The organism is Qipengyuania sp. B-5 (assembly GCF_056857815.1).
Window position 1 is genome coordinate 114,180 of the sequence record NZ_JBSXNU010000054.1, and the last position, 111,152, is coordinate 225,331.

The following is a 111,152-nucleotide window of genomic DNA, read 5'->3' on the forward strand; positions in this document are numbered from 1 at the left end:
CAGCCTTCGGGCAGGATTTCTGCGACGACGCCCTTCACATAGGCCTTGAGCTCGGCTTCCTTCTCGCCCTCGTGATAGCCCTTGGCATGCTGGGTCGACACGACGATGGCCGTGCAGGCGACCGGCTTGCCGTTTTCATACCGCAGCGACAATTGGCTCTTGGCATCGGGCTCGAGGAAGGGCGCCTTGCCATTCTTGCGGTCGGCGGCGAGCCGCTCGAGGATCTTGTGCGAATAATCTAGCGTCGCCGGCATGAGATCGGGCGTTTCGTCGCAGGCGAAGCCGAACATGATGCCCTGATCGCCAGCGCCTTCGTCCTTATTGCCATTAGCGTCCACGCCTTGGGCGATTTCGCTCGACTGGCCATGGAGGTGGTTTTCGAAGGCCAGCGTCTTCCAGTGGAAGCCGCTCTGCTCGTAGCCGATTTCGCGAACGGTGCGGCGTACGGCCTGTTCGATCTCTTCCTTCGCGCCCGGTGCCCAGCCGCCGTTCTCGGCCCATGCGGCATTGTTTGCGTCATACATCGGCGCGCAGCGAATCTCGCCGGAGAGTATCACGCGCTGAGTTGTCGTCATCGTTTCGCAGGCGACGCGCGATTCCGCGTCCTTCGACAGCATCAGGTCGACGATTGCATCGCTGATCTGGTCGGACACCTTGTCGGGATGGCCTTCCGAAACGCTTTCGGAAGTGAACAGGTAACTGGTGCGCATCAAAACCCCGGCAGAAAGATATAAAGAAAGCTTTATGTTGTGCGAGACTGGTAACGATGGCGCGCGCCCATGGCAACCAGCGATCCGGCAAGAAGCACTACGCCCCATAAAAGCGTGAGCCAGTGACCCAGCCTTGCGAACCACGTAGGAACTGCGGGGGGAGGCACGAGCGTATCGATCCGGTCGGCCTTGTCGCGGCCGATATGGCTTCTTACCACACCGCGCGCATCGATGACTGCGCTGATCCCCGTAGTGGTGGAGCGCAGTACGGGCAGGCCTTCCTCGATCGCCCGCATGCGCGCTTGGGCCAGGTGCTGGGGTGGCCCCCATGCACCGAACCAGCCATCGTTGGAGGGGTTGAAGATGTAATCGGGCCGGTTGCCGCGTTCGGCTACCTCGCCCGAGAAAACGATCTCGTAACAGATCTGCATTCCGGCCTGCCCGTAAGCGCCAAGGTCGATGGTCTGGGGCCCGGGACCGGGGATGAAATCGATCGAACCGGCCACCAGCCGCGACATTCCGAGCGGCTCAAGCAGTGCACGCATCGGAAGATATTCGCCATAGGGCACCAGATGCGCCTTGGCGTAGCGCTGGCCCAGATTGCCGTCGGCATCGATCGGCGTGATCGCGTTATAGGCTCCCACCGCCCGCTCCCGTCCCTCGACTTCGGCTATTTCCAGGTCGACTGCGCCTGTCAGCAGCAGGCTGCCTTCGCCGATCGTCCGGCCGATGCGGAAGCGCGCAAAGGCAGGATCGCCGCCAGCGGTCATCTGGGTATAATAGCGCTGCGGATAGCCGTCTCGCAGATAATCGGGCACACCGCTTTCGGGCCAAAGCACCAGCCTGCGGCTGTAGGCACGCTGCGGTTCGCTGAGGGTGGCGATGCGCTGGAATTGCTCTTCGTATTTGCTCGGATCGTCGAGTTCTTCCTGCCTCAGGTTCGGCTGGACCAGCGTCAGGGGAAGGAAGCCGTCTTCGCCTTCGGGTGCTGGCCAGAACATGCCCGCGGTCACGATCACTATCGTTGCCGCCAGACCTTTCCAGCGACGCGTGGATGCGAGCAGGGCGAAAATGCCGGCAAGGGTCACGACGAGGCCCGAAAGCGCGTAAGAACCCATGAAGGGCAGCAGGCCCGCGACGCCTGGCCGCTCCCAATCGCCCAGCATCATTTGCGAGAACGGGCCCCAGGCATAGCCGGTGAAGACCCAGCTCCGCAGCCATTCCGCCGCAATCCAGAAAGCGCCCAGCAGGAGCGCGAAGACACCCACCCCCCGGCCTCGCCCGAGTAGCCATGCAGCAAGCACTGCCAGGGCAGGCCAGACCGCGAGGTAAAGCGAGAGCAGCGGAACAGCAGCCCAGCCGAGCGCAGCAGGCATTTCTGCCTGATAGGTGAAGGCCGTGGCGATCCAGTTATTGGTCAGCGTGAAATGGGCAACGCCGAACAGCCAGCCGAGCAGGAATGCGCGCTTGCCGCTGTCTTGCTGGTAAGCCAGCCAGACGAACGCCGCCATCGCAGCAAGCCCTGCGGGCCACAAGTGGAGCGGCTGGAATCCGGTCGCCGAAATCAGGCCGAGAAGTAGCGCGCTCCAGCAAGGATGGCGCTGCAGGAATTCAGGGATACGATCCATCGACTGCGCCTGTTAAACCGGGGCGCGGCGATGGCAAGGAAAAGCAGACGGGATGAGCGCGATCAGCCGACCGCGCTCACATCCTCGTTCTCTTCGACCTTGCGGCGGCGGCGCGGCGCGGGCTTGTCGTCCCCGCCGATTGCGGGCGGCAAGGCAGCCGCATCGATCTCGCCTTCGTTGCCGGGCGCGCCTTCCTCGCCCTTCTTCGTCTTGCGCGGGGCACGGCGCTTCTTGGGCGCTTCGACCTCGTCATCCTTGCGGATGAAAGGGTTGTCGGCGGGCTCGTAATCGTTGCCTTCGCTATCGCCTTCATCGTCCCTTGACGCGCGGCGCGGCTTGCGGCCACGATTGTCCTGCTGGCCCTGATCGTCATCCCGACGGACCCGTGGACGACGGTTCTGGCGGTTGTCGTCACCGTCGTCGTTCGATTCGTCGTCCGACTGGTTCTGGCCGCGATCGTCTGGCCGCTTGGCCTTGGCCTCGTCCTGACGGGCCTTGTTGTCGGCGATCACGCGGAAATAATGGTCGGCAAACTGAAGGTAATACTCGGCCTGAACGCGGTCGCCATTGTGCTGGGCGTCCTGAGCAAGCTTCTTGTATTTGTCCAGCAGCTGGGGCGCATTGCCGCGCGCCCGGCTGTCGATCCTGTTGGCCGAATTGCCGCCGCCCTGGGTACGATTGTTCTGACGACCGCGGCGACGGTTGTTGCGATTGTTGTTCAAGGAATACTCGTCCTTTTCATGGCGCGGCGCGAACCCTCGGTCCGCCTCTGGCCGCGTTGCCCATCGGTCATACTGCGCCCTCACGCAGTATGCGTGCTCCTGTCTGTGCATGGTATGCGGGGCCTGCGCCTCGCACCGGAACTGCCATGTCGGAGCTGTGAGCCGGCGGGTCGGACATATCCGCGCACCACTGGCCTATGGCCAGAGGTAGAGCTTCGATTCCGCTTTGCCAACCCCTTTATGTCAAAATGAGGGCGCGGGGGCGATTCGCAAGGTCGCGGCGGAGGTTTACGGCGAATTTCTGCGCCCGCGCAAGAACGCTTACGGGCTCCGCCTGCTCGTGCCCGATTTCGAGAATCGCCACCCCGCCATCTTCCATCAGGCTGCGCAATTGCGGGATGAGGATGCGGTAATCGTCGAGCCCGTCGGCGCCTGCGAACAACGCGCCATGCGGTTCGTGGTCGCGCACATCGGGATCGAGCGCGGCATTCTCCTCCACATAGGGGGGATTGCAAAGGATCAGGTCGAAGCACCCGAGTTCGTCCGCCCAGCCTTCCTGCCGCCAGTCGAGCAGGTGGAAGCGGACGCGCTCTTCCAGGCCAAGGAGGTCGGCATTGTCATGCGCCACGCCAAGCGCCGCAGGCGAGCGATCCGTGCCCACGCCCCGCGCGCCGGTTTCGGCAATGACGCTGAGAAGCAACGCGCCCGTCCCCGTGCCGGGATCGAGCACGCGGGCCGCATCGGGTTTCAGCTCCAGCGCCGCCTCGACCAGCACTTCGCTGTCGCCCCGCGGAATCAGCGTGTCCGGCGTTACCTTGAAGCGGCGTCCAAAGAATTCCTGGTGGCCAAGGATATGGGCCACGGGCTCGTGCCGGGCGCGGCGCTCGACCATCCCTGCAAAGGACGACGGCACGGCATCGCGCATCGCGCGCAGCAGCATGTCTGACCTTTCTATGCCCAGCGCCTCGGCCATCAGCAGCTCGGCATCGAGCCGCGCGGTTTCGCTGGTTGCGGCCAGACGTTCGGCGGCAGCGCGAATAGCATCTGCTACCCGAAGCCCCGCTCGCCCTGAGCTTGTCGAAGGGCCGTCCTTCATTTTGGTGCTGCGCTCAAAGAAAAATACAGTGCTTCGACAAGCTCAGCACGAACGGATTTAGAGCGTACCGGCACTCTCACTCGCTCAGCGCCGAGAGCCGCTTGGCTTCGTCCTCGGCGATCAGCGCGTCGACCAGCTCGCCCAATCCCGGTCCGGCCATGATTTCAGGGAGTTTGTGCAAGGTCAGACCGATGCGGTGATCGGTCACGCGTCCCTGCGGGAAATTATAGGTGCGAATGCGCTCGGAGCGGTCGCCGCTGCCGACCATGGCCTTGCGCGCTTCGGCTTCGGCGCCCTGCGTGGCTTCGCGCTGTGCCTCGTAGAGCCGCGCGCGGAGCACCTGCATCGCCTTTTCCTTGTTCTTGTGCTGGCTGCGGGCGTCCTGGCAGGTGACAACCGTGCCCGTAGGCAAGTGCGTAATGCGGATCGCGCTGTCGGTGGTGTTGACGTGCTGTCCGCCCGCCCCACTGGCGCGATAGGTGTCGATCTTGAGGTCGTTCTGGTCGATCTGCACATCGACCTCGTCGGGTTCAGGCAGCACCGCCACGGTTGCCGCAGACGTATGGATGCGTCCGCCGCTTTCGGTTTCGGGAACGCGCTGGACGCGGTGCACGCCGCTTTCGAATTTCAGCCTTGCAAACACGCCCGTCCCGGCGACATTAGCGACGATTTCCTTGAAGCCGCCGACTTCGCTGGCGTTCATGCTGACCAGTTCGACCTTCCACCCCTGCTCGGCGGCGAAGCGTTCGTACATTCGGTAAAGATCGCCCGCGAACAGCGCCGCTTCGTCGCCGCCCGTTCCCGCCCGGATTTCAAGCATGGCGGGCTTGCTGTCTGCGGAATCGCGCGGCAGCATGGCGATGGCCAGTTCGCGCTCGGCATCGGGCAAGCGCTTGCGCAGATCGGCCAGCTCTTCCTCGGCCATCGCCCGCATTTCCGGATCGGCAAGCATTTCCTCGAGACCGGCGATCTCCTCGCGTGCCGCCTTCACCTCTGCGGCGACTCGGGCCACCGGCTCAAGCTCGGCATAGTCGCGGCTGGCCCGGACGAATTCGTCGCCCTCGAGCATGCCCGAGGCCATGCGCGCCTCGAGCTCGGCGAAGCGGTGGGCGATCTGGTCGAGACGTTCGGCGGGGACTCTCATTCGTAATGATCGTCTTCAGGCAATTCCCACCGGGCCGAAAATGCCTTCACCGCTTTGCGATCCGGATCGACATCCGGATAGGTGCCAAGCCAATTCTGAAAAGGCTTACCATCTCGGACGTCCATCGAAATCAAAATGCCAGGCTCAGCCTTTCGAGCCTTGTCGTAACGCTTTCGCGGGCTGCCGGTCGCAAAGAGCTCCGTTCGGAACCCTAGCCGTCGAAAAAGGACCACAGCCTCTGCGGCATCTGCCTCACGTTCTCGACTTTCCGCGGCTATCGCTATTTCAAGTCTATCTTCTTTGCCGTCTCCCACCAGCATCGCCAGCCGTTCGATCCCCGCTGCCCAGCCCACGGCGGGGGTTGGCGCTCCGCCGAGGCTTTCCATCAGCCCGTCATAGCGTCCGCCACCGAGAATGGTGCTCTGGCTGCCAAGCTTGCCCGCCGCTTCGCTGCCCTCGACGGGAATGAATTCGAAGGCGGTATGGCGGTAGTAGTCGAGCCCGCGCACGAGACTTTCGGCGCGCTGCCATTTGACGCCTGCGGTATCGAGGCCGCTGGTCACCGCCTCGAAAAACGCCCGCGCATCGTCGGACAGGAACTGGTCGATCTTCGGCGCATCGGCAACGAACTTCCGGTCACGCCGATCCTTTGAATCGAGGATGCGCAGCGGGTTCTTTTCCAGCCGTTCCTGCGAATCTTCCGAGAGTTCATCCTTCACCGCGCGGAAGTGTTCGACCAGCGCGGCGCGCCATGCTTCGCGGCTGTCGCCATCACCCAGCGTGTTAAGGTGCAGCGTCACGCCCTCGATGCCCAGTTCCTTCAGCAACTGGTCGGCCATCGCCAGCAGCTCGACATCGGCCTGTGGTTCGGCAGCGCCGATGATCTCCGCATCGATCTGGTGGAACTGGCGATAGCGCCCCTTCTGCGGGCGCTCGTAACGAAACAGCGGCCCGTGCGTCGCAAGCTTGACCGGCGCATATTGCTGCCAGCCGTTGGAAAGATAGGCGCGCGCAATCCCGGCAGTGAATTCGGGCCGGAGAGTCAGCGACTCTCCCCCCCGGTCCTCGAAGGAATACATTTCCTTGGAGACGATGTCGGTCGTCTCACCAATGGAGCGAGCGAAAATCTCGGTCTTCTCGAAAACAGGCATTTCAACCCGGCGGAAGCGATAGAGCCTGCGTACGCGCTCGAAGGTTTCGACCACGAAGGCGAAGGCTTCGGCATCTGCTCCGAAGATATCCTGTGTGCCGCGAACGGCCTGCGGTGTTTTCGACATGGCGCGCGCTTAGGCGAGAGAACAGGTTGCCGCAATATCGCAGGGACGCTATCGGCCCCGCGAAGTCTTTCTGGGGAGAGGGGCCGACAACATATTAACTAGAGAGCCGCAATGCGTATCGACATGATCCCCGCGGGCGACAATGTGCCCGAAAGCCTCAACGTCATCATCGAGGTGCCGACCGGCGGCGAACCGGTGAAGTACGAATTCGACAAGGAAAGCGGCGCGTTATTCGTCGACCGCATCCTGCACACACCGATGCGCTATCCGGCGAATTACGGCTTCGTCCCGCACACGCTGAGCCCCGATGGCGATCCGCTCGACGCGCTGGTGATTGCCCGCTCGCCTTTCATCCCGGGCTGCGTGGTGCGTGCCCGACCGATCGGCGTCCTCAACCTCGAAGACGAGCATGGCGGCGACGAGAAGCTGATCTGCGTCCCTGTCGACACGACCTTTCCCTATTACTCCGATGTCGGGGAAACAAAGGATTTGCCTTCGATCATCTTCCAGCAGATCGAGCATTTCTTCACCCACTACAAGGACTTGGAAAAGGAAAAGTGGGTCCGTGTGGGCGCATGGGGCAATGCGACGGAAGCGCGAAAGATCGTGCTCGAAAGCATCGACCGCTACAAAGCGAACAAGAAGTAGGAGAGAGGGGCGCCGCGAAGCGCCCCTTTTTCATTCGACCGGGCGTGAATGATCGAGCAGGTCCCGGTCCTGCTCGCTGCCGCTCTCGCGGCGTTCCTTCTCGACCATTTCGGCGATTTCATGCGTGGGCCGCACATCCTCGCTCGCCGCAATGGTCGCAGGTTGCCGGACATCTCTTGCAGGAGGGGCAGAAGCCTCATCGCGCTTCTCCTCTGCGGCATTCCCGAACGGCACCGAAGCCGAGCGCGGATCGAAGCGCAGGCGGTAGATCGGTTCGGGCAGGCCGAAGCCAGCTTCCTCCAGCGCGTGCTTGACCGCCGGAATCGCGCGACTCTGGGCCTTCCACCAATCGGTTTCGTTCTGGTCGATCCAGCCGAGGAAGCGGATTACAACGTTAGAATCGCCGACCTCCACGATCCGCCCCTCGGGCGGCGGATCGGCGAGGATGAAATCGAGCCCTTCCAGCACTTCGCGCCCGAGCTGGCGCGCAGCCAGTGCATCATCATCCGCATCGACGCCCAGATCGAACTGGAAGCGGCGCTGCGGATTGCGGGTGAAATTGGTGATGACCGCCTTGAAGACCTGGGCGTTCGGGATGCGCAGGTGATTGCCGTCCAGCGTCATCATCACCGTGGCACGGCTGGTCAGGCGGATGACGCGGCCCTCAAGGTCGCCGATCATGACCCAGTCGTTGGCCCGGAACGGCTGGCGCAGCGACAGCATGAGCGAGGCGACGTAATTTTCGATCGTTTCGCGTAGCGCAAAGCCGAGTGCGAGGCCGATGAGCCCCGCCCCGCCCAGCACCGCGCCGAGCAATGCGCTCGCCCCCAGAATCTCGAGCGCGATTACCAGCCCGCCGATGACGAAAACGAACCTGATGGAGCTGGCGATCAACTCGGCAAGAAAGCCGTTGGGTGCGAGCCTATGCCACAGCGCTCCGAACCCTGCGATCAGATAGCCGAGAAAGGCGATGACCGCCCAGACAAGCAGCGCCAGCCCGATCAGCGGCACCATGGCGACGAAGCCGTCCCACCTTTCCGCAAGGCTGGCGATTCCGCTTCCCTGCGAAGAAATCGACAGGTCGCGCTTCAGACCGTTCTCGACCGTTACCACGCCGCTGACACGGCCAGCGATGGCTTCGGCGCGGGTGATGTCCTCCTGTCTCGGGACGGTGCCCGAAAGGGTCACTACGCCCTGGCTCACGTCGACCTCGACCGCCCCGAATGCCGGAAGTTCGGAGAAGATCCCCTCGATGCGCTGCGCCATGCGCTCGTCCGCTCCGGCGTCTTGCGTATCCTCGATAGTCTGAACCGGCGCCTCGGCCTCGGTCGTCTCACCTGTCTCAGGTATCGCCGGCAGGAGCGCCGATGCAGGTGTTCCGGCAATCAGAACAAGGATCGGAACAAAAAAGGCGGCAATGAAGCGCTTCATTCTCCAGCCACCATCATACGGTCGATGCGCAATGTGGGCACGTTGATGGAACGGATCATCTCCAGATCGTCCGCCGGGGTCAGCGCGCGGAACATGTCGATGAGATTGCCCGCGATCGTGATTTCGGCCACCGGCTCGGCAATCTCGCCCTTCCTTATGCGGAACCCCGTCGCTCCGCGGCTGTAATCCCCGGTGACGGGGTTCACACCTTGTCCGAAGAGCGAGGTGACGTAGAGCCCGTCCTCGATATCTTCCATCAACCGGGTGGGCGAGACACTGCCCGGCTCCATGTGCACATTGCTTGCGCTGACGCCTGGCGATCCGCCGCCACCGCGCGAGGCATGGCCAGTGAGGGCGAGGCCCAGCTGGTCGGCCGAAGACACGTTGGTCAGCCAGCCGGTGACACGCCCGCCCTCGACCAGCGTGCGATCTGTACAGGGAACGCCCTCTCCATCGAACGGCCGCGAACGCTGGCCGCGCTTGCGCAAGGGTTGTTCGACAATGCGAATGGCGGAATCGAACAGGTCCTCGTCCTCGCGTCCCAGCAGGAAGCTCGCCTTGCGGGCGATGGCAGGCCCAGACATCGCGCCAAGCAGATGCCCCAGAAGACCGCCGCCAACGCGTGGTTCGAACACGACCGGAAGCTCGCGGCTCGGCATCGATTTGGGATTCAGCCTCGCAACGGCGCGCTGTCCGGCCTCGCTCCCCACCGATTCGGGAGTGGGCAAATCGGCGCGGAAGCGGGCACTGCGCGAGGCATGATCGGTCTGCATCGAGCCACCCTCACCCGCTATGACACTGGCCGAAAGCGAAAAGCCGCTGCCGGCATAGCCACGCGCAAAGCCTCCTGAAGTCGCCAGGGCTACGACCGCCCGGTTGGCTTCCGCACCGCCGCCATTGCTGTTGGTCACGCCATCAACCGCCTGCGCCGCATCCTCGGTGGCCAGAGCCGCTTCGCGCAGGGCTTCCGGGTGAAGCTGGTCCGGATCGTCCAGCTCGAGATCGGGCATCTCGCCGGTAAACAGCTTTTCCTGCGGGGCTAGGCCGGAGTGCCGATCCTCTGGTGCATGGCGCGCCATCTGGACCGCCCGCTCGGCGAGCGCCAGAAGGCCGTCGGGCGCAAAATCGCTGGTGTGGATCGAGGCGGAGCGTTTGCCGACGAAGACCCGCAAGCCGATCTCCTCGCTCTCCGAACGCTCGACCTCCTCCAGCTTGCCCAGCCTCACGCTCACTGCTTCGGAAGCATTGGCCCGGGCGATAGCATCGGCCGCATCGGCACCCATTCTCTGCGCAAGCGCGACGAGGTCCTGGCAACGCGCCAGCGCGGTTTCTTTATCGATCATGCCGTTTCTATAACTCCGCAAACCTTCAAGAGGTCCGGCTAGGGAGCCGCAGCGGGTGGCGCAAGACTTCAGGCGGTTGCGGAAAAGATCGCCTTGAACAGCGCCGTGAGAATGAGCGGGAGTCCGATTGCGGCAGCCCAGAGAATGATCTGGTCGCGGCGGAATTCTCCTTTCAGCGATTCGTCGCTGGCGGCTTCGGGGGAGAGGTCCTTCCAGCGTTTTTCCGCCCAGCGGCAGGCCGGGATAATCGCGGCGACGAGGATGACGAGGGCGAAATAGGGCAACGTTGAGGACACGCCTTCCTTCAGCGCATTGACCGTCACGAAAATCTGCAGGCCGGTATACACGATCAGGGCGAGCGCGACGTTGTCGCTCATGGCCTTGCGCCAATCGCGCGGGCGGCCGTGATCCACAGCCCCCATATCGTGGTTATTTTCGATCGCCTTGCCCATCGCATGTCTCCCCGGACATTCTCTCCGAAAAGGCATAGTTTCAAAATTGTTGCAATCTGGCAAGCGACGCGTGCCCTGATGCACCGCTATCTGCGGTTCATGCACGAATCTTGCCAACTTCGTCGAACAGCGCCCGCTCGGGGGTTTTCCTCTTCGCCCCGCATGCTATGGCGCCGCGCATGGCCGAAGACCTGATGAGCCCTGACAATCAAGCGGTGCACGATGCCGCCCCGCCTATCCCGCAGGGCGGGCTCGAAGTGATCTCGATCGCCAAGAGCTACGACAAGCGGCAGGTGCTGACCGATATTTCGCTCAGCGTCGGCAAGGGCGAAGTGCTCGGCCTGCTAGGTCCGAACGGTGCCGGCAAGACGACCTGTTTCTACTCGATCATGGGCCTCGTGCGCCCCGATGCGGGCCGCATCCTGATGGATGGCGAGGATGTCACCAACCTGCCGATGTATCGCCGCGCGATCCTCGGCCTCGGCTATCTGCCGCAGGAAACCAGCATCTTCCGCGGGATGACGGTGGAACAGAATATCAATTGCGTGCTCGAAATGGTCGAGCCGGACAAGGAGGCGCGCACCGCCGAACTCGATCGCCTGCTCGACGATTTCGGCCTTACCCGCTTGCGCGGTAGCCCCGCTATGGCGCTCTCGGGTGGCGAACGACGGCGGGCGGAAATCGCTCGCGCCCTGGCGGCCAAGCCCTCGATAATGCTGCTGGACGAGCCCTTCGCCGGAATCGATCCCCTCTCGATCAGCGATATCCGCGACCTCGTGAAAGATCTCAAGACTCGCGGCATCGGCGTGCTGATCACCGATCACAACGTACGCGAAACCCTGGAAATCGTCGACCGCGCCTGCATCATCTATGGCGGACAGGTGCTGTTTGCCGGGACGCCCGAGGCGCTGGTGGCGGACGAGAACGTCAAGCGCCTCTATCTCGGCGAGAACTTCACGCTGTGATTGCGGCGCGCGTCCGGAGCTAAATCATGGCGCTCGGTCCGAGGCTCGACCTACGGCAAACGCAATCGCTGGTGATGACGCCGCAGTTGCAGCAGGCGATCAAGCTGCTGGCGCTGTCGAACCTCGAAATCGAAAGCTTCGTTTCCGAGGCGCTGGAGAGCAATCCGTTGCTCGAAGTGGGCGAGGTCAGTCGCGAGAAATCCGAAGATGCAGGCGAAACTGCGGGTGAGCATGAAGCGACGCCCGACTTCGACGGGGATTCCGCGCTCGACATAGCCGATTATGCGCGCGATCCCGAATCCGCGCCGGGCGACCGGGGTGACTGGTCGGAAGCTGGCGCTACGGGACTTGGCGGAGAGGATTTACCCGCTCTCGAGAACCGCTCTTCCGACGGGCCGAGCCTTGCCGAACATCTGTTCGGCCAGATCGGTGCCCTCGCCCATGACGCGCGCGAAGCATTGATCGCGGGGCGGATCGTCCACGAACTAGACGAGGCCGGCTACCTCCATATCGAGCTTCGCGAAATCGCCGACGATATGGGCGCCCCCCTGGCCGAAGTCGAACGCGCGCTGGCACTCGTACAGTCACTCGATCCGACGGGAGTGGGTGCGCGCAACCTGTCGGAATGCCTCGCCCTGCAGGCGAAGGAGGCGGACCGCTACGATCCGTGCATGGCGCGGCTGATCGATCATTTGGATTTACTTGCCAGCGGTGATATCCTGCGGCTCAGGCGTCTGTGCGATGTCGACGAGGAAGACTTCGCCGACATGCTCGCCGAACTGCGCAGCTACGACCCCAAGCCGGGCTGCCGCCATGGCGGGGAAAGCGAAACACCCATCGTACCGGATGTCATCGTCACCCCTGCCAAGGATGGCGGGTGGCAAATCCGCATCAACGAGGCGAGCCTGCCGCGCCTGGTGGTGAACCGCGAATATTATGTCGAGCTGGAGGCAGGGGCGCGGGACAAGGCATCGCGGGCGTGGCTGAATGAGCAGCTGGGCGAAGCGGACTGGCTGATCCGTGCGCTGGACCAGCGGCAGAAAACCATTCTCAAAACCGCGAGCGAGATCGTGAAGCGTCAGGAAGGCTTCTTCCGGGAGGGCGTATCCGCCATGCGGCCACTGACCCTGCGCGAAGTGGCTGAGAAGATCGAAATGCATGAATCGACGGTGAGCCGCGTTACCAGCAACAAATACCTGTCCTGTCCGCGTGGCACCTTCGAGATGAAGTATTTCTTCTCCAGCGGCGTCGGCGCAGCCGATGGCGAGGGTGCCAGCAGCGAAGCGATCAAGGCGCGAATCAGGACGCTGTGCGAGGCGGAAGACCCGAAAAAAGTTCTCTCCGACCAGAAGCTTGCCGACCTTCTGAACGAAGAAGGCTACGATCTCGCCCGCCGCACCGTTGCCAAATATCGCGAGGCCATAGGAATCGGATCATCGGCGCAGCGCCGCCGCCAGAATAAACTGCGCGGTCTCTGAGTCCTTCTTGCAACAGGGAAAAAGTTAACGGCTTTTACCTCGCGTTAACCTTTTTCATTCACACCCCAAATAGTTAACAAGGGACGACACCCCTCCTTAGGGGGAAGGGGCACCGCAATTCAGGGCTAGGGGGACTACCCATGCGTGTACTGCTGATCGAAGACGAGCCGACAACGGCGAAAGCCATCGAGCTCATGCTCACCACCGAAGGCTTCAACGTCTACTCGACCGATCTGGGCGAGGAGGGCCTCGATCTTGGCAAGCTGTATGACTACGACATCATCCTGCTCGATCTGAACCTGCCGGACATGCATGGCTACGACGTGCTCAAGAAGCTGCGCGTGGCCAAGGTACAGACCCCGGTCCTGATCCTTTCCGGCGTTGCCGAGATGGACAGCAAGATCCGCAGCTTCGGGTTCGGCGCCGACGATTACGTCACCAAGCCGTTCCACCGCGAAGAACTGATCGCCCGCATCCACGCCGTGGTGCGCCGCTCGAAGGGCCACAGCCAGTCGATCATCCGCACCGGCAAGCTGGCCGTGAACCTCGATGCGAAGACGGTCGAAGTCGACGGCGCCCGCGTCCACCTCACGGGCAAGGAGTATGCGATGCTGGAGCTGCTCAGCCTGCGCAAGGGCACCACGCTGACCAAGGAAATGTTCCTCAACCACCTTTACGGCGGCATGGACGAGCCCGAACTCAAGATTATCGACGTCTTCATCTGCAAGCTGCGCAAGAAGCTGAGCCACGCATGCGGCGGCGAGAACTACATCGAAACCGTCTGGGGCCGCGGCTATGTGCTGCGCGACCAGGACGACGAGGCGGAAGCCGCCTGATACCCATTTCTCCTTGTACGGACGGCAAGACGCCCGGCAGCTTCGGCTTCCGGGCGTTTTGTTTGACCTCAGCCCTCGCCCAGCCGCGCAAAATCGAGTCCGCTCGGTTGCTGGAAGATGCGCAATCCGAACTCGGGCAGGATGGCGATCAGGTGGTCGAACACATCGGCCTGGATCCCTTCGTATTCGGACCAGGCGACCGTATCGGTGAAACAGTAAATCTCGATCGGCAGGCCTTGCGGCCCGGGCGGCAGCTGGCGCACCATCAGGGTGAACCCTTCATCCGCGATTCGCGGATGGCTCTTCAGATAGGCGATGATGTAGGCCCGCAAGGTCCCGATATTGGTGATCCGGCGGGCATTGATTTCGTCGCAATCGCTCGACAGCTTATGGCGGTTCCACTCGGCGATTTCCTCCTGCTTGCGCGCGAGGTAATCGCCCAGCAGGCGGAAGCGGCGCAGCCCGGCAGCCTCGTTGTCACCGAGGAAGCGGACCGAATTCTGGTCGATCACGAGGCTGCGCTTGATTCGCCGCCCGCCGCTTTCGCTCATGCCGCGCCAGTTGCGATAGCTGTCGGCAATCAGCCGGTGGGTCGGAATGGTGGTAATGGTCTTGTCGAAATTCTGGACCTTCACCGTATGTAGCGCGATATCGATCACATCGCCATCGGCCTCCATGCTCGGCATCTCGATCCAGTCACCCACGCGCAGCATGTCATTGCTGGTCAGCTGGACACTGGCGACGAGGCTGAGGATGGTGTCCTTGAACACCAGCAGCAGGACCGCCGCCATCGCGCCGAGACCGGACAGCAGCAGCAGGGGAGACTGTTCGATAAGCACCGCGATCATAAGAATGGCCGCACCGCAGAAGATCACGATCTTCAGCACCTGCACATAGCTCTTGATCGGGCGGCTGCGCGCCTCTGGCCGCCGCGCATAAAGCTCGTTGGCGTAATTCAGGGCCCAGTTCATCGCCATGGCGACCGAGAAGATGATCGAGGCCCGCACCACATTGACGGTGATCGTCACCACCTCTTCGGGAATATGCGGCACGAGCTGTATGCCGCGCGAGACGATCAGCAGGGGGATCAGCGTGGCGAGCCAGGCTGCCGCGCGGTCGGCCGTGTCGCTGCGCGCATCGAGATAGGGCCTGGCCAGCCGCAGCAGCACGCGCTTGATGAGCCAGTTGGAGAGCAGCGCAAGCAGGACGAGACCGGCCAGCGCGATCAGCGACTGGAGCCAGAGGGCGAGCTGCGAATAATCATCGAGGAGCGTCTGCATGTCGCCGGTGCGCCTAGCGACAACTCCCCGCTCCACTCAACCCCGCGCCTCTGGACAACACGGCAATTGTCGGCATAGGCGCGGCGGCATGTCAGCATTCAAGGAAGGCGATCCGACCACGCTCAACCGGCTATACGGTCGCAGCCAGGGCAAACCCCTTCGCAGCGGCCAGCAGGAACTGGTCGACAAGCTTCTGCCCCAGATCGCCGTGCCGCAAGAAGGCCCGGTCACGTCCGAAACGCTGTTCGGCTTCGACCGCCCGCTTCATTTCGAGATTGGCTTCGGCGGTGGCGAGCATCTGGCCCATCGCGCCGACCTGCTGCCCGATCACGGTTTCATCGGGGCCGAACCCTTCCTCAACGGCGTGGCGCAGGCGCTGGGCCATGTGCGCGACGGCGGGCTGGCGAATGTGCGCATCCATCATGGCGACGCGCTCGAGGCGCTGGCCCTCGTGCCCGATGGAGGCCTCACCATGGTCTACCTGCTCCATCCCGATCCCTGGCCGAAGAACAAGCATGCCAAGCGCCGGATGATGAACGACGGGCCGGTCCGCATGATCGCCGACAAGCTGAAATCCGGCGGCGAATTCCGCTTCGGGACCGACCATCCCGTTTATTTGCGCCATGCGCTGATGGTGATGCGCCGGTTCACTGCAGAATTCGAATGGGTGGTGGAGGACCGACACAGTTGGGAGAACCGACCTTCAGGCTGGTGCGAAACGCGTTACGAACACAAGGCGCGCAACACCTATGGCCACGAGGTCTGGTACTTTCGATTCAGACGTCGCTAATCTACACCATAGTAATAAAAACAACGCTTTAAGCAAATTTTGCTACGCCAGAATTGCCTCCAATTCGCCCCTTTTTCTACTTGCGTGATTACCCGGTGATTGCCAGAAAAAGGCCACGAGGTATTGCATGGCAACCGGAAAAATCAGCAAGCGGACCGTCGATTCATTACCGATCGGACCTAAAGAAAACTATCTGTGGGACACCGATCTCAAAGGCTTCGGCGTCAAGGTTACCGCTGCTGGATCAATAAGTTACATTGTCCAATTTCGAATGGGCGGACGCGAAGCGAAGACGCGTCGTTTCACGATCGGGTCACACGGATCCCCCTGGACACCGACTACTGCACGCTTGGAAGCTGAGCGATTGCTGGTGATTGTTGCGCAGGGCATCGATCCAGTCGACGCCGAAAAACAGCGGAGGCGGGAAGCTGTCGATCTCGCGTTCTCGAATTACGCGGACCTGTTCACGCGCTCTTGCAAGCGCGAAGGTTGGCGCCGCCTCGTTGAGCGGTCCATTCGACTTTACCTCAAGCCCGCCTTTGGGGTGAAGCCGATTACAGCGATCACCAAAGTCGACGTGGTATCAGTCCTCGACCAGATGCCCGTCGAACAAGTTGCAAATCGGCGCAATGTCTTTGCGGTCATGCGGCGCTTGTTCCGTTGGGCCGTTAGCCGGGGCGATCTCGACCGGAGCCCAACAGAGGGGATCGAAACCCCACCACCTGTTAAGCCTCGTGAACGGTGGCTTCGCGACCAAGAGATCCAGTCGATCTGGAATCACGCTCCTCGGTGTCATCCGTGCTTTGGGCCAATTGTGCGGCTCCTTATCACAACGGGCCAGCGCCGCGAGGAAGTCTCAGGGATGCACTGGGAGGAACTCGATCGTGAAGAGAGGATTTGGACGCTGCCTGGTTCTCGAACCAAGAACGGCGAACCGAATTCCATACCACTGAACAGCCTCGCGATCGCTGAACTCGATTGTCGTGCCGGGAGCGACAATTGGCCGACAAGAGGTCGGGTGTTTTCGACATCAACGGGACGAGGGTTTACCGGATATGCCAAAGGCAAGATCGAACTCGATAGCTTGATTGAGCACGAACTCGGAGAGCCTTTACAGCCATGGCGACTGCACGATCTTCGCCGCACGCTTGCGACGAATTTCCAGCGGCTTGGGGTGCGCTTCGAAGTTACGGAGGCGGTCCTTAATCATGTGGGAACGTCTCGCGCCGGTGTAGCCGGCATTTATCAGAGGCACGATTGGAAAGACGAGAAACGCGCGGCGCTTGATGCGTGGAACGCTCATCTGAGCCAGATCCTGTAGCCGGTCTTCCTGCTCGGCCCCGCTCTTTAGGGAGCGAAGAACTGTGGCTAGCCGGAAAGCGCAGCTATCAGTTCCGGGACCCAAACACGGCATTGCCGGTGATACTGGTGCAAGGCGTCGGCGCGGGATCTATTGCCACCTTCGAGGCTGCACTCCAGATCTTCCAACAAGTCCAGGGCATTTGGCAAGATCGTCGTCTCAAGATTCCGCACGACGAAGAGGCGCTCATTTATTCGCTCGACGGAGTTGACAAGGAATCGGTTACCGCCCCCCGCCGCGATTGCCCCCAAAACTCCGCTCATCCGGCCTGCGTAGTCGACAGAATGTGGGGCATCGTCTTCCGCTACTGAACCTTTCCATCCTGTATCTAGCGCATGCTCCAGAAGAGCAAGATTAACGTCGAGAATTTCGCGCAGCTGTTGCTCGCCTAGCGCCGGCACCCGGAAACCTTCACCGGGCGTGAGGTCGACCAGACCCTCACCGACGAGCTGGTTGAGGCTGTCCCTGACCGGGGTCGCGCTCACGCCGAAATCGTCGGCAAGGCGCTTCGTCTCCAGCCTGGTTCCCGTCAACCATCTGCCCTCGACAATGGAGAGTTTCAGTCGGCGATAGGTCGGTTCGAGGACATGCGCAGGGCTCATCGCTCAGCGCGTCGAGCATCGGCAAATTCTCGAATAGCTTCTTGCTGATCGTCCCGCAGCGCATCGGTTGCCTGCGGCAGATCTGGAATGTCATCGCGCAGCAAGATCGACGGGCACTGTCCTTCGTAATTGCCGAGATTTGGTCGGTGCTGGCAGTAGCCAGCCAGTTCAGCAAGTTCGGGTGAAAAGGACCGCGCCACTGCCGGCGGATAAGCGAGCCACAAGTTCTCATATGGCTTCAACCACCCGAGACTGTAACCAATCACCACAGCACGCCGAACCTCGGACGTGGTATTCGGTCCGGCTCCATGAACGGTCGAGCCAAGAAAACAGATCGCATCGCCGGGCCTGCAGTTTGCTATGATTGGTTCGTCGAGATCGCCGAGGTCCGAGATAGTCCTCTTGTGAGTCCCGGGATAAATCCTCGTTGCGCCATTCGCTGCGGTGAATGGAGTAAGCGGCCACATGACATTGAGCAGGTATTCACGGCCTCCCTTGTCTCCGGCCCACATGTCGTGATCGCAATGCGGGAATTGCTCGATTTCGCCGGGATGAATGGCGATTGCCTGCGCGACATTGAGCTGGATGCGTTCGCAAGCAGGCTCGAGAATGCGACGGGCGAGAGCCAGAATGAGCGGCTGCAGGACCAGTTCGGCCGCCTTGGGAGAACGGCGAAGGAGGCTTCCGAACCGCTGTGTCTGATAACCATAGAAGTCCCCTTTCCCCATCGGTGCACGCGCGAACTCTTCGGCAAGGTCAAGGTCGAGTGAGTCAACGGTCTCCAACGCCATCGCGCCGGGTATGATGCAATATCCATCGCGCTCGATAAGCTGGAGCCAACCGTTTTCTTCCGAGTGGCTCACGACGCAAACTCCTGCTCGACTCTGATTGCGCTGAACGCGCCCGCACGATAGATGCCGCCCCGTTTCAGATCTGCAGGAGTGTTGGCATCGATATCGATGCGAAGGGCGACAAGGTCTTCGCCATTGACCCGGCAGACGTCTCCGAGGCTGGAACATCTCCACCCGAAACTGGCGATCTGATTGAACCACGCCTGGTTCGCCACGGCAGTGTATCCGGCCAGTTCACGGGCAATCGCATAGTCGGCGAGCGCTGTGACCAGTTCGTTCCGGACGCTTCTCCGTTCTTCCCGACCAAGGGTGGGTTCGATGCAGAAGCGGGTTATCTCGCGATAGGCATAGCTAGCCGGTAGTGGACCATCACAGAGGAACGGAAAGAGATCGCGCAGGATGTGCGGTCGGTCGGTTCGCAAGATGCGAGCCGAGGCGCGATGGTTCGCGTTGTCATCGGAAAGAATGAGGTAGGTCGCATCACTGGTATCGAACTGGTCGATTTCATAGGCCCCCTCGAGGACGGGCACATCCCACTTGAGAAGGTCGACGAAAACACGCCTTCGCGCTTCGAACATTGATCGAAGTGCGAGATCATTTGGACATGCTCGCAAAGGAGGCGCGGAGGCTCGCATATGATTTCACCTGACAACCGAAGGACAGGCGGCATCTCAACAAGAATCACGCTTTCCGGTATCCCAAGAACTGGGGACGTCACCAAGCCGAAAGGCGGCATGGGGGGCATTCGTGCAACCAGTCAGGTCAGTTTAGCATCGCCGAAGCATGCAGCAGCTTAAGTCGCGATATTCCGAGAAGCTGCTGACAGAAATTGCATCAAAATTTGCCTGAAACACCAATCTGGTAGCCAGGACAGTCTGTTAAGCTACTACGACCGCTTTGCGCCCTCATTCAAGACATTTAGCTTTTTGATTGGAAACCCTGAAAGCGGACATTCAGCTTCAAGATTGACTGAACCTCATATTGAAATCGCGCGCGGAGCCTTTTGACGTTTTGAGGGATTTGCAAGAGGCAGAGACTCCAAACATCCTAGCCGCATGGGACGTCGACGCGGGACTGGCTTGCGAGTTTCGCCTCCAGCGGGTGGTGGTCCTATTTCAGTATCTAGCCTTCCCCATCCGCGCCATCGGTTTCAGATCGAGCACTTCTTGGCTTCGGCCTTTTCGCTTCGAGACGGCCTTGTGCACGGTTTCCGGCTACCGCGACCGCGATGAACAACCCCGTCAGCACAATGGAAACGACAATTATCATGACCAGCATCGTTGGCTTCCCAGACTTGAAGGTTCCGTTTCACCAGCAACCCGATTGACCAAATGCCCGGGCTGAAGCTGCATGTTTTCTACCAAAGCCGCCATCGGCAATGGGTGGCGGCTCTCAAGCAGGTTGGCCATATCGCGCAGCTGCCTGCGACCAAATTGCTGGCAACCTCCAGGGAAGGCGAAGACTACCAGATTCATGCCTGCCTCGACAGGTAAAGTGATGATTTGATCAAAGCTTTCACGCAAATTGCGCAATGCCGACTGGTTCTGGCCGCGCGGGTCGCATAGATTTGCCACGAGAATACCGCCGGGATTGAGGCGCGCGCGGCACGCCGAGAAGAATTCTGCCGAGTTCAGCTGGTGAACCTCTTCCTCATTATTGAAATCGTCGATCAGAAGGATGTCCGTGGTTCTTTTATCCCGAGCCACGAATTCGTGGCCGTCGGCCAAGACCAGTTCGAGCCTGCTACTGTCGGCCGGGATGCAGAACTGGTCTGCCATGGCCAGCACGTCTTCATCGATTTCGACCGCGCGGATGTGGGTCGAAGGCAGGTAAGCGTGGCAGTATTTCGCTAGCGAACCGCCGCCCAGACCGATGATCTCGATCGTGCATGGAGACCCGTTGAAAAGCAGGAAGCCCATCATCGCCTGCGTATACTCGAGCAACAAGCGGTTCGGCTCTGTGATGCTCATAGCGCTCTGGACGTAGCCCCAGTTTGCAAGAAGGCTGCGGATGTCACCGAAGTCGAAGATGAAAGCGCCATGCTGTTGACCGCCATCATGACAAGGCTCCGCCGCGCCGGGGCCAAACCGCTCATTCCAGCGCACCTCGCGATCAATAGCATAAATGTGATCGAGGAATTCTTCGATAGCGAGCGTGTGCGGCGCATCGTCAGCCAGTGTCGCCGATGAGTAAATTTCCCGGATCGGCGTGAGCGCTACGTGCTCGCTCATCTCCCGGACCTGGTCTCGAAAGTGCGAGCGCGTTCATACATGTCCCGCCATGCTGCTGCCGCCCGCAACGAGCGTTCTTTTACGCGCGGCAGCGAGGCCTGGGTAGCTTCATCAAGACACGTTCGCATGCGTCCGAAGTAGAAATCGCTCTTTCGTGCAGGCAGCTTGGGATGCTGTTCATGGTTCATAATATCGTCGGCCCGGTTCGGAGGGTTCATGGCTGGAGGAGATGAGGCGCCATCAATGATGGCCAGGCCGGAACAGTGTCCGGTATTCGAAGGTGTGCCAGATCACGACGCGATCAGGGATCGCCCTCGCCTGATGTCGGATCCGGCCGTTCCTGCGTAAAGCCGTGCATCCCGAACCACCATTGCAGCGCGATGATGGCCCCTTTTGCGGGTTGGATAAGGCCTACGGTCAGGATGAGGGTCAGGGGCACGATAATCGAAACCAGACCCAGTGTTGACAGGCCCTCGACGTTGGTCAGACCAATAATGACCGGGGCCATTAAATGTCCGGTTACGAATATCGAAACATAGGCCGGGAAGTCATCGGCCTGCTGATGTGTCCAATCCTGATCGCATCGCGCACACCTTGCCACTGGCTTGAGGAACCGGGCAAAAAGCCGCGCTTCACCGCAGCGAGGACAGCGGCCAAGCAACCCTCTCAAAAGGGCAGCCCAACCCGTAGGCGGCAATTCGATCGCGCCGGAATGCTTCTCCAACACCTTCGGTTTTGTAACTTTTCGGCCGCTGTGGGCACGATCAACCATCGTCTCGAGGAAATTAGGCATCGTGCCGCAGCTCGCCCGAGGCCTGCAGCAATTTGTATGCCACGACATATTGGCTTTCGCTCGTCATGAGATAGAGTCCCGTGTCGGCTGCGCCATTGCCGAGCACCTTCCGTTTCCCTGGTTAATTACCCCGAGAATTTCCGACATGAGGCGCGCGGCTTCGGCCGGAGCCAATTCAGCCTCGCAAAGCGAACCATCTTCGTGGTGAAATGTCACAACAACCCGAAAATCGCGGGGCTCGCGCGGAATTATACGCAAGTGCGCATTCACGCCGCTTACGCTTGGGCGCTTTGTCGTCGCGCAGACAATGGGCTTCGATCCCGGACTCATTGCATCTTTGGACTGCATAATATCTATATACAGCCTATATTTAGATTGTTAAGACTGCATTTTGATGTATTAAACATCACGGAGCTTGTATGATCACGTCGCAGCAGATGAGAGCGGCGCGCGCCCTGCTCGGACTTGACCAACGCCAGCTGGCGCAGATGGCTGGGCTCTCCTTGCCCACGATCCAGCGCATGGAATCGTCCGATGGCCAGGTTCGCGGCGTCGTCGACACACTGGTCAAGGTCATCACGGCCCTCGAAGGAGCCGGCATCGAGCTGATTGGCGAAAACGCGCCGAGCACGGGCAGCGGCAGAGGGGTTCGACTGGCCGAAAAAACCTCCAGCAAGTCGAGCGGCAAGGGTCATTCGATCCTGTATGACAAAGCGGACAGCTAAGGATCAGCGCGGCGGGTATGAATAGCTACACTCCAAAACTCATTACCGTTTTTCGCGAAGGATACTCGCTCGGCACCTTGAGGGCCGACTCCATCGCTGGACTCACTGTGGCCATCGTCGCGCTGCCACTCGCCATGGCGCTTGGCATCGCTAGCGGCGCTTCGCCAGACAAGGGCCTCGTCACTGCCGTGGTCGCCGGTTTCCTGATTTCTGCGCTGGGGGGTTCAAGGGTCCAGGTGGGCGGGCCTACAGGCGCTTTCGTGGTCGTCATCTTCAATGTCATTGCCCAGCATGGGTTTGACGGACTGCTGATTGCGACCTTCCTTGCCGGTTTCATTCTCATCGCGGCAGGCGTGCTTCGCTTCGGACAGATGATCAAGTTCATTCCCCACCCGGTCGTTACCGGGTTCACCGCTGGCATTGCAGTCATCATAGCGTCCAGCCAGGTGAAGGATTTCCTGGGGCTGGCGATCGCCGAAGTACCGGCCGAATTCGTCCCCAAGTGGCAAGCCTATTGGGACGCGATGGCGAGCACGAGCTGGGCCACGCTGGGCGTCGGGGCAGGCTCGCTGGCTATCATCATCCTGCTGCGCAAATTTGCACCGAAGCTACCGGCGTTCCTGATCGCGGTGCTTGTCAGTTCGATAGCGGTGCTTGTTCTCAAGCTGCCGGTCGATACCGTCGGTTCGCGTTTTCCCGACATTCCGGCGGGCCTGCCGATGCCATCACTCCCGGAAATCTCCCTCGCCAAAATCAATGCGGTCCTGCCATCGGCATTCACCATCGCCTTTCTGGCTGGAATAGAGGCCTTGCTCTCTGCGGTCGTGGCCGATGGCATGATCGGCACGCGGCATCGCTCCAATCAGGAATTGATCGGCCAAGGTGTGGCAAATCTCGGCTCCGCCATATTCGGCGGCCTGCCTGCCACGGGCGCCATTGCCCGCACGGCAACCAATATCCGGTCGGGTGCGCAGACACCGGTCGCGGGCATCCTGCACGCGGTATTCCTCTTGCTGTTCGTTCTTTTCGCAACCGATCTCATGGCCTTTGTGCCGATGGCAGCGCTTGCCGCCATCCTGTTCATGGTTGCCTGGGGGATGAGCGAATACGAGCGTTTCCTGGCGCTGCTGCGCATGCCCAACAGCGACCGCGCTGTATTGCTGCTGACGTTCGGGCTGACGGTGCTGGTAGACCTGACGGTGGCAATCGGCGTGGGCGTTACCGTTGCCTCACTGCTGTTCATGGCGCGCATGGCGGAGTCGGTCGAAATCGATGCGAGCAGAAGGCAGGACATCGACCGCGATTCCGAAGATCTCGATCAACGCGATGCGCTGCCCGATGGCGTCGAGGTATTCCGCATTACCGGGCCGTTCTTCTTTGGAGTGGCCGGCGAGCTGCTCAATACGCTGCGCCGTGTCGGACAATCCCCCAACGTCATCATTCTGCGCATGCGGCTGGTGCCGTTGCTCGACGCCAGCGGTTTGCAGGCCCTGGAGGAATTCATCAAGCAGGCGGAAATCTCCGGAGCGAAAGTGATCCTGTCCGGGGTCCAGTCGCAGCCGCGATCCATGCTCGAACGAGCCGAGCTCGGCGCGGATTCGAGCAGAATCCGATATGCTCCCGACTTTGCGCAGGCGCAGGATATGGCGCTAAGTCTGGTTTAATGGTCGGGGTCTAGTCGGCTCAAGGCTTCAGGCGGATTACCTTGTTGCGTCCGGTCGCGCCGCGCAGCAGTTCGAGCGACGACCGGGGCGGACCAAGTGCCTTGGCGAGCATTCGCATGACCGCGTCATTCGCCTTGCCGTCTTCAGGCGGCGCGGTGATCCTGATGGCAAGCGGGCCGCTATCAGAAGGAAGCACGATCGCGTCGGCAGAGGCTCCCGGCGTAACACGCACCTCCAGCCTTCCTGCCTGATCGGCCAGCTTCAATATCGAAGCTGCAGAAGGCTGCGCCGGGCGAGGCCTTGCCATCAGCGCTTGCGGACGAATTCGGCGCGCAGGACGAGCCCCTTGATGCCTTCATAGCGGCAGTCGATTTCCTGCGGGTCGTCGGTCAGCTGGATCGACTTGATCAGCGCTCCGCGTTTCAGCGTTTGCCCGGCACCCTTCACGGTCAGGTCCTTGATCAGCGTTACCTGATCGCCATCCGCGAGAAGATTGCCCACGGCATCGCGAACCTCGATCTGGTCAGCCTGCTGCCTCTTGCGCTCCAGCTCACTTGCTGGAAGCCATTCGCCACTATCCTCGTCGTAGACATATTCATCGTCAGTCATGCGTAATCCCATTATCTGTGTCTGAATGCATCCATACGTAATGGACTGAGGTAAAGCCAATCAACACAGATATGCTAACGTTGCCCTTGCATCGTCCAAACGGCCGCTTCCCACCGAGCAGAGGCTAGGAGCAGACTGACTGCAAACGGCCCCAATTTCGTCATTCGAGAAAGAGTTCGCATTCAAGGTATCAAGCGACAGACAGAGTCCGCATGATCTCTTCTTTACGTGACGGATGATACCCGCCGCCTCGGTCATATCTGCTGGCACTCAGCCATCCCTCCAGAGAAAGATATCCGAAAATCCGATTAGGCCGTCGAACAGCGCCGACACGATCAGGGACTGCTTGCAATGCACCTGATAGCGTTCGCGCGCCATTTTCAGGTGCTGGATCACTGTCTCGGTTCCGATGCCCAGTATAATTGCTGTCTCCGCGGCAGTCTTGCCGCGGGCGACCCAGAGTACACATTCGCGCTGGCGGTCGGTCAACATCGGAGGCGTCCGTTCGGAACCTTCTCCGCCAAGGCCTAATGCACAACTGAGCGCAAGCGCGCCGATTGCTTCAGCGAGCGACAGCAGTTCGACCGGTAGCGAACGGTCAGGACCCACGGCGAAGGTGCAGTCTCCCTGCGCCAGGCCGGGAAGATGACGCGGCACGGTGAACCCGTCGCCGATCCCACATTCCCGCCCGACCCGAAGCATTTGTCGGTCGCCTCTGGTGAGCGGGATCAGGTCATCGAGCGATTCCCAAGCGAAACCGATGAAGGTCTTGTCGCACGCTCGGCGCACGGGATCTTGGCCCGCGAGTTCGAAGCCGACATAGACCTTTGCCCATTCTTCCGGATAGTCATGCAACAGGATACCTGGTGGGGCCCCGGCTTGCGTCCGGAATTCCAGGTTCAGCGCGAAATGATCGAAGCCAAGTATGCGGGAATACTTCCTGAGTGCCTCGTTGAGTCCTGTGGTGGATTCAACATCGATGAGTTCAGTGGCGAATTCCTCAGCAAGATACGCATACATGGCCGTGACCGTTCGATTGGTCCGGCGCCAGCCAACACGCCGCAACCAAATCGCCTGCTGGTGGCCGGTTTGGGCGGCTTCAATCCGCCTGACCGGCATTTTCATTAGCGACCCCAGGGGTTCGATTTATCGAAACGTGACAACTCAAGTCATTCACACTTCAGTATAAAGACCATAGCGCCGAGAATAATTTTGAAAAGTCTGGGCAATCACTTGTGTGCCCCGGCATTGGAGGGAGCGCCGGAAAGTCTTTTCTCATTTCTCGCGGAACCGCCCCATCAAAAGTTGCCGGTAACCGCCGTCAGCAAAGTAGCGCGCGTCGGAGAGGAGCCGCTGAATTCGGCGGCGGAGAGACGAGGACTTCCATTCGACGGCCCGGTACTGACCGCTGTCGCCAAAGCCGAGTGCTGCTGCAAGATCGCGCATTGTGGGCACCGGATCGGATGTGCTTCCTGCAAGGTCCAGGACCTGCAGCATGAGGTCGAGCCGATGCCGTTGGTAGATAGTTGGAAGGAGGCCTGTTGCAGGCGGCAATTGTCCGGCCTTCGCCTGCCAGCCATGAAACGACGAAATGGCCTCCAGCCGAATCTGCAGGCACCGATCGCCAGGAACAAGATAGCCCGGCTGGCCCGTAGTTTTCGCCTCTAATAAGATCATCCGGTGACGGGAGGCCGTTCCGTCCAGCACCACATGGCGACCCTCTCTACCGTGGTGATCGGCAACCACTTTGCAGGCGGCAAATGCTTCCGCGATCCGGGGGCAGATCTCAATCGCTCCCTGCAAGATAATGATGCTGGCGGTGACTTGCGCACTCCAGAAGGCTGGCGCAACGCTGCAGTTCGATGCTGGATCGCACGGGAAATTCGAGGCCCCATGACCGCGCCATCCGTCGCGAAGCCGAGGCCGGCACCGGATTTCCATTCCGACAGCACAATTGGTCGTATTGCTCTTTATACATCGCATTTCGGCGCAGGAATTCCTGCGCGAAATCCGGAAAGTCGCGCGCGCCAGACTGGCCGTCGTCTTTGCTGGTTCGATCCATGAGACTCCTCCTTTCCGACTGCGCTTTCTAGCTTCGGCCAGCAGGCAACGGCATCCTGAGGCCAGAGGAGTAAGCTCCCCAGTTCAGGGCATAATCCTGGCGCCGGAATGGATGTAGTTGGCGCTTGCATCCCTAGGTTGGCTGCGCCACTCTTCTTCGGCGCGGCCTTGAATGCTGGCACCGTCCGCGTGGAATTCTCCGCCAGACATCAAGCACGCCGGTCCGACCAGGCCCGGCGGCCCAACCGGTCAAAGAGCGATAGCTCTGGACGGCGGCACGACACTGGAACCTGCAATCCCTCGGCCAGAAGGGCCGGCAGGAGTGCGGCTGCCACCTTTCACAAAGCATGTCCCTGAATGCCGTCGTCGGGCGGCCCGAGGACACACCACCGCGCGATGTCCGTAATCGCGACGAAACTCGCTGTTCGAAGGCCGTCCCATCGAAGATTCTCGAAACTCTGTACCGCACAGAACACGGGCGCCTGCTGGCCTATTTGTCCTGCAAGGTCGGAAACGAGCAAGCGAAAGACCTTGCGCAGGAAGTCTTCCTGCGCGCTGCCGCAAGCGATCAGATCGATCGGTTGCGAAACCCCTGCGCTTTCCTGTTCCGGATCGCGCGCAACATCCTCATCGACCGGGCTAGGAGGCAATCGTGTCGGCTAAATCCCTTGCCGTTGTTCGAAGGTTGCGATGTCGCGCAAACCGGCGGGCAAGAAGAACACTTGCATGCACAGGACCTAGAAACGTTCTTCGAGCAATCCCTTGCACGGCTTCCTGAAAAGACCGCCCGCATTTTCGCGATGAACAGGATCGAGCGGAAGTCGTACCGCGAGATCCACGAGGAGTTGGGGATCGCTCTGGCGACGGTCGATTATCACATGATGAAAGCCCTCTGCCATCTGCGCGCGCAGATGGATGCCTGTCTCTGACCAAAATTAATTTCAATTGAAACTAAGGTGATCGCGCTACTTTGCGTCTTCATCCCTGCACCGGCGCGACCGGCTGATCAGGGAGATGACAATGAAAATCGAAATCCGCGCGATAACATGCCTCTTGGCCGGAACCGCTCTCGCAACCTTGCCCGCCCCCCTGCTGGCACAGGATGAAGCGCAATCGAGCAAAAACGCAGACAGTCCCGATCCGGAAACACAAACTTCGGATAACGACCCGATTGTCGTGACCGGAACGCGCATCAGAGGCGCCCGCGCGATCAGCGAGACAATTTCTCTCGATCGCGAGACGATCGTCGATGCCGGACAGATCGATCTTGGTGAGGCGATCCGCTCGTTGCCACAGAATTTTTCGGGAGGTCAAAACCCCGGTGCGGGATCGGGTGCCGGTCTCGTCAACCAGAACATCAACTCGGCCTCGTCCGCCAACCTTCGCGGTCTCGGACCGGATGCTACGCTGACGCTGCTGAACGGGCACCGATTGCCTTACAATTCGGCTTTTCAGGGAGTCGATATCTCCGCGATCCCGCTGGCTGCGGTCGACCGGGTGGACGTCGTACCTGATGGGGCGTCAGCTCTCTACGGTTCTGACGCAGTGGGGGGTGTCATCAATGTGGTCCTCCGCCGCGACTTCGACGGCATCGCAACGTCGGCGCAGCTTGGTGTCTCGACCGATGGCGGCAATTTCCGCCAGCAGGCCGACATTGTCGCCGGCACCACTTGGAGCGGAGGAGGCTTCATGGTCGCCTACGATTTCGCGAACAACTCGGAGATCGAAGCGCGTCAGCGCAGCTATGCATCGGGCCTGCTGCCTGCGACCTCCCTCTACCCAGCCATAGCGAGGCATGCTGTCACTCTCGCCGCGCATCATGATATCGCTCCGGGCGTCGAACTTGCCCTCGATGCCCTCTACTCCAGGCGCACTTCGAGCTTTCTTGCCGGCACACCGGCGCTTGAAATCGCCCGCGATCCTTCGCTCGAAGGCTATACCCTCGCGCCATCGGCGCTGATCGACATCGGGTCGGGATGGGAGGGCCGGGTGCTCGGCGTTTTCGGACGCGATCGCACACGGTATCGGACGACCTTTTCGCCAGCGGACGGCCCGTCGCGAGGGGCTAGCGGTCGTTACTTCAACGAAGTCGCCTCGCTCGAAGCCGGTGCGGAAGGTCCGCTCTTTGCGTTTCCTGGCGGCGATGCACGCCTCGCGGTCGGTCTCGGCCTGCGCAACACCAGCCTCGACTACGAAGCGGTCGAGACAACCCGCAGCTTCGCCTTCGACGTCACGCAGCGCGCCCGTTTCGCTTATGCCGAACTCTACCTGCCGCTGGTATCCGCATCGAACGACATCGGAGGCATCGACCAACTCACCCTTTCGGGCGCTGTTCGGTACGAAGACTATCCCGGCCTCGACAGCCTGGCCGTTCCGCGTATTGCCGCCACCTATTCCCCGGTAGAAGGCCTGAGCCTGCGAGGAAGCTGGGCTCGCTCTTTCAAGGCACCGACACTCTACCAGCAATATGTCGCCTACGAGACAATTCTGTTGCCGGCATTCTTCTTCGGTGCCGGTACTGGTTCGGAAACGGTCCTTTATGCATCGGGCGGAAATCCCGAGGTCCAACCGGAGCGGTCGCGTAGCTGGACCGCCGGTATCGAGTGGAGCCCCAAGGGTGCTGAAAATCTCCTTCTGTCGGCGACCTGGTACGACATTGATTATGATGAACGGGTAACAGTTCCGATTGCCGGATCGATCGGCGCTGCCTTCAGCAATCCGGGCTACGCGGATATTATTGATCGGTCGCCCGATGCCGAGTCGCTTGTCGATCTGATAGCGGGCGCACCCTTCGGCCTTGAAAACTTTACCGGAGCGCCTTTCGACCCGGCAGATGTCGTCGCCTTCGTCGACAATCGGAACATCAATGTTGCCGCCTGGGCCGTTCGGGGAATCGATGCCAGGATCGCATGGAGCAGAGCCTTCGGCGATGACCAGAGCATCGGCTTCGACGTGGCCGGGACCTGGATCGACAGCAGCCAGCAATTGAGTGAACATTTGCCAGAGGTCCAATTGGCAGGAGTGGTCTTCAATCCGCCGCGCTATCGCGCGCGCGGCGCGGCACGATATCGCGCCGGACCTTTGCGAGCCAATCTCGCGGTGAACTATATCGGGGTCTTGGAAGACCGGCGGTTCGCCGAGGTTCAGCGGCTGTCCCCTTCGGCGACGGTCGACCTCGGCCTGAGCTATGCGATCATCGCCGGAGAAGATCGTGATCCCGGTCTCGAGATATCGCTGACAGTCCAGAACCTGTTTGACGATGAGCCCCAAATCATCGGACAATCCGGACCGACCGATACGCCCTATGATGCGACAAACTACTCTCCGATCGGGCGGTTCGTGGCTGTAGGTCTCCGGAGGAAGTGGTGATGAGTTTGCTCCTCGCCGCAGCCTTTGCCCAGACGATCGTGCCGACCGCCGATATCCCGGCCCGAACAGGCGATCCTTGCGCGAGCATAGCCGACAACAGCGCAGGCAGTCCGTACCAGCCACGTACGATCACCCTCGAAGACCAGCTGACGATCACCGATATCGGGCGCTACATGCCCGACCCGACGCCGAGCCCGTTCGGCTTCTCGCCGGACGGTGAGAAGGTCGCGGTCCTCGTGCTCACTGCCGACCCCGATGCGAATGCCTACTGCCTCCGGCTTCTGGTCATGCCGACCGAAGGCGAAGGCGACATCATCGAGATCGATCGCGGAGGCGAATTCATATTCGACGACTTCCCGCTCCGCGACTTCATGACGGTGCGGGCGGGCTGGACCAAACCGTATTCTCCGCGCTGGTCGCCGGATGGCAGCAAGATCGCGTTCCTGAGGCGCGAGGAGCAATCGACGCAGGTCTGGCTTGGGAATCCCGATGGCAGGGACGACGCAAGGCAATTGTCCTCGCTGCAGGATAACGTCGATGCTTTCGCCTGGACGCCTGATGGCAGCGGCATAGTCGTGGCAAGCCGCCCGGACATCAGGCGCGAAGCCGAGGCGATCGCCCGGGAGGGGCGGCGTGGCTTCCTGTTCGACCACCGTTTCGCGCCGCAGTTCGCCGACTATCCGGTTCCCACCGGACATGCCGAATACACCTATACGCTCGTGTCGCTCGACGACGGATCCGAACGCGAAGCGACCCTTGAAGAACGAAGCTTACTTGCGCCTCCAAGACCGGCAGACATTCCCGAGAGCGCGCGCGCATACAGGCCGGGCCCGGATGGCCATGCGGCGTGGCTCGAACCCAAATTTCCAGAGCGGATCGTCAGTCCGACACGGCTTGTCATCGCCTTGCCGCACGGTACGCGGCGTCAATGCGACAGCCTGGAGTGCGAAGGAATTCGCGACCTGTGGTGGTCCACCGAAGGAGGGGGTCTGTTCGCCCAACAGGTGACCGGTTGGGCCACCAGCAGGAGCGCGTTGCTGCGATGGGACGTCGACGCCCCTTCGCCGCGCAGAGTCCTCGAGACCGACGATGCCGTGGTCGGCTGCAGCCCGCTAGGTGCAGAGCTCGTGTGCCTGCGCGAGGGTAGTGTGCAGCCGCGCAGGATGGTCGCGATCGATATGACATCAGGAGCAGAGCGGATCGTGTTCGATCCCAATCCGCAGCTTCGCGCGATCCGCTATGGTGAGGTGCGCCGCTTTCGCTTCCGCAATGCCTTTGGAGTCGAGACCTTTGCAGATCTCGTCCTCCCACCCGATCACCGGCCAGGCGAGCGGCATCCGCTCGTGGTCGTCCAGTATTCGAGCCATGGCTATCTGCGCGGCGGAACCGGCGACGAGGTTCCGGTCCATCCGCTCGCGGCGCGCGGCTTTGCCGTCCTCAGTTTCGACAGGCCTTCCTTTCTGCCGGAAGGAATGGCGGCCACGCGCGAGGCAGACATGCGCAACGGCGGCCGAGGCGACTGGGCGGACCGGCGCCAGGTTCTCTCGTCGCTCGAAATGGCTGTGGAACATGCCCTTGCGACAGGCGCGGTCGATCCAGAACGAATGGGCATCAGTGGATTCAGCGACGGGGGCGGGACGGCGCAATTCGCGATGGTGAACTCGGATCTTTTCAAGGCGGCATCGATGGGTTCGTGCTGCGAAGACATGTACTCCTTCGCGCTCGCTCCGGGCCCGGTCTTCGCGGATCAGCTACGTGAACGCGGCTACCGCTATTTCGAACCCGGCATGGAAGAATTCTGGCGACCGATGTCGCTTATCCTGAATGCGGACAACATCGACATTCCCTTGCTCCTGCAGATCGGGGATAGCGAATATGAAGGTGCGCTCGACGTGGTCGAGGCCTGGAAGGACCGCGGTAATCCCATCGAGCTCTATGTCTTTCCTGACGGACCACATTTGAAATGGCAGCCCGCTCACCGCGAGGCGCTCTACCAAAGAAACGTGGAGTGGTTTGAATTCTGGCTGGCCGACAAGCGCAATTGCGATTCGACGCGCGACGCGCAGTACGAGCGGTGGCTGGCTATGCGAGGCGCACCAGACCGCGAGGATCTCACATGCGCGGCGCCCTACTAACCGGTCCATGAGCGTGCCCAGTTCTCCGCTTCCAGCAAGTCGAGCAATCGGCTTATAGTGGCTCCGCTCACCTTGTGATCGGCGTGAAGTGCCTCTTCGACCGCGATACGATCGATGACGCCCTCCGCCGCAAGAAGACCGTCGAGCAGTCTCTCCGCGATCACTGCGCGATTACGCTGGAATGCAGCGCGAATGAAGCTGTCGGGACCGGCCTTGGACGTCCGCACAAGAACGGTTTGGGGCAAGGTTTCGCTGAACGCGCGCCGCGCCAGGGCGCGATTGCGTCCGCCATGCGCCCATTGCCAGGTCGGCACCGCAAGGCAGAATTCGACCAGCGGTTGGCTCGCCAGTGGAGAAAAACGCGGCAGAGAAGTCGCCGTGCCATGGATATGGTTCTGGCCATGCATGATCAGCAGGAGGTGATCCTGCCATCCTGTCCGCTTTCCCTGCCCCGCTATTGGCCAGGGCGTCAGTGCCGGGCTTTCAGGCGCCGCCGCATCCCCATTCAAAAAGCTGTCATCCGGTGGCCAGAGGGCCGACGATCGTCGAGCGAGCAACCGCCGGAACGTCGCACGCAGCATCGTTGGCACGGAGCAGCCGGTGACGCGGCACATGTCCAGCAAGGTCGCAAAAGACCCTTTTCCGGGACCCTCGTCACGCATCCGGTCGACCAGTGGTGCCGCGGAATGAAGGAAGCAGAACAGATTGTCGCCGCCGTTCCCGTCGAAGACCACTTCCGCGCCGAGTTCGGCCATTGCGTCGCAAAGCACTCTATCGAGAACCGTGAGGAAGGCGCGCCGGCCGGGTCGGGGAAGGCCTGCAGAAGCAGATTGCGCGGGATCGAACAGCAGCGGGTCATAAAGCCGCTGCGTGAAGCGTGCAGCGCATGCTTCGGCCACCGCCCGGGCATAGGGGATTTCATCGCCGCTCGGATCGGCGGTCGCGACGCTGACGCAGCCGAACTGCTTGCCCGCTCGACAGGCAGCTGCACAGATGAGCGAGGAATCGACACCGCCCGAGGCAGCCACGGCGTTATGTCCGAAAAGCTGCATCCAGCTACCAATGACACTGACGCTGAGGTGATGCAGTTCTTCGGCATGCTCTTCGAATGTCAGCGACGAATTTCGCTTCGCGAAATCCTCTGCCCTCCACAGCTGTGTATCTGACTGAGACGGGCCGGCCCGGACAAGGGCGCCCGGCACCAACTCGTCGATGCAAGCAAGACAAGTCTTTCGCTGGCGGAGCTCCGGTCTGCGAAGGTGTGCTGCTAACATCTTGTACGAAACTTCCGGGCGCTTGCTGGTGCATTGGCCGAAGAGACCGGGGTCACTGGCCAACAGCAATGTGTCTCCAAGTACCTGCCGATATACCGGCAATAGCCCAGAGGTATCGGCCATGATCGACCAGCGTCCATCGGACTGATCGCGGACCGCAAGCAGATAAGCCCCCCAGAAATTTTCAAGGAGGAAGCTTGCCAGTTCGGCAGGGTTCGCATGGCGGGCTGCGAAGACCTCTCCATGGCGGGCTGGCGCCGACGGGGTGCGAGAGAACACATGCCCGAGAACGATTCCGGCAGCGCCGCCATCAAGGAGTGGCACATCCTTTCCGACCCACAGCGAGGCACGCGACGTGGACAGTCCGGCTGGATCTGGCGCACGCAGCACCTCGCCGCCGGCAGTTCCATGCAAAGGAAGCGCGAGGATGAACGCGATTTGCCTCACAGGACAAGGATAGGGCGATAGCGCCGCACTTCTTCGACACTGTCCGAGAGCACGTCCGCGCCATGCTGGACCCAGCAATGCGCGGCGAAAGGCGCTGTCTTGACGCCGATCACCAGCTGGGACCTGCAATCCCTGATAGCCAGGTTCAGGGCCAGAGCGATCGAGCGCGGAAGGCATCGATCGGCTGCCGTGCGAATAAGCCGTGCCTGTTCGAAAGCGCGCACGCAGGCCCGCGCGGCGACGTCCATCCTTATCGAACTGCCCGCCCGAGTCTCAAGGACCGCATGCGTTTCATGGAGAACGGCACATAGCGATGTAGCGGCGAGCCGTTGTTCAACACGGCGCTGCATCCATAGAGCCCTTGCGACTTCGCCAAGCCGGAATCGCCCATCTTCCATATCGGGCGAAGACCTCAGCGGTTCGGACCATTGGTCAGGACGCGGCAGGGCAGCTGGCTGAAACCAGTATGGAGAATTCTCTTCCTCCATACTTCTGATCAGCTCGTCATTGCGCGCTTCTGGCAGGCAGAAATACCGGTCGTGCGTGATATCGAGAAAAACCAGCTGGCGATCGATCCGGCACCACGCCACCTCCCCCTGCTCGATTTCGGAAATATCCATCTTCGACGCAAACTGCGGGGCGCCGCAATCGACAGGGCGCCCCGCATTTGGTCAGTCGTCGGCCATGCCGGTGAGATAGTTGAGGCGTCCACCGCTTCCATCCTGGTCGAAAATGGCGACGCCCTTGGTTTGGAGCGAAGCCTTTCCAAGATCGATGACCTTCGGCTCCTTGCGTTCAGGGGTGCTCATGGCATTTCTCCTTGTTTGCTGGCGCGACTCCAATCGGTCGCTGCATCAAGGTGATTGGCCCTTTTGCAAGATGCTATTTTATAATCGGAATATATCGCTCGCCCGCATCGAACGGCCGTCGAACCGACTTTGCACACATCCTCAGACGGACACGCCGATACCATTAGCGAGCATGGACATACGTGCTGCGGCCCGCTCGCCCATCGGCCAGGATCAACCCATTGCCTCGGTAATCAAGCGAGGCCGGGTTTTCAGACGCTCTTCGCCCTATTCGGCTCTTGCCGATCTACTTCGAACGTTCCTTCTGGCTTTCGCGAAGGCGCGATCGCTGGCGACAAACCGCTCGAGCATCGGCGCGATGAGATCGACCGGCGCGGGGGCATCCTGAGTGCTTCCGCCGTTCATGACCGCGGCATATTCGGTCAGGGCGCGATGCAGCCGTGCAGGTATTTCGATCGTCAGCTTGACCGGTTTCTCATCGGTGATGTCGGTGAGCTTGAGCCGGGTCATCATCTGGCCTCAAGCACGATATCGCGCGTCACCAGCACGCGCACGGGATAGCCGGGACGGATGGTCAGCGTCGGGCGGATATTGAGCTCACGCGAGACCACCTGCTCGCCAGCACGACCGACACTGTCCTGACTACCTCGGCGAAAGGCGCGCGCCAGATCGCTGTCGCTGCCCGAGCCCAGTTCACTGCCGACGCCGAGCAGGCTCGAAACCAGTGCGGCCTTGAGCACCCCGCCCCAGTGATAATCGACGCCGTCTTCGAGCCCGGCATAGCCAGAGGGGTCCGCGGCAGGCTGGCGCTCGAGGACGAGCGATCGCCCGTCGGGCAGGATCAGCCGGTTCCACGCCAGCAGCACCCGCCGCTGACCAAAGCCGACGTTCGATTCATAATCGCCAATGAGGCGCGACCCTTGCGGGACGAGCAAGCGCCGGCCTGTTGCGCTGTCATAGACATTCTCGGTGACCTGGGCGGTGACGAGGCCGGGCCGGTCTGAGCGGATCCCGGTGATGAGGGCGGCGGGAATGACCGAACCGGCCTGCAGGAACGGGCCGGACGGCGCCGCGCTCAGGCGTTCGGGAGCGACGGTCCGGCGCTCCGCCGGTCGATCGAGAAAGCCCGGTGCATCCAGAGCTGGCACCTTGGGTCCGGCCGGTCCTGCAAGCTGCGCCGTATCCGGCACTGCTGGCTCAAGACCAGCCGCAGGCGCACCGCCGCCGAAGAACAGGCGACTGCCCCGCGCCGCCTCGCGTTCCTGTTCGATGCGCTGACGCGCGGCCTCTTCCGGGCTAATCCCCTGCGACGGCGGCGGTGACTGCCCCCCGACAGGTGGCAATTCCGCGACAGCGCCGCGATCCTGCGCATCGAGGATGGGCTTGCCGAGATCGCCGGGGAGCGGAGGTCCAAGCCTCGGCACCTGCGAATAGTCCCTCGGCGCAGAAGCCAAACCGTCTGCCACCGCCACGCTTTCGGTATTGAACAGCTCATCCGCGGCATCCTGCGATGCCGGCTCCAGCGCATAGAGCAGCGCTGTGCCGACCACAGCAAGACCGGCGGCACCCGCGATAGCGACAGCCTTGCGCGACAGCCGCACGACGCGCGGCCCTTCGCCGCGCAAACTGGTGATGGATTCGGCATCGGGCGGAGCGGCGAGCGTCTCTTCCTCGCTCATGAGCCGGGCCGCCCGCGATTGGTGATTGTCACCCGCTTCTGCCGGCGCCCTGCCCCGAGACGCAATTCGGCTTTGCGGAACAACCTGTCGACGATCAGGTAGCGGCCCGAAACGCGGTAATTGACCAGTTCGGCTGCGCCTTCTTCGCCAATCACGAAAAAGGGCGGCATCTCGCCCTGCGCGATGTCCGGCGGGAATTCGACCAGCGTACGCCGGCCGTCATCGAAAACGCGCAGCGGACGCCAGGCGGGTCTGTCGCCCGACAGCCGGTAGTCGAAATTGAGATTCTCGAGCGTGAAGCCATCGGCAACCGGCGCGGCCAGTGCCGCCTCGGTCCGGGACCTGCGGAGCGCGATCAGCTCGTCCTGCGGATACGACCAGCTGACCGAAGCCATATAGACACGCGAACTGGCGCGCAGTTCGATATGATAGGTGCGCCGGTCCGTATTGATCACGAGATTTGTCGTAATGTCGGGCCGGGTCGGCTTGACGAGGATATGCACCCGCTGCGTCGCGGCAGTCCCGCTCAACGTGTCGCCGATCATCCAGCGGACCGTATCGCCCGCTGCAACCGGTCCGGGGCCGACCAGCGTCTCGCCTTCCTGCAAAGCGATATCGGTTACCTGACCGGGCTTGGCATAGACCTGGAAGAGCGCGCCTTCACTATAGGCATAGCGCTGGATCGCGTTCTCGAAGCCGGCATTGCCGGGCTCGACCCGCGCCGAAGCGTTCGCCGCTCCCACCTGCTCCTCGGGGCCAGGAGCGGGGGAGCGGCGCGCGGCAGTGGGGGATGCCTGCCGCGAGATTATTTCGTGGAGGAACGTCGGAGCACCGGGCGAACGGACCATGGCAGAAAATGCCAGGTGCATGGCCGATGCGCCCGGTGCCGGGGTCGCGGACGCCGGAGGAGAGAGCGCCAGCGAGGCGGCACCGATCAGGCCGGGCAGGCCTGCGCGAAAGATACGATATGAGCGGGACATCAGCCGAGCTCCTTTGACCAGTTGATGGAGGTGACGAAGATTCCCAATGGATTCCTGGTGAGCGCATCGGGATTGGTGGGCGGTTGCACTGTGACACCGAGGATCGCGGTCCAGCGGGTCGTTTCGGCGAGGCTGCCATCACGGTAGCGGCGTTCGACCCAGGCCACCCGGAAGCTTCGCGGCGACGCGCGGATTACGCTGGCGACATCGACCGCGACCTGTTCGCGACCGATCATGGCGAAGGGATCGTTGGCGCGCGCGTAGTCGTTGAGCGCCAGCGCACCCTTGTCGCTCGCGAAGTCGTAGGCCCTAAGCCAGTTGTCGCGCACTACGATCGGATCGTCGGGAATGGCCCGGACATGCTCGATAAACCGTGCGAGGTGGAAAGCGATCTGCGGGTCGGTCGGCGCGAAGTCGGCATTGGCAGGCGCAACGCTGCGCGCTTCGCCAAGCTTGTCGACTTCGACCACCCACGGGACGATGGTGCCGCGCGCATTCTGCCAGATGAGACCGCCGGTCAGCGCCGCCGACAGGCCGAGCGCGCCGAAAAAGGCGTAGCGCCAACTGCGTGCCTGTACGCGGGCAGAACCGATGCGCTCGTCCCAGACCTGCGCCGCGCGCTGGTAGGGCGTCTCGGGTTGCGGCGTCCTGCCGTACCGGATCGAGGGGCGTTTGAACATGAGGGGTCAGTCCTTCTCTTGCGTGTCGATGGAAGCCCCGGCGCCGTGGCCGTCGCCGGCACGCACGGTATGCGCGGCCAGCGACGCTGAATGACCAAGGCTCTGGCGCTGCTTCATGGAACGGGCCCAGGCAGGCGGACCGCTGTCGGGGGACAGATCCGGCGACGTGGTGCCGGGTGCAGGCACGATGCGACCGCCCATATTGGCGACCGAAGTGCGCGCGCCTTGGCGGAAATTGCTTCTGACGCCCTCCGCGGCCTTGCGCAGCGGCGACATCGCAGCGCCTGCCGTCGCGCGCCCGACCCCGGCTATACCGCCCGCAACAGCCGCGCCGCCGCTCTTGCCGGCAGACCCGGTCGCATAGGCCATGGTCGCCCCACCCGCGGCGCGCGGCGCGCCACGGGCAACCGACGATGCTGCACTGGCAACCGCTCCCCCGGCAAGCTTGGCTCCGGCGACACCTCCCACGGCAGCACCGCCAGCAAGCAAAGCCGTGCCTGCTGCTGCGCCCGCTCCCAATTGCGGGCCGCCCGCCACGATGCCGTTGGCAATCCCGGGGCCGAATATACCCAGACCGAGCAGGGTAAGGCTCGCGAGAACGATGGCGAGCGCATCCTCGATGGTCGGCTCGCCGGGAATGGCGCTGGTGAACTCGGCGAACAGGGTCGAGCCGATGCCGATGATGACCGCGAGAACCAGCACCTTGATGCCCGAGGAAACGACATTGCCGAGCACGCGTTCGGCGAGGAAGGCGGTCTTGCCGAACAGCCCGAAGGGGATGAGAACGAAGCCAGCAAGCGTGGTGAGCTTGAACTCGATGAGAGTGACGAAGAGCTGGATTGAAAGGATGAAGAAGGCGATGATCACCACTGCCCAGGCGACGAGCAGGATCACGATCTGGAGGAAGTTTTCGAAGAAGCCGACATAGCCCATGAGGTCGGCGATCGACTCGATCAGCGGCCACGCCGCATCGATCCCGACCCGGGCGACGCGCCCCGGCTGCAGCAGGTCGGCAGCGCCAAGCCCCGACCCGCTGGCCTTAAGGCCTAATCCGGCAAAGCTCGCGAATACGATGTTGGCGAGCGCGCTCCAGTTGCCGATGATGTAGGCGAAGATGCCGACGAAAAGTGTTTTCCTGACGAGCCGAGCGATGATGTCTTCGTTCTCGCCCCAGCTCCAGAACAGCGCAGCGAGCGTCACATCGATGACGATCAGCGTGGTCGCGATGAAGGCGACTTCGCCCGACAGTAGTCCGAAGCCGCTGTCGATATAGCGCGAGAAGATCGCGAGGAAGCGATCGACGACGCCGGTGCCGCCCATGTCAGTCCTCCCCTCGCTGTTCGCCATCGGGAAATGACATCGCGAGGGCCGCCACGGGCGGCGTCGTCGAGACATCGAGCCTGGAATAGGCCTCGGGGTGATCGACGCCGAAGAAGCGTCGGCGCTTTTCGGCCCAGGCCGCGCGGCAATCGGGCGAAGACAGCGCCAGTTCACCCATATCTGCACAGGCACGCAATTGTGCTGGCAGCGGATCGCCATCGGGCACCCAGACCTCTCTGACCGGCTCCGGATGTGCAGCAAGCTCCTCGCGCATCTGCACGAGCGTCATGGCGACAGCGAGGCCGACGAAGACGGCCGCACCAACCCGCGCGAGGAGCTTGCTATCCACGAGCGCTTACTCGCCGCCCGGAGCGGTGCCGGGGCGCTCACCAAGGAAGCGCCTCAGCTGTTCACGCGCCTGTGCCTTGGCCGCCGCGCGCTCGGCGGCATCGAGCGCCTGTGCCCGGCCCAGCGCCGCCAGCGTCGCGGTGAGGTCGGCCAATTGCCGTGCCTGGAGGGCGAGCAGCTGGTTGCCTGCCTGAGCCGCCTGCAGTGCGCCGGTGGCGGACTGGCTGGCGCTCACGAGCTCGTTCACCGCCGTGCGAGAACCCTCGATATTGGCGACCGCGCCGGCCTGCACCTTGAGTGCATCTTCGAAGGCCGCAACGCTGTTCTGCCAGCGTGCTTCGGCACCATCGACCATTGCCTGCTGCGAGGCACCGAGCGGAACATTCTTGTACTGCTGGTCAAACGCCGTCTCGATCTCGCGGACATCAAAGGCAATGCGCTGCGCCTGCTGCAGCAATTGCTGTGTCTGCCTGATCTGGTCCTGCAAGGGCTGGAGCACCGTCAACGGCAGCCTCTGCAGATTTTTCGCCTCGTTGATGAGTGAGTTCGCCTGGTTCTGCAGCATGCGGATCTGGTTGTTGATCTGCTCCAGCGTGCGCGCGGCGGTCAGCACGTTCTGGGCATAGTTCGAAGGGTCGTAGACTATGCCTCCGAACTGCGCCTGTGCCGGAACCGATACGACAGCGCTCGCGCTGGCGGCGGCGAGCGCCGTTCCGGCGGCGAAGTCATGGAGAAGTTTACGCAAGGTCATGGGAGGTCTCCTTCCTGGGGGCTGGGGGAATCGGAACGACGGGCATCGGGGCCAAGCAGTTCGGCAGCCCAGTCGAGGCCGCGATGACGCAGCCAGGCAGCGGCAAAGCCGCTGCGCCCGTCGCTTTCGACGATGCGCGAGATGGCAAGCTGGTCGCCCTTCGAAGAGGCAGCGGTAAAAGCCAGCGCGACCTCGCCGAGGCCCAGTTCGAACAGGCGATTGCCGCGCGCGGACTGGCAGTAATAGTCGCGCCTGGGCGTCGCGCGACTGAGGATGTCGATCTGGCGGTCGTTGAGGCCGAAGCGGCGATAGATCGCGAGGATCTGCGGCTCCATCGCGCGCTCATTGGGCAGGAAGATGCGGGTCGGACAGCTCTCGATGATTGCGGGCGCGATTGCCGAACTCTCGATATCGGCCAGGCTCTGCGTCGCGAAGACGACGCTCGCATTCTTCTTGCGCAGCGTCTTGAGCCATTCGCGCAATTGCGCGGCAAAAGCCGGACTGTCGAGCACGAGCCAGCCTTCGTCGATGATGATCAGCGTCGGCGAGCCATCAAGCCGCCCCTCGATCCGATGGAAAAGATAGGACAGGACCGCCGGGGCAGCAGCCGAACCGGTCAGGCCTTCGGTCTCGAAGGCCTGGAAGCTGGCGTGGCCGAGGTGCTCGGTTTCAGCGTCGAGCAGCCGCCCGAAGGGGCCGCCGATGCAATAGGGGGCGAGCGCCTGCTTCAGCGCCTGCGATTGCAGCAGGACGGCCAATCCTGTCAGCGTACGCTCTGCCACCGGAGCCGTGCTGAGCGAAGAGAGCGCCGACCAGAGATGGTCCTTGGTCACCGGATCGACCGTTACGCCCTCTGCGGCGAGGATTGACTGCAACCATTGGGTTGCCCAATTGCGCTCCCCCGGTTCGTCGATCCTTGCCAGCGGCTGCAAGAGAACAGCTTCTTCGCTGTCGTCAGCAAGGCTCGAACCCAGGTCCTGCCAGTCGCCGCCGCACGCAAGCGCGGCGGCGCGGATCGAGCCGCCGAAGTCGAACGCGAAGACCTGGGCCCCGCCATAGCGCCGGAACTGCATCGCCATCATAGCGAGCAGCACTGACTTGCCCGCCCCGGTCGGGCCGACGACGAGGCTGTGCCCGACATCGCCGACATGGAGTGCGAAACGAAACGGGGTCGATCCTTCCGTCCTGGCGTAGAACAGCGGCGGCGCATCGAAATGAATGTCGCGCTCCGGTCCCGCCCAGACTGCCGACAGCGGCAGCATATGCGCAAGGTTCAGCGTCGAGATCGGAGGCTGGCGCACGTTGGCATAGACATGGCCGGGCAGCGATCCGAGCCAAGCCTCGATCGCATTCATGCCCTCGGTAACACAGGTGAAATCCCGTCCCTGGACGATCTTTTCGACCAGCCGCAGCTTCTCTGCAGCGAGCGCGGGGTCTTCGTCCCACACGGTCACGGTCGCCGTGACGAGCGCCATACCGACATGGTCCGCGCCCAGTTCCTGCAATGCCGTATCGGCGTCGTCGGCCTTGTTCGCCGCATCGGTGTCGACGAGCACCGAGGCCTCGTTCGTCATCACTTCCTTGAGGATGGCAGCGACCGACTTGCGCTTGGCGAACCACTGCCGGCGGATCTTTGAGAGCAGCCTCGCCGCGTCGCTCTTGTCGAGCATAATCGCCCGGGTCGCCCAGCGATAGGCGAAGCCCTGTGCGTTCAATTCGTCGAGCAGGCCGGGAAAGGTCGCGCTCGGAAAGCCGACCACGGTTAGAGTGCGCAGATGCACTGCCCCAAGCCGCGGTTCGAGTCCGCCAGTCAGCGGCTCGTCGGCAAGCAGCGCATCGAGATGCAGGGGTGTTTCGGGAACGCGGACGGACTGCTCGCGCGTCGAGACGCAGCTGTGCAGATAGGTCAGCGTCTCGCCATCATCGAGCCAGGCAACTTCGGGGAAGAAGCCGTCGCAGAGACGCAGCAGCCGGTCGGTCCTGTCGGCGAAGCCCTCGAGCAGTTCACGCGGATCGATGCCGCGCGCATCCTTGCCTTCGTAGAGCCAGCTTTCGACGCGCGCGGCGTCTTCGGCAGGCGGCATCCAGAGGAATGTAATGAAGTATCGGCTCTCGAAATGCGCGCCTTCCTCGGCGAATTGGGCGGCGCGTTCGCGCTCGACAAGCGCCGAGGCGGGATCAGGTAGGTCGCAAACGGGGTATTCCTGCGCTGACCGGCGCACCGCTTCGACGAAAATCGCCCAACCCGATCCGAGGCGCCGCAACGCGCTGTTGAGCCGCGCGGTGGTGGCGATCAGTTCGGCAGGCGTCGCGCTGTCGAGGTCCGGCCCGCGAAAGCGCGCCGAGCGCTGGAAGCTGCCGTCCTTGTTAAGCACCACCCCCGGGGCGGCCAAGGCTGCCCAGGGCAGGAAGTCCGCGAGCCGGTCGGCCTTGTCCCGATATTCGCGCAGGCTCAGCATGGCTCAGACCTGCAGGTGCGCGGGGAAGCGCAGGTGGCGCCGCGCCACATCCACGAACTGCGGATCGCGCTTTGCGGCCCACACCGCGACCACATGACCAAGCGCGAAGAACACAAGCCCTGCGATCCACAATTGCAGCCCGAGCCCGATCGCGCCGGCGAGCGTTGCATTGGCAATTGCCAGCCCGCGCGGAGCGCCGCCGAGCAGAATATGTTCGGTGAGCGCCCGGTGAACCGGTACTGCAAAGCCGTTCGGCAGGTCTGATCCCGGCTCCATCAGACCAGCGCTCCGCCGCCGAAAGAGAAGAAGGAGAGGAAGAAGGAGGAAGCCGCAAAGGCGATCGACAGGCCGAATACGATCTGGATCAGCCGCCGGAACCCGCCCGAGGTGTCCCCGAATGCGAGCGCCAGTCCCGTGGCGATAATGATGATCACCGCGACGATCTTGGCGACCGGACCCTGGATCGATTCAAGGATCGCCTGCAGCGGCGCTTCCCACGGCATCGACGAACCGGCAGCATAGGCTGGTGTCGCCACAACCAGAACAGCAAGGCCGGACAGGACAAGAGCGGACAGGCGCGAGCGCGCCCGACACAGGACGTGGGTCACGATGGTTCTCCTTGATTGAGACAGAAGGGTGCGAGGACATATTCACCGGAAGCATCGAGCCCACGGACCTCAGCCAATTCGGAAAGCCGCCGCCCGGTGCCATCGCGGACGAGCACAGCAATCACGTCGATGGTCTCGGCAATCAGTGCGCTCGGCACGGTGACCACGCTTTCCTGGATCAGCTGTTCGAGCCGCCGCAGCGTGCCCAGCGCAGTCCCGGCGTGGATCGTGCCGATCCCGCCCGGATGGCCGGTGCCCCATGCCTTGAGGAGATCGAGCGCCTCGGTGCCCCGCACTTCGCCGATCGGAATGCGATCGGGCCGCAGGCGCAGGGCCGACCGGACAAGGTCGGAGAGCGTCGCCACACCGTCCTTGGTCCGCAGCGACACGAGATTGGGCGCGGCGCATTGCAGTTCGCGCGTGTCCTCGATCAGGACGACGCGATCGGATCCGGAAGCGACTTCGGCGAGCAGCGCATTGGTGAGCGTCGTCTTGCCCGTCGAGGTCCCGCCAGCGACGAGGATGTTCTTTCGGCCACTGACTGCGCAAGCAAGCGCCTCGGCCTGCCGGTCAGTCATGATGCTCGCCGAGACATAATCGCCAAGCGTGAACACCGCGACCGCCGGCTTGCGGATGGCAAAGCTTGGCGCAGCGACCACCGGCGGCAGCAGCCCTTCGAAGCGCTCTCCGCCATCGGGCAATTCTGCCGAGACGCGCGGGGACCCGGCATGCACCTCGGCACCGACATGATGCGCCACCAGCCTGATGATACGTTCGCCATCAGCAGCGCTCATCAGGCAATCGGTGGCCGCCAGGCCCTCACCCAAGCGGTCAACCCAAAGGCGTCCGTCGGGATTGAGCATGACCTCGATGACCGCGGGTTCCTCCAGCCACCTGGCGATCTCTGGGCCGAGCGCCGTGCGCAACATTCGCGCGCCGCGCGATGAAGCTTGTGATCGGATCGGAATTACGCTCATGGGCTGCCCCGGAATGTGGCAACCGACATCGGCTGCGCTTGCGAGGCAAATCAAAGAGACATCAGATTAGATCGTTGCAACACTGAATTGCGGACGGCGTAGACCCGCGCGCAAAAGCAAAGGTTCGGTGCGAAGACCTGCGGAAGAAGCCAATCCGGAACTGACGCGAGTGACCCAAACCCCGGCGGGATCAGGAATAGCTGGCAGTCATTTAGCCCGTAATTCGGGGATGATGGCTTCGCATGAATTGACGGGTGGACCACCTTTCGGTGCATACGGGTGGCTGGATTAAGCTTGGGGCGCAAATGGCTCGAAAATTTCATATTGCCGAATGGTACGGCGACCCGTTCCACAAGATCGAGGATGCGCACCGGGTCGCTCACGCAGCGCATGAGGTCGGCAGCGCGGTCATGAGCAAGAGTGAGTTGAATCGGCTCGCAGACCTCGAGAAAAAGCGCGCGGACAGCCAGTTGACACAGCGCGAAAGCACTCGACTTGAAGAGCTGCTGGAGAAGCTTGAGCGACAGCGCGAAGCTGAACGTCCCTGCCCGTTCAAGGCGGGGAAGGAACATCCGGTCTGTACCAAAAAAGGCGGAGTTTGTTCGATCCGACTTTATGAGGAGACCGCGTCGGGAATCGAGCCCGTTGAAGGCGATCAGGGCAAGGTCCGCTCGCTATGCCCCTGGCGCTTACACGAAGGACACATCGCCTTTACCGAAATTGGCAGAAGTCTTCTCGGAACGACCGACCCGCTAAAGGTGGGAGAAGTCGGTTTTCTCGAATCGACCGGTAGTCTGGACAGTGAGGAAGGCAAGGACGTCGGACGCATCGATATGGTCCTTCTCAAGACCGGCAGCGATGGCAGAAGCCTTGAGGACTGGGTCGCGGTCGAGGTTCAGGCCGTCTATTTTTCCGGCAAGAAGATGGGCATCGAATTCGAAGATATCGCCGGTCGCGAAGGCAGGCTGGCGATGCCGGTGATTGGCCGAAGACCCGACTACCGGAGTAGCGGGGTCAAGCGCCTCATGCCGCAGCTTCTGACCAAAATTCCTACGCTCCGACGCTGGGGCAAGAAGATGGCAATCCTCGTAGATTGGGCCTTCTTCCATTCAATGGGTCAGATGGAGCGCGCTCCGCACCTTTCGAACGCAGACATCGCGTGGTTTCTGGCCGACTTCGTCGAGGATCCGGTGACCGGGCGCTACAAACTCACGATCGTCGACGAGATCTACACGACACTGGAGAGCGCGACACTCGGCCTGACCGGTGGTACGCCGGTAGCACAGGGTGATTTCGAAGCACGGATCAAAGCCAAGTCCGGACTGGATCGCTTGCTATAGGTGCCGCCATTATGTATTGGTACATAAAGAGAACAAATCAGGGAATGGTATGATGACGAAGACCGCTATCGATCTGTTCTGTGGCGCTGGCGGGCTGTCGGCAGGCCTCGAGATGGCAGGTTTTCGTGTACTCGCAGGCAATGACTGCTTTGAGGCTGCGGGCCGGACGTTCGCAGCAACGCATCCCAGCGCCACATTCCTCCCAGGCCCCATCGAGAATCTCAGTGTGGAAGATCTCATGGAGGCAACCGGACTCAAAACTGGCGAACTGACGCTTCTGGTCGGTGGCCCCCCCTGCCAAGCCTATTCGGTATATAATCACAAGCGCGGCATGCACGATACGCGCGCGACCCTGTTCCGCGAATATCTGCGTATTGTCGAGGGCCTGCAGCCCGAATGGATCGTGATGGAGAACGTCAAAGGCATTTACTCCATCGGTGGCGGCGAAGCCGTACGTGCCATTCAGTCGGCGCTGGGTGCGCTTGGCTATGACGTAAAGGAAGCGGTACTCAACGCAGAGGAATACGGTGTGCCTCAGGAACGCCGCCGCGTGGTGTTTATCGGCAACCGACTGGGCTTGCCCATCTCTCACCCCCAGCCCACTCACGGTCCGGGAACCTCGCAGCCTTTTACAACTATCCGCGATGCAATCGGTGATCTCCCGAGGCTAGCGAATGGAGAAGACCGCGGCGCGCTTGCTTATGCGACACCTCCCGCCTCGGAGTTCCAGCGCCAACTGCGCGGCAATGCCACGAAGACAACACAGCACGTCGCTCCGCGCCTCGGCAAGGTCAATCTGGAACGGCTTGTCCATATTCCCCAGGGAGGGAGCTGGCGTGACATCCCGCATGAGCTGCTTCCTGCAGGGATGCAGCGGGCCAAGCGATCCGACCATACCAAGCGCTATGGTCGGATGCGCTGGGATGGCCTAGCCTGCACCATTCTGACGAAATGCGACATACACTGGGGCGCATACATACACCCGGATCAGGATCGCGCGATTTCGGTGCGCGAGGCTGCAAGGTTGCAATCGTTCCCCGATCACTTCGAATTCCACGGCTCTAAGACCGAGCAATATGTTCAGGTCGGCAATGCAGTCCCCCCGTTGCTCGGAAAGGCGATCGGCGAACATCTGCTCCTTCTGATGGCGCAGCGGGCCCGACAAGCGGCTTGAGGTCTGGCTAAGGTCAGCCATCTTGTCATCTGGTGACGATCATGTCCGATTTGGGGCCGGTTGCTGACCGTCCGGTTTAGGAAAGTACAAACGGCAAAACTGCCCTCACCTCTACATCATCAGTTCCCGACGAACCCACAAGAATATCGGTCACATAGCGATCCAGGAACTCCTGCGCTTTTTAAACCCTGGGAGGCTATTACACGTGAGGGCGCGTTCAAATCCGATCAACTTGGCAACCGCCTCGCACTGCTCCTCATCAATTCGCATCCTGCCTTCCCGAAGAGCGAGATAGACCGCCTCAATATATCCGCCACCGACAAGCCCGGACTGCACCGCGGGATGCACCAGAAGGTCCAGCGACCAAGCGGGGGCTTGCCCGTTCATCAGGCTTTGGGCTCTTGCCCGACCCTTCCGCTCATCGATAACGGGCAGAAAGCCCTGCGCCACAGCCATTGCAATCGTGGCTGCTTCGCCATCGTCGAGCGAGCCCGGAGAACGGATCATCTTCTCGAAAAGACGAGTCGCTGTATCATCCATCTGCACGACCTTAACGACATTCTCCGAGATCAGGCGCTGGATGAACCCGTTCTCGCCATTGGCGTGACTGGTTTCATGGTTGAGTTCCGCGACCACCGTTTCAGATAGAACAATTTCGTTCGGAATGGCCCGAAGCACCTCTTCACCAAACGTACAAGCGTGCAGATTAATTAGCACGCTCGTATCGGGGACTAGTGGCGTAAGCGTATCAGAGAGGGAGCTTAAACAGGTCATCCGTTTCGCTCTCCTCCAGTTCCATTTGATCGAGCAGAGCGCGCAGCTCCAGCCGCTTGATTTTGAGAAGCTCGGCCAGTTGTCCCTCTGACATCAAATCGCGTTTCCAAGCGGTGTAAGCCATGAAGCTCATGCGATGAGACACTGGCCGGTCTGCATCATCTTTTACTGGGTCGGACTTACTTGCAGCATCGCCCAGCACTTCGCGCACCTGCGCCGAAGTAATCCCACCATGGGCTTTCAGCTTGTCCCATGCGCCCCGCTTAACAAGTCCGAGCTCTTCCAGCCTCCTCACACAGGCTTCGCGTGAAATGCTGAAGTGGTGCGCCTGTACGATGATTGGCCTGCGGGTAATCTCGGAGCCAGCGATGAGCTGGCGCCACGCCGCTTCAAAGCTCTTGCGCGGGGTGAGAAATGCGCGCCCAAAAGCGTGAGCATATCGCTCTTCGCGTGACTGAAACTTCTCATTTTCCTCCAGTACCTCTGGAGCCTGACGAGTGCCTACGAAATGCCCCAGCTCATGAGCTGCAGATTGAATACGCCGCTGCAGAGGGAAGTTTGCATTCAACAGAATGCACGCTCCCAAAGTTTGATCGTAGGTGAAAAGCGCATCCACCTTCGAACCCTTTGACAGGCGTCGCTGGTAGAGTCGGATACCGAGATCCAATTCCATCAGGGTGAAGATATCGGCGATTGGGCCAGAGCCCAGTCCGAGCCAATCGCGCAGCTCCTGCGCGTGCTGTTCTGCCAATTCAACGACATCGCCAGTGTTGATGCCCCTTTCAGGCGGGTAATTTTTAGGCCGCTCTATGCCGAGAATGTTCTCCAATTCGACCTCAGCTCGCACGAGATCATTCAGCAGTTGCACTGCCTCGCCGGTATGCTCATCCTCGGTTTCGCGAAGTCGGCGGAAGCGTGGCACAAGGTCAGTATGGACTGCCTCACGGCGCAGCAGGGCATTCACCGACACCCCATAATGGTTCGCAAGGGCCTGAAGCTCCTGAATGCGTACCCGTCTATCCCCCTTTTCAATCGATACGAGGGTAGGGCGAGACATGCCAATGACCTTGGCTGCTTCGTCCTGACGGATTTTTGCGCTTTCGCGGGCAAGGCGAAGGCGGCGACCAATCTCCTGTGGGGTCAGCTCGTTTAGATCAGCCACGGCGACCTCCCTTCGTCCATAGTTGCAGAAAACTCTCTTCGCCCTGGTGCTGCTCGAATGCTGCCCACTCTTTCGAATGTTGCACGAGCATGTCCCGAAGCTGGCTCGTCACGTCATCTACTGGCGACCCAAGGGCTTCAGCGATTTGGAATGCATGAGGCTTCAGGGCGGTATCTGGCGCACTGGCCAAATCGGCGAGTTGTTGCAGGTGCCGCGCGCCCATATAGCCGTAGTCGTAAAGGGTGTTGGTGGCCCTGAAACTGTTTTCCTTCGGCAGTGCATCGATAAATCGTGCGGCCTGTAAATCGGCAATGGCATACTTCTCGGACAGCTCTACAACGCCGGCGGCGTGCAAGCTCATCCGGCGCAATAGGCAAGCCGCACATACGCCGCACTGGCGTACTTCGCCCGCGACGCGAACATTGAACCGTTGCTGCCAGCAGGAACGGGTATCAATCACCTGTTGGGGCGTTACGCCAGGCTTTGCCAGAAACGCCGCGATGGTCTGGCCTTTGGTATGCCAGAGGCGCGGTTGTTCATAGGTCAGGTCGATACCAAGCAACGCCCTGATAAAGCGCTCCATTTTTCTGAAAAAAGTCGGGTGGTTCCGGTAATCTGGGTAGATTTTGAGCAGGGGGAGCAACACTGGCCCCAAAGCGCCCTGACCACTTTCAGGCACAATGATCCGGCTGACATTTGACAGCTGCGACGCGATTGCCGTCGCCGCCGCAAATTTGAAACCGCGCGAACGGGCGCTGTTCTCGGCATTTGGCTTCACCTTCACATCGAAGGGAAGGCGGTCGAATGGCCGCTCATCCTTGCGCACGCGTTGTTTGAACTTCGACAAACGCACGCTCACGGCAGTGTCATTCTTGTTGTAGAGGCCCGAGACACTTAGCGAGTCCAAGCCTTCGCTGTATGCAATGGCGAATGCCTTTTGCTGATTCGGGAATAGCGGGCCTTGTCGCGGCTTGCTTGTTGCCGCACCCTCATGGCGCACGAAGCTGAAACGCCACTCATCTCCAGTCAGATGGCGCAGGGTATCGCAAAGACTTTGTTGAACAGTCGCCTCCTGCCAGGTCGCAAGCTCAATCACGGGCACAGTCACATGAAAGTGCCGTGCCCAATGTGCATTGCCGCGTCCCCAGCGACGGTCGGCAAATTCGACGGCCGCGCAGACAATCAGCAGGTCGTGGTGGATGCTGCTCCAGCCCTCATGGCAGTAGCTGTCAAAGATGTCCTTATCGCACTTAATCTCTGAGCCGATGGTTGCATAAACGCGACCCTTCGAGCCTCGACGCGGAGCCGCTTGCCCCGCCTCAAGAATGATTAGGCCGCGCTCAGAAATCTTAGAAAAATCACTCATTACAATGACAGTATTGGGTCATCGAGACCGGTTCTTCTTTTGGCGTCTGGCGTGAACGCGTCCTTGTCGCAGCTCTTCACAGCATCCTGAATGCGCGCACGGTCGAGGCTCTTCGACACTTCGCCCAATCCTTCACTGAGTCGGTCGAGCTGGTCTCTGTGCATTTGGCTATCCCGATGCGCCTCTAGCCCAGCTTCCTGAATACGAGTGAGCGTCTTGCCGATATTGGTTTCGACACATGCGTCCAAGGCCTTGTCGATAGCATCGCGAGAGCTGTCGCCATCGTGGAGCCTCATGGCAACTTCACGTTGGAGGTCATCCGAAAATTCCGACTTGTCGTACTTTTCGAAGATGCCCTTGATTGATCCCTTCGGATCGAGATCCAGCTGCCCATCCTCGCCATAGCTTACCAGGTCGCGGATCAGTCCGTCGTTTGCTGATAGGATGCCGTTTACGATGGCATGGCTGCCAAGAGCGCAACGAGTGTCATGATCTTCAGCCTCGTTCTGGACAGCTTCCGCAAACCGCCTTGAGCGGCTGTCGAGCTTCAGGTTTTTGAACGGGCCATCGGTCATATTTGCTCCTACGGCGGCCTAATAGGTCGATAATCTGACAATGTCAATTTCTATATACTAATTCCTGACATCTGTAGGTCCGGTATGCGTAATACGAAAGCTCCGCTTGCTGAAACGATGCTTTCGCCTCGATGGGCTATCCGGGGACCAGATGATCAAACGGCAGCTTTCGGCATTGGCGCGTGATCAGCCGAACGGCCGATATGAGGGCGCCAAGCTGCCATCCAACATGAGCTCATCAACGTGATCCAATCGGTCAGTTCTGGCCTTCTTTAAGTTGTGCAACCCGCTCCGCACACACCTCGTGCACCACGCGACCGAGCTCCTCGACCTGCTCGCCGAGCCATACGAGCTCTTCCTTCGTGATGCGGTAGTGCTTCGAATAGCGCGCCTTCACGTAGGCTTCCTTGAGCTTTTCGAAGCGGGCGCGATCCTTGCGTGTGTCGCGAGGCCAGACATAGGTCAGGCGCGGGTCGATGCGCTCGGCCTGAGTCCTAAGGAAGCCGAGGTTGTGCACGTGCGGAGTGTAGAACGCACAGACCAAGAGAACAGTGTGGTAAAGGAATTCAGTGGCTTGGTGCAAATCGAATGCGGCAGGCTTTAAGAATCCTCGCTCAAGGCCGATTTTCGAGATCTCGAAGCGCTGCATTGCCGCAGGAAACCACTCGTCGAAATACTCCTGCGCCATCGCGAGCGCCTGCTCGGGCGTCTTGGGCTTGGGCGTAAGGAGTTCAGTGTCGTCGGACTCGTAAAGCGCGATCCCATCCTGCTTCACGTCCATGAAGAAATAGCGCCCGTGGGCCAATCCATCATTCACTTCTTGCAACGTATGAACGATGAAATTGACCGGCGTCTTCAGCGTATTCGTCACCCCGTATTCCCGCATCAGCCGGTCATCGAGCTTCGACCAGTATTTCACTCGGTCGACCAGCCGCTTGTCGTTGACGATGATCAGCAGGTCGTAATCCGACTGGTAACCCTTGGCCGTATGCGGCTCGTCGACCCATGTCCCGCGTGCATAGCTACCGTAGAGTATCACCTTGAGGATGCGCCCGGCCTTCTTCCACTCGTGCCTGGCCAGCGCAAAGGCGTCGTCGAACTCCTCGAAGATCAGTTGCACCACTCGTTCCAGTTCGCGCTGCTTTTGCGGGGGCAAGTGATCGAGATCGGTCTGCATCACAGGAACCTAGCAAGCGTTCCAGTGACTTGCACCTGTTCTCTCTGCCTGTTTGCACCACTCTGGCGCTACTCCGGGCGGACCTCGTCATCACGCTGCAAATCCTCGGACAGTCGGCGCCCTGTTTCCATGCGCCAGGCAAGGGCTTCGACGAAGTAATCGAACCTTGTGTCGGCTTCGGTGCGCGCAGCTGGGTTGGTGTCGCTGGCCGAGACAGGTGTGATCGCCAGCCAGCGTCGAAGGAAAAGCGAAAAAGCCTCGTTTCCGACCTCGACATGGTAGTCGAGCTTGTCGAGTTGCCGCGAGATCCGGTCCAGGCGCCGGCTGAATGCAGCCTCGAGCCGCTCAGAGCCATCGGGCGAAAGGAAAGAGGCAAGCGCGGCCTCGACAATCGACGCCTGCGACACGCGCTTGCGCCCGGCATAGTCGGCCAGTTGTCGCGACAGCGCTGGCGGCAAGCGAAAGGTGTGCTTGATACGGTTGCCCTTGCTCACAGTGGGATCCCGTCATCGGGATCGAGTGCGGCTTGCCGGGCATTGGCGCGCATTCGGTCGGCAATCTGGCGGTTGGGATCGGCCTGCTCGTCATCGCCGCGATCCTCGAAATCGAACTCGTTGCGCATGGGTTCGACGCGAGGTGCGATGGCCTCATGCTCGGCAAGCTCCGGCTCCTGCCGAATGCCGCCTGTAGTGTCGCTATCGTGATCGCCGCCTTCGCGCGAGCACGAGCGCGGTGCCTTGGACTGATTGATCATGACATCCCAGTCGCCCGTAGCCGGATCATCCGGGGACGGTATCGGCCTCGGCGGCTGACCGACGCGACCCGCCAGTTGGCGATCGGCATAGTAACGCGCCTTCTTCGCCAGGATCGGATGCGCGCCGGCGAGCATGACGATCTCGTCGGTGTCGGGAAGCTGCATGATCTCGCCCTGGGTCAGCAGTGCCCGGGCGGTTTCCGAGCGCGAGACCATCAGGTGTCCGAGCCATGGCGAGAGGCGGTGCCCTGCATAATTACGCATTGCCCGGGTCTCGGTCGCAGTTCCCAAAGATTCCGAAACACGCTTCGCGGTCCGCTCGTCGTTGGTCGCGAAGCAGACTCTTACATGGCAATTATCGAGGATCGCATTGTTCTGGCCGTAAGCCTTCTCGATCTGGTTGAGCGACTGCGCGATCAGAAAGGCCTTGATGCCGTAGCCCGCCATGAAAGCCAGCGCGCTCTCGAAGAAGTCGAGGCGGCCGAGCGCGGGGAACTCGTCGAGCATCAGCAGCAACCGCTGCCTGCCGGTGCCCTCGGCGAGATCTTCGGTCAGGCGCCGCCCCAACTGGTTGAGGATCAACCGGATGAGCGGCTTGGTCCGGCTTATGTCGGACGGCGGCACGACCAAATAGAGCGTTACCGGCCGGTCGGCATCGACGAGATCGGCGATCCGCCAGTCACATTGCCTCGTTACCCTCGCGATAACCGGATCACGGTAAAGCCCGAGGAACGACATCGCGGTCGAAAGGACGCCGGACCGCTCATTCTCGGACTTGTTGAGCAGTTCGCGCGCGGCGCTGGCGACCACCGGGTGGACGCCGTCTTCTCCCAGATGCGGGGTCGACATCATCGCCGCCAGCGTCGCCTCGATCGAGCGTCGCGGATCGGAGAGAAAGGCGGCCACACCCGCCAATGTCTTGTTCGCTTCGGCGTAGAGCACGTGGAGGATCGTCCCGACGAGAAGTGCGTGGCTGGTCTTCTCCCAGTGATTGCGCCGCTCGAGCGAGCCTTCGGGATCGACCAGCACATCGGCGATATTCTGGACATCGCGCACCTCGTTGACGCCGCGGCGTACTTCCATGAGCGGATTGTAGGCGGCGGATTTGTCGCTCGTCGGATCGAACAGGAGCGTACGGCTGAAACGTGATCGAAAGCCGGCGGTAAGGTCCCAGTTCTCTCCCTTGATGTCATGGACAATCGCCGAATGCGGCCAGGTCAGCAGCGTCGGAACGACCAGCCCCACGCCCTTTCCGCTGCGGGTCGGCGCAAAGCACAGGACGTGCTCGGGACCGTCATGCCTGAGGTATCGCCTGCCATGCTTGCCGATCACGACGCCTTTCCCCGCCAGCAGTCCGGCGCGGGCAATTTCGGAAGCGGTCGCCCAGCGCGCCGACCCGTAGGTGGCGCTGTTTCTCCGTTCTGGAGCCCGCCAAACCGACATGGCGATCGCGACCACAACCGAGACGAGCCCACCAGATGCAGCGATCATGCCGCCTGTCTCGAAAATGCGCGGCGCATAGGCGTCGTAGCTGAACCACCACCAGAAAATGGAATAGAATGGATAGACTTGCGTCTTACCCAACACGAACCAGGGTGAGCCAAGCTCCGCTTGATAGCCGAGCGCATGCGCGGTCCACTGCGTGCCTGCCCAGACACCGGCAAGTGTCAGGGCGAAAACCGCAATAATCTGGCCCCAGAGGATCGTGGTCGCCGACATGACTTTCTTCCTTCGTGAAGCCATGAGGTCGAAGACCATTGTGCAAGGCAAGCGGCGCGATCCGGGATCGCAGCCTGGCGCAGGAATGGTTTGTTGCGGCTAGAGGGTGTCGACCACGAACTCTGGCGAGCCCGACCAGGTCATACGGTACATCGCCCCCTGCACCACCGATTGCACGACATTTGGCCAGAGCGCCGCGATGCAGGTCCCACCCTCGTGGCGCACGGATGGGTAAATGATGCCGTTGTGCCCCTCGGCCCGGGACCGCTCGGCCAGAGCATTGCCGAGCGGGTAGCCCTTGTCCTTGTCGGGATGCAGTGCCGCATGATCGGGCAACCCGCGCAGGTCGATGAACACGCCGGACATGCTGGCGATCATCTCGCTGTATTCGACGACCGCATCGTAGTCGCCCGCGTCGGCAAGGGCCTGCGTCAAATGATGGCCGACTTCGGCGATACAGGTCGCGACGTCGAGCGCTGCGTACCATGCGCCGCGGTTGGCCGGGTTGAAGCGATTGGGCTGCATGGGCTTGGCGTAAGCGAAGCTGGCGTTGATGAACCTGGCGTGCGGGACGCCGTGAACGAGTTCGTCGGCCGAGATGCCGCCGATGCCGCGCTCCTCGGCAATCAGGCGCGAACTCGTCGCACCCTCGATCTCGGCGAGGAGAGCCAGATCCTCATCGGTTTCGCCGAGCGGCGCGAGGGCGGCCTCGCGCAGCCGCGCGCTGGTCACGAGCCTGACGGTCCGCTCGAACGCCTCGCGAACCTGCGGCAGCTCGTCGCTGCCTTCAGAGCCCGCCACGAAGTGCGTCGATATACTGCCGGGTTTCGAGCATGCGCGGAATGCCGCCTTCGATCATCGCCTCCACCGGCGAATGCCGGTCGAAAACCGGTGCCCGGTTTTCCAGCTTGGGCCAGCGATCGGCCAGATCGTTCGCAAACAGGAGGTGCAGCCCCTTGAACAGGCCGATCAGCGCCGAGGCGCGCGTCATCTGGTCCTGGCTCAGCGTGCCTTCCCAGGTTCCGGCCTTCATCCGGTCCCAGGTGCTTTCCGAGACTCCCAGAAGGGCAGCGCCTTCGGCATTGCTTGCACCCCAGGCCTCGGCAAGGCGGAGGACGGCCCTGACCGCTGCGCCTGTCAGGCGCCCGCGATCGCCCTCTGCGGCAAAAGTCTGAAGACCCCGGGGGGCTTCCGCTGCCTTGACTGCTGCAATAGCCATAACGCTTCTCCTGATGCTTTTATAAGCATCACATGGTGCGATGTCAAGATTGGGCGCAGCAGGTCGCACGATCAGAGTGCCGGCCCGCGCGTGCGAGCAAAGCTCCAGTCGACACCGCCACGGGCATTGATCTTGCCCGCGACATGCTCGCCCAGATGCCGTTCAAGATCCTGACGCCAGGGAACAAGCTGAAATCCCATCCCGCTGTCGATCATGGCGAAGCGCCCCGAAGCAAGCGCCACGCGTTCACGATAGACGCCCGCAACAAGCTCACCATGACGCGTCGACATAGCAGTGACGCCATGGCGCGCAGACAAGGCTTCGCCTGCTTCCGCCAGCTCCCGCTCGCGCAGGGTATCGAGCAGGCCCTCGGCGAAAGCGATCCGCTGGCCCAGCCGGGTCGCGAGACCTCGTCCGATCAGAACATCGGCTCGTTCGGAGAGCGCAGTCTCGACCACCTCCCCGAAACCGCCCGCGAGCGCCTCGGGCCTTGGCGTCACCAGCTGGCGGTCGAGCCAGGTCGCGCCGCTCGCATGGACCTGAGCCTCGATGGCAAGATCGGACCGGACCAGCAGGCTCGACTGCGTGCGCCCCTTGCGATCGGTCCAGGAACTGGCCTCGACGATCGCTCCCGATACCGCATCGCTGCTGCGGTCGAGATCGGGAAAGCGCAAATGGTGCGTTCGTCCATCAAGGCCGTCGACGATTGCATAGGCTTCGCCGGTAAGTTCATCGTGAAGTCCGCGATCGATCAGCCGGCCGACAATCCGCTCGTCGGTCGACCTGCCATGCATGGCAAGGCGCGAGGGATCGAGGACGAGACCGTGGCCGTTCATCGCCCGGTGCATCGTCTTGATAATGTCGCCGCGCTCGCCGAGCGCGCGGAGTGTCGGCTCGATGTCAACCGCGAGTTTCCAGCTTGCCGGTCCCACACGCTCGGCCAGACCCATGCGCTCCAGCATCCGCGCACGCCCGATGAGGAGCGTGCGATCCTTGCGCCGGTCCGCCACGCTGTCGGGGCGCAGGTCAATGAGCCCCTCATTGTCTCGCCGTTGTTGCAGGCGGCGATCGAGCGAGGTCCAACGCTCGGCATCGACCTCGCGGCGCAAAGCCCGCCGGATATCGCGTTCGCTGCGCGGGCCAAGCTCGACGGTGACGCGCTCCTCGGCGCGGGCGCGCAGTCCCTCGCTTATATAGGCGCGGTCGATGACGAGGTCCGCGCCGTCGGAAACGACACCTCGGACAAGCACATGAATATGCGGGTGATCCGTGTTCCAGTGATCGACCGCAACCCAGTCGAGCCCAATTTCAGGGTCAACGTCGAGATCGCTTGCCATGTCGCGCATCATTTCGCGGGTGAAGGTGCGCAGGTCAGCCATCTCGCCCGCATCTTCGGGCGATACGATGAACCGAAAGTGGTGACGATCCTCCTCGCAGCGTGCGGCAAAGGCTTTCGCATCCGCCCGGTCAGATCCAGCATCGAACATGCGGCCCTTCGATCCATCGCGGGTGACACCATCGCGTTCGAGATAGGTGATATGACGCGCGAGCGGGGCCGAGCGAAATCTCGCACCCCGATGCCGGACGATACGCGCCTTGATGACAACGCGCCGATGGAAGGCGTTGCGGCGCCGCAGGAACGCAGCCCGTCTTCCCCGCCCGTGGTGGCCTGTACCGTGTCCTGTCCGGCTCCGGCCAAGCGGCGTGTAGCCCGCGCGGCGGGAGACCTGGACCACGCGCCCGACCAATGTCCTCCCCTTGCGGTAGGACGCCGCGCCAGCGTCGCGCGAACGGCCCGGGCGGATGTCGAACTCATCCTCAGCCATGGCCTGCAATTTGGAGCGACGGCGCGTTTCCCTTTGAGATCACGGCAGAATTCGCCTCTTGCGGCGGCAGGCACTGCGCATAGGCGGCGCATATTACCCAGCAAAACCAACCACATGCAGCCCGGGCGACGGCGCTGCTTTTATCTCGCCATCCCTCCTTTCCCTTTCTGATCCTTCCGTCATTCCCTTGCTGAACAACGCCAACCAACGAAGCAGGGCGCCAGCCTTCGATCCCGGCGATCATCGATCACCGACCGTCGAAACGGGTGCGAAGAGGTCGTGCGCAGGCATCAAGGAACGGGAGAAGGGGTTCGCTCGACGGTCTGGTTCGAGAGGCGGGGCTGGTTGCTGTGCCGCTTCGCCCGGTGACGGTAGAATCGCACGCGCTGTGCGATCTGGCTGCTGAGCAGATGCAATCAGAAAGCGCTCGCCTTGCAGAAGCGGCGCAATCCTTGCGACATAGCGGCGCGTCTCGAGCGGGAGTGCGCGCCGCCCGGCGAGCCAGTCCTCGTAGCGTCCCGGCCCGGCATTGTAGGCGGCGAGAAATCCGACCCCGCCGTAGCGATCGTACATTTCGCGCAAATAGGACGTGCCCGCGAGAATATTGTCGCGCGGGTCGAACGGATCGCTGCCGAGCGCGAACCGGGCGCGCTGGCGCGCCCAGGTTCCGGGCATCAATTGCATGAGGCCCATGGCCCCTGCAGACGATACGGCACGCGTGCGTCCCGCACTTTCGATACGGATCACAGCGTATATCCAGTGCTCGGGAATGCCGAAGCGCAACGAGGCCTCGCGCACATTCGGGGCGATGTCGACACGCGCCGCCTGCTGCGCGGGCGTCACCCCCTGGCCAGCGATCGACACCGGATTGCCCGCGGCCACGACCATCAAGGCTGCCAGCCAGGGACGAAACCGACTCACCGGCCTCAATCCCGATTGTCGCGGCGGGAAGGCCGCGACCACATCAGCACATGGGTGCCCTTTTCGGCCTGGAAGAGATTGGCCCGCAGCGGCTGCCCGAGCGCCGGATCGTCGATTTGCAGCGCGAGGTAGTCCCCCGCCTTGTCACCGACGCGCTTCCAGCCAGCTCCCACTTCGAAGGCCTCCTCCTCTCGTCCCGCCATGATCCGGTAGTCGGGCGCGTTTTCGGTATCGCTGGGCTCCGCCGGGATGATGGATAGCCTCGCATCGAGCGTGAGCGTCTGCAGGCGCCCCTCGAACCCGCCGCTGGCTGTATTGAATGTACCGATGCAGGTCATGGCTGGTCTCCTTGGTTCACGGTTGGGGATGGGAAAATGGCAGGCCGCGCGAACCAGACATGCACGCCTTCGCCCGCTTCATCGGTCCAGACCGGGCTTGCCCGACCGATCAGGTGATCGCGCGCGACCGGCCCGAAATAGCGCCCGTCGAAACTGTCCGGCGCGCGCCGATTCATCACGAATAGCTCGTCGGCAGCGATCATGCGGCAGCCCTGCCAGACCGGCAGGGCGCGCCCGCGGCTGTCGCGTTCGCGCGCCTTGCCGAGGTGGACGCCATTGATCGAAACGCTCGCGCCGAGACGGCAGACGCGGTCGCCGCGCAGACCCGCTACTTCTTTCAGAAGCGGGACGCCGGTCGGAAGATAATCGCGCTCGGCGAGATAGCGGCGCAGTGTCGCAGGCGGTTCGAGCGCAACCCGCTCGCCGACGTGGAGGCTGGCGGTCCCGCTAATGTGATAGAGGCCGATCGGCACGCTTGGCGTCGCATTCCACACGAGAATGCGGGAGAGCGGAAACACCGTGCTGAGCAGCACCGCTGTCGAAACAGAAGCGGCAAGACCGATTGTTCGCCGCTTCATGGCAAAAGCCTGCGGCGCCCGAGCCAGGCTGCGTGACGGTTCGCCGCATAGGCGCGCGGCGCCATGCCGGCAGCCAGCCTGTTGTGCATATGCCGCCAGTGATCGGGCGCGACCTCGCACGGATCGATGCCTGTGGCTGCGATCGCGTCGATCAGCCCGAACGCCTGACGGACTTTCGGCCAGCCTGTCACCGACAGCAGGATTGCGCCGCCGGGTTCGACTTGCGGCAAGGTGGACAAGGCCTCGCCATTTCCGACCGCCTGCACGATGTCGAGCGTCGAGCGGACCGTGCCGTAGTCGTTCGAGGCCCAGCGAACGAGCGCGAAGACCTGCCCTGGCGCATAATATTCGAAGCGGGTGCGGCGATCGGTGATCCGCTCTGCGACCGGTTTGCCGAAGCGCAGCCAGTCCTCCGCCTTGCCTTGGCGCCAGCAGAGCGTGACCCGGGTCAGCGGAGCATCTTTGCCGGGCGCGCATTGCGGCGGCGCTGGCGGTCTGTCACCCGCGGCCTTCCACAGGCTCGCCGCCGTTAGCAGGAATCCATCGGATTCCGTGTTAGGATTGTTAAGGGGCCTACGATCCCAGCATTCCTGCCGCTTTGCGCAAGCTTCCGGTTCCCGATAGTCCGAATATCCGGTTCCCGATCGTCCGAATGCGGCGGTTCCTGATAGTCCGAGCGTCATGCCCACTTCTCCACAGGAGGCAGGCCGAGCCGCTTGCGGGCCCTTTCGAAGGGATCGACCGGAAGGGCGACGAAGCTCAAGCGTTCGCGGCCCAGCTGATGGTCGAGCGCGAGGCTGTAGCCGGGCAGGGATTGCCGCCGGACGATACCGCGCAGCTCGAATGCGAAGCGCTTGAGCGGCGAGAGCGCACCGGACTTGAGATGGAGATGCTCCATATCGAAGCTCCACCCGTTCTTCTGCCGCCCGCCATGCTTGCGCACGATGCGGTAGAGCCAGCGCTCGAGCCCGCCGGTGAGCGCGAAATAGGCCGGATCGATCGTCAGCACGAGCGCGCGGTCGAGCACGCCTCCGTAGAGCCAGTCGGGCACGACCATTTCGATCCCGAGCGCGCGGCCTGTGTCGTCGAGCCGCTCGCGCCATTCGTTGATCCACGAAAATCGATGCCGCCGCCGAGCCCCGGCCTGCCGGATCGAGGTGGCGATGCTGGTCGACTGCAGCCGGTCGAGTGCGGCCTTGAGCCTGTCATAGCTCGCCTTGCCCGAGCCGCGGCGCGTGAAGGCGAGGATCTCATGCGGCGTGGCGGCAATCAGCCGCGAAGTGGGCCGCCCGGCGTCGCGCGCCTCGACGATCTGGCTGGCGATCCAGATCAGCACGTCGGCGTCCCAGATCGTCGCCATACCGTGTTCGGCACTCGCCTCGACGAGGATCGAGACCTCGCCCATCCGAAAATCGATCGGGGTAACGCGCTTGCGCTTGGCGAGGCTGAAGAAGGGCCAGGCCATCAGGTCCTGCGCGTCGCGGGCAGAAATATTCCCTCCCGCTCCGACGAAGAGGTCGAGTTGACGGGCAGCATGATCGAAGGTCGCCGGTCGCGCCACGGGAAGGCCTTCAGCGCCGGACCGGGCCGGTGTAGCCATCGATCCGCTTGGCCGGATGCACCACACCCTTGCCCGGATCGCTGGTGGAGCGGCGTACGCCCTGTTCGGCCCAGGCGTCGAGATCCTCGGGCCGGTAGACGATGCGTCCGCCAAGCTTGCGATAGACCGGGCCGGTTCCGTAGCAGCGGTGCTTTTCAAGCGTGCGCGGGGAGAGCCCGAGATGCACCGCGGCATCGGGCGTGCGCAGATAGCGCGGTCGGATCGGTTCGGGAACGGTGGTCATGAAAGGTCTCCGCGAGGGTTTGGGCGGCGCGTCGTGGCCTGTTGCGGAGCGGGATGGCGGAGGATCGGTGGCCGGGGGGAGCGACAATCTTGCGCCGCTATTCTTGTCGCCCCTGCTCCTTTTGGCACGAAAAGAGCCCCGCCCGGCGCTGCCGGGCGGGGCGGAAGTAGCGCCGATTACTCGCTGCCGGCCTTGCGGGCGCGGGTCCAGACGAGGCTGTAAGTCTCGCCATCGTCTTCGGCGAAGAGGTTCGCGTAGATCGGAGCGACGAAGCTCGGATCGTCGAGCTTGACCGAGAGGTAGTCGCGGCCTTCCTGGCTCTGCTTGCTCCAGGCGGCACCGATTTCGGCGCGGCCGACGAAGACCCGGTGCGAGGGAGCGTTCTCGCTTGCCTGCTCGGTTTCGGCGACGATACGCACATTCTTCTGCTGCACGCTCATGGTGACGATCTCGCCCTTGAAGCCGTTGGTCGTCCGGGTGAAGTTGCCGATATTGGCCATGGTAAAGTTCCTTTCGCTGTGTTTCGTGCCTGCGCCCATCGCAGCCTCGATGGCCATGCAAGGGCGGGGGTGCGGGGACGGTGCATCCCGAAAAGGGACCGCAGCGAAGCGGAGGACGGCGCGGGGCGGGCTATTTTGCTTCGCGATGCAAAGGGCGCTGCAGGCGCCCGGCGGAAAATAGCCCGCCCCGCGCCGTTGCACCCAAGGCCCCGCAAGGGCGTAGCCCGTCCGCCGCCAGACAGGCCATTGACGAGGCAGCAGGTGGGGCAGGTGATACAGCGAGAGGGCGACATGGTGCTGGTCTGAAGCACTTTCGCGCGAACCGGTGGACCAGAGTGCCAGTCCAAGACCGGGTGCAGGTCATTCAGTGCGCGAGAAACGCAGCCGAACAGACGCAGGCGCGGAGCTCTCCTCACGCAGTCCGTCAACCGGCCCGCTCGTCCGGTCGCACCGGCACAGAGCCGGATTGACGCGCGACCCACGTCCGCCCGCACTCCCCGCGCGCATCCGATCCCGGGATCACACCTTGCCAAGCGGCTGGCGTTCGATCCAAAGCGGGGAATGGAATGCTACCGGATCGACGAGAGCGGCTATACCGGCTCCGACCTGCTCAATCGCGAGCAGCCGTTCCAGGGCGCGACCGCAATCGCGATCGAGGACGACGAGGCGGCTCGGCTCATAAAGGAACACTTCCACCGCCTGCAGGCAAACGAGCTCAAATACCGCGCGCTATCGCGGCGTCCGGTCAACCGCCCACGGATCATTGCCCTGCTGCGCGATCTGCTGGCGGGCTACAGCAGTGTCACCTATGTCTGCGACAAGCGCTTTCTCCTGACGCTCATGTTCTGCGACTATGCGATCGAGCCTTGGTACTATGAGCGCGGATTCGACTTCTACGAAGACGGACAGAACTATGCCATGGCCTCGCTGCTCGCGATTACCGGCAGCACACTGCTTGGCACCCCCGCGTTCGACGACATGCTCGCCGCTTTCCAGCAGGCGGTGAAAGACAAGGGGCCCGAGGCTTTGGACGCCCTCGTGCGTGCGGCGCGGTCGACCAACTGGCAGGAATTCCCCGAGGCGCTCGGCCCGCTTGCCGAGTTCGCCGCGCCCGAGTGTCTCGGCGCGATCGCCACCCCCGGGCTCGATACCGATGCCGCGCTTGTCGTGCTGCAGTCGCTGATCAGCCGGATGGAAGCGATGAGCGATGGTCCCTACCGCGTTGAGCACGACCGCTCGACAAATCTCGATCGTTACAATGCCTTGCTGCGCGCGTTCATCGAGCATGACGAGGAGGTGGAATTCAGGCAGACGCAGATCGCCAGCCTGAAGTTCCCGCTCAAGCTGACCGAGGTCGGCCAGGTCGACTCAAGGGACAGCGCGGCCGTGCAACTGGCCGATGTCATGATCGGGGCGGCGCTCGAAGCCGCGCATGTCATGACCGGACACCGATCAGAGGGTATCGATCCCGACGCGCTCATGTCTCTCTACTCCGATGAGCAGTTCATCCACCTCATTCCCAGCGTCGATTTTGCGGAGCAACGCGAGTTTCGCCGCGGAACGCAGGCCTCCGAGGTGATCGACTATTTCGCGCGGAACTTCACCGCTTCCGGCAACAGCGGCGGCAAGGGATCATGAGCGTCCAGGACGATCTGCTCGCCAGCAAGGACAGCATCATCAAGGAGATGTTTCTCCATACCGCCGACGAGAACTACATCACCGCGCGCTGGTGCTGGCGGAACCGGCTGATGACCGATTTCTTCTGGAATTCGGTTCACGCACTCGAGAAATACATGAAGGCGTCGCTACTCCTTAACGGGCAGTCGGTGCAGGGGTTCGGCCACGAGCTTGCCGAACTCTACGATGCAGTCGAAGCGCTTGCCGGGCCGCTGCTGCCCGCACAGCTGGCAAAGCCTGCCGCCTACCAAGGCCACTGGATCGACATGACCCCACGCGCCTTCCTCGAAAAGCTCGACCAGAACGGCAATGCCGACAATCGCTACCTCACCTACGGCTTTGCCCAGCATGCCTTCTACCTGCCGATGGTCGACGCGATGATGTGGCTGATCCGCCGATTGATTGTCCCGCTCGACGCGCCCGTGGGCCATTCGCGCGACGGCAGCCCGCGCCCCTCCATTCGCGCCATTCTCGAACGGCAGCCCGACCATGCCTTCAACCTGATGGAGGCACTCGAGAACACCATCGCGGCGGACGGCAGCGAGGCGCAGCACGCGCTGCTCAATGGCAATCTCGCCTTCGCCCCGCCCGGCTATCCGCACGACGCGTTCCATGAAGGGGCATCGGCGCGCAATCCGGTGCTGCTGCGCCGGGTGCTCGATCCGCTGCGCAGCACGCGCGCGGGCAATGCCCGTTACGGCTACCGCATGGCCGAGTGGCTGCTCGCCAACACCCGCCAGTCGAGGCCCGTGCGCCGCGAGATCGAGGAGGCAATGCGCAAGGCGCTGCGCGCCCATCCCGGCATCGATCAAGCCGCGCCCTGATTGGTATCTGACGAGCGCAAAAACCCGGCTCGCGTTACACTATGCCGCGAGTGCCTCGCTTTCTCCGTCCTCCGGCGTCGGTGCCGCCTCGGCAGCCACTTCGCCGCTATCCGAGGTCAGCGCCTCGCCCTCAACCATCCAGCGTGCCCGGCGCGAGGCGGCGAGCGTCGGCACCCCGCCCCGCTCGGTATAGGCGGCGGGCGGGAATGCCATCCAGCGCGGCACCCAGCGCTCCACCTTTGCGCGCCCGTTCGCACCATTGAGGTGATCGGAAATCAGGCCTTTAAGTGTCGCGCCCTTCTCGCCTGCATTGGCGCTGGCCACGGCGTCTCCGGCGGTTTCGGCAAGCAGAGCACCCATGACCTCCTTGTCGCGTAGCAGGCCGAAGAAGGCCTCGTCGGCCTGCCAGTGATCGGCCATGTCCACGGCAAGGTGCTCGCCAAGATATTCGACCGCCTCGCTGGCGGGATTGAGCGTCTCTGCCATGACCAGCGCCAACACCTCCATCACTTCTTCGTCGGTGAGCGCCATGAGGGCGTGCAGCACCGGCACGAGGTCCGCGCCGTAGCGGTCCCGGCACAGCGCTTCGCGGGTTTCGGCGATGCCGAGCAGCGCCAGCACCCTGCCGCGCGTCTCGGCCAGCGCGCTCGTGGCAGGCGCGGCGGCAAGGCTCGCGGCTATTCCTTCGTTGCGGCTCGCCGTCTCGGCGGGCCGCACGCTCCACAGCGGCGAACCTGCAATGGCATGCGCGACCATGACCCTGAGCGCGAGCGCGGGCGTGCCCGCGAGCCGCGCCGCAATCGCCGCATGGCGATGGAGGTCGACATAGCTCGCCAGCGTCGCGGTAAGTTCGGGGCGGGCAGGCTTCGCCTCCTCGCCGCGCGCGCGTCGCGCCGCCGCCTCGGCCTCGCGGCGGGAGATGAAGCCTTCATGGAACACCACTTCGCCATCGCGGCGCAGCTGGATATAGACCCGCCCGCCCTTGCGCTTGCCTGCGCGCTCATATTCCCATGTCGCGAAGTGCCCGGTCACCGGCACGATCACGACATCGGCCCAGCCCGCTTCGAGATAATCGGCCTTGCGCGCCTCGACCGCCGCCATCTGCACTTCCCAGAAGACATCGGCATCGGCGAAATAGCCTTCCTCTCCGAACAGGTCGGTGACGATCTGGCCCTTGTAGGTTTCGAGGTCGAACAGGGCGACCGAAGTCGCGATCGACGCGCCGCCGAACAGCCATGCCTTCAACTGGCTGCCGCGCGGCGCATAGGCCTCGCTGTCCTCATAGAGGGCAAGCCAGGCCTTTTGCTGCGCCTTGCTGGCGAGGGTCAGGTGGCGCACGGTCGCGGCGTCGATCTCTTCGGCCCGGTAGGCCTCGCGAATGCGCGGCAAGAGGTCGCCGAGCGCAAGGATGCGCTTCACCTTCATTTCGGTGAGCGCGAAAACCGCCGCGATCTCCTCGACGCTGCGGCCTTCCTTCACGAGCCGGGTGAAGCTCTCCCACTGGGTGACCTCGTCGGGGTCCTCGCGCAGCAGGTTCTCGATCATCGAGATTTCCAGCGCCTCGGCATCATCGCCGGCTCCGAGCACGATGCAGGGCAGCGCGCGATCCTCGCCTGCCTCCCTCGACGCTGCAAGGCTGGCGAAATAGCGGCGCTTGCCCGCGAGGATCTCGAAATGGTCCGGCTTTCCGTTTGCCCTGACGAAGAGCGGCGAGAGCACCCCTCGCGCCTTTACCGAGGGCAGGATGTCGCTGATGTCGGGGGCCTTGCGTCCGCGCCGCATATTGAGGCGCGCAACGGACAAGCGGTCGAGCGGAATATGGTCGATCTGCATGGATAAATTCCTTCTGAACTCTGGAAGATAGGGGGTGGCCCCGCCCTCCGGTCGGGGGACATGGGAGCGAAGGACGGGGCCGGGGTTCCCGCGCTGACAGGGGCTTGCAGCGCGGGGGCGTTCGCCGCCGGGGGCTAAGGCGGCGAACGGGCTTTGCGCGCCGCCAGCGCGGCGGCGGCACGGGTGAGATGAGAGGCCTGTTCGGTGAGGTGCCCGCACAGGCGCGCCGCCTCGGTATAGACCGAGAGCGGATGGGTAGCCTCGAACAGGATATCGCGTTCGATACGAAGGCCAAGCGGAAGCCGAACGGCGGCGATTTCCGAGAGGCTCGCAACTCCAGGTTCGGGATAGCCAAAGCCCAGATCGGCGAGGCCGAACAGCGTGTCGCCATCGGGCGCAAGTTCGGTGAACAGCCAGCAGGCCGCGCCGGTCGGGGCGAACAGCTTCACGACGGGCCAGTGATCGCCTTCCTTCGCGGCATTGGCGCACAGGTTCCTGCAGATAGGGGATGTGAGCAGTTTCATCGCGGCGCCCCTCCCTCAGAACATTTCGATCTGGAGCTGCGCATTGGTGTCGAACAAGCCGTGATCGGCTGCGCGCTGGCGCTTCCTCGGCACGAGCGGCGCATTGGCAAGAACGCCGAGCCGGTCGCCCAGCGTGACCGGCGCGACACCGGGAACCAGCGTCTGCGAACCCGCTTCGGTGGCCTCCGTCTCGAAAGCGAGGCCTTGCGCGGTTTTGTCTCCTTCCCTGCTCATGCCGCCCGCTCCTCGGCCCCCGCCTCGCAGGCCAGCAGGAACTCCGCGGCCTTGCTGGCCTGACTGGCCGCGCGGAAGATCGCGCGGTTGTCGGCGCGCAGCACTGCGAGCCAGCTGCCGAGATAGTCGGCATGGCGCACGCTGGGCTGGATGCCGAGCGCTGCGCACAGGAAGGCCGAGGCGAGTTCGGCGACGAGTTCCTCGCGCGCATAGGACGCGGACCCGAACCGGCCCGTCTGGTCGCGGCCCAGCCGCGAGCCATGTCCGGTCCAGTGACCGAGTTCATGCAAGGCGGTGCGGTAATAGTCGATCTGGTGGTGGAAGGCGGGCTGCGGCGGGACCATGACGAAGTCGCCTGCGGGCGAATAAAAAGCCTCCGCTCCGCCGATCCGAAAATCCGCGCCCGTGCCTGCGATCAGCGCTTCGGCGGCTTGGTGCAATTCACGCTCCGGCAGCGGCGCGGGGTGTCCGACCAGTCCCTCGGGCAAGCCGTCGCATTGCGCGGCGTTGAACACGGTAAAGCGCTTGAGGAAGGGTATGGCGCGCGTCTCCTCGCCGCTGTTACCCTTCCCGCTTTCCAGCCCATCGCGCGCATCCTTCGGCACGAAGCGGTCGGCATAGAACACCGTGCGCCCGCGCTCGCCCTTGCGCACGCAGCCGCCAGCGGCCTGTGCCTGCCGGAAGGTAAGCCAGTCCTGCGAGGGATAGCCGCCCTCGATCACCGCGCCCCACAGGATCAGCACGTTGATCCCGGAATAGGCGCGCCCGCTCACCGCATTGCGCGGCAAGCCGGGCTCGGCCTTGGCCTTGCTCCACGGCCTCACCCAAGGGAAAATGCCTTCTTCCAGCTGGCCGATGATGGTCGCGGTTACCTCGTCATAGAGAGACGTGCGTGAACCGTCCGCGCGCGCGCCGCTGCGCGCCGTCCTTCCCCGCCTGCCACCAGACCGAACCTTTGAATTCCCAAGCGCCATTGCCCGTCTCCCGAACTGCCCAACTCCCGCACCGGCCCCCGGAAGGGGGGCAGGTGGGCGGTGACAGCGACCAGAGAGGCGCGTGGGGTGAGGCCGCACCCGCACGACGCGAGTGCAGAGTCTCGCTTGGAGTTCGGCGCAGGGCTGCAATGGCAATGGAAGACCCGGTCCCCGCAAGGGGCCGGGTTGCGGCCTTGCCCCACGCGCCTAGACGGGAGCGCCGCCCACCTGACCCCCTTCCCGTAAGGGCCGACACCAGCAACGCCGGCGTGCCCCGAAATCATGAAGCTCATGCCAGCACGATGCGGCGCGCCGTCCGCTCCAAGGGACCGTTCCACCATGGCAGGCGAGCGACCAGCGAGCTGCGTCAGACAGGGATGCGCACCCCGTCCGCAGGCACGCAGGATGCATATGACGGGATCGGACGCTCCGGCGGGGTCTGTCGCCGGGCGAGCCGATCCTTGACCCATGCGGACCGGAGGCGAAGTGCGCGCGGGACCCCGAACAGACACGGCCGCGCCCTCAGGAGCGCATCGCCAGATGCGCGGGACAGAGCGCGCCAGCAGTCCCGCTCCATTAGCCGGGGCGTTGCGGGGTGTCCCCGCAGAAGGGGTAGCCGGAGACGGGAGGCAGGCTCCGGCTCAGGGGAAGGCCTTCCCCCTATCGGGTCGTTCTTCGCAAACTGCGCTGGCTGTCCATTCCCGACATGTCACCGGGAAGAGCTAGCTAGTCGCCTTGACCAGATCCTCATGGACGAAGGCACTTTCCATCCGCTCTATCTGCGCACCGCTCAAGCCGGCCTGTGCTGCAGCGTCGCGCCACGCAAGGACGGCAGCGCCGACTTCGGCCGCTATGGTTCGTGCTTCCTTCAGGTCGAGACCGAACGTACCCGCCACCGAGAATGCCGTGTCGATCGAACTGGCATCGTCGTCCTCGTCGAGCGTCAGGGCGTGGTGCCTGGGCTTGACGTCGACGGGCATGGGGTTGAGATCGTAGGCAGGCGACAGGATCCAGCCGCCTTCCTGGCGCAGATAGCCGTGATTGCGCAGATGGTCGTCGGTATTGGAAATAAGGATGTTGAACGCCATCCGTCGCCAGAGTTGCCGCGCGTCCCGTTCGGGGATCACGCCGTCGGTCCGCAGCAGATCGAGCAATTCGAGGTAACTGCGGCGTTCGCCGTCGCGCGCCGATAGCGCGGTCAGGGCCGAGATGAACGGGATCCGCTGGCCATCATGGTCACGATCGAAGCGCTGCATGATGAAAACCGGTCGCTTCTGGATTTCCAGGAGTCTGAAGTCGGGGACATCGATCCCGGCCGCGCGCGCCAGGGTCATGGCGACCATTTCCCATCGCGGCACCGGCCAGTCGTCATCCGGACTGGGAAACTTCGCGATCGCCAGCCTTCCGTCATTGTCGATGATCGCCGCCTTGGGCCTTGCGCCGCCCAGCGAAGCGCCCGGAGCAAGGACGAGCCGAAGGTCCTCATCGCTCTCCTTGTCGGCAAGGATGCGCTCGGTCGCCGAGAGCAGGCCGGACAATTTGATGAGGGGGGGAATCGCGCGGTCGGTATGCGCGAGGAACTCACCGCTACCCGCTTCGGTGAAACGCAAGGCGCCCAGGCGGTTGTCGTCCTCGACGAGGGTCAGGAAATCGACATCGAGCAGCGTTCTCGCAATCTGTCCTTCTGCCTTCGCACGCTTGCGTTCACGCCGGAGCAGAAGAGTGCGACCCCATCGGTCCGGAGCCGGGTCGGTAAAGGCATTGAACATGCCCTCGGCATGGAATGTGCCTGCGACCAGGGGCAGCTGTGGATCGAGTGCGAAAGCCGTCGGATGTCCCCGCCAGGCATCGGTATACTCGAAACTCGAGGTTTCCCGGTTTCCCTTCGCCCGCGCCCACAGGCGGCCGATTTGCAGGGTTTCGCCCTGCCAGGAGATATGGACATCGAGGGTGCGTTCCATGAGGTTTCGCTATTTTCCGCGCGCGCGCTTGGGCAAGCGCTCTTCTTCGAGCGAAAGCCCCACCGCGTCGGTGAGGGGATCGGCAAGCTGTCCCAGCCTGTCCGCCATGCCGAGAACGAACAGCACCGTTGCATAGATGCCAAGGGCTACGGCGGGATCGCCCCGTTCGACGCGCGTGAGCGTGTTGCGGCTGATAAATGCGCGTTCGGCCACCATGACCATGGTCAGACGGCGCCGCTTGCGCGCAATCTGGATATCGCCGCCGAGTTTGCGCAGCGCCTTGCGCACATTCAGGGGCAAGGCATCCTGGGAGGAAGAGTTTCTCATAGCTGCACCATATACATGGCATTATCCTATATAGCGCACAAGTTATGATGCAAACACCTTTTGCAAATGACTGAATGTGGAATTATGCAGCATATCGCAGGCATTAACGCCGCTAATGCACAAGGTATGGAGCATATTGTACAAAGAATCGATTCCATACTCGGGCCAGCAAAAATAGCCGCGCCCTCCGGAGCAGGGCCGCAGGTGGTGTGCGAGGGCATGCTATTTGTGGGGCTTGAAGGACTGAATTCTCGTCCAGGAAAATGGCCGACCCCTGCGGTTCTCCAGCGACCTCTGGAATACCGGCAGCTGCGCTGAATGAGCGATAGCGATCCGTCAGGCCCCAGATATTGAGGGACGCATCCGATGCGGATAGCGCTTTTGCTCTGCAAGGCCTGACGCTCGCCGGCAAGGCTGCCCAAGGAAGGGACCGGGTGTTGAAAACGCTCGTTGGAAAGCGCACTGGTGCCTTTAGCAATAGCCTGGACATGCGCACCAGCACCCGGTCCCGCGCCCTTGGAGGCGCGTCGGGATCCGGCTTGCCCTTTGGTCAATCGCTAGTCTTGCCTGAAAGGCCCACGGGCAATCTTGGCAAAATCATTAAGCGGGCTACCATCGCCATCGCGGTCGAACAGGCCATTCGTACTCGGGGGATTTCTGATCGCCTCAGCAAATTCCGTAAGAGAGCCATCACCCCCAATTTGCTGCACGATCTGCGCAAGCAAGCGCGGTTCCAGCCCTGTCCTGATCGAAGCCAGTTGAACCGTATCGCCTTCCATCTGGTACGACTGGACAAGGGCCTCGATTGCGATCTCCGCCATGGCAAGGTCGATACCGGCCTTGGCAGCCAGATGGGCAACACTATCGGGCGCACTGCCGATTCGCTTGAGAACACCGTCAAAAATGCTCATGGCGATACTTCTGCAAGCGGATCAAGCGCCGGTATACAAGGCTTCCGGCCTCAAACGTTCTCGATCTTGGCGTCCCTGGAGTTCTGGACATTCTCGATGCAACGCATCGCGCTAGCCTTGGCTTTGTATCCCTCCGACGATGTGGCCAGAATATTTCCATTGGAATGCTTCAGGCGCCAACGGTACTCACCGCCACGATCCTGGTAGAGCTCGAACTTCATATAATTACCTCTCGGTTGTTGCGACGGTGCAAGCCTATCACGCCCTCCCCGCAAGGCATGTAAACTGTTGTCACATCGCCCAACGTTCACCGGCTCATAGCCCGCGCGGATCAAGCGCGGGCGGATGTGTCGTGCCGGATTTCCTCGCGGGATCCGAATGCCGGGCGATACCTGGTGCGAGAGCCGCCACAGGCTAATGACAGAGTCGTGCTGGCGCGGGATCGTGCGGATCCGTGAGCGCTCAATGGTGTCCCTCCGCTACGCGCATGGCTGAAGTGCGAGGCCAATGTACCCGCAGTGCCACGCCGGGCGGTCCTACTTATGGCCCCGCTCTCGCGCCCAGGCATCCGCCAGCGCGCACGAATAGGCAGCCAGCAAGGCCATCGCGAAGGTGTCTGCCGATGCGGTCAAGTCCTCAGGCCTACCATGCAAACCGATCGTTGCATGATGAATATCGGCACGACTACGAAACAACAGAAGCTTGGCATTGTCGGGGATGAGCATGAGAGCTGCGCATAAATGGCTGCCGGCCCGCAATTGCGACTCAAAAATCCGATCCGCGAAACTCGATGCAAATGAGGAGCCGAGCTGTTCATGAAAGTTGCGAAACAGTTCCCTGGCCTCACGGACCCGGTCGGCCTGGTCAGAAAATCCGCTGGCTTCGCAAGAACGCTGGAAGCGCAGCAGCTCCAACCCCGACATTTCACCGCCGCCAGGTCTGTTTCCGTTCATTTCGATCCTCGCATGATCAGTAAAACAAGCCTCCAACCAGAAGCTCGTTCGTTCTGTGGTTGAGAGGAAGACCCCTTTGGCTTCTGCAGGGTCCGAGCAGGCGGTAGACCGATTCCTATCAGATGGCGGTCGAGCGAGGTGTAAACTCTTGTATCGCCGGAAGGGTCGGACGAATAACAGGTGGGCCCAGATGCCGCTGCGCCGCTTTCCACCTTCTTCGCGGATACAGACACCAAGCCGCTGCCGATCCATGTCGACCCCGCGGCGGCCGGGACCGACACCTGGGCCAACACTAATGTTGTCAATCCTGACGGCTCTTTTATGAGTCCCTCATTTGAGAGGGCATCGCAACGCGACTGGAGGACACGGTGAAAGAGAACGGGACGCTTTTCCTGATGTCGCTCGCTGTGGCTGGCTGCACACCTTCCGCAACCCATTTCGGGGATTTGGGTCAACCGACGCCTGATTCCGAAGCGCGCATCTTCTCCATCAACCAGGAAGGAATTGCGCGGGACGCTGTAGCCGAGGCCTTGACCGACGCAGGCCATATTGAGCGCAGCGACGCTCCGCTCGAAGTTGAAATCGGTTTCGCCGTCCGGCCCATCGAACTGTCGCTGGTATCCACCAGCGAGGAAGCTCCTGCAAGGATACTGTCTCCTGCGGCGAAACGCTCGATCAGCTTATGCCAACGGCGAGCCTATGTCCTTACCCTGGCCTTTGTCGATCTGGATACGGGGGAAGTTCTCTCGCGCAGCGGAGCGACCACTTCGCGTTGCAAGGGCACGGCGTCAGAGGTTCTTCCGGAACTTGCACGTACGGCCCTGCCCTTCACCTGGACAAGCGCGCGCTAGTCGCTTGCATCAAACTCCAGAATAAAGCGCGTGCCACGGGGATCGCGGGCTGCGCAATGAATCGTTCCGCCATGGCGCCGGACAGCGGCGCCCACATAGGCGAGTCCCAGTCCGACCGAAATCCGTGATCCGGCGGCATTATCTCTTGCACCGTAGCGGGCGAACAGATCCTCGCGCCGGTCTGACTCGATTCCCGGCCCCTCATCCTCGATAACGCATTGGAGCTTCCCGTTTCCTGACAGCCTGACCAGACATTTCACGACCCCGCCTTCGGGACTGAATTTTACGGCATTGTCGAGAAGATTGATGAGCGCGCGAGACAGGGATTCGCGCTCTCCCTGCATGAAACAGGTTTCCTCTGCGCACTCGATGATGATCCTTACGTCGCGACGCGCGGCGAGAGGCCAGAGTTCATCGGCGGCTTCCGTCAGGACGTCCGCGAGATTGACATCCTCGGGATCGAAAGACGCTACGGAAAACCGGGCCATCTGTACGAAATCATCCGACAGCCTTAGCGTCTTGCGTGCCAGGTTGCGTATCCGCTCGACCAGCCCGCTGTCGGCGATCGACTGCCCGTGATTCTCGAGGAGGGTGATGATCGAACTCTGGGGAGAGCGCATGTCGTGACTGAGGAACTCGAGCGCTTCATCCCGTTCGCGCTGCGCCAGGCGAATGGAACTGATGTCCATGAGTTGCACGATCCAACCACGCTGTTCGCCTGCGTGATCGCGAAGCGGAAACCGACGCGGCGCAAACACTTTTTCCTCGCCAAAGGATATCTCTGACTGCCGGGCGTCGAAAGTGACCTTCCTTCCCGCCAGTTGATCAAGTAATGGCGCCGATAATGCGCCGTCTACCGCCTGGGTGAACAACGCCCGCGCCGCCGAGTTTGTCAGGATGACCCTGTCATCCAGATCGGCGACCAGAATGGGATCGTTCACGCCCTCTATCGTGTCCGAGACCAACTGGCGCAAATCGCGCATACTGGAAATGGCCGAGCGAAGTCTGGCGGTTTGTCCACCGATCGGATCGAGATAGGATCTGGGCGGAGCTGCCAGAGGGATAGGCGCTTCTTCGGCTGCGAAAGCCTCGAGTTCGTCGCCGATGGCTCTGGCGACCGCCTGAAGTCGGCGCCACCCCCACAAAGGATATGCCAGCAAAAGGCCCGCCAGCGCCGGTGCAGGCGCAATCCAGACGCCGACGGCAATCAAAAGGATCGGCGGGATGATCAGGACAAGCGCAATTATGGACAGAGAGGCCAGAAAAGCCTGCGCTGGGCGGAGGAACCAGAAGGCCATCAACAGCAAGAGGGCCGGCAGAATCGATACAATCAAATGAACTGTTCTGGACGGCAGGGTGATTATGCGGTCCGCAAGCAGGCTGTTGAGCAGGTTTGCCTGCAGTTCGATCCCGCTGATCAACGTGCCGGTTCTGGTCGGCACTCTGAAGCGGTCCCCCAGACCCGCAGCAGTGACACCAACCAGGAGGAGTCGGTCCTCGATAAATTCCGGCGGAACCTCTCCAGCCAGCACACTGCCGAAGGAAACCGTTCGAAACCTGCCGCTATCAGGCTGAAACGGAATGGCCGCGAATGTTTCACCGCTTGCAGAGAGCCGCTGAAAACCAGGTGAGGCATGGCCATGTGCGATTCGATAGGTCGCCTCCATCAGATGCGGCCATTCGCGATCTTGCACAGTGAAAGCGAGTGGGACTGATCGTGCGACGCCTTCATTGTCGGGAATGAGGGCCACTTCACCGATAGCACGTGCCGCACTTGCTATGGGTTCGACCGGCGGGACTACGTCAACAGGTCGCCCATTTTTGCCAGGCGCTTCGAACAGGACCGGGAGAGCGACATTGCCGAGATCCCCGATCGCTTTACTCAGCCGCGAGTCCTGATCGTCGGAAGCGGGTTCGGTAAACAGGACATCGTAAGCGATGGCCGAAGGACGGGCCGGGGCAACTTCTTCGAGCAACCTGGCATGGACGTTGCGATTCCACGGCCAGCGGCCAATTTCGGCGACACTCCTGTCGTCAATCGTGACGAGGAGAATACGCTCGGAAACCGGCGGCGCCGCATAGCCGACGAAAACATCGTAGAGGACATTGTCGAGGCGTTCGGTGGTACGGCTGAGAAGCAGCAAGGCGACGGTTGCCAGGGTCACAACTGCGACCACGCACCATTCGATAAGAAGCCTCAGACGCAAGTATTCAACCGCCGCCAGGATTGGAGATCGTCAGCTTTTCCGGTTCTGTCCAGGTCACAATCGTGCCTTCGGAATCGGTCTGAGATAGTGCAATGCGCCAGAAATAGACGCCTGGAGGAAGATTGCGAACTGTGGCCTCATTCTCAGTAAGACCCACGTCATCGACAATGGGCATTCCTTCCGGCGCATTGCGAAAGATTTGTATCCGATAGCGCCGTTCGCCTTCCCCGCGGCCAAACCATCTGAAGACAAACCCGCCTTCGGTTTCGCTGACTTCTGCCCCGATCGAAGCCAGGCGACGAGAGAAGGAATAGGACTGGCGTCTTCCGCGCAAACCTCCCTCGCCAATCGCGGAAATGCGCACGAACTGGTTGCCATTGGGCACATCCGGGAATTCGAAGTGTGGAACTGTCGTCTGCTGCTCGGCATAGCTTTCCACAAAACCGGCATCGGCCGCCAAGAGAGCATGATAGCCCTGCGCGCCGACGACTGGAGTAACATTGAAAACGACATGATCCCCGGTTTGGACCCGCTCGGGGTTTTCGAGTTCCGGCGCAGCTAACAGTTCGACTTTCCTGCTCTCGCCCTGCGCGTTGGTAAGCGCGCCGAAGTTCCCGGCTACAAGCTGGGAACGACTGCCATCGCGGCGAGAGACGGCGACCGCACCCTCGAGCACTCCCGTTCCGGTAAGCGCTCCAACAGGATCGAAGAAAACCGAATACTCCGTGCCGCGCACTGCGGTCATGGCCAGCGGCGTGTTGATGATGACGTTGCCGGAGGGATCAGTAAGCGGCGCCGCCTTCGTATCAACCCGTCCCCGTTCCAGGTTGAAGCGATAATCGATGACGTTGTTGATCAAATACTTGCGCAATCGCACGACGCGAACCCGGCTTTGCGACGGCAGGGCAATGCGGGTGCCATCTGAGAGCGCCAGGGTCGCAAAACTGTTGGCGCCCGTTGCGATCCGTGCCCCTTCGGGCATAACAGCACCGGCCGATGGAGAAATTGAACGCCCACCAACTGTGAGCGTTACTGAACCGCGCACACTCGCAAACTCGGCCCTCTCCGGCACCCAACGCAGCCATCGCCGCGGAATCGACATCTTGGCTTTGACGGGCAGTCGGTGCGGATCCCGGATATGCCAGAGTTGCTGCAGGTCCCGCCAATCGTATGCCGGCTCGAGATAGCGCTCGGCCAGTTCCGACAGCGTGTCACCGGGTTCCACGACATATTCGACCGGCCGGTCCGCCGGTCCCTGTGCTGCCATCGCAGCCGCAAATAGCAGCGAGTTCAGCGTTCCTCTCCTTCCGAAAATCGTTCAAGGCGATACCCATAGCTGGCGACAGCCGCGATACGAAACCCGTTTTCCGGACGCAGGCCCAGCTTGGTCCTGATTCGGGAAACATGCATGTCGAGCGTTCGCGTGGGCAAATCGGGATCGGCCTGCCAGATGGTTTCCAGCAAGTAGCCGCGCGACAAAGGGCGATGAATATTTTCGAACAATAGCAGGGCCAGCGAGAACTCCTTGCTATTTACGGATACTTCATCCGATCCAATAGTAATGGTCTCATTCAGCCGATCGAATTCATATCCATCGAACTTGATAAACCGGCTGCGGGTCTTTGCCGGTCGTGACCGGCGCTCGACTGCCTCGACCCTCGCGACGATGACCGAGGCACTTTCCGGCTTTAAAATATAGTCGTCCGCGCCAGCGCGCAGCGCTTCGGCGATAGCTAGCTTGTCCGCCTGGTTCGTAAGCATGATGATTCCGGTCGAGTTTTCATCATTGGCCCGAATTTGCTTGAGCAGCTCGAATCCGGACATGTCAGGAAGGTGCCAGTCCAGGAGCAGCAAGTCGTAGGTGTTGCGGCGCAAGGAAGCGAGCAGCTTCGCTCCGCTCCCAAATCGGTCGCAGCTGTGGCCGGATTCGCGCATCGCATTGTGCACAAAGTCGGCGATGTCATTGTCATCATCGACAACGGCTATCCGCATTCTAATCCCCATCATGATAATTGCTGGACGGTTGGCAGTGGCCCGGCCACGCTGTCCCAGCTCGATTGAGGAAATAGCACAGATTTCGCGCAAGCAGAGTGGCGTTACAATGTTTTACAGCGGCAGGCTGCAAAACCCCTATACCATCGGACGAAAGCAACGGGTGGAAGCTTCGCCTGTATTGCCAGAGTATTGGCGGCGGGACGCGGAATAATCGGCACTTTGTGACCTGGTGCGTGCATGTTTCATGCATGTCGACTTCGCAGTTCGCCCGACCGGGTCTCATCCCGGTCTCACACGAGTAAGGAGTTTGCTATGCTGAATGCATGGAATTACAAAATCGACTGGGGTCTGATTCAGACCTGGGGACTGAAGATCGGCGCCGCCGTGCTGATTGTCATTGTCACGCATTTCATCGCCAAGGCCGTGCAATGGGCATTGGCGCGCATCATCGATCGAATCCCGATATTCAGCAATCACCGGAGCGAAACCGGTGAAAGCATTGGTTACCAGGTAAGCTCACTGGCATATTGGCTGGTGTGGCTCGTCGGCCTGGTCGCAGCCCTCGCTCCTCTCGGGCTCGACCAGGTCGTCGCTCCGATCAACAACCTCACTTCGAATGTCTTCGCCTTCGTTCCCAATCTCCTGGGTGCAGGACTGATCCTTGGCTTTGGCTTCCTGCTCGCAACGATTGCCAGAAGGGTGATCGAGGCGGCACTTTCTGCGATCAACCTGGATGGTTTGTTCGCCCGGCTGCAGCCCGGCGAAACCTCGTTGAGCGGTGTCAGCATAGCCAAAGGCTGCGGGCTGGCAGCCTTTGTCCTGATCATCATCCCGGTCGCAACGGCCGCCCTCGAGACCCTTGGACTGAAATCGCTCTCCGAGCCGCTGGTTGCAATCCTTCAAAGCGTCGCGCTGTTCCTGCCCAAGCTGGTTGCAGCGGCGTTGATCCTGATCATCGGCTACCTGATTGCCCGGCAGGTCGGGAACTGGGCCGAACGCCTGCTCGATGCAATGGGTCTCGATTCGGCGATGGAAAGCTCGGGCCTCCTGCCGCGCGGGGTGCTTGCCAGCAAGGTTGTCGGCAAGATCGCCTACATCGCGATCTTGCTTGCCGCAGCTATCGCGGCAGTGGATGTACTCGAAATTCCCTCGCTCGAAGGTATGCTGGGCGAACTGATGGCGCTGGGCGGACACGTCCTCTTTGGCAGTTTGATCATCGTCGTCGGCATGCTGCTTGCCCGCTTCCTCCGGAAGATCGCCGACACGTCCGGTGACGGTGGATTTGCCCCTGCCATCATCCACTATGCCATTATCGCGCTCGCGACGGCCATGGGCCTGAGGTTCATGGGATTGGCGAACGAGATCGTGAATCTCGCCTTCGGCCTCATCCTCGGCTCGGCTGCGGTTGCCTGCGCCGTAGCCTTTGGCCTGGGTGGACGCGAAACTGCACACAAGTTGCTCGAACGCTGGACCTCATCGGGACAGTCGGACGAACAGGCACCCTGAGGGCGCCGGAGCCGGGTGGGGCGCTCCCTCTCGCTTATCCCGGCTCCGAAATGTTCCGCACTCATCGGTCGGCATCAAGACTTCGGTGCGCACGGATGGGCCACTTCTTGTTCCAGATGACCGGATAGAAAGGACCACTACCATGAAAATCCAGCACACGGCGTCCAGACGAAACGGCCTACCTGCAATACTGGCGAATTTCGCTCCTCTCTACCAGACCGGACTGGTGAACATTTGCCCCTGCTGCGGTCAACGGCAATGGATCGTCGGAAGGACGATGGCGGAATGCGCTTTTTGCGATGCTGCCTTGCCGATCTCCCACGGAACCGATCGCGGCACAGCCCGGCGCTTCACCGTGTTGCCCCGGGCAGCCTGAACCCGCCATGTGGATTGCCAGTCATAACTCGGAAAGCATCCTTGGCCGATTGGTCTGGAAGTCGGGCTTCTTCAGTCCCGCCAGGGTGAAGGCAGCGATAGATAGGACTGCGTCCCCGGAAACGCATCGATGTCCACCATACAGCGAAATGCGCGACGAATTGATGCGATTGTTTGAGATCGACCGGCGCCGTGCGCAAGCCGGAATGGTCTACATCCTTCCAATCGTTGTGCGTGGCATGCAAAACGCGCTCAAGGTGGAACCGGAAGCTGTTGCTGCGCGAAAATTCGTGGGCATGCTGGCGAGGACCTGTGGCACCAGCATCATGAGAGGCGAGACGCTCGATGCAATGACTGCGGTGCGCAGGGGCCGAATGCTTCTCACTCTCGTGCTCGGGCCGAATGTGATTTGCACAACAGCTTCGGCAATTGCGGCCCGCAGAAGCGGTCTTGATCAGCAATTGCTACAGGACATGATGCGCGCCATCGCAGTATTGATCGCGCGACAGGTTGCGCGCGAACTGCATTGGAATAGCGGGCGAAGGGCAGGACCGGCGAAACGTGCACGGAAAATGGGACAATCGACCGCAGTTGAGCGGAATACCCCTCGACCGGCTATGTTGGACCGGCTGTTCAACTCGCTCCTTGCCATGAGCGAGCGAACTGAATGGGAGGGCTCATTACAGTTCTCGTATGTCAATTAACTGGAATTCCACATCTTGAAGCATAGCCTCGGCTAGTTCGGGCAGCCTCGACAATCCTGTTGGCGTGGGCCCGGCGTCGACATTTGTTGGGAGCAGTACGCCTCACAGCTCCTATTTCACGATCCACCTTAGACTGTATCCAGTTTCGGATGCTCACTCCACCGGGCCCGGCGTGAACGGAGCGGCGGCATCTTGAAAGAAGCCATCGGCCCGGGCGTCCGTGCGCGGCGCGTCTCCACCCCGCTCCCGATTAGGGCAAGCAAATTCCTGCGGTCTGGCGCCGAAGCAAAATAACTCGTCCTCGCACCTGGGGGGCCAGGTACGAGGACGAGAGGCGGCGAGGCTTAGCGCCTTTGCCGATCATTATCAGGCAGTCTTGGCGCTGCCTTGCGACCCGTCAGGCCCGTTACGGCTGCGGGATTCCCATACCGTTCGAGAAGCGCCGTCAGCCCGTACCGTTCCTGCTTGACACACCCCCGTTCGACGGGAGTGCGACCACTCTGCGACCCACTCATCTAATTGTAATGCCTTGTGTTTAGCGAACGGCCCAATTTGAAATCGAAATATGAATCGAACTGTTCGATAGCTTCATTACCAACTGATGTACGCTGTCCATAGACATCATGATGTAAAAACTTGTAAACTTTCGAAGATAGACTTCCTTCTTCTCGGTGGGTGACTTGTCTTGCGGCGCTAATGGCGCCAACACCACCCCCACCCACTAGGAGATTCTGGAATGAGTATATTCGGCAAAATCAAGGATACGATTTTTGGCAAGGCGCATGCGGCTACGCCGCCGGCTGGAGCCGCAGCAAGCCCGACATCCTCCACAGTTCCACCGACCGCACCGGTCGAAGTGACCGAGGTCGATGTCGAGCAGAACCTTTCCGCCATGGCAGAGGGCAAAGACCTCAATTGGCGGTCGTCGATCGTTGATCTCATGAAGTTGCTCGGAATCGATTCGAGCCTGAGCAATCGCAAGGAACTCGCGCAGGAACTTGGCTATGGCGGCGAATTGAACGGTAGCGCCGAAATGAACATCTGGCTTCACAAAGCCACCATGCGCGAACTGGCCGCCAATGGCGGTAAGGTCCCGGCTGAACTTCTGGACTAGTATTCGGAGAAAAATGCGGGAGACAGACCGCAAGGTTTTGGCGCTCGATCTCGCATGAAATTATCTCTTAGATAATCGAGAGGCAACGACATGAAATTCAATACATTCTGCTTGATAGCTGTTTGCGGGACCCTTGCCGCGTGCAATTCAGAGCCCGAAGAAAATGGTGTGACGGCGACCGAAGCTGCAGATGCCTCTGGTGCGCCTACGATGTCTGCTCCGGTCGCACCGGTCGCGATGGAGCCAGCTCCAGAAGGGCTCCCCTCCCGTATTGCCAGGGAATCCATCGCAGCAGGCGGCCACGCCTGTACCGAGGTTTCCGAAGCCGGTCGAGAAGACGACGGCACGATCACGGCCAGTTGCTCGAGTGGGGAGACCTACAAGGTCTACACTGCACCCGGTCAAGGCACTGTGGCTACGCCCATGTGAGCCTGCGGGTTGAAAACCCACTCCTCAGGCTCTCTGCGAATTTTCGCAGAGAGCCTGATCCTTTCATGTTCAACACGCGAAAGAGCGCATGGATGATATGACCAAGACCAGGAAGACGGGCATGCCTGCCGGGAACCCGCCCCATTGTCTTCATCGGTCAGCGGAGACAGGGGCCGGCGCAGGTCATTTGACTATGAATGTAATCGACAGGATTACCCGCCATTCACTGATCTTGCCATCCTTGACGGTGGCCTTTGTATCCTTGACCCAGGCACCCTCGATATTGCTGACGGTCTCCGAGGCCTTGGCAATGCCGCTGGCCACGGCGTCTTCAAAGCCGGTCGTCGAACTTGAAATCACTTCGATTACCTTGGCGATAGCCATCTTGCTTCTCCTTCAGTTTCCACTTCGCCGAAGCACCGTGCATTCACGCGAAGTAATCGGCTTTACCCAATCCGCGAGGACAATTACAACCCCCTTTGCCAAATTCGAATTCCAAAACCTCTACTAAAAGGTTGCGGCAATGGATTAGGTTCTCTGACATAGCAGAAATGTATTTACACGATTATTTATACTATGGCGATTACTTCGTCGTGAGCTCATTTTTTATCATTTCATTTTTTACTGGAGGTTGCAGTGAATATTACAGATATCATGATGCAGACTGGCGCGCTCGATTCTATTTCGCGAGAGCTCGGAATTGATTCCGCAACCGCGCGCACCGGGGCAGAGGTACTGCTCCCGGCCATCCTCGGCGGCTTCAAGAAGCAGGCGCAGCCGTCGTCGGGCGGCCTTGGGGGGCTGGTCGACGCTCTTGGCGGTTCGAAGGGAGGCAGTCTGCTCGAAACAGTTACAAACAGCGCCCCGACACCGGCAGCCCCGGGCAATGAAATCCTCGGTCAGATTTTCGGCTCGAAGGAAGTCAGCCGGACGGTGGCAGGTCAGGCCTCGCGATCGACCGGTCTCGATCCGGCCCTTCTCAAAAAGATGTTGCCGCTCCTAGCCATGGCAGTAACCGGCTATCTTGCCAATCAGAAGGCGGGTGGCACGACCGCGCAGAGCGGCGGGCTCGGCGGAATGCTGGGCCAGGTTCTGGGCGGTGCGCTAGGGGGCGGCCAGTCCGGAAGGACGCAGGGCGGCGGACTAGGCGCGCTGATCGATCAGGATGGCGACGGCAATCCGCTCGACGATATTCTGGAAATGGCGGGGCGTCTCGGGCGGTGACACGGTCGCCACGGGTACAAAATCGAGTTTTAATCAGAAGCGAAGCGGGGTGTATATCATGATGCGCAAATTGGCGGCCGAGTTTATCGGCACGTTCTGGCTCGTCTTTGGCGGCTGCGGTGCGGCTGTACTGGCAGCAGCTTTCCCGGACCTGGGCATCGGGTTTGCCGGCGTCTCGCTCGCTTTCGGGCTTACCGTCCTGACAATGGCCTACGCGGTGGGCGGCATCTCCGGCGGTCACTTCAATCCTGCGGTTTCGCTGGGGCTCGCGTTGGCCAATCGTTTCAGCTGGAAAGAACTCATACCATACTGGATTGCTCAGGTGGGTGGGGCAATTGTGGCTGGTGCCGCACTCTACGCGATCGCCTCAGGCAAGGCTGACTGGAGTGCAGGCGGTTTTGCGTCGAATGGATTCGGCGACTTGTCTCCCGGCGGCTACTCGATGCAGGCAGCACTGTTGATTGAGATTATTCTGACCGCGGGCTTCCTGATCGTCATTCTCGGCGCGACGGCGAAGGCCGCCCCGTCGGGGTTTGCGCCGATCGCGATCGGCCTGGCGCTCACGCTTATCCACCTGGTCTCGATCCCCGTCACCAACACGTCGGTTAATCCGGCCCGATCCACGGGCGTCGCGATCTTTGCCGAGACCGCGGCCCTGGGACAATTGTGGCTGTTCTGGATCGCCCCCCTTGCGGGCGCAGTAATTGGCGCCCTGGTCTGGCGGATCGTACTTTCGCCTGGCGAAAAGCCTGAAAACATCGGCAACGACTAGCTGGTTATTATCAGCGTGACGCAGCTGATAATCCACATTTGAGAAGGAAAACAGAATGGGTTGGATCATTGCACTGATCGTAGGCGGGGTGGCCGGCTGGCTGGCCAGCCTGGTAATGAACCGAGATGCCTCGATGGGCATCTTCTGGAATATCATTGTCGGTATTGTCGGCTCGCTGATCGGCAATGCCATAGCCGGGCCGCTTCTCGGTATCAGTGGAAGTGTGCAGGAGTTTTCACTGTCCGGGTTGATCATCGCCTTTGTCGGTGCCTCACTCCTCCTCGCTGTCGTCAATTTGGCGCAGCGACGGCGCATTCGCTGAGGTTCGGTGCGTAGGATGAGGCGGCGTAGGATGAGGCGGCGTAGGACGCCTCATCCTTTTCCGGGAAGGGGCAGTGACGCGCACCCATCCAGTGCAGATGGAATGAATTGATGGCAAAGACGGTTCTCGACCAGGTGCAGGCGCTCATAGATCGCTTACAGCCAGATGCCCTATGCGATGACTGCATCACCGAGCGCCTGGGATTGTCGCTCAGGCAACATGCCAATCACAAGACCCGCGAACTCACCGGAACAGCGGGATTCGAAAGGCAGTTTGGAATTTGCATACTTTGCGGCGAGCAAAAAAAGGTCATTCGAAAGAACTTTCGCAGTTCGTCGTCTTAACGACTGTCCTGAGTGCATGTTGTATTGCGAAACTGCGGGAACTCTAGCTGTATTTCAGGTCGGGCCACTAGTCGCTCGCGCGTGTGAGCCAGCGCTGCGGGATGCTATTTCCCAACTAAATTTCGAAAGAAGAACATCTTCTTTTTGGGGCTGCAAAGGATTACGAATGCCAAAGCTTCAGTCTAATGAGATCCCGGAATACGCGGGCGATTTCGCGTACCAATACGAGAATTCCCGCCCTTTCACTGTTTTTGGACTCGCGGCCATAGCCGCCGTCGGAGCTTTATCCTTTGTGTGGGGCGCCTGGTCGGTTCTCGAGCAAGCCGAAGGCGCCGAGCAGATTGCCAGTCCTCCAGATCTCAAGGCGGTAATGGAATTCATTGACGACGGAGGGCGTTCCCTTGCGACGTCGGCAGCGTCAGTGGAGTTAGAAGCCAGCGAAGGCGAGAGCAACCTTGCCGGCAAGGATGCCGATGACAAGCAGCCCGTCGACCAGTCTCTCTAAAATTGCATCCTGCAAGGCGATACTCCTGCGTCGAGATGCACAGGGGTCGCATTGCCGGCTTGAGATTATGTTTCAGGGCAGGGTTACCGGTCATTTAACTATCTGGAAATTCGGACGGTCGCCTCCTGGCACATGTTCGGTAGCTTGACGGTGTAGGAACGCCAGGGCTGCACCTAACAGGGTTCACATCAGCGGACTTATATGGAGAATTTCAACGCCACTTCCTCGCAGGGACCTGACTTCTGGCGCAAGCACCAACGGAATGTTCGCTGGCGCTACTTCGCTGCGCTAACTTTCGGCATTGCCTGGGTCCTCCTCAGCATATGGATGTCCCTCCCATGGCTCAATGACCTTGGAAGTCTCAGTCATCCGCTGGTCGCGCTCGTCGTGTTGACCTTCATCGCCTACGTGCCCGGCTTCATGAACGCGTTTCTTCTCATAAGCCTGGTTCTGAGACCGCAATCCCGACGCGAAACCCCTGAGCATTGGCCCGCAATTACGATCCTGGTCGCTGCCTATCAGGAAGAGGAACTGATCGGCGAAACACTACGCAGCATCTCTGGACTGAAATATCCCGGCGAGCTCGAAATCCTGGTAATGGATGACGGCTCGACGGACGCAACCGCTGACCGAGTTCGAGAGTGCGAGAGCCTCTTCACTGATTTGCCGAGTATGGAACTCAGGCTTGTGCGTGAAGAACAGAACCGCGGGAAAGCGCGCGTGCTCAATCATGGTCTCGAACTGGCCAGTCATGAACTCATCATCACGATCGATGCCGATACCCAGCTCGAGCCGGAGTGCATCGTCAGCCTCGTCGAACATCTCGTCGCCAGTCCGCCGGAAACGGTTGCTATCGCGGGCGCGGTCCTGGTCTCCAATCACGACGAGAGCTGGATTACGCGGGCCCAGCAGTGGGATTATTTTCATGGCATTTCCGCGGTGAAACGGATGCAGGGGATGTATTACGGTACGCTTGTCGCGCAGGGCGCCTTCTCGATCTATCGCAAGCAGGCTCTCACCGATGTGGGCGGGTGGCCGGACACGGTTGGTGAAGACATTGTCCTTACATGGTCGCTCCTGCGTCGCGGTCTTGTGGTTCGTCATGCAGAAGATGCGGTCGCCTGGACCCACGCGCCAGAAACCTTTGGAGAGCTTGCAAAGCAGCGCAAGCGTTGGGCTCGCGGGATGATCGAAGCCTTGGCGATACACAAATCGCTGCTCTCGATGCGTAAGCTGCGCACCATGTTCATCTGGTGGAACCTGCTGTTCGTCAGCATTGACCTGGCGTTCACCTTCGCCTTCCTCCCTGGCCTGGTTCTTGCGCTACTAGGAATCTTCTGGCTGGCCGGGCCCATTACGCTTTTGGTTCTGCCGTTGGCGGCGATGTGGAACCTCGTCATCTACCGCATCCAGTCGCGCATGCTGAAGCGAATGGGCGTGAAGATGAAGAAGAGCTTTCTCGGGTTCGGCCTCTACGCGTTCATCTATCCCATGCTGATGCAACCGGTGTCGGTGTGGGGCTATTTCGCTGAACTCTTCGGAGGCAAGAAACAATGGAACTGAAGCTCGCAATTCGCGGAGCAGTCGCACTTACCGCGCTCGCAGCAACCCCCGCGCTCGTAAGCGCCCAAGAGCTTGAACCGACTCCGGCTGCCGGGGCGGAGGCATTTTACTCCTCGGATAGCGATGATACCGAGATTGTTCGTACTGCGATCGACTTTGATTTGGCGAACCGTGGACAGAACAGTCGCTACGGGGTCAGGCTGGAAAAGGCTTGGTACGATCCTTCCGGCAGCGGAACCCGTGAACGAGAGCGGGTGTTTCTGCGCGCTGCTGATGTCTCGGGAAATTGGACTTGGTCCGCCCTAGTTGGGACCGACGGTGATACGATCATCGGATCGGCATCGGTTTACGATGATGCACGCTGGCGAAAAGAGGCATTTATCGAGCGGGATATCGTCGCGACGCCTCGTGGACTTGACGAGGGAATTTATTCCACGTTCGCAGGTGCTGCACTTGATATTCCGCTCGGCGACCAGAATGTCTTTACCGTGCTTGGAGGTGTTCAGGAATTTACAGGTGAAAACGTTCGGCTCCATGCGAGAGCCAACTACGTTCATGTGGTCGATGCACAACTTGGTCTCAGCGCCCAGCTGCGCACCCGCTATTTCCATTCGAGTGAACCGAACGAGTTCGACTATTATTCCCCCCGCTTCTACGTTCAGGCGCTACCCGTCTTCCAGATACGCCGCTTTGTAAAACGGTGGGAGCTAGTGGGAGCCCTTGGCGTAGGCGCGCAGCGCGATGCTAATTCCGACTGGCGGCGGTCTGACTTTCTGAACCTTCGCGTCCGCAGTCCTCAAGGTGCTGCCAACTGGCAGGTGCACGCTGATCTTACTTACACAAGCCAACCGGGAGAAGGCGCTGTTTCCGGGGGCAACTATAGTTATTTCCAGTCCCGCATCGGCGTTATGCGAAGGTTTTGAAGCCGACTGAGGAATTAGCACAAGCGGGACGGCACCCCGCGTTCCACATCAATTTCGACGTTCAGATGTAGTGGATCCGCCGGAGAAGCACACGGTCCACTTTGGAGCAGTTGAAATCCCGCCACTCACATCCGAAGCGGACCTTCTGATTTTAAGAATGCTCACGGCTCGGTGCGTCCTAAGCCAATCATATAACAGTGCCGTGATTACCGGGTGATTGCTAACTCGCAACAATTCATGGAAAATCCTCTAATAAATTACGGTAAATCATTATGTTACTGATTTTCGGTGCTAAAGTCTGGTATTTCCGGTTCCGGCGCAAATAGGTTTCGGAACGGGACCGGGTTGCGGCGATTGATGGGGTGAACCCCAGTCCGGAGCCTTCCCGTGATCACCACCACAAACCCCGCAACCGGCGAGACTATCGCCACTTACGAAACGCTCGACGAAAACGGGATCGACGCGAAGCTCGAGACGGCGACGCGCGCCTATCGGGAATGGCGCGGCACCTCGCTTGACGCGCGCACGAAGGTGCTCTCCGCGCTCGGCGATCTTTACGAGGCGAACAAGGAAGATCTGGCTCGTCTGGCCGTGACCGAGATGGGCAAGCCGATCACACAGGCGCGCAGCGAGATCGCGAAATGCGCGAGCCTGCTGCATTATTACGCCGAGCACGGGCCGCCCATGCTCGATTCGAAATTCTGGGACCTATCCGATGGCGGGCGCGCGGAGGGCCGGTGGTTGCCGCAAGGTCCGGTACTGGCGGTCATGCCGTGGAACTTCCCCTACTGGCAGGTCATCCGCTTCCTTGCGCCGACGATACTGGCAGGCAATGTCAGCGTGCTGAAACACGCCAGCATCGTGCAGGGCGTGGCGCAGCGGATGGAGGAGCTGGTCCTCGAAGCCGGTGGGCCCGAAGGGCTGTTCCAGAACCTATGCGTATCCTCCGATCCGATCGGCGACATTATCGCGGACCCCCGCATCGTCGCCGCGACGCTGACCGGGAGCGAAGGTGCAGGTAGTGCGGTGGCGCAGCAGGCGGGCAAATACCTGAAGAAGGTCGTTCTCGAACTCGGCGGCAGCGACCCATTTATCGTTATGCCCTCGGCCGATCTCGACCAGGCAGTGAAGGACGCGGTGACAGCACGCATCCAGAACAATGGCCAGTCCTGCATCTGCGGCAAGCGCACCATCGTCCACGCCGAAATCTATGACGATTTTTCCGACAGGTTCATCGCGGCGCTAAAAAATGTGAAGCTGGGCGATCCGATGGAGGATGATACCGGCCTCGGCCCGCTTTCGAGCGATGGCCAGCGCGATACGGTGCTTAGGCAGGTTGCCAAGGCCAAGGAGGAAGGGTGCACGCTGCTGTTCGGCGGCGAGAAGATCGACCGTCCTGGCGCGTGGATGACCGCGGGTCTCCTCACCGATGTCCCGCTCGCCAGCGAGACGGGGACCGACGAAATCTTCGGCCCGGTGGGCCAAATCTACAAAGCCAAGGATATCGACGAGGCGACGGCCATCGCCAACGCCATACCCTTCGGCCTCGGCTCCGCAGTCTGGACCCGCGACGAAGGGGAGAAGGAGCATTTCGCCAATGCCATCGAGGCGGGCATGACCACCTTCAACGGTGTGAACGGATCGAAGATCGAAGCCCCCTTCGGCGGCATCAAGCGTTCCGGACACGGGCGCGAACTGGCCGAATTCGGTCTCCACGAATTCATGAACCTGAAGACGCTGGTCCACCCGGCGTAGGAGTAATTCAAATGAGCAAGCATATTCTCATCGTCGGCGCATCGCGCGGTATCGGCCTCGGCCTCGCCAAGGAATTCAAGGCGCGCGACTGGAACGTGACCGGCACGGAACGATCGAAGAGCGAAGAATTGCACGCAATTGAAGGAATCCAGATCGAAACGCTGGACGTAACCGAACCTTCCACCTTCGACGCTATCGAAAGCGAGTTCGATGCGGTTATCGTGAATGCGGGCATCACTGGCGCGAAGCACCAATCGAGCGAGCAGGCGACTGCGGAGGAAGTCGCCGAGGTCATGATGACCAACGCCTTCGGCCCGGCGCATCTGGGCAAGAAGCTGCTGCCACATATCAGGCAGGGCGGCTCGCTGTCCTTTATGAGTTCGCTGATGGGATCGATCGAGGATTCGTCCGGCGGCTACGATCTCTATCGCACCAGCAAGACGGCGCAGAACATGCTAGCCAAGGGCATTGCCGAGCAGGAGGCGAAGGAGCGCGGAGTGACCGTGCTCTCGCTCCACCCGGGGTGGGTACAGACCGATATGGGCGGCCCGAACGCCAAAATCACTGTCGAGGAAAGCGCGAAGGGCCTTGCCGATGTGGTCGAGAATGCTCGCGGTGGCTATGCATTCGTCGACTACACCGGCAAGACCCTCCCCTTCTAGCGAGGGTTAGCTTTTAGAAGCGCACGCCCAGGCCAAGCGTGACCTGGTCGGTTGTGGCGTCGCCCTGATCGATGTCGGCCAGGTCGTCATATTGCGAACGGCGATATTCGAGACGGCCTTCGAGGGGGCCGGGAAGCTGGACCTGCAGGCCTGCACCGTAGCGGATGCCGTTGGCGTTCTCGTCCAGTTCGTCAAGCGATCCGCTTTCGGTGAACGCCTTGGTGTCGAGAGCGGTGTAGCCAACCTTGCCATAGGCCGCGATGCCGGGCGTCAGAGCAAAACCAGCACGCGCGCCGATGTAATACTGCCCGCCGGTCTCGAGGCCCTCGCGGGCACCGTCGAAGCTGTCGGGGAAGCTGGTCGAACCGTCGCTGGTCGAAAGCTCGCCTTCGACGCCAATGAACGCGCCGCCAAGGCTGAGGTCGTAACCGGCGTTGATGCCGTAGACCGCACTGTCGGCGGTTGCGGTCGCCGAACCGTCGGCGGATTCGACGTCGACGCCTTCATAGCCGCCGAGCGCGCCGACATAGAAGCCGCCGGGAGCCTCGTTCTCCTGCGCCATTGCAGGAGTAGCCGCGAAGCCTGCGCCGATGAAGACGAGAGCGATATATTTCTTCATTTTTTGTCCTTTCCTGTGCGATCCCATGCACGGTGAAAGGCGCTTAGCGCTGCGGCCGATTGCCGCGGGATGAACTGGGGCAAACCTCGTCGACGGGTCGTGCAGGCAAATCGTTCAGACGAGGCAATCACGCAAGGTCTGGACCAGCGCGTCGGTATCGGCGGATATGTTGTAGAGATGCGGTGTCACGCGCAGCGACGAACCTCTGAGCGAAACATGGACCCGCCGTTCCGCCAGACGCTGGGTAAGGCCATCGGGCACGCCGTCCGGAAAGCCGAGCGAGAGGAAATGCGGTGCACGGGTCCCGATGGGCGCAGAGACCAGCCCGAGATCCTGCGCTTCGGTAGCAAATTCTTCGGTCCGGTGACCGAGTTCTGCAGAGATCGCCTCTACGCCGAACTCCATCAGGAAATCGAGCGCCGCGCCTGCTCCCTTCAGCAGCGGCGGGTTCGACTTCTCGCCCATGTCGAAGCGCCTTGCCCCGGGCTGGAAATCGTCGCGGTAGTCGACCAGACGGGCGAAATCTTCCGAGCCCGCGCGGTTGATCCAATTGTGCTCGATCGGCTCGCCATCGTGATGCTTGGGATCGACGTAGAGCATGGCAATCCCGTAAGGACCCATCAGCCATTTATAACACGCCGCCACGGCAAAATCGGGCTGCACCGCCGCAAAATCGATTGGCATCGCGCCCAGAGACTGCGTTAGGTCGAGCACCAGTGCCGCGCCATGTGCACGGGCTTTTTCCCCAACCGCCACAAGATCCACCAGTCGCCCGTCGGCCCAGTGATTATGTGCCACTGCCACAATCGCCGTGTGGGGTCCGATGGCATCGAGCACCGCCTCACTCCAGCAGCTTTGCGACGGACGCTGCACCGCGATCACCTGACCGCCGCAGCGCGCAGCCTTCTCCTGCCAGACGTAAACATTGGAAGGAAACTGGTCGCCGAGTGTCACGATGCTTTGGCCGCGTTCCAGCGGGATATTGGCTGCAGCAACCGCAAGGCCGTAACTGACAGAGGGAACCACCGCAATACGGTCGGCATCCACCTTCACCAGACGCCCCGCCCGCTCGCGAAACGCCTCAACTACGGCGAAGAAATCTGCCGGACGAAAATTCCACGGCTGTTCCTTCAGCCGCGCACCTTCCACCATGGCCCCACTGACCCCATGTGACAGCGGCGCCATATAGGCACAGTTGAGGTAGTGAAGATCCTCAGGAATCGCAAAGCGATGGCGCTGCGACGCGATGCCCGGCAAGCCTGCCCTCCCCTCAGCCGACCACGCCCGCGCTGGCAAGCACGGCCAGCGTGAGGAGATCCGGCGCGATGGCGGTCATCGGGGCGATCTGGACCGGCTTTTCGCTCCCGATCATCATCGGGCCGATCATGGTCTCGCCGCCCAGTTCGCGCAGCAGCTTGGCCGAGAGATTGGCCGATTGCAGGCCGGGCATTATCAGGACATTGGCCGGGCCCGACAAGCGATTGAAGGGATAAAGCTCCATCACCTTGCGGTTCAGTGCGGCATCCGGTGCCATTTCGCCCTCATACTCGAAATCAACGCTGTCGTCGGCATCGAGCAGCGCCACTGCGTCTCGGAGGTTGCCCAGCCACTGACCGGATGGATTGCCGAACGTCGAATAGGACATGAAGGCAACGCGCGGTTCATGACCCATGCGCCGGGCCACGGCAGCGGTTTCCCTGGCGATATGCGCGAGCTCAGACGCGCTCGGACGTTCGTTGATCGTGGTATCGGCCAGGAAGGTGGTCTGGTTCTTGCCAATCATCATGTGAATGCCGAAGGGCGTGGCACCGGGCTTTGGATCGATCACCCGCGCCACTTCGCGCGCAGTCTGCGCATAGGTGCGGGTCAGGCCGGTTATCATACCTTCACCATGACCGAGAGCCACCAGCAGCGCGGCGAAGACGTTGCGTTCCTGGTTGACCATGCGGCTTACGTCGCGCTGGGTATAACCACGGCGTTGCAGGCGCTTGTAGAGATAATCGTTCATTGCCGGCACCTTGTCCGACAGGTTCGAGTTCTCGATGATCCAGTCCTCGGGATCGTCCACGCCAAGTTCACGCAGCTTGTCGAGTACCTTGTCGGTCCGCCCGACGAGAATCGGTTCACCATAGCCGTAGTCACGATACTGGATCGCGGCACGCAGGGCGACTTCCTCTTCCGCTTCGGCAAAGACCATCCGCTTGGGGTTGGCCTTGGCCTGATCGTAGATATTGGTGAGCGCGCCGGTGGTCGGATTGAGCCGCGCTTTCAGCGAATGGCGGTAGGCATCGAAATCCTCGATCGGGGCCTGCGCCACGCCGCTGTCCATCGCCGCCTGCGCCACAGCGGAGGACACCACTTCCATGAGCCTCGGATCGAAGGGCGCAGGGATGATGTATTCCCGGCCGAACTGATGGCTCACGCCATAGGCGGCAGCAACCTCTTCGGGCACGCGTTCGCGGGCGAGTTCGGCAATGGCGCGCGCGGCTGCGATCTTCATTTCTTCATTGATCGCGGTTGCCTGCACATCGAGTGCGCCGCGGAAGATGAAGGGGAAACCGAGCACGTTGTTGACCTGGTTGGGATAGTCGGAACGTCCCGTGGCAATGATCGCGTCGGGACGCACGGCCTTGGCATCTTCGGGCATGATTTCGGGCACGGGATTGGCCATGGCAAAAATGATCGGCTCATCCGCCATGCTCGCCACCCATTCGGGCTTGAGCGCACCGGCTGCAGACAGGCCGAGGAATACGTCCGCGCCAACCAGTGCTTCTTCCAAACTTGTCGCCTCGGTCGCCACGGCATGGGCGCTCTTCCACTGGTCGACATTGTCACGGCCCGGCGTGATTGGGCCGGAACGGTCGCACACGATGACGTTTTCGTGCCGCACACCCATCGCCTTGATCAGCGCGGTACATGCCAGCGCCGAAGCGCCTGCTCCGTTCACCACCATCTTGACCTTGTCGAGATCGCGCCCGGTCAGATGGCAGGCGTTGATCAGCCCGGCTGCGGAAATGATCGCCGTACCGTGCTGGTCGTCATGCATGACCGGGATATTCATTTTCTCGCGCAGTGCCTGCTCGATGATGAAGCATTCAGGCGCGGCAATATCTTCGAGGTTGATGCCGCCAAAGCTGGGTTCCATCAGCGCGACTGCATTGATGAAGGCCTCTGGATCTTCGGTGTCGAGTTCGAGGTCGATCGAATCGACGTCGGCGAAGCGCTTGAACAGCACCGCCTTGCCTTCCATCACCGGCTTGGAAGCCAGCGCGCCGAGATTGCCGAGACCGAGGATGGCGGTGCCGTTTGAAATCACCGCAACGAGGTTGGAACGGGCAGTATAGCGCGCCGCATTCTTCGGATCGGCGGCAATCGCCTCGACCGGGGCCGCGACGCCCGGCGAATAGGCCAACGCGAGATCGCGCTGCGTCGCCATAGGCTTGGATGCGATGATCTCTATCTTACCGGGACGGATTGTCTCGTGATAAAATAGCGCTTCGCGCGTGTTGAAACCGGTCTGCTTTTCTTCGGCCATGCGTGTCCTCTGCTATCTTGTGGAAAGCCCCTAAGGAGATTTTCGAAGAAGTCATAGGGGAAACACTTGCGGCGCCGCTTCCCGAATCGAGGGACGGACCGCTACGGCATGGCGAATGGCCGACAAACCCACCCCGATGATGGAGCAATACCTCGCACTCAAACGCGAGGCGGGCGATGCGCTGCTGTTCTATCGGATGGGCGATTTCTTCGAGCTGTTCTTCGAGGATGCCAAGGTGGCCGCGCAGGTGCTCGACATTGCGCTGACCACGCGGGGCGAGCATGAGGGCGAACCTGTACCCATGTGCGGCGTGCCGGTCCATTCTGCCGAAGGCTATCTCGCCAGGCTGATCAAGGGCGGCTGCCGCGTTGCCATTGCCGAGCAGACCGAAACGCCGGACGAAGCCAGGGAGCGAACCAAACGCGAAGGCAAGCCGGTATCCAAGGCACTGGTTTCGCGCGACATAGTGCGCTTCGTGACGGCTGGGACGCTGACCGAGGAAGCGCTGCTCGAGCCCCGGCGCGCAAACCTGCTGGTGGCGGTTGCTCCCGTGCGCGACGGGGTAGGCATCGCAGCCTGCGACATTTCGACCGGAAGGATGGAGCTGGAAGAATGCGCTCCCGACCGGCTCGATGCGGCACTGGCGCGGCTCGGGGCGAGCGAGATAGTGGGACCCGAGGATTGGGACGATGCATCTTCCGACGTCATTGCCCGACCGCGGCACGATTTCCGCAGCGAGGACGGCGAAGCGAGGCTGAAGGATATGCACGGGATCGCAACGCTCGACGGACTGGGCGATTTCACCCGGCCGATGCTGGCGGCGGCGGCGGGGCTCATTGCCTATCTCGGCCATGCCGGGCGCGGCAAGCTGCCCTTTCTTCTGCCTCCGGTTGCAAGAGGCAGCGGCACGCACCTTGCAATGGATGCGGCGACGCGGACCAGCCTCGAAATTCTCGCCGCGCAGAATGGCGGGCGTGAAGGTAGCCTGATCGCCTGCATCGATCGCTGTGCAACCGGCGCAGGTGCGCGCCAGCTTGCGGAGGACCTGTCAGCCCCCCTCGCCGATCTCGGCTCGATCGAAGAGCGGTTGGCGAGCGTGCATCATTTCCATGTCGACCCACTTCTACGCGCCGATCTTCGGGGCGTCCTGCGACAGGCACCCGATATCGGCCGGGCACTGGGGCGGCTCGTTGCGGGCCGCGGCAGCCCCCGCGACCTCGGCCAGATCCGCGATGGCCTGTCCGAGGCGAGGCGCGTGTGCGAGATGCTGTCTGCCAGCGCGGACCTGCCGCCGCTGCTGAACCGCATAATCCAGGCGCTCGGCGGCCATGCAGCGCTGGTCGATCACCTCGCTCGCGCACTTGTCCCCTCGCCGCCAACCGAGCGCAGCCAGGGCGGTTTCATCGCCGGTGGCTACGACCACGCGCTCGACGCCCTGAGAGAGACATCCGGCAATGCGCGCAAGGCCATCGCCGCGCTCGAAGCGAAATATCGTGACGAAACCGCAACGCCTTCGCTCAAGATCAAGCACAACAAGGTGCTCGGCTACTTCATCGAGGTACCCGCCAGGCATGGCGACAAGCTGATGGCGCAGGACAGCGGGTTCACGCACCGCCAGACCATGGCTGGGGCAGTACGCTTCAATTCGGTCGGTCTGCACGAAGAAGCAACGCGCATCGCACAGGCAGGCGCGCATGCGATCGCTGCCGAGGAAGCGCACTTCGAGGAACTGGTCGGCGAGGTCATTGCCGCGCGCGAAGCGATCGCGGCGACCGCCGCCGCCCTTGCCCGCATCGACGTGTCGGCAGGGCTCGCCGAACGGGCGGTGGAAGGCGATTGGTCGCGCCCACAAATTCTCGACGAACCCTACCTGGAAATCACCGGCGGGCGCCATCCGGTCGTCGAGCAGGCACTGGCCAGGGCACGCGAACGCTTCGTCGCCAACGACTGTGCCCTCGACCCCGACGACCGGCTCTGGCTGATCGGCGGACCAAACATGGGGGGCAAGTCGACATTCCTGCGCCAGAATGCCCTGATCATACTGTTGGCGCAGGCAGGAAGTTTCGTGCCAGCCACTTCGGCCAGGATCGGCCTCGCCGACCGCCTGTTCAGCCGGGTGGGCGCATCGGACAATCTTGCGCGCGGACGCTCGACCTTCATGGTCGAGATGGTCGAAACTGCGGCGATCCTTTCGCAGGCGACCGAGCGCAGCTTCGTGATCCTCGACGAGGTCGGGCGCGGCACGTCCACCTACGACGGCATGGCGCTGGCATGGGCGGTGGTCGAAGCGGTGCACGAGCAATTGAAATGTCGCTGCCTCTTCGCCACGCATTATCACGAATTGTCGAGGCTGGCCGAAACCTGCGACGCGCTCAGCCTCCACCACGTTCGCGCGCGCGAATGGAAGGGCGATCTGGTGCTGTTGCATGAATTGGCCAAGGGCGCAGCCGACCGCAGCTATGGCCTCTCGGTCGCGAAACTGGCAGGTATACCCCCGCCGGTGATCAAGCGCGCGAAAGCAGTGCTCGACAAGCTGGAAAAGAGCCGTGCGGAAACGGGCGGTCTCGCGGCGGGACTTGGCGATCTGCCCCTGTTCGCGGTCACGGCAGAGGAGAAAGGCGATGCCCTCCGCGAGGCGATCATCGCGCTCGATGTGGATTCACTTTCGCCGCGCGAGGCGCTGGACGAACTCTACCGGTTGAAGACCGAAGCCGAGAAAAGCGGATCTTAACTATTCAGGGCCAGAATCCGCTTATGTCCCTCCGCTCGGCCTTCATCGGATTGGCTCTCCTCACTGCCCTATGCGGCGGGGGACTTTACGTGCTGCAAAGCCATTTCGGACGCGAGACTCAGATGCGCGATGCGGAACGGGCCTTTCTTACCGGGCATGCAGCCCCGGACAGCATAGTAGCCACCGATCCCTCGCCATCCCGGGGCGACTCCGCGAGCGTTCCCGCCGAACCTGCCGCCCTGAGAAATGAGGAACCGCTGACACTGGATAGCTGGTATGCGGACGCCGGTTCGAACGAAGGCCCCGCGGACACGGACCCTGAAGACAAGAGCTACCTGATCAACGATGCCCAACCTCTGGTCAGCGCCGAACCTATTTGATCGTTCTGGAACCGCGATCCCTGCGGGTCGGTTGTTCTCACATGGCACAGGACGATCCGCCTGAAGATCAAGACAAAAGCACGGCGTGGGCAGAGTTTCGGACCGACCTGGCCGAAGATCGCAACATCATGGCGATGGAGCGGACCTTCGCGGGATGGATGCGTACAGCCTTTGCCGCGATCGGCATCGGCCTCGCATTCAAGGCCGTGTTCGGGGAATTCGATCCGCCATGGCTGGCCAAGGCGATTGCCACGATCTTCATCCTTGCCGGAGGCTGGTTAGCGATCAATGCACAAAGAAGGACCTATCACACGCTCAAAAAGCTTGATTCGCATAAGCTCGATCCGATCAAGCAGCCGAATTTCCGCCTGCTCGCCTATTCGGTAGCGTTCGGAGCACTACTGCTGACCGCCGGGCTGTGGCTCCTTAACGACGGGAATCTCGACAGCAATTAATCAGGTGCCGTCGCCGCGCAGGCCGTCTGGCTTTTTGCCCTTGCCGTATTTGTCGACATTGTCATCGTGATTTTCCTCGCCGAGATAGGCACCCATGTCGATGCGGCCCGAACTTTCCATGTCGCGCATGTGATCGACCGTATCCTGCGTCGAATCGTTCATCAGGCCGGACACGTTCTCGCTCTTCTCGCTTTCGGTCGGTGAGTGGGTTTCGGTGGTCACTCCGCGGGCTTGCTCGGCGACTTCCTGCGCTTGATTGCGGTGATCGTCCTGCTCATCGTTATGTGTTTCGGGGGCGAGGCCCGCCTGGCGCGCTTCCTGGCTTTCGCCAACCGGGGTGTTCTTGCTGTCGCTCATCGAAAATCTCCTTTTCGAATCAACGAGCGGAGCTTCCGCCCCGTTCCCGCTTCTTGCCCGCTATCTGGTAGGAACCGGCTCCTCGCCCGAATAATCGTAGAACCCGCGCCCGGTCTTGCGCCCCAGCCAGCCGGCCTCGACATATTTCACCAGCAGCGGCGCGGGCCGATATTTGGTGTCGCGCGTAGTCTTGTAGAGCACCATCAGGATGTCGAGGCAGGTATCCAGTCCCACGAAATCGGCCAGTTGCAGCGGCCCCATCGGGTGGTTCAGGCCGAGGCGACACCCCTTGTCGATATCCTCGATGCCGGCGATCGACTGGCCGAGCACGAAGACGGCTTCGTTGATCATGGGCAGAAGGATACGGTTGACCACAAACCCTGGTTCGTCCTGGCTCAGCACCACTTCCTTACCGAGCGCCTCGGCGAAAGCTCGGGTACGGGCAGTCGTGGTTTCCGAGGTGGCAAGACCGGGGATTACTTCGATCAGCCCCATGACGGGCACGGGATTGAAGAAGTGCAGCCCGATGAAGCGGGCCGGATCGGGCGCATAGTTTGCCATGCGGGTGATAGGAATCGAACTGGTGTTCGAGGCCATGATGGCATCGGCGCCCAGCTTCTCGCCCGCTTTCTCGAAGATCGCCTTCTTGATTTCTTCCTTCTCGGTCGCCGCCTCGATGATGAATTCGGCCTCGCCCATCCCGTTGTAGTCGCCGACCGGGGTGATGCGCTTCATCGCGGCGTCCGCTTCAGCGATCTCGATCTTGCCGCGTCCGACCAGCTTGCTGAACGCCTTGTCGATCTTGCCGACAGCCTGTTCGGCCAGTTCGAGACTGACGTCGGCGAGCAGCACATCCATGCCGTTCTGGGCGATGGTCTGGGCGATGCCCGAACCCATCTGGCCCGCGCCGATAATGGCGATCGTCTTGCTCATCGAAAAATCCCTTCGCACCTGCAGCAAAACGCGCGGTCTAACGAGGGAGAGGAGCCTTGGCTAGCGATTAGCGCCCGGAATCCATTTCACGTCGTCCCTACCGCCGTCGTTCGCGACGCGGGCAAGCACGAAGAGGTAATCCGACAGGCGGTTGATATAGGCAAGCGCCTGCGGATTGGTCGGCTCGGTAGCCGCCATGGACGTCATCGCACGCTCGGCGCGGCGCGCCGCGGCGCGTGCGACATGGAGGCGCGCGGCCTGCTCGGTACCGCCCGGCAGCACGAAGCTGGTCAGCGGCTCGAGATTCGCGTTGAGGGCATCGATACCCTTCTCCAGCCATTCGACCTGCGCCGATACGATCCGCAGCACCATTTCGGACGGGCTGAAATCGTCACCCTCCCCGGCCGGTGTGGCAAGGTCGGCGCCAAGATCAAAAAGGTCGTTCTGGATGCGATTGAGCGCCTCGCCATGCTCGCCGGGGGCCAGCGCCACGGCAGCGAGACCGAGCGCGGAGTTCGCCTCGTCCACCGCGCCAATCGCTTCCATGCACGCGGCGTGCTTGGGCAGGCGCGAACCATCGACGAGGCCCGTGGTGCCGTCGTCCCCGGTACGGGTGTATATCTTGTTGAGCTTGACCACTGGCGGCGGCGGATCAGCTGGCGGTTGCGAGGATGACCGCGATTACTACGATCGCCACCGCCTGCCATTTCACGCGTGCCATCATCGCCTTGTTCTGCTTCAGCTGCATCTGTGTGGCGTCGACCTGCTCGCCGCTTTGCAGATCGATCTTGGTGCTTTGCAGGAAAGCGACCACTCCGCGCACGAGCGAGATGACGACCATGATCATGGCCAGGAGCAGGACAATGACGAGGACTGTGTTCATGTCCCCCTACTTAGGCGCTCGCCAGCGTAATACCAGCGGAGAATTCCCCCTTCCGAAGCTGGCGGGCGAGCGCGAGCCCGTCTTCGCCTGCTGCGCGGCGGTCGGCCAGGCTGGGCGAGCCGCGCCGCTTGGCCAGCTTCTCGCCTTCCTCGTCCAGCAGAACCGGGTGATGGTGCCATGTCGGCACCGGCAGGCCGAGCAGTTCCTCCAATACACGGTGGATATGCGTGGAGGAAAACAGGTCCTGCCCGCGCGTGACCAGTGTCACCCCGTCGGCGGCATCATCGAGCGTCGCGGCGAGATGGTAGCTCGCCGGCGCATCCTTCCTGACCAGCACGACATCGCCGAAGGGCCTCGGATCGGCGATCTGCGTGCCGCCCACCTCGTCTTCCCAGAACAGCTCACCCAATGTCGTCATCGCGCGGTCGACATTGAGCCTCAGCGCCGCCGGCTTGTCCGGATCGAGCGCCTGTCCCTTGCAGGTGCCGGGATAGACCGCGCCTTCCGGGCCCATGCGCGGTCCCAGCGCAGCGATATCCTTGCGCGTGCAGGTGCAGGGATAGAGCAGGCCTTCGTGCAGCAGGTACTGCGCCGCCTCCTCGTAATTCGCCAGCCGGGTCGATTGTGCAGGCACCTCCTCCCATTCGAGACCCAGCCAGGCTAGATCCGCGCGAAATTCCTCTGCCTTTTCGGGCAGCGAGCGTTCGCCGTCGATATCCTCGATCCGCAGAAGGAAGCGCCCGCCCCGCTCTTTCGCGATATCGTGCGCCGTAATCGCCGAAAAGGCGTGACCGAGATGCAACGATCCGTTGGGACTCGGCGCGAAACGGGTAACCACCATGCGTGCTTCCTATCGCGGCCCATGTGGATATGCACGGGACAAGTCTGTGGAAAGCCAGTGCGTAACACACTTGACGCTTTCCCGTGCAAGTGGATGTATCAAACCCAAGAGATCGGGGAGAACGCCAAAGTGTTCAGGGCCGAACTGCTGGAACGGGCCGCCAGGTTCCGAAGTAGCGCCGAGGATCCGACGCGCAATCTGCAATCGTGCCCTAGCCTGGTGCTCAACGCAGACTATACGCCGCTCTCCTATTACCCGCTCAGCCTGTGGCCCTGGCAGACGGCGATCAAGGCGATCTTCCTCGACCGGGTGGACGTGATCGAGACCTACGACCGCGAGGTCCATTCGCCCAATCTCGACATGAAGATCCCCAGCGTGATCGCGCTGAAGCAATATGTGAAGCCGTCCGAATTTCCGGCCTTCACGCGCTTCAACGTCTTCCTGCGCGACCGGTTTTCCTGCCAGTTCTGCGGCGACCAGCACAATCTCACCTTCGACCATGTCGTCCCCCGCCGACTGGGCGGCAAGACGACATGGGAAAACATCGCCACCGCCTGCGCGCCCTGCAACATGAAGAAGGGCGGCCGCACACCGAAGCAGGCCGGGATGCAGCTCTATGCCGAACCGATCCGCCCGACGCATTGGCAGTTGCAGCAGCACGGCAAGCAGTTCCCGCCGAACTACCTCCACGAAACCTGGCGCGACTGGCTCTATTGGGACATCGAACTGGAAGCGTGATTCGTTCAGCGTCGCGAGTGTGACGCTGAGACATGGACCACCTGTTACACTGTCCAAGAGCTAAAAAGCTGGAGGGAGCGGTAGCCCGTTTTCTACGGTGTTTGTGGAGGGGAAACTGGCAACGCATCATGCCGCGATGGCATAAATTGCGGGATGTAGGACAGCACGTGCGGGAAGTCTGCTAATGACGCCATTCAGGACATTCCAATGCCTCGCAAAACTGCATAAAAGCGGACTGTGATTTTACGGTTGCTCTGTTTTGCCGGCGTCGGGCTATTATCGGGATGCGCAACCGCTCCGTCGACCGCTGATGTTGAATGGCAGCCGTTCGGGCCTGTCTCCTGGGAAGAAGACCCCAAAAGAATGGCTGACCTAAACGCCATTTCCGGCGATGAGAAATTTAAGGCGCTACCAGCCCGAGTTCGATGCCCAGGCGGCCGGGTCACGCTTCATCACTCCAATGACATTCCTTTCGACAAATTCTGGATCTCATCGGACGCCAGACAAGCAGCTATTTCCGGAGGCTGGCTCGGTGGTGAATTGCTCGGTAGCGGCGGTGTTTGCTATTTTTCGAGGATAGAGAACAAGTGGGTCCGACAGGGCTGCGTCTCCACTTGGTCGGTCTAATATGGTGACCGCTTTTGAGGTTTCCTTGGCTAACAGCCGACGGTCGCAAATCCACCCCATTTTAGTTATCAGGTAACCGCTGCCCGCTCGCGAAATTCGTCGCGCTGCCATTCGCCGGCTTCGAGCACTTCTGCCAGATGCCGCGCGGCTTCGGTCATATCCTCGAAGCGTAGATAGGCCGGGGCGAAGCCGAAGCGGAGGATATCGGGATCGCGGAAGTCGCCGATGACGCCGCGGGCGATCAGCGCTTGGCAGATCGCGTAGGCTTCGCCCGCACGGAAGGAAAGCTGGCTGCCGCGCTGGGCGGGGTCTGCCGGGCTGACGAGGTCGAGGGCCACGCCGCCTTCGGCGAGGCACTGGCGGAAGAACTCGGACAGTTTCTGCGATTTCGCATAGAGCCGGTCGACGCCGATTTCGGCGATGAGGTCGACGCCCACTTCCAGCGCGGCGAGGCCGAGGATCGGAGGCGTGCCACAGAGCAGTTTCTCGATGCCGGGTGCGGGCGCGTAATCATCGCTGAAGGCGAAAGGGGCGGCGTGGCCCATCCAGCCGGTCAGCGGTTGTTGCGCGGTTTCCAGATGCCGTTCGGCGACGAAGGCATAGGCCGGCGCGCCGGGGCCGCCATTGAAATACTTGTAGCCGCAACCGACGGCAAAGTCGGCTCCGCACCCGTTCAGGTCCATCGGCAACGCGCCGCCCGAGTGCGAGAGGTCCCACAGCACCAGCGCGCCTGCATCATGTGCGGCGCGGGTCAGTTCCGCCATGTCGAACAGCTCGCCTGTCTTGTAATGCGTATGGGTGAGCAGCAGCAGGGCGACGCTTTCATCCAGCGCTTCGATCAGCTTGCCACGCTCGGCCAGTCGCCGTGTCGCAAGGCCCTGCTTCTCCAGCCCTTCGATCATGTAGAGGTCGGTCGGGAAATTACCGGGTTCGCTGAGAACGACCTTGCGATCCGGCCTCATCGCCAGCGCGGCGGAGATTAGCTTGAACAGGTTCACACTGGTCGAATCGCAGGCGATCACTTCGTGCGGCTGCGCGCCGATCAGCGGGGCGATTTTTGCCCCGACGCGGGCGGGCATGTCGATCCAGCCGGCACTGTTCCAGCTGCGGATGAGGTCCTGCCCCCACTCTTCGCGCACCACCTGTTCGATCCGTGCTGGCGTTGCCTTGGGCAGGCAACCCAGCGAATTGCCATCGAGGTAGATCACGCCTTCGGGCACGAGGAAGCGTTCGCGATATTCCGCCAGCGGATCGCCCGCATCGAGCACTCTTGCCCGGTCGAGCATCACGCAAGCTCCCGCAGGATCGCACGGCACAGCCCGGCATCGCCGCCGCCGACCTTGAGCGGCAGGGCGATCAGTTCGTAACGCCCTTCCGGCACGTCATCGAGCACCAGCCCTTCGAGAATGCGCATATCGTGTTTCAGCACCGCGTGATGCGCGTCCATCGCCTTGCTCTCCTGCGGATCGACGCTGGGCGCATCGGTGCCGATCAGCTTGACGCCCTGCAGCGCGAGCCATTCGACCGTTTCGGCGGCGATCGGCAGCCAGTCGCTGCGCCATTCGTCATGCGGGAACGCGTCCCAGGTGCGGAACAGCACGCGGTCGACACTGTCGATATGCGGCAGGTCGGCCACGTCGACTTCACCGTTCACGCCGCGCGCATCGACTACCAGGCAGGTGCCGATATAGGGGTCGAGCTCCATGCTCGCTGCGTCGAGCCCGTCTTCGGCATAATGCAGGGGCGCATCGGCGTGGGTGCCCGAATGCGTGCTCATGGTCATCTTGCCGACATTTACGGGCGAGCCTTCGTCCATCCGCCATGTGCGCTCGAAAGCGAATGCGGTATCGCCCGGCCAGACGGGCAGGCCCGGACGGAGGACCTGGCTGATATCCCAGATACGGCGCTTGCTCTTCCAGCTGCTCATAGGGCCGTCCTCACGCTGAGAAGTTCGGGGAAGAAGGCAGCCTTAAGCACACCCGCGAGATACGGAACGCCAGGAGTACCGCCGGTGCCCTTCTTGAAACCGATGATCCGCTCGACCGTCTTGAGATGGCCGAAGCGCCAGCGCTGGAAATGGTATTCGAGATCGACCAGCTTTTCGGCCAGTTCGTAGAGGTCCCAATATTCCTTCGGGTCACGGTAAATCTCTGCCCAGGCCGACTCGACTGCCGGAGAATGCTCCCACGCGCTGCCATGATCGCGCCGCAGGATGTCGTCCGGAATGTCGAACCCGCGCCGCGCCAGCAGCGCGATGGCCTCGGCATAGATGCTCTTGCGGGTGAGCTCCTCGCGCAGCCCCCCCGCTACTTCGGGCGTCGCTTCGTGCATGGTGATCATGTCCGGATTGCGCCCGCCGAGCAGGAATTCCATCATCCGGTACTGCGCGCTCTGGAACCCGCTCGATCCGCCGAGGAAGGGGCGGATGGTCGAATAGTCATGCGGGGTCATGGTGCTGAGCACGTCCCAGCTCTGGATCAGCTGCCCCTGCGCACGCGCCACGCGGGCGAGCATTTTGAAGGCGGGGCGCAGCCGGTCCTGCTGGATGCAGGTCCGGGCTTCCTCCAGCTCGTGGAGGCACAGCTTGAGCCACAGCTCACTGGCCTGGTGGACGATGATGAACAGCATCTCGTCATGCGCATCGCTGGCCGGATGCTGCGCGGAAAGAATACGGTCGAGGTCGAGATAGCTCGAATAGGTAACGTCGGAAGCCATGCCCGCCGCCCTAGCGCGCATTGCGCGCCGCGCAAACTACTGGTCGATGACCTTCGTTTCAGGATGATGTCTGTCGAGATGTTTCCTGATCGTCTTCAGGTTCCTGCTGTTCGACCGGTAAACGAGGTCGAACGCATCCCCCACCAGAGGTACCGCGCCCACCGCCGTATCGAAACCGATGCGGCCCATCATGTGCCACAGCTTCCATTTCGGCAGGCCGAGATTGCGCGCTTCCCAGACGATGTAACTACCCATAGCGGCCGTAATCAGATCGCCGATCACGGGCACGAGACCCACGATGGTATCGAGACCGATCCGGTAGTTCGTGCCCGGCAAGACCAGGCTGCGCTCGAGGATCATCTCCATCGCTTCGACCCGGCGACGGATCGACTGAGGATCGCTGCCAGTCGGAAAGTCGAAACGCAGCGGTCCCGTGGTGCCTTGCGAACCGAATCCCGTGTTCCCAGAGGCATTCTCAGGCTCGATCGGCGTAAGGCGATTGTCTTCCATCGGGCCTAGATGGGGGCGCGGCTCAATGGGAACAAGGGATGGAAAGCCCAGCTGTTTTCCGAAAATCCTTCCACCCCCGCCCGCACCTGCGACCAGCGGATAGGCGCGCCCAGGGGGATGTAGAGATTGGTCGCGGTGAGCGTCTGTTCCGCTTCGGAAAGGTACGACGCTTCTTCCGCCGGGTTCGCCGCGTCGACCGAAAGCTGGACGAGGAAATCCACGTCCGCCGAACAGACTGGTGCCGAAACCTCGCAATTGAACTGGTTCAGGAACCAGCGCGCGCCGGGATAACGCGCAACCGTATCGCGCAGGGTTAGGTCGGCATACTCTGCGCTTTGGACCCTTTCCAGATCGACCCCGATCGCCGAGAAATCTCGTGCAAGGGCGGAAAAGAGAAAGTCGGAGCCGGGACCGGGCGGCAGTGCGATGGCAAGCATGACATCGCTACCGGCCCCATTTTTCCATTGCTGCACGATCGAGGAAGCGCGCGCGCGCCGCTCTTCCAGCGAAAGACCCTGCCAGCGTTCGCCCACCGTACCATCATCGCCCGGCAGGCCATCGGCCACGATCCGGCTCGATCCGGTCCAGCCGGCAAGGTTGAACTGCTGCACAAGTGCGGGCCGATCTATCGCCAGCGCCAGCGCTTCGCGGTTAGTCGGTGAAGCGAGAAAACCCTCGGGCCGCACCACATCCAGCCCGTAGAGTCCGATTGCCGGATCCACCCGTACCGTGCCGCGCGACAGGGCCCCGGTAATGGCCAGTGGCAAGGTCTCCAGCCGTCCGCCAAGGAGAATGTCGACCTGTCCCTGTGCGAAGGCGCGAGCCGCCGCTTGCGGCGCAAGGGGGCTGATGCGCACCGTCCTGACCTGGTCTTCCCAGTCGTCCTGCGGGGACAAGCCCCGCTGTTCAGGGGGCAAGGCCTGAAGCACGGCCGCGCCGTTATCGAGATTCGCCACCATCGGCCCCGCATCGGTATTGCGCAGGGCAATACCCAGTTCGGGCTGGGCGAGCAGGCTGAGAAAGCCCGGCATCGGGCTGCGCAGACGTATCTCGATGACCCGCCCCGTCATTGCGCGCACATCGAGCACCTTTTCCAGATCGAAACCGAGGCTGGTGCCATCGAGCCGGTCGATCGTGCGGTCGAGGCTGTCCGCCACGGCCTGCGCCGTCAGGCGCGTTCCATCCGGCAGATCGAATTCCCTGATTCGGAAGATGTAGCTTTCCCCGTCGTCGGTCACGATCCAGCGTTCGGCCAGTCCGGGGACCACTTCGCCCTGCGCGTTCAGGCGCACGAGGCCCTGCCGCTGGGCGGAACGCATCAACTGCGCCCCGGCGTTCAGTTCCCGATCGGAGGAAAACAGCGATGCGGTTGTACCGATATAGGCCACGTCGACCTCGCCGTCATCCGCGCCGGCGCTGCAGGCGCCCAGCAGGGCGAAGATCAGCAGGACCGGAATGGGGCAGCGCATAATTCCGACGTAGCAGCGCCGCGCCTATGTTCAAGCACGCCGTTCAGACCTGGCGGACACCCCAGACGTGCGTTGCCGGAGCGACTGCGGGGCGGGCATAGCGCGGTGCCTCGGACTTTTCGCGCACGAGGCTGGTGCGGGCGAGTCCGGCATCGACCGGTTCGTCAAAGGAAATCCCAACGCGCGCGCTCTGGCTCCACGCCACCACACCGCCTACTTCGCCAATCTTTTTCAAGGTGACTACAACGCGTTGCCCGGCTGAGGCGATCAGTTCGCCTTCTATCATCATGCCGCCATCGGAAAGGTTGCGGACCTTGACCCGTTCGCTCCGCACAGACCCTTCGAGCCGCACGTCGGCCATGAGGAAAAGGCTGTCGCGCTTCAGATTGCGCGTGTCGATTGCAGTCATCACACTTCGCTTCCCGTTATTACCGATCCCGGTCGCGTCCTGTCCCAATGGCAAGAAACCTACGCGCAGGATGATAACCAATGGTTGGCGAAAACGGTTAATCCGCTAACTTTTCCAGTAAGACGTTCAATCGTCGCGCGAAATTTTCTCGCGGCGTTCATGCGCTTCCTGCGCTTCGACCGTCATGGTCGCGACCGGCCGGGCGATAAGACGCTTCAGGCCGATCGGATCGCCGGTCACTTCGCACCAGCCATATTCGCCCTGGTCGATCCGCCGCAGGGCAGCGTCGATTTTCGAGATTAGCTTGCGCTGGCGATCACGGGTCCGCAGTTCGATACCCCAGTCGGTTTCCGAAGAGGCCCGATCATTGAGGTCGGGTTCGCGGATCGGACCATCCTGCAGGGATTGGAGCGTCTGGTCGGCCGCATCGTGGATCGATTTCTTCCAGTCGAGCAAAAGCATGCGGAAATAATCGAGCTGCCTGTCTCCCATGTATTCTTCGTCATCAGAGGGCACATAATCAGGGTCGACGGCAGCCTTCGCCTTGGCGAGCTTTTCCGAAACATTCGAAGCCGTAGTGGCCATTGAGTGTGGTACCCTTCTTCCCAACTCTCTTGTGCGGAGTGCCGCCTTCCCGCTGGCCCGGATTTTTCCGGCTCCCGCGGCGCTCCGATGGCGCGGCCTATAGGAGCGCCACAGAATCCCCGCAAGCGGCTTTCGGGAATTCCCATAGGCTGTGACAGATTAAGCGCAGACTACCGAAGAGGATCGACGCAATTCGATGCTTTTTGCCGTTAACTATTTATTGACCATAACAGGCGAACGTGGACTTCACCGGCGGGGGCCGGATCCGGAACGGGGGAGTTTCCGAACATGCAACTCAAGGCCATTGAAGGCGGCGCAGGCCGTATCGAGCAGGACGACGAAGCCCTGGTCACCATCAAAGAATATATGCGTGAGTACGAGAACGGTAGTCTCGATGCGCTCTACGATCTGGGAGTCGTCTTTTCGACCGGCAGCCACGGCTGCTGCGCCGACATGATCGAAGCCCACAAATGGTTCAATATCGCTGCCTCGAAGGGTCACGAAGAAGCAGCCTGGTGCCGGGCGGATGTTTCCGACGAGATGACTGCCCGCGAGATCGCCGAAGCCCAGCGCCGCGCACGCGAATGGCTGGCAGACGGATCGCGCAAGGTTGCCTGAATCAACCCCCTTTGCGGAAGGGCGTTCGACTCTCGAGATAATTGCGATCGGCGGTCACGCCTTCGCGCTCGCGCTCGAGGAAATCCGCCACCGCCGCGCGGAAGCCGGGGTCGGCAATCCAGTGGGCGGAAACGGTCTCGACCGGTTCGTAGCCGCGGGCCAGCTTGTGCCCGCCCTGCGCACCCGCCTCGACCCGCGATAGGCCCCGCTCGATCGCCAGATCAATAGCCTGATAATAGCACAGCTCGAAATGCAGGAAGCGGACCTGCTTCGTGCAGCCCCAATATCGCCCGTAGATTGCCTCGGCGCCGATGAAGTTGAGTGCCCCGGCAATGGGTTCGCCGTCTTCCAGCGCCAGTACCAGCACGATTTTTTCGCCCATCCTTTCGCCCAGCAGGTCGAAGGTTGCGCGGGTCAGATAGGGCTGGCCCCACTTTCGCGCCCCGGTGTCCTGGTAGAAATGCCAGAACGCATCCCAGTGTTCGGAGCGGATGGCATCGCCGGTGAGCCGGACGATCTCCAAACCTGCCTGCGCAGCAGCGCGTTCCTTGCGCAGATCCTTGCGCTTGCGCGAGGTCAGCGTGGCGAGGAAATCGTCGAAACTCCCGAAACCCTGATTGATCCAGTGGAACTGGATATCGCTCCGCAGCAGCCACCCCGATGCTTCGAACAGCGGAACCTGATCCGGTTCGATGAAGGTGGCGTGGGCAGAGGAGAACCGGTTCTGCAGGCAAAGCTGCTCGGCCGCCGACAGCAGCGGCGGGGCCAGCGCCGGGTCCGACAGCAACAGTCGCGGTCCCGTGGCAGGGGTAAAGGGTACGGCGATCTGCAGCTTGGGGTAATAGCTTCCTCCGGCCCGCTCATAGGCATCGGCCCAGCTATGGTCGAAGACATATTCGCCCTGACTGTGACCCTTGGCGTAGGCGGGCATGGCGGCAAGTGGCGGGCCGTCACCGGAAGAAATCGCCAGCGGAACGGGTTGCCAGCCCGTGCCGGGCCCAACGCTGCCAGAATCTTCCAGCGCGGTGAGGAATTCATGGGAAACGAAGGGATTGTCGCCTGCCAGCGCGTTCCATGCCGCGGCGTCTATCGAGCCGACCGATCCGGCGATTCGCGCGGCTAGTCCTTCCCCGTTCACGTCAGGCCTTCTCCCTCGGCGATCAAGGCGTCTGCATGCTCCAGGCCGTGCGCGCGAGCGGCGGGAGAATCCACCGTCCAGGTCAGGACCGGCATACCGCGGCCTTGAAGCGCGGAGACCATCGAATTGGGTAATGCCGCAACATGATAGGCCAGGAATTCAGGCTTCGCGACCCACAGCGCCATGTGCCGCTGCCACGCCTTCTGGGTCATGCCGACTTTATCTTCACGCATCACGAGGCCGCAGACCGTCTGCGGCGAGTGCTTTACGAACCACACGCATACGCGCGGGTCGAAGCTCATCACCGCATACGGCCCGTCATAGCCTTCGAGCGCCTTCGCCACCGCACGGCAGCTGCGTTTCACATCGTATCCGCGCCGTGACTTGATCTCGATCAGGATCGGCACTCGTCCGCCGACGATTGGCAGCAGGTCGTCGAGCCGCGCCAGCTTGTGCTCGCTGTCGAGGAAGGCGATCTGCGCCAGTTCCTCCGCGCTATGCGCGGCAAGCGGCCCGCTTACACCGGTCAGCCGTTCGAGCTCCCAGTCATGGACAAGCATGGCACAGCCATCGCGGCTGCGCTGGATATCGCATTCGATGCCCAAGCCGCGCTCGACTGCCAGCGCGAAGCCGGCGAGCGAATTCTCCGGCACGCCCGGGCCATGCAGCCCGCGATGGGCATAGGTCCATTCACGCAACCACCCGACCCGCGCTGGATCGGGCGAGTGAACGATCAACCGGTCAAGCGGGGCGAAGAGCGACAATCGCGTCAACCTCGACCGCGGCGTCGAGCGGGAGCACCGGTACGCCGACCGCGCTGCGAGCATGGCGGCCCGCATCGCCGAACACTTCGGCCATCAGGTCGCTGCACCCGTTCACCACCTTGGGCTGACCTGTAAAGTTCGGCACACTACTAACGAAACCGCCCAGCTTGACGACCTTCTCCACGCGGTCGAGCAGGCCTGCCGCCTTCAACTGCGCGAGGATCATCAAACCGCAGGCGCGCGCCGCTTCCTGTCCGCGTTCGAGCGTGACGTCCTGGCCCAGCTTGCCGGTAACGAGATTGCCATCGACAAATGGCAATTGGCCCGAGACATAGGCCGTGTCGCCCGACACAACGAGCGGCTGATAGCTGGCAACGGGCGCAGCCGCTTCGGGCAGCGTTATACCCAGCTCTTCCAATTTGGTTTCGATACTCATGCGTTTTCCCTTTCCAGTTGCGCTCGCAGCCACGGCAAAGCATCATCCCAGCTGTCGATCCGCGCGTCGGCATGGCCCGAACTATGGGCGCAGTCGATATGCGGGGCGAGCATAGGCTCGCCGCACAGGTGGAGCGTCGTGATGTCCGAAATCGTTTCGCGCGCGGACCGGTGGTGCTGCGCCAGATCGTCGATGAAAATCGCCTTAGACGGGCGATATTCCTGAAGGATGTTCTGCAGTGCCGGGCCCTTGGGGCCCTGGTTGGTGAAGACTCGTGCGTTGAGGCCGTGGCCCGCAAGCTGCTCTGTCCGCATCGCTTGCCGCTTGTCCACGAGATTGGTGAGGATCACCACATCGGCTTCCTCGGCCAGTGTGTTGATCCCCTCGATCGCTCCCGGAATCGGGGCCTGCCTGTGCATTTCGGTGTCGAAAAACTGACCGAGCTTGCGCCAGATTTCATCCTGCTCGAGCACCTCGCCACTGTCCTGCCAGCGCAGCGCCTGCGAAAAATCATTGCCGCTCATGCGGAATTCCACGCCCTGCGTTTCGGCCAGCCAGTCCCTGAAGGGCGAGACCATGTAGAGCAACACCTCGTCGCAGTCGGAAATGATCAAGGGGCGGGTCATGCGTTCAATTCCTTCGCGGCAGCGACAAGGGTTTCGGGTCTGGTGTTAAGGGCATCGGCAGCGGCGACGAGATCGGATTCGTGGCCTGCGAGAAAGTCCAACACCGCGGCCTGGACGCTGCGGTCGTCGATACCGTGGCGCAGACGTTCGGGGGTGAGACCAGTCAATGAAAGCAGGCGCTCAGCGCGCTTTTCATCGGTCAGCGCCCAGCCGAGCGCTTCCAGTGCGAACACCTCCGGCGTGCGCTCGTCTCGATCCGCCGATTTATCGCTTACCGGAATTGTCAGTCCTTTCGCTTGCTCCTAAGCCTGCGGTCCATATTCGCAGGAGTGACTGGCCCCGTGGCAAAGAGAATCCTCGTTGTCGAGGACAACGACCTTAACCGTAAGCTGTTTTGTGACGTGCTGAAGGCGAACGGTTATGAAGTGGTGCCGGTTTCCGACGGAAGCAATGTTCTGGCCACCGCGAAGAAATCCGAACCGCAACTGGTCATTATGGATATCCAGCTTCCCAAT

The 111,152-nt window shown here is 61.7% G+C and carries 120 protein-coding genes (2 of these 120 cut by a window edge); 36 read left to right on the top strand and 84 right to left on the bottom strand.

Annotated features, from left to right (window positions below):
• From metK to hisS, 6 genes are all read right to left on the bottom strand, one after another.
• Positions 1-710, bottom strand: the 5' portion of a protein-coding gene (gene metK, locus AC13CE_RS14115; protein WP_473820352.1) for a methionine adenosyltransferase. It extends 529 nt beyond the left edge of the window; 710 of the gene's 1,239 nt are visible here — the first part of the coding sequence; it begins with the start codon at positions 708-710; its stop codon lies beyond the left edge, outside the window.
• A 32-nt stretch (positions 711-742) separates the two neighbouring features.
• The gene (lnt, locus tag AC13CE_RS14120; protein WP_482972763.1) at positions 743-2,338 is read right to left on the bottom strand and encodes an apolipoprotein N-acyltransferase; all 1,596 of its coding nucleotides are present in this window, start codon (positions 2,336-2,338) and stop codon (positions 743-745) included.
• A 62-nt stretch (positions 2,339-2,400) separates the two neighbouring features.
• Complete coding sequence (locus AC13CE_RS14125) at positions 2,401-3,060, bottom strand: DUF4167 domain-containing protein (protein WP_482972764.1); 660 nt, start codon at positions 3,058-3,060, stop codon at positions 2,401-2,403.
• A 238-nt stretch (positions 3,061-3,298) separates the two neighbouring features.
• Positions 3,299-4,156 (bottom strand): peptide chain release factor N(5)-glutamine methyltransferase, encoded by an 858-nt coding sequence (gene prmC / locus AC13CE_RS14130; protein ID WP_482972765.1) that lies wholly within the window; start codon positions 4,154-4,156, stop codon positions 3,299-3,301.
• Positions 4,157-4,232: 76 nt separating this feature from the next.
• On the bottom strand, positions 4,233-5,300 hold the full coding sequence (gene prfA / locus AC13CE_RS14135) for a peptide chain release factor 1 (RefSeq protein WP_482972766.1): 1,068 nt from the start codon (positions 5,298-5,300) through the stop codon (positions 4,233-4,235).
• Positions 5,297-6,577: a histidine--tRNA ligase gene (hisS, locus tag AC13CE_RS14140; protein WP_482972767.1), complete on the bottom strand. Its 1,281-nt coding sequence runs from the start codon at positions 6,575-6,577 to the stop codon at positions 5,297-5,299. The genes prfA and hisS overlap by 4 nt, the downstream gene beginning before the upstream one ends.
• A gap of 111 nt (positions 6,578-6,688) precedes the next feature.
• Here hisS and ppa point away from each other — a divergent pair, with 111 nt between their 5' ends.
• Positions 6,689-7,225, top strand: coding sequence for an inorganic diphosphatase (ppa, locus tag AC13CE_RS14145; protein ID WP_482972768.1), 537 nt, complete (start codon positions 6,689-6,691; stop codon positions 7,223-7,225).
• Positions 7,226-7,255: 30 nt separating this feature from the next.
• Here ppa and AC13CE_RS14150 read toward each other — a convergent pair whose 3' ends face one another.
• From AC13CE_RS14150 to AC13CE_RS14160, 3 genes are all read right to left on the bottom strand, one after another.
• On the bottom strand, positions 7,256-8,656 hold the full coding sequence (locus tag AC13CE_RS14150; protein ID WP_482972769.1) for a mechanosensitive ion channel domain-containing protein: 1,401 nt from the start codon (positions 8,654-8,656) through the stop codon (positions 7,256-7,258).
• Positions 8,653-9,999 (bottom strand): TldD/PmbA family protein, encoded by a 1,347-nt coding sequence (locus AC13CE_RS14155; protein WP_473820344.1) that lies wholly within the window; start codon positions 9,997-9,999, stop codon positions 8,653-8,655. Before AC13CE_RS14155 ends, AC13CE_RS14150 begins: the two co-directional genes overlap by 4 nt.
• Before the next feature lie 68 nt (positions 10,000-10,067).
• On the bottom strand, positions 10,068-10,451 hold the full coding sequence (locus AC13CE_RS14160; RefSeq protein WP_221538342.1) for a hypothetical protein: 384 nt from the start codon (positions 10,449-10,451) through the stop codon (positions 10,068-10,070).
• Between the two features lie 194 nt (positions 10,452-10,645).
• Between AC13CE_RS14160 and lptB the strand changes: the two genes are divergently transcribed.
• The 3 genes from lptB to ctrA all read left to right on the top strand — a co-directional run bounded on the left by lptB (position 10,646) and on the right by ctrA (position 13,730).
• Positions 10,646-11,416 (top strand): LPS export ABC transporter ATP-binding protein, encoded by a 771-nt coding sequence (gene lptB / locus AC13CE_RS14165; RefSeq protein WP_482972888.1) that lies wholly within the window; start codon positions 10,646-10,648, stop codon positions 11,414-11,416.
• 26 nt (positions 11,417-11,442) lie between these two features.
• Positions 11,443-12,894: an RNA polymerase factor sigma-54 gene (rpoN, locus tag AC13CE_RS14170; protein WP_482972770.1), complete on the top strand. Its 1,452-nt coding sequence runs from the start codon at positions 11,443-11,445 to the stop codon at positions 12,892-12,894.
• Positions 12,895-13,034: 140 nt separating this feature from the next.
• Entirely contained in the window at positions 13,035-13,730 is a 696-nt protein-coding gene (gene ctrA / locus AC13CE_RS14175) for a response regulator transcription factor CtrA (RefSeq protein ID WP_482972771.1), read from the top strand.
• Between the two features lie 68 nt (positions 13,731-13,798).
• On the opposite strand, the gene AC13CE_RS14180 is transcribed toward ctrA, so the two are convergent.
• Positions 13,799-15,010: a mechanosensitive ion channel family protein gene (locus AC13CE_RS14180; RefSeq protein ID WP_482972772.1), complete on the bottom strand. Its 1,212-nt coding sequence runs from the start codon at positions 15,008-15,010 to the stop codon at positions 13,799-13,801.
• 88 nt (positions 15,011-15,098) lie between these two features.
• Here AC13CE_RS14180 and trmB point away from each other — a divergent pair, with 88 nt between their 5' ends.
• Positions 15,099-15,800: a tRNA (guanine(46)-N(7))-methyltransferase TrmB gene (trmB, locus tag AC13CE_RS14185; protein WP_482972773.1), complete on the top strand. Its 702-nt coding sequence runs from the start codon at positions 15,099-15,101 to the stop codon at positions 15,798-15,800.
• Positions 15,801-15,927: 127 nt separating this feature from the next.
• Positions 15,928-17,121: a tyrosine-type recombinase/integrase gene (locus tag AC13CE_RS14190; RefSeq protein ID WP_482972774.1), complete on the top strand. Its 1,194-nt coding sequence runs from the start codon at positions 15,928-15,930 to the stop codon at positions 17,119-17,121.
• A 47-nt stretch (positions 17,122-17,168) separates the two neighbouring features.
• On the opposite strand, the gene AC13CE_RS14195 is transcribed toward AC13CE_RS14190, so the two are convergent.
• The 5 genes from AC13CE_RS14195 to AC13CE_RS14215 all read right to left on the bottom strand — a co-directional run bounded on the left by AC13CE_RS14195 (position 17,169) and on the right by AC13CE_RS14215 (position 21,637).
• A complete protein-coding gene (locus AC13CE_RS14195) occupies positions 17,169-17,762 on the bottom strand; it encodes a GntR family transcriptional regulator (protein WP_482972775.1) in 594 nt (197 codons plus the stop codon).
• Positions 17,759-18,625, bottom strand: coding sequence for a phytanoyl-CoA dioxygenase family protein (locus tag AC13CE_RS14200; RefSeq protein WP_482972776.1), 867 nt, complete (start codon positions 18,623-18,625; stop codon positions 17,759-17,761). The genes AC13CE_RS14195 and AC13CE_RS14200 overlap by 4 nt, the downstream gene beginning before the upstream one ends.
• Positions 18,622-19,191, bottom strand: coding sequence for an acyl-homoserine-lactone synthase (locus AC13CE_RS14205; protein ID WP_482972777.1), 570 nt, complete (start codon positions 19,189-19,191; stop codon positions 18,622-18,624). The genes AC13CE_RS14200 and AC13CE_RS14205 overlap by 4 nt, the downstream gene beginning before the upstream one ends.
• A 687-nt stretch (positions 19,192-19,878) precedes the next feature.
• The gene (locus AC13CE_RS14210) at positions 19,879-20,844 is read right to left on the bottom strand and encodes a spermine/spermidine synthase domain-containing protein (RefSeq protein WP_482972778.1); all 966 of its coding nucleotides are present in this window, start codon (positions 20,842-20,844) and stop codon (positions 19,879-19,881) included.
• Between the two features lie 301 nt (positions 20,845-21,145).
• Positions 21,146-21,637: a DUF983 domain-containing protein gene (locus tag AC13CE_RS14215; protein WP_482972779.1), complete on the bottom strand. Its 492-nt coding sequence runs from the start codon at positions 21,635-21,637 to the stop codon at positions 21,146-21,148.
• 419 nt (positions 21,638-22,056) lie between these two features.
• Between AC13CE_RS14215 and AC13CE_RS14220 the strand changes: the two genes are divergently transcribed.
• Complete coding sequence (locus tag AC13CE_RS14220) at positions 22,057-22,362, top strand: helix-turn-helix domain-containing protein (protein WP_482972780.1); 306 nt, start codon at positions 22,057-22,059, stop codon at positions 22,360-22,362.
• A 17-nt stretch (positions 22,363-22,379) separates the two neighbouring features.
• Entirely contained in the window at positions 22,380-24,026 is a 1,647-nt protein-coding gene (locus tag AC13CE_RS14225; protein ID WP_482972781.1) for a SulP family inorganic anion transporter, read from the top strand.
• A gap of 19 nt (positions 24,027-24,045) precedes the next feature.
• Here the strand turns inward: AC13CE_RS14225 and AC13CE_RS14230 are convergent, their stop codons facing one another.
• The 3 genes from AC13CE_RS14230 to AC13CE_RS14240 all read right to left on the bottom strand — a co-directional run bounded on the left by AC13CE_RS14230 (position 24,046) and on the right by AC13CE_RS14240 (position 25,562).
• Positions 24,046-24,333, bottom strand: coding sequence for a DUF167 domain-containing protein (locus tag AC13CE_RS14230; protein ID WP_482972782.1), 288 nt, complete (start codon positions 24,331-24,333; stop codon positions 24,046-24,048).
• The gene (locus AC13CE_RS14235; RefSeq protein ID WP_482972783.1) at positions 24,333-24,635 is read right to left on the bottom strand and encodes an alkylphosphonate utilization protein; all 303 of its coding nucleotides are present in this window, start codon (positions 24,633-24,635) and stop codon (positions 24,333-24,335) included. The genes AC13CE_RS14230 and AC13CE_RS14235 overlap by 1 nt, the downstream gene beginning before the upstream one ends.
• Before the next feature lie 270 nt (positions 24,636-24,905).
• Positions 24,906-25,562 carry a LuxR family transcriptional regulator gene (locus tag AC13CE_RS14240; protein ID WP_482972889.1) on the bottom strand — a complete coding sequence of 219 codons (657 nt, stop codon included), beginning with the start codon at positions 25,560-25,562 and terminating at the stop codon, positions 24,906-24,908.
• Here AC13CE_RS14240 and AC13CE_RS14245 point away from each other — a divergent pair.
• A complete protein-coding gene (locus AC13CE_RS14245; RefSeq protein WP_482972893.1) occupies positions 25,485-25,763 on the top strand; it encodes a hypothetical protein in 279 nt (92 codons plus the stop codon). The two genes, AC13CE_RS14240 and AC13CE_RS14245, sit on opposite strands and share 78 nt — an antisense overlap.
• A 147-nt stretch (positions 25,764-25,910) precedes the next feature.
• Here AC13CE_RS14245 and AC13CE_RS14250 read toward each other — a convergent pair whose 3' ends face one another.
• Together AC13CE_RS14250 and AC13CE_RS14255 are read right to left on the bottom strand one after the other, a co-directional pair.
• A complete protein-coding gene (locus AC13CE_RS14250) occupies positions 25,911-26,342 on the bottom strand; it encodes a DUF2285 domain-containing protein (RefSeq protein WP_482972784.1) in 432 nt (143 codons plus the stop codon).
• 79 nt (positions 26,343-26,421) lie between these two features.
• Complete coding sequence (locus tag AC13CE_RS14255; RefSeq protein WP_482972785.1) at positions 26,422-26,697, bottom strand: transcriptional regulator domain-containing protein; 276 nt, start codon at positions 26,695-26,697, stop codon at positions 26,422-26,424.
• 346 nt (positions 26,698-27,043) lie between these two features.
• Between AC13CE_RS14255 and AC13CE_RS14260 the strand changes: the two genes are divergently transcribed.
• From AC13CE_RS14260 to AC13CE_RS14270, 3 genes are all read left to right on the top strand, one after another.
• Positions 27,044-27,625: a sigma-70 family RNA polymerase sigma factor gene (locus AC13CE_RS14260; RefSeq protein ID WP_482972786.1), complete on the top strand. Its 582-nt coding sequence runs from the start codon at positions 27,044-27,046 to the stop codon at positions 27,623-27,625.
• A 91-nt stretch (positions 27,626-27,716) separates the two neighbouring features.
• Complete coding sequence (locus AC13CE_RS14265) at positions 27,717-30,065, top strand: TonB-dependent receptor plug domain-containing protein (RefSeq protein ID WP_482972787.1); 2,349 nt, start codon at positions 27,717-27,719, stop codon at positions 30,063-30,065.
• Positions 30,065-32,200 (top strand): Atxe2 family lasso peptide isopeptidase, encoded by a 2,136-nt coding sequence (locus AC13CE_RS14270; RefSeq protein ID WP_482972788.1) that lies wholly within the window; start codon positions 30,065-30,067, stop codon positions 32,198-32,200. The genes AC13CE_RS14265 and AC13CE_RS14270 overlap by 1 nt, the downstream gene beginning before the upstream one ends.
• Here the strand turns inward: AC13CE_RS14270 and AC13CE_RS14275 are convergent.
• The 14 genes from AC13CE_RS14275 to trbB form a co-directional block, all read right to left on the bottom strand.
• The gene (locus tag AC13CE_RS14275; RefSeq protein WP_482972789.1) at positions 32,197-33,921 is read right to left on the bottom strand and encodes an asparagine synthase-related protein; all 1,725 of its coding nucleotides are present in this window, start codon (positions 33,919-33,921) and stop codon (positions 32,197-32,199) included. The two genes, AC13CE_RS14270 and AC13CE_RS14275, sit on opposite strands and share 4 nt — an antisense overlap.
• Entirely contained in the window at positions 33,918-34,541 is a 624-nt protein-coding gene (locus AC13CE_RS14280; RefSeq protein ID WP_482972790.1) for a lasso peptide biosynthesis B2 protein, read from the bottom strand. The genes AC13CE_RS14275 and AC13CE_RS14280 overlap by 4 nt, the downstream gene beginning before the upstream one ends.
• A 51-nt stretch (positions 34,542-34,592) precedes the next feature.
• Complete coding sequence (locus AC13CE_RS14285; protein ID WP_482972791.1) at positions 34,593-34,730, bottom strand: benenodin family lasso peptide; 138 nt, start codon at positions 34,728-34,730, stop codon at positions 34,593-34,595.
• Between the two features lie 267 nt (positions 34,731-34,997).
• Positions 34,998-35,240: a DUF2274 domain-containing protein gene (locus AC13CE_RS14290; protein ID WP_482972792.1), complete on the bottom strand. Its 243-nt coding sequence runs from the start codon at positions 35,238-35,240 to the stop codon at positions 34,998-35,000.
• A complete protein-coding gene (locus tag AC13CE_RS14295) occupies positions 35,240-36,409 on the bottom strand; it encodes a TraB/TrbI/VirB10 family type IV secretion system protein (RefSeq protein ID WP_482972793.1) in 1,170 nt (389 codons plus the stop codon). Before AC13CE_RS14295 ends, AC13CE_RS14290 begins: the two co-directional genes overlap by 1 nt.
• Positions 36,406-37,389: a P-type conjugative transfer protein TrbG gene (gene trbG / locus AC13CE_RS14300; protein ID WP_482972794.1), complete on the bottom strand. Its 984-nt coding sequence runs from the start codon at positions 37,387-37,389 to the stop codon at positions 36,406-36,408. The genes AC13CE_RS14295 and trbG overlap by 4 nt, the downstream gene beginning before the upstream one ends.
• A complete protein-coding gene (trbF, locus tag AC13CE_RS14305) occupies positions 37,389-38,069 on the bottom strand; it encodes a conjugal transfer protein TrbF (protein ID WP_482972795.1) in 681 nt (226 codons plus the stop codon). The genes trbG and trbF overlap by 1 nt, the downstream gene beginning before the upstream one ends.
• 6 nt (positions 38,070-38,075) lie before the next feature.
• Entirely contained in the window at positions 38,076-39,389 is a 1,314-nt protein-coding gene (gene trbL / locus AC13CE_RS14310; RefSeq protein WP_482972796.1) for a P-type conjugative transfer protein TrbL, read from the bottom strand.
• Between the two features lies 1 nt (position 39,390).
• Positions 39,391-39,738 (bottom strand): putative entry exclusion protein TrbK-alt, encoded by a 348-nt coding sequence (gene trbK-alt, locus AC13CE_RS14315; protein ID WP_482972797.1) that lies wholly within the window; start codon positions 39,736-39,738, stop codon positions 39,391-39,393.
• A gap of 6 nt (positions 39,739-39,744) precedes the next feature.
• A complete protein-coding gene (gene trbJ / locus AC13CE_RS14320) occupies positions 39,745-40,488 on the bottom strand; it encodes a P-type conjugative transfer protein TrbJ (RefSeq protein WP_482972798.1) in 744 nt (247 codons plus the stop codon).
• On the bottom strand, positions 40,485-42,947 hold the full coding sequence (gene trbE / locus AC13CE_RS14325; RefSeq protein ID WP_482972799.1) for a conjugal transfer protein TrbE: 2,463 nt from the start codon (positions 42,945-42,947) through the stop codon (positions 40,485-40,487). Before trbE ends, trbJ begins: the two co-directional genes overlap by 4 nt.
• A 3-nt stretch (positions 42,948-42,950) precedes the next feature.
• Positions 42,951-43,223, bottom strand: coding sequence for a VirB3 family type IV secretion system protein (locus tag AC13CE_RS14330; RefSeq protein ID WP_482972800.1), 273 nt, complete (start codon positions 43,221-43,223; stop codon positions 42,951-42,953).
• The gene (locus AC13CE_RS14335) at positions 43,223-43,543 is read right to left on the bottom strand and encodes a TrbC/VirB2 family type IV secretion system protein (protein ID WP_482972890.1); all 321 of its coding nucleotides are present in this window, start codon (positions 43,541-43,543) and stop codon (positions 43,223-43,225) included. The genes AC13CE_RS14330 and AC13CE_RS14335 overlap by 1 nt, the downstream gene beginning before the upstream one ends.
• An 8-nt stretch (positions 43,544-43,551) precedes the next feature.
• Entirely contained in the window at positions 43,552-44,532 is a 981-nt protein-coding gene (gene trbB, locus AC13CE_RS14340) for a P-type conjugative transfer ATPase TrbB (RefSeq protein ID WP_482972801.1), read from the bottom strand.
• A gap of 305 nt (positions 44,533-44,837) precedes the next feature.
• Between trbB and AC13CE_RS14345 the strand changes: the two genes are divergently transcribed.
• Together AC13CE_RS14345 and AC13CE_RS14350 are read left to right on the top strand one after the other, a co-directional pair.
• Positions 44,838-45,872 carry a NotI family restriction endonuclease gene (locus tag AC13CE_RS14345; protein ID WP_482972802.1) on the top strand — a complete coding sequence of 345 codons (1,035 nt, stop codon included), beginning with the start codon at positions 44,838-44,840 and terminating at the stop codon, positions 45,870-45,872.
• A 52-nt stretch (positions 45,873-45,924) separates the two neighbouring features.
• A complete protein-coding gene (locus tag AC13CE_RS14350; RefSeq protein WP_482972803.1) occupies positions 45,925-47,046 on the top strand; it encodes a DNA cytosine methyltransferase in 1,122 nt (373 codons plus the stop codon).
• A gap of 150 nt (positions 47,047-47,196) precedes the next feature.
• Here AC13CE_RS14350 and AC13CE_RS14355 read toward each other — a convergent pair whose 3' ends face one another.
• From AC13CE_RS14355 to AC13CE_RS14435, 17 genes are all read right to left on the bottom strand, one after another.
• Positions 47,197-47,820 (bottom strand): PIN domain-containing protein, encoded by a 624-nt coding sequence (locus AC13CE_RS14355; RefSeq protein ID WP_482972804.1) that lies wholly within the window; start codon positions 47,818-47,820, stop codon positions 47,197-47,199.
• On the bottom strand, positions 47,795-48,982 hold the full coding sequence (locus tag AC13CE_RS14360; protein ID WP_482972805.1) for a helix-turn-helix domain-containing protein: 1,188 nt from the start codon (positions 48,980-48,982) through the stop codon (positions 47,795-47,797). The genes AC13CE_RS14355 and AC13CE_RS14360 overlap by 26 nt, the downstream gene beginning before the upstream one ends.
• The gene (locus AC13CE_RS14365; RefSeq protein WP_482972806.1) at positions 48,975-50,348 is read right to left on the bottom strand and encodes a 7-cyano-7-deazaguanine synthase; all 1,374 of its coding nucleotides are present in this window, start codon (positions 50,346-50,348) and stop codon (positions 48,975-48,977) included. Before AC13CE_RS14365 ends, AC13CE_RS14360 begins: the two co-directional genes overlap by 8 nt.
• A complete protein-coding gene (locus AC13CE_RS14370) occupies positions 50,348-50,923 on the bottom strand; it encodes a hypothetical protein (protein WP_482972807.1) in 576 nt (191 codons plus the stop codon). The genes AC13CE_RS14365 and AC13CE_RS14370 overlap by 1 nt, the downstream gene beginning before the upstream one ends.
• A 256-nt stretch (positions 50,924-51,179) precedes the next feature.
• The gene (locus tag AC13CE_RS14375; protein WP_482972808.1) at positions 51,180-52,100 is read right to left on the bottom strand and encodes a HEPN domain-containing protein; all 921 of its coding nucleotides are present in this window, start codon (positions 52,098-52,100) and stop codon (positions 51,180-51,182) included.
• A 68-nt stretch (positions 52,101-52,168) separates the two neighbouring features.
• A complete protein-coding gene (locus AC13CE_RS14380) occupies positions 52,169-52,594 on the bottom strand; it encodes a CopG family transcriptional regulator (RefSeq protein WP_482972809.1) in 426 nt (141 codons plus the stop codon).
• A complete protein-coding gene (locus tag AC13CE_RS14385; RefSeq protein ID WP_482972810.1) occupies positions 52,591-54,573 on the bottom strand; it encodes a conjugal transfer protein TraG in 1,983 nt (660 codons plus the stop codon). Before AC13CE_RS14385 ends, AC13CE_RS14380 begins: the two co-directional genes overlap by 4 nt.
• A 99-nt stretch (positions 54,574-54,672) precedes the next feature.
• Positions 54,673-55,374, bottom strand: a complete 702-nt coding sequence (locus AC13CE_RS14390; protein ID WP_482972811.1) for an RES family NAD+ phosphorylase — start codon at positions 55,372-55,374, stop codon at positions 54,673-54,675.
• Entirely contained in the window at positions 55,361-55,792 is a 432-nt protein-coding gene (locus AC13CE_RS14395; protein ID WP_482972812.1) for an antitoxin Xre-like helix-turn-helix domain-containing protein, read from the bottom strand. Before AC13CE_RS14395 ends, AC13CE_RS14390 begins: the two co-directional genes overlap by 14 nt.
• Before the next feature lie 71 nt (positions 55,793-55,863).
• Entirely contained in the window at positions 55,864-57,618 is a 1,755-nt protein-coding gene (locus AC13CE_RS14400; RefSeq protein WP_482972813.1) for a relaxase/mobilization nuclease domain-containing protein, read from the bottom strand.
• Positions 57,619-57,858: 240 nt separating this feature from the next.
• Positions 57,859-58,539 (bottom strand): lytic transglycosylase domain-containing protein, encoded by a 681-nt coding sequence (locus tag AC13CE_RS14405; RefSeq protein ID WP_482972814.1) that lies wholly within the window; start codon positions 58,537-58,539, stop codon positions 57,859-57,861.
• 5 nt (positions 58,540-58,544) lie between these two features.
• Positions 58,545-58,877, bottom strand: coding sequence for a DUF736 domain-containing protein (locus tag AC13CE_RS14410; RefSeq protein ID WP_482972815.1), 333 nt, complete (start codon positions 58,875-58,877; stop codon positions 58,545-58,547).
• The gene (traF, locus tag AC13CE_RS14415; RefSeq protein ID WP_482972816.1) at positions 58,874-59,455 is read right to left on the bottom strand and encodes a conjugative transfer signal peptidase TraF; all 582 of its coding nucleotides are present in this window, start codon (positions 59,453-59,455) and stop codon (positions 58,874-58,876) included. The genes AC13CE_RS14410 and traF overlap by 4 nt, the downstream gene beginning before the upstream one ends.
• Entirely contained in the window at positions 59,452-60,138 is a 687-nt protein-coding gene (locus AC13CE_RS14420; protein WP_482972817.1) for a DUF2840 domain-containing protein, read from the bottom strand. Before AC13CE_RS14420 ends, traF begins: the two co-directional genes overlap by 4 nt.
• Positions 60,135-61,055, bottom strand: coding sequence for a replication initiator protein A (locus AC13CE_RS14425; protein WP_482972818.1), 921 nt, complete (start codon positions 61,053-61,055; stop codon positions 60,135-60,137). Before AC13CE_RS14425 ends, AC13CE_RS14420 begins: the two co-directional genes overlap by 4 nt.
• On the bottom strand, positions 61,027-61,299 hold the full coding sequence (locus tag AC13CE_RS14430; RefSeq protein ID WP_482972819.1) for a helix-turn-helix transcriptional regulator: 273 nt from the start codon (positions 61,297-61,299) through the stop codon (positions 61,027-61,029). The genes AC13CE_RS14425 and AC13CE_RS14430 overlap by 29 nt, the downstream gene beginning before the upstream one ends.
• A gap of 176 nt (positions 61,300-61,475) precedes the next feature.
• Positions 61,476-61,799 carry a DUF736 domain-containing protein gene (locus AC13CE_RS14435; RefSeq protein WP_482972891.1) on the bottom strand — a complete coding sequence of 108 codons (324 nt, stop codon included), beginning with the start codon at positions 61,797-61,799 and terminating at the stop codon, positions 61,476-61,478.
• A 561-nt stretch (positions 61,800-62,360) separates the two neighbouring features.
• On the opposite strand from AC13CE_RS14435, the gene AC13CE_RS14440 reads away from it, so the two are divergent.
• Positions 62,361-63,437 carry a hypothetical protein gene (locus AC13CE_RS14440; protein WP_482972820.1) on the top strand — a complete coding sequence of 359 codons (1,077 nt, stop codon included), beginning with the start codon at positions 62,361-62,363 and terminating at the stop codon, positions 63,435-63,437.
• Entirely contained in the window at positions 63,434-64,300 is an 867-nt protein-coding gene (locus AC13CE_RS14445; RefSeq protein WP_482972821.1) for a hypothetical protein, read from the top strand. The genes AC13CE_RS14440 and AC13CE_RS14445 overlap by 4 nt, the downstream gene beginning before the upstream one ends.
• A gap of 39 nt (positions 64,301-64,339) precedes the next feature.
• On the opposite strand, the gene AC13CE_RS14450 is transcribed toward AC13CE_RS14445, so the two are convergent.
• The 9 genes from AC13CE_RS14450 to AC13CE_RS14490 form a co-directional block, all read right to left on the bottom strand.
• A complete protein-coding gene (locus AC13CE_RS14450; protein ID WP_482972822.1) occupies positions 64,340-66,133 on the bottom strand; it encodes a ParB/RepB/Spo0J family partition protein in 1,794 nt (597 codons plus the stop codon).
• Positions 66,134-66,267: 134 nt separating this feature from the next.
• Positions 66,268-66,657, bottom strand: a complete 390-nt coding sequence (locus AC13CE_RS14455; protein WP_482972823.1) for a DUF2958 domain-containing protein — start codon at positions 66,655-66,657, stop codon at positions 66,268-66,270.
• Between the two features lie 15 nt (positions 66,658-66,672).
• The gene (locus tag AC13CE_RS14460) at positions 66,673-66,891 is read right to left on the bottom strand and encodes a hypothetical protein (protein ID WP_482972824.1); all 219 of its coding nucleotides are present in this window, start codon (positions 66,889-66,891) and stop codon (positions 66,673-66,675) included.
• Positions 66,888-67,865: an ArdC family protein gene (locus AC13CE_RS14465; protein ID WP_482972825.1), complete on the bottom strand. Its 978-nt coding sequence runs from the start codon at positions 67,863-67,865 to the stop codon at positions 66,888-66,890. The genes AC13CE_RS14460 and AC13CE_RS14465 overlap by 4 nt, the downstream gene beginning before the upstream one ends.
• Before the next feature lie 722 nt (positions 67,866-68,587).
• Positions 68,588-69,826: a type II toxin-antitoxin system HipA family toxin gene (locus AC13CE_RS14470; protein ID WP_482972826.1), complete on the bottom strand. Its 1,239-nt coding sequence runs from the start codon at positions 69,824-69,826 to the stop codon at positions 68,588-68,590.
• Positions 69,827-69,835: 9 nt separating this feature from the next.
• Positions 69,836-70,153, bottom strand: coding sequence for a helix-turn-helix domain-containing protein (locus tag AC13CE_RS14475; protein ID WP_482972827.1), 318 nt, complete (start codon positions 70,151-70,153; stop codon positions 69,836-69,838).
• 557 nt (positions 70,154-70,710) lie between these two features.
• Positions 70,711-71,064, bottom strand: a complete 354-nt coding sequence (locus AC13CE_RS14480; RefSeq protein WP_482972828.1) for a hypothetical protein — start codon at positions 71,062-71,064, stop codon at positions 70,711-70,713.
• 50 nt (positions 71,065-71,114) lie between these two features.
• On the bottom strand, positions 71,115-71,285 hold the full coding sequence (locus AC13CE_RS14485; protein WP_482972829.1) for a YegP family protein: 171 nt from the start codon (positions 71,283-71,285) through the stop codon (positions 71,115-71,117).
• Between the two features lie 315 nt (positions 71,286-71,600).
• Entirely contained in the window at positions 71,601-72,017 is a 417-nt protein-coding gene (locus AC13CE_RS14490) for a hypothetical protein (protein WP_482972830.1), read from the bottom strand.
• Positions 72,018-72,385: 368 nt separating this feature from the next.
• On the opposite strand from AC13CE_RS14490, the gene AC13CE_RS14495 reads away from it, so the two are divergent.
• On the top strand, positions 72,386-72,868 hold the full coding sequence (locus AC13CE_RS14495; RefSeq protein ID WP_482972831.1) for a hypothetical protein: 483 nt from the start codon (positions 72,386-72,388) through the stop codon (positions 72,866-72,868).
• Here AC13CE_RS14495 and AC13CE_RS14500 read toward each other — a convergent pair.
• The 3 genes from AC13CE_RS14500 to AC13CE_RS14510 are packed head-to-tail and all read right to left on the bottom strand — an operon-like array spanning position 72,865 to position 77,067.
• Entirely contained in the window at positions 72,865-75,045 is a 2,181-nt protein-coding gene (locus tag AC13CE_RS14500) for a CHASE2 domain-containing protein (protein WP_482972832.1), read from the bottom strand. The two genes, AC13CE_RS14495 and AC13CE_RS14500, sit on opposite strands and share 4 nt — an antisense overlap.
• A 34-nt stretch (positions 75,046-75,079) precedes the next feature.
• Complete coding sequence (locus tag AC13CE_RS14505) at positions 75,080-76,342, bottom strand: FecR family protein (protein ID WP_482972833.1); 1,263 nt, start codon at positions 76,340-76,342, stop codon at positions 75,080-75,082.
• Positions 76,343-76,365: 23 nt separating this feature from the next.
• Positions 76,366-77,067, bottom strand: coding sequence for a response regulator transcription factor (locus AC13CE_RS14510; protein ID WP_482972834.1), 702 nt, complete (start codon positions 77,065-77,067; stop codon positions 76,366-76,368).
• Positions 77,068-77,382: 315 nt separating this feature from the next.
• Between AC13CE_RS14510 and AC13CE_RS14515 the strand changes: the two genes are divergently transcribed.
• The 4 genes from AC13CE_RS14515 (at position 77,383) to AC13CE_RS14530 (ending at position 81,198) form a co-directional block, all read left to right on the top strand.
• Positions 77,383-78,576: a mechanosensitive ion channel gene (locus AC13CE_RS14515; protein ID WP_482972835.1), complete on the top strand. Its 1,194-nt coding sequence runs from the start codon at positions 77,383-77,385 to the stop codon at positions 78,574-78,576.
• 524 nt (positions 78,577-79,100) lie between these two features.
• On the top strand, positions 79,101-79,655 hold the full coding sequence (locus tag AC13CE_RS14520; protein ID WP_482972836.1) for a hypothetical protein: 555 nt from the start codon (positions 79,101-79,103) through the stop codon (positions 79,653-79,655).
• Positions 79,656-80,391: 736 nt separating this feature from the next.
• A complete protein-coding gene (locus tag AC13CE_RS14525) occupies positions 80,392-80,769 on the top strand; it encodes a DUF3597 domain-containing protein (protein ID WP_482972837.1) in 378 nt (125 codons plus the stop codon).
• A gap of 168 nt (positions 80,770-80,937) precedes the next feature.
• Positions 80,938-81,198, top strand: coding sequence for a hypothetical protein (locus tag AC13CE_RS14530; RefSeq protein ID WP_482972838.1), 261 nt, complete (start codon positions 80,938-80,940; stop codon positions 81,196-81,198).
• 183 nt (positions 81,199-81,381) lie between these two features.
• On the opposite strand, the gene AC13CE_RS14535 is transcribed toward AC13CE_RS14530, so the two are convergent.
• The gene (locus tag AC13CE_RS14535) at positions 81,382-81,582 is read right to left on the bottom strand and encodes a dodecin family protein (protein WP_482972839.1); all 201 of its coding nucleotides are present in this window, start codon (positions 81,580-81,582) and stop codon (positions 81,382-81,384) included.
• A 252-nt stretch (positions 81,583-81,834) separates the two neighbouring features.
• On the opposite strand from AC13CE_RS14535, the gene AC13CE_RS14540 reads away from it, so the two are divergent.
• The 9 genes from AC13CE_RS14540 (at position 81,835) to AC13CE_RS14580 (ending at position 89,268) form a co-directional block, all read left to right on the top strand.
• Positions 81,835-82,422 carry a DUF937 domain-containing protein gene (locus AC13CE_RS14540; protein WP_482972840.1) on the top strand — a complete coding sequence of 196 codons (588 nt, stop codon included), beginning with the start codon at positions 81,835-81,837 and terminating at the stop codon, positions 82,420-82,422.
• Between the two features lie 58 nt (positions 82,423-82,480).
• Positions 82,481-83,194, top strand: a complete 714-nt coding sequence (aqpZ, locus tag AC13CE_RS14545) for an aquaporin Z (protein ID WP_482972841.1) — start codon at positions 82,481-82,483, stop codon at positions 83,192-83,194.
• Between the two features lie 55 nt (positions 83,195-83,249).
• On the top strand, positions 83,250-83,516 hold the full coding sequence (locus tag AC13CE_RS14550; protein WP_482972842.1) for a GlsB/YeaQ/YmgE family stress response membrane protein: 267 nt from the start codon (positions 83,250-83,252) through the stop codon (positions 83,514-83,516).
• Between the two features lie 110 nt (positions 83,517-83,626).
• On the top strand, positions 83,627-83,860 hold the full coding sequence (locus tag AC13CE_RS14555) for a hypothetical protein (RefSeq protein WP_482972843.1): 234 nt from the start codon (positions 83,627-83,629) through the stop codon (positions 83,858-83,860).
• 166 nt (positions 83,861-84,026) lie between these two features.
• Positions 84,027-84,365, top strand: coding sequence for a hypothetical protein (locus AC13CE_RS14560; protein ID WP_482972844.1), 339 nt, complete (start codon positions 84,027-84,029; stop codon positions 84,363-84,365).
• A gap of 327 nt (positions 84,366-84,692) precedes the next feature.
• Positions 84,693-85,928: a glycosyltransferase family 2 protein gene (locus tag AC13CE_RS14565; RefSeq protein ID WP_482972845.1), complete on the top strand. Its 1,236-nt coding sequence runs from the start codon at positions 84,693-84,695 to the stop codon at positions 85,926-85,928.
• The gene (locus AC13CE_RS14570; protein WP_482972846.1) at positions 85,919-86,851 is read left to right on the top strand and encodes a hypothetical protein; all 933 of its coding nucleotides are present in this window, start codon (positions 85,919-85,921) and stop codon (positions 86,849-86,851) included. Before AC13CE_RS14565 ends, AC13CE_RS14570 begins: the two co-directional genes overlap by 10 nt.
• 387 nt (positions 86,852-87,238) lie before the next feature.
• On the top strand, positions 87,239-88,606 hold the full coding sequence (locus tag AC13CE_RS14575; RefSeq protein ID WP_482972847.1) for an NAD-dependent succinate-semialdehyde dehydrogenase: 1,368 nt from the start codon (positions 87,239-87,241) through the stop codon (positions 88,604-88,606).
• An 11-nt stretch (positions 88,607-88,617) separates the two neighbouring features.
• Complete coding sequence (locus tag AC13CE_RS14580; RefSeq protein ID WP_482972848.1) at positions 88,618-89,268, top strand: SDR family NAD(P)-dependent oxidoreductase; 651 nt, start codon at positions 88,618-88,620, stop codon at positions 89,266-89,268.
• 13 nt (positions 89,269-89,281) lie between these two features.
• Here the strand turns inward: AC13CE_RS14580 and AC13CE_RS14585 are convergent, their stop codons facing one another.
• The 3 genes from AC13CE_RS14585 to AC13CE_RS14595 form a co-directional block, all read right to left on the bottom strand.
• Complete coding sequence (locus tag AC13CE_RS14585) at positions 89,282-89,887, bottom strand: outer membrane protein (protein WP_482972849.1); 606 nt, start codon at positions 89,885-89,887, stop codon at positions 89,282-89,284.
• Positions 89,888-90,001: 114 nt separating this feature from the next.
• Entirely contained in the window at positions 90,002-91,144 is a 1,143-nt protein-coding gene (locus tag AC13CE_RS14590; protein WP_482972850.1) for an aminotransferase class V-fold PLP-dependent enzyme, read from the bottom strand.
• A gap of 13 nt (positions 91,145-91,157) precedes the next feature.
• Positions 91,158-93,422: an NADP-dependent malic enzyme gene (locus tag AC13CE_RS14595; RefSeq protein WP_482972851.1), complete on the bottom strand. Its 2,265-nt coding sequence runs from the start codon at positions 93,420-93,422 to the stop codon at positions 91,158-91,160.
• A gap of 115 nt (positions 93,423-93,537) precedes the next feature.
• Here AC13CE_RS14595 and mutS point away from each other — a divergent pair, with 115 nt between their 5' ends.
• Genes mutS through AC13CE_RS14610 form a run of 3 tightly spaced genes read left to right on the top strand, consistent with a single transcriptional unit; the run spans position 93,538 to position 96,988 of the window.
• On the top strand, positions 93,538-96,153 hold the full coding sequence (gene mutS, locus AC13CE_RS14600; protein WP_482972852.1) for a DNA mismatch repair protein MutS: 2,616 nt from the start codon (positions 93,538-93,540) through the stop codon (positions 96,151-96,153).
• A gap of 23 nt (positions 96,154-96,176) precedes the next feature.
• Positions 96,177-96,533 (top strand): hypothetical protein, encoded by a 357-nt coding sequence (locus AC13CE_RS14605; protein ID WP_482972853.1) that lies wholly within the window; start codon positions 96,177-96,179, stop codon positions 96,531-96,533.
• Positions 96,534-96,574: 41 nt separating this feature from the next.
• Positions 96,575-96,988 (top strand): YidH family protein, encoded by a 414-nt coding sequence (locus AC13CE_RS14610; RefSeq protein WP_482972854.1) that lies wholly within the window; start codon positions 96,575-96,577, stop codon positions 96,986-96,988.
• Here AC13CE_RS14610 and AC13CE_RS14615 read toward each other — a convergent pair whose 3' ends face one another.
• The 5 genes from AC13CE_RS14615 to gluQRS are packed head-to-tail and all read right to left on the bottom strand — an operon-like array spanning position 96,989 to position 100,002.
• Positions 96,989-97,345, bottom strand: coding sequence for a hypothetical protein (locus AC13CE_RS14615; protein WP_482972855.1), 357 nt, complete (start codon positions 97,343-97,345; stop codon positions 96,989-96,991). It abuts the gene before it with no gap.
• Positions 97,346-97,405: 60 nt separating this feature from the next.
• On the bottom strand, positions 97,406-98,278 hold the full coding sequence (locus AC13CE_RS14620; RefSeq protein ID WP_482972856.1) for a 3-hydroxyacyl-CoA dehydrogenase NAD-binding domain-containing protein: 873 nt from the start codon (positions 98,276-98,278) through the stop codon (positions 97,406-97,408).
• A 60-nt stretch (positions 98,279-98,338) separates the two neighbouring features.
• Positions 98,339-98,917, bottom strand: a complete 579-nt coding sequence (locus AC13CE_RS14625; RefSeq protein WP_482972857.1) for a cob(I)yrinic acid a,c-diamide adenosyltransferase — start codon at positions 98,915-98,917, stop codon at positions 98,339-98,341.
• Positions 98,918-98,930: 13 nt separating this feature from the next.
• Complete coding sequence (locus AC13CE_RS14630) at positions 98,931-99,161, bottom strand: hypothetical protein (protein WP_482972858.1); 231 nt, start codon at positions 99,159-99,161, stop codon at positions 98,931-98,933.
• Positions 99,162-99,171: 10 nt separating this feature from the next.
• Positions 99,172-100,002 carry a tRNA glutamyl-Q(34) synthetase GluQRS gene (gene gluQRS / locus AC13CE_RS14635; RefSeq protein WP_482972859.1) on the bottom strand — a complete coding sequence of 277 codons (831 nt, stop codon included), beginning with the start codon at positions 100,000-100,002 and terminating at the stop codon, positions 99,172-99,174.
• Between the two features lie 93 nt (positions 100,003-100,095).
• On the opposite strand from gluQRS, the gene AC13CE_RS14640 reads away from it, so the two are divergent.
• Positions 100,096-100,740, top strand: a complete 645-nt coding sequence (locus AC13CE_RS14640) for an HNH endonuclease (RefSeq protein WP_247710273.1) — start codon at positions 100,096-100,098, stop codon at positions 100,738-100,740.
• A gap of 695 nt (positions 100,741-101,435) precedes the next feature.
• Here AC13CE_RS14640 and kynU read toward each other — a convergent pair.
• From kynU to dksA, 7 genes are all read right to left on the bottom strand, one after another.
• Positions 101,436-102,653, bottom strand: coding sequence for a kynureninase (kynU, locus tag AC13CE_RS14645; protein ID WP_482972860.1), 1,218 nt, complete (start codon positions 102,651-102,653; stop codon positions 101,436-101,438).
• Positions 102,653-103,294 carry an arylformamidase gene (gene kynB, locus AC13CE_RS14650; RefSeq protein ID WP_482972861.1) on the bottom strand — a complete coding sequence of 214 codons (642 nt, stop codon included), beginning with the start codon at positions 103,292-103,294 and terminating at the stop codon, positions 102,653-102,655. The genes kynU and kynB overlap by 1 nt, the downstream gene beginning before the upstream one ends.
• Entirely contained in the window at positions 103,291-104,082 is a 792-nt protein-coding gene (locus AC13CE_RS14655; protein ID WP_482972862.1) for a tryptophan 2,3-dioxygenase, read from the bottom strand. The genes kynB and AC13CE_RS14655 overlap by 4 nt, the downstream gene beginning before the upstream one ends.
• Positions 104,083-104,118: 36 nt before the next feature.
• Complete coding sequence (locus AC13CE_RS14660) at positions 104,119-104,592, bottom strand: DUF4112 domain-containing protein (RefSeq protein ID WP_221538321.1); 474 nt, start codon at positions 104,590-104,592, stop codon at positions 104,119-104,121.
• A 5-nt stretch (positions 104,593-104,597) separates the two neighbouring features.
• On the bottom strand, positions 104,598-106,061 hold the full coding sequence (locus AC13CE_RS14665) for an ABC transporter substrate-binding protein (protein WP_482972863.1): 1,464 nt from the start codon (positions 106,059-106,061) through the stop codon (positions 104,598-104,600).
• A 43-nt stretch (positions 106,062-106,104) separates the two neighbouring features.
• Positions 106,105-106,470 carry a PilZ domain-containing protein gene (locus AC13CE_RS14670; protein ID WP_482972864.1) on the bottom strand — a complete coding sequence of 122 codons (366 nt, stop codon included), beginning with the start codon at positions 106,468-106,470 and terminating at the stop codon, positions 106,105-106,107.
• 126 nt (positions 106,471-106,596) lie between these two features.
• Complete coding sequence (dksA, locus tag AC13CE_RS14675) at positions 106,597-107,055, bottom strand: RNA polymerase-binding protein DksA (RefSeq protein WP_221538318.1); 459 nt, start codon at positions 107,053-107,055, stop codon at positions 106,597-106,599.
• 288 nt (positions 107,056-107,343) lie between these two features.
• Here dksA and AC13CE_RS14680 point away from each other — a divergent pair, with 288 nt between their 5' ends.
• Positions 107,344-107,673 carry an SEL1-like repeat protein gene (locus AC13CE_RS14680; protein WP_482972865.1) on the top strand — a complete coding sequence of 110 codons (330 nt, stop codon included), beginning with the start codon at positions 107,344-107,346 and terminating at the stop codon, positions 107,671-107,673.
• Position 107,674: 1 nt separating this feature from the next.
• Here the strand turns inward: AC13CE_RS14680 and AC13CE_RS14685 are convergent, their stop codons facing one another.
• From AC13CE_RS14685 to AC13CE_RS14705, 5 genes are read right to left on the bottom strand one after another with little or no spacing between them, the layout of a single operon-like run.
• Positions 107,675-108,811 carry a GNAT family N-acetyltransferase gene (locus tag AC13CE_RS14685; RefSeq protein WP_482972866.1) on the bottom strand — a complete coding sequence of 379 codons (1,137 nt, stop codon included), beginning with the start codon at positions 108,809-108,811 and terminating at the stop codon, positions 107,675-107,677.
• Complete coding sequence (locus AC13CE_RS14690) at positions 108,808-109,575, bottom strand: glycerophosphodiester phosphodiesterase family protein (protein WP_482972867.1); 768 nt, start codon at positions 109,573-109,575, stop codon at positions 108,808-108,810. The genes AC13CE_RS14685 and AC13CE_RS14690 overlap by 4 nt, the downstream gene beginning before the upstream one ends.
• Entirely contained in the window at positions 109,553-110,011 is a 459-nt protein-coding gene (locus AC13CE_RS14695) for a RidA family protein (RefSeq protein ID WP_482972868.1), read from the bottom strand. Before AC13CE_RS14695 ends, AC13CE_RS14690 begins: the two co-directional genes overlap by 23 nt.
• On the bottom strand, positions 110,008-110,637 hold the full coding sequence (locus AC13CE_RS14700) for an HAD family hydrolase (protein WP_221538313.1): 630 nt from the start codon (positions 110,635-110,637) through the stop codon (positions 110,008-110,010). The genes AC13CE_RS14695 and AC13CE_RS14700 overlap by 4 nt, the downstream gene beginning before the upstream one ends.
• Positions 110,634-110,870, bottom strand: coding sequence for a DUF3572 family protein (locus AC13CE_RS14705; protein WP_482972869.1), 237 nt, complete (start codon positions 110,868-110,870; stop codon positions 110,634-110,636). Before AC13CE_RS14705 ends, AC13CE_RS14700 begins: the two co-directional genes overlap by 4 nt.
• Before the next feature lie 108 nt (positions 110,871-110,978).
• On the opposite strand from AC13CE_RS14705, the gene AC13CE_RS14710 reads away from it, so the two are divergent.
• Positions 110,979-111,152, top strand: partial view of a response regulator gene (locus AC13CE_RS14710; protein WP_221538312.1) — the beginning only. The gene runs 195 nt beyond the window's last position; only the first 174 of its 369 coding nucleotides appear in the window; its start codon is at positions 110,979-110,981; its stop codon lies off the right edge, out of view.

Excerpts from the sequence above, each read along its gene's own strand:
- lnt (WP_482972763.1), bottom strand. The coding sequence starts at position 2,338 with ATGGATCGTATCCCTGAATTCCTGCAGCGCCATCCTTGCTGGAGCGCG.
- prmC (WP_482972765.1), bottom strand. The coding sequence starts at position 4,156 with ATGAAGGACGGCCCTTCGACAAGCTCAGGGCGAGCGGGGCTTCGGGTA.
- prfA (WP_482972766.1), bottom strand. The coding sequence starts at position 5,300 with ATGAGAGTCCCCGCCGAACGTCTCGACCAGATCGCCCACCGCTTCGCC.
- hisS (WP_482972767.1), bottom strand. The coding sequence starts at position 6,577 with ATGTCGAAAACACCGCAGGCCGTTCGCGGCACACAGGATATCTTCGGA.
- ppa (WP_482972768.1), top strand. The coding sequence starts at position 6,689 with ATGCGTATCGACATGATCCCCGCGGGCGACAATGTGCCCGAAAGCCTC.
- AC13CE_RS14150 (WP_482972769.1), bottom strand. The coding sequence starts at position 8,656 with ATGAAGCGCTTCATTGCCGCCTTTTTTGTTCCGATCCTTGTTCTGATT.
- AC13CE_RS14155 (WP_473820344.1), bottom strand. The coding sequence starts at position 9,999 with ATGATCGATAAAGAAACCGCGCTGGCGCGTTGCCAGGACCTCGTCGCG.
- AC13CE_RS14160 (WP_221538342.1), bottom strand. The coding sequence starts at position 10,451 with ATGGGCAAGGCGATCGAAAATAACCACGATATGGGGGCTGTGGATCAC.
- lptB (WP_482972888.1), top strand. The coding sequence starts at position 10,646 with ATGAGCCCTGACAATCAAGCGGTGCACGATGCCGCCCCGCCTATCCCG.
- rpoN (WP_482972770.1), top strand. The coding sequence starts at position 11,443 with ATGGCGCTCGGTCCGAGGCTCGACCTACGGCAAACGCAATCGCTGGTG.
- ctrA (WP_482972771.1), top strand. The coding sequence starts at position 13,035 with ATGCGTGTACTGCTGATCGAAGACGAGCCGACAACGGCGAAAGCCATC.
- AC13CE_RS14180 (WP_482972772.1), bottom strand. The coding sequence starts at position 15,010 with ATGCAGACGCTCCTCGATGATTATTCGCAGCTCGCCCTCTGGCTCCAG.
- trmB (WP_482972773.1), top strand. The coding sequence starts at position 15,099 with ATGTCAGCATTCAAGGAAGGCGATCCGACCACGCTCAACCGGCTATAC.
- AC13CE_RS14190 (WP_482972774.1), top strand. The coding sequence starts at position 15,928 with ATGGCAACCGGAAAAATCAGCAAGCGGACCGTCGATTCATTACCGATC.
- AC13CE_RS14195 (WP_482972775.1), bottom strand. The coding sequence starts at position 17,762 with ATGAGCCCTGCGCATGTCCTCGAACCGACCTATCGCCGACTGAAACTC.
- AC13CE_RS14205 (WP_482972777.1), bottom strand. The coding sequence starts at position 19,191 with ATGTTCGAAGCGCGAAGGCGTGTTTTCGTCGACCTTCTCAAGTGGGAT.
- AC13CE_RS14210 (WP_482972778.1), bottom strand. The coding sequence starts at position 20,844 with ATGAGCGAGCACGTAGCGCTCACGCCGATCCGGGAAATTTACTCATCG.
- AC13CE_RS14215 (WP_482972779.1), bottom strand. The coding sequence starts at position 21,637 with ATGCCTAATTTCCTCGAGACGATGGTTGATCGTGCCCACAGCGGCCGA.
- AC13CE_RS14220 (WP_482972780.1), top strand. The coding sequence starts at position 22,057 with ATGATCACGTCGCAGCAGATGAGAGCGGCGCGCGCCCTGCTCGGACTT.
- AC13CE_RS14225 (WP_482972781.1), top strand. The coding sequence starts at position 22,380 with ATGAATAGCTACACTCCAAAACTCATTACCGTTTTTCGCGAAGGATAC.
- AC13CE_RS14230 (WP_482972782.1), bottom strand. The coding sequence starts at position 24,333 with ATGGCAAGGCCTCGCCCGGCGCAGCCTTCTGCAGCTTCGATATTGAAG.
- AC13CE_RS14235 (WP_482972783.1), bottom strand. The coding sequence starts at position 24,635 with ATGACTGACGATGAATATGTCTACGACGAGGATAGTGGCGAATGGCTT.
- AC13CE_RS14245 (WP_482972893.1), top strand. The coding sequence starts at position 25,485 with ATGCAACAGGATACCTGGTGGGGCCCCGGCTTGCGTCCGGAATTCCAG.
- AC13CE_RS14255 (WP_482972785.1), bottom strand. The coding sequence starts at position 26,697 with ATGGATCGAACCAGCAAAGACGACGGCCAGTCTGGCGCGCGCGACTTT.
- AC13CE_RS14260 (WP_482972786.1), top strand. The coding sequence starts at position 27,044 with ATGTCCCTGAATGCCGTCGTCGGGCGGCCCGAGGACACACCACCGCGC.
- AC13CE_RS14265 (WP_482972787.1), top strand. The coding sequence starts at position 27,717 with ATGAAAATCGAAATCCGCGCGATAACATGCCTCTTGGCCGGAACCGCT.
- AC13CE_RS14270 (WP_482972788.1), top strand. The coding sequence starts at position 30,065 with ATGAGTTTGCTCCTCGCCGCAGCCTTTGCCCAGACGATCGTGCCGACC.
- AC13CE_RS14280 (WP_482972790.1), bottom strand. The coding sequence starts at position 34,541 with ATGGATATTTCCGAAATCGAGCAGGGGGAGGTGGCGTGGTGCCGGATC.
- AC13CE_RS14285 (WP_482972791.1), bottom strand. The coding sequence starts at position 34,730 with ATGAGCACCCCTGAACGCAAGGAGCCGAAGGTCATCGATCTTGGAAAG.
- AC13CE_RS14290 (WP_482972792.1), bottom strand. The coding sequence starts at position 35,240 with ATGACCCGGCTCAAGCTCACCGACATCACCGATGAGAAACCGGTCAAG.
- AC13CE_RS14295 (WP_482972793.1), bottom strand. The coding sequence starts at position 36,409 with ATGAGCGAGGAAGAGACGCTCGCCGCTCCGCCCGATGCCGAATCCATC.
- trbG (WP_482972794.1), bottom strand. The coding sequence starts at position 37,389 with ATGTCCCGCTCATATCGTATCTTTCGCGCAGGCCTGCCCGGCCTGATC.
- trbF (WP_482972795.1), bottom strand. The coding sequence starts at position 38,069 with ATGTTCAAACGCCCCTCGATCCGGTACGGCAGGACGCCGCAACCCGAG.
- trbL (WP_482972796.1), bottom strand. The coding sequence starts at position 39,389 with ATGGGCGGCACCGGCGTCGTCGATCGCTTCCTCGCGATCTTCTCGCGC.
- trbJ (WP_482972798.1), bottom strand. The coding sequence starts at position 40,488 with ATGACCTTGCGTAAACTTCTCCATGACTTCGCCGCCGGAACGGCGCTC.
- trbE (WP_482972799.1), bottom strand. The coding sequence starts at position 42,947 with ATGCTGAGCCTGCGCGAATATCGGGACAAGGCCGACCGGCTCGCGGAC.
- AC13CE_RS14330 (WP_482972800.1), bottom strand. The coding sequence starts at position 43,223 with ATGGAGCCGGGATCAGACCTGCCGAACGGCTTTGCAGTACCGGTTCAC.
- trbB (WP_482972801.1), bottom strand. The coding sequence starts at position 44,532 with ATGAGCGTAATTCCGATCCGATCACAAGCTTCATCGCGCGGCGCGCGA.
- AC13CE_RS14345 (WP_482972802.1), top strand. The coding sequence starts at position 44,838 with ATGGCTCGAAAATTTCATATTGCCGAATGGTACGGCGACCCGTTCCAC.
- AC13CE_RS14350 (WP_482972803.1), top strand. The coding sequence starts at position 45,925 with ATGACGAAGACCGCTATCGATCTGTTCTGTGGCGCTGGCGGGCTGTCG.
- AC13CE_RS14355 (WP_482972804.1), bottom strand. The coding sequence starts at position 47,820 with ATGACCTGTTTAAGCTCCCTCTCTGATACGCTTACGCCACTAGTCCCC.
- AC13CE_RS14365 (WP_482972806.1), bottom strand. The coding sequence starts at position 50,348 with ATGAGTGATTTTTCTAAGATTTCTGAGCGCGGCCTAATCATTCTTGAG.
- AC13CE_RS14370 (WP_482972807.1), bottom strand. The coding sequence starts at position 50,923 with ATGACCGATGGCCCGTTCAAAAACCTGAAGCTCGACAGCCGCTCAAGG.
- AC13CE_RS14375 (WP_482972808.1), bottom strand. The coding sequence starts at position 52,100 with ATGCAGACCGATCTCGATCACTTGCCCCCGCAAAAGCAGCGCGAACTG.
- AC13CE_RS14385 (WP_482972810.1), bottom strand. The coding sequence starts at position 54,573 with ATGTCGGCGACCACGATCCTCTGGGGCCAGATTATTGCGGTTTTCGCC.
- AC13CE_RS14395 (WP_482972812.1), bottom strand. The coding sequence starts at position 55,792 with ATGGCTATTGCAGCAGTCAAGGCAGCGGAAGCCCCCCGGGGTCTTCAG.
- AC13CE_RS14400 (WP_482972813.1), bottom strand. The coding sequence starts at position 57,618 with ATGGCTGAGGATGAGTTCGACATCCGCCCGGGCCGTTCGCGCGACGCT.
- AC13CE_RS14410 (WP_482972815.1), bottom strand. The coding sequence starts at position 58,877 with ATGACCTGCATCGGTACATTCAATACAGCCAGCGGCGGGTTCGAGGGG.
- traF (WP_482972816.1), bottom strand. The coding sequence starts at position 59,455 with ATGAAGCGGCGAACAATCGGTCTTGCCGCTTCTGTTTCGACAGCGGTG.
- AC13CE_RS14420 (WP_482972817.1), bottom strand. The coding sequence starts at position 60,138 with ATGACGCTCGGACTATCAGGAACCGCCGCATTCGGACGATCGGGAACC.
- AC13CE_RS14425 (WP_482972818.1), bottom strand. The coding sequence starts at position 61,055 with ATGGCTACACCGGCCCGGTCCGGCGCTGAAGGCCTTCCCGTGGCGCGA.
- AC13CE_RS14430 (WP_482972819.1), bottom strand. The coding sequence starts at position 61,299 with ATGACCACCGTTCCCGAACCGATCCGACCGCGCTATCTGCGCACGCCC.
- AC13CE_RS14435 (WP_482972891.1), bottom strand. The coding sequence starts at position 61,799 with ATGGCCAATATCGGCAACTTCACCCGGACGACCAACGGCTTCAAGGGC.
- AC13CE_RS14440 (WP_482972820.1), top strand. The coding sequence starts at position 62,361 with ATGGAATGCTACCGGATCGACGAGAGCGGCTATACCGGCTCCGACCTG.
- AC13CE_RS14445 (WP_482972821.1), top strand. The coding sequence starts at position 63,434 with ATGAGCGTCCAGGACGATCTGCTCGCCAGCAAGGACAGCATCATCAAG.
- AC13CE_RS14450 (WP_482972822.1), bottom strand. The coding sequence starts at position 66,133 with ATGCAGATCGACCATATTCCGCTCGACCGCTTGTCCGTTGCGCGCCTC.
- AC13CE_RS14455 (WP_482972823.1), bottom strand. The coding sequence starts at position 66,657 with ATGAAACTGCTCACATCCCCTATCTGCAGGAACCTGTGCGCCAATGCC.
- AC13CE_RS14460 (WP_482972824.1), bottom strand. The coding sequence starts at position 66,891 with ATGAGCAGGGAAGGAGACAAAACCGCGCAAGGCCTCGCTTTCGAGACG.
- AC13CE_RS14465 (WP_482972825.1), bottom strand. The coding sequence starts at position 67,865 with ATGGCGCTTGGGAATTCAAAGGTTCGGTCTGGTGGCAGGCGGGGAAGG.
- AC13CE_RS14470 (WP_482972826.1), bottom strand. The coding sequence starts at position 69,826 with ATGGAACGCACCCTCGATGTCCATATCTCCTGGCAGGGCGAAACCCTG.
- AC13CE_RS14475 (WP_482972827.1), bottom strand. The coding sequence starts at position 70,153 with ATGAGAAACTCTTCCTCCCAGGATGCCTTGCCCCTGAATGTGCGCAAG.
- AC13CE_RS14480 (WP_482972828.1), bottom strand. The coding sequence starts at position 71,064 with ATGAGCATTTTTGACGGTGTTCTCAAGCGAATCGGCAGTGCGCCCGAT.
- AC13CE_RS14485 (WP_482972829.1), bottom strand. The coding sequence starts at position 71,285 with ATGAAGTTCGAGCTCTACCAGGATCGTGGCGGTGAGTACCGTTGGCGC.
- AC13CE_RS14490 (WP_482972830.1), bottom strand. The coding sequence starts at position 72,017 with ATGAACGGAAACAGACCTGGCGGCGGTGAAATGTCGGGGTTGGAGCTG.
- AC13CE_RS14505 (WP_482972833.1), bottom strand. The coding sequence starts at position 76,342 with ATGGCAGCACAGGGACCGGCGGACCGGCCGGTCGAATATGTCGTGGAA.
- AC13CE_RS14510 (WP_482972834.1), bottom strand. The coding sequence starts at position 77,067 with ATGCGGATAGCCGTTGTCGATGATGACAATGACATCGCCGACTTTGTG.
- AC13CE_RS14515 (WP_482972835.1), top strand. The coding sequence starts at position 77,383 with ATGCTGAATGCATGGAATTACAAAATCGACTGGGGTCTGATTCAGACC.
- AC13CE_RS14520 (WP_482972836.1), top strand. The coding sequence starts at position 79,101 with ATGCGCGACGAATTGATGCGATTGTTTGAGATCGACCGGCGCCGTGCG.
- AC13CE_RS14525 (WP_482972837.1), top strand. The coding sequence starts at position 80,392 with ATGAGTATATTCGGCAAAATCAAGGATACGATTTTTGGCAAGGCGCAT.
- AC13CE_RS14535 (WP_482972839.1), bottom strand. The coding sequence starts at position 81,582 with ATGGCTATCGCCAAGGTAATCGAAGTGATTTCAAGTTCGACGACCGGC.
- aqpZ (WP_482972841.1), top strand. The coding sequence starts at position 82,481 with ATGATGCGCAAATTGGCGGCCGAGTTTATCGGCACGTTCTGGCTCGTC.
- AC13CE_RS14550 (WP_482972842.1), top strand. The coding sequence starts at position 83,250 with ATGGGTTGGATCATTGCACTGATCGTAGGCGGGGTGGCCGGCTGGCTG.
- AC13CE_RS14555 (WP_482972843.1), top strand. The coding sequence starts at position 83,627 with ATGGCAAAGACGGTTCTCGACCAGGTGCAGGCGCTCATAGATCGCTTA.
- AC13CE_RS14560 (WP_482972844.1), top strand. The coding sequence starts at position 84,027 with ATGCCAAAGCTTCAGTCTAATGAGATCCCGGAATACGCGGGCGATTTC.
- AC13CE_RS14565 (WP_482972845.1), top strand. The coding sequence starts at position 84,693 with ATGTCCCTCCCATGGCTCAATGACCTTGGAAGTCTCAGTCATCCGCTG.
- AC13CE_RS14570 (WP_482972846.1), top strand. The coding sequence starts at position 85,919 with ATGGAACTGAAGCTCGCAATTCGCGGAGCAGTCGCACTTACCGCGCTC.
- AC13CE_RS14580 (WP_482972848.1), top strand. The coding sequence starts at position 88,618 with ATGAGCAAGCATATTCTCATCGTCGGCGCATCGCGCGGTATCGGCCTC.
- AC13CE_RS14585 (WP_482972849.1), bottom strand. The coding sequence starts at position 89,887 with ATGAAGAAATATATCGCTCTCGTCTTCATCGGCGCAGGCTTCGCGGCT.
- AC13CE_RS14595 (WP_482972851.1), bottom strand. The coding sequence starts at position 93,422 with ATGGCCGAAGAAAAGCAGACCGGTTTCAACACGCGCGAAGCGCTATTT.
- mutS (WP_482972852.1), top strand. The coding sequence starts at position 93,538 with ATGGCCGACAAACCCACCCCGATGATGGAGCAATACCTCGCACTCAAA.
- AC13CE_RS14605 (WP_482972853.1), top strand. The coding sequence starts at position 96,177 with ATGTCCCTCCGCTCGGCCTTCATCGGATTGGCTCTCCTCACTGCCCTA.
- AC13CE_RS14610 (WP_482972854.1), top strand. The coding sequence starts at position 96,575 with ATGGCACAGGACGATCCGCCTGAAGATCAAGACAAAAGCACGGCGTGG.
- AC13CE_RS14615 (WP_482972855.1), bottom strand. The coding sequence starts at position 97,345 with ATGAGCGACAGCAAGAACACCCCGGTTGGCGAAAGCCAGGAAGCGCGC.
- AC13CE_RS14620 (WP_482972856.1), bottom strand. The coding sequence starts at position 98,278 with ATGAGCAAGACGATCGCCATTATCGGCGCGGGCCAGATGGGTTCGGGC.
- AC13CE_RS14630 (WP_482972858.1), bottom strand. The coding sequence starts at position 99,161 with ATGAACACAGTCCTCGTCATTGTCCTGCTCCTGGCCATGATCATGGTC.
- gluQRS (WP_482972859.1), bottom strand. The coding sequence starts at position 100,002 with ATGGTGGTTACCCGTTTCGCGCCGAGTCCCAACGGATCGTTGCATCTC.
- AC13CE_RS14640 (WP_247710273.1), top strand. The coding sequence starts at position 100,096 with ATGTATCAAACCCAAGAGATCGGGGAGAACGCCAAAGTGTTCAGGGCC.
- kynU (WP_482972860.1), bottom strand. The coding sequence starts at position 102,653 with ATGCTCGACCGGGCAAGAGTGCTCGATGCGGGCGATCCGCTGGCGGAA.
- kynB (WP_482972861.1), bottom strand. The coding sequence starts at position 103,294 with ATGAGCAGCTGGAAGAGCAAGCGCCGTATCTGGGATATCAGCCAGGTC.
- AC13CE_RS14655 (WP_482972862.1), bottom strand. The coding sequence starts at position 104,082 with ATGGCTTCCGACGTTACCTATTCGAGCTATCTCGACCTCGACCGTATT.
- AC13CE_RS14660 (WP_221538321.1), bottom strand. The coding sequence starts at position 104,592 with ATGGAAGACAATCGCCTTACGCCGATCGAGCCTGAGAATGCCTCTGGG.
- AC13CE_RS14665 (WP_482972863.1), bottom strand. The coding sequence starts at position 106,061 with ATGCGCTGCCCCATTCCGGTCCTGCTGATCTTCGCCCTGCTGGGCGCC.
- AC13CE_RS14670 (WP_482972864.1), bottom strand. The coding sequence starts at position 106,470 with ATGACTGCAATCGACACGCGCAATCTGAAGCGCGACAGCCTTTTCCTC.
- dksA (WP_221538318.1), bottom strand. The coding sequence starts at position 107,055 with ATGGCCACTACGGCTTCGAATGTTTCGGAAAAGCTCGCCAAGGCGAAG.
- AC13CE_RS14680 (WP_482972865.1), top strand. The coding sequence starts at position 107,344 with ATGCAACTCAAGGCCATTGAAGGCGGCGCAGGCCGTATCGAGCAGGAC.
- AC13CE_RS14695 (WP_482972868.1), bottom strand. The coding sequence starts at position 110,011 with ATGAGTATCGAAACCAAATTGGAAGAGCTGGGTATAACGCTGCCCGAA.
- AC13CE_RS14700 (WP_221538313.1), bottom strand. The coding sequence starts at position 110,637 with ATGACCCGCCCCTTGATCATTTCCGACTGCGACGAGGTGTTGCTCTAC.